Annotated in this window: 98 protein-coding genes, 3 pseudogenes and 1 riboswitch (1 of these 102 only partly in view); of the genes and pseudogenes, 51 read left to right on the top strand and 50 right to left on the bottom strand. The window is 69.8% G+C overall.

Annotated features, from left to right (window positions below; translation table 11 throughout):
- From ACZ4WS_RS18000 to ACZ4WS_RS17975, 6 genes are all read left to right on the top strand, one after another.
- On the top strand, nt 1–83 hold the end of the coding sequence (locus ACZ4WS_RS18000; protein ID WP_467981436.1) for a TadE/TadG family type IV pilus assembly protein. 358 nt of this gene lie to the left of the window's left edge; the window shows 83 of its 441 coding nt (coding positions 359–441); the start codon falls outside the window, past its left edge; the stop codon is at nt 81–83.
- An 8-nt stretch (nt 84–91) separates the two neighbouring features.
- Nucleotides 92–565: a pilus assembly protein TadG-related protein gene (locus ACZ4WS_RS17995; protein ID WP_467981686.1), complete on the top strand. Its 474-nt coding sequence runs from the start codon at nt 92–94 to the stop codon at nt 563–565.
- Between the two features lie 90 nt (nt 566–655).
- Nucleotides 656–967, top strand: a complete 312-nt coding sequence (locus tag ACZ4WS_RS17990) for a hypothetical protein (protein WP_467981435.1) — start codon at nt 656–658, stop codon at nt 965–967.
- Entirely contained in the window at nt 964–2,340 is a 1,377-nt protein-coding gene (locus tag ACZ4WS_RS17985; RefSeq protein ID WP_467981433.1) for a putative T7SS-secreted protein, read from the top strand. Before ACZ4WS_RS17990 ends, ACZ4WS_RS17985 begins: the two co-directional genes overlap by 4 nt.
- Nucleotides 2,337–3,008 carry a hypothetical protein gene (locus ACZ4WS_RS17980; RefSeq protein WP_467981431.1) on the top strand — a complete coding sequence of 224 codons (672 nt, stop codon included), beginning with the start codon at nt 2,337–2,339 and terminating at the stop codon, nt 3,006–3,008. Before ACZ4WS_RS17985 ends, ACZ4WS_RS17980 begins: the two co-directional genes overlap by 4 nt.
- A 1-nt stretch (nt 3,009) precedes the next feature.
- Nucleotides 3,010–3,684 (top strand): hypothetical protein, encoded by a 675-nt coding sequence (locus ACZ4WS_RS17975; RefSeq protein WP_467981429.1) that lies wholly within the window; start codon nt 3,010–3,012, stop codon nt 3,682–3,684.
- 4 nt (nt 3,685–3,688) lie between these two features.
- Here the strand turns inward: ACZ4WS_RS17975 and ACZ4WS_RS17970 are convergent, their stop codons facing one another.
- From ACZ4WS_RS17970 to ACZ4WS_RS17945, 6 genes are all read right to left on the bottom strand, one after another.
- Entirely contained in the window at nt 3,689–5,563 is a 1,875-nt protein-coding gene (locus ACZ4WS_RS17970) for a serine/threonine-protein kinase (protein WP_467981427.1), read from the bottom strand.
- 185 nt (nt 5,564–5,748) lie between these two features.
- The gene (locus ACZ4WS_RS17965) at nt 5,749–6,372 is read right to left on the bottom strand and encodes a hypothetical protein (protein ID WP_467981425.1); all 624 of its coding nucleotides are present in this window, start codon (nt 6,370–6,372) and stop codon (nt 5,749–5,751) included.
- 6 nt (nt 6,373–6,378) lie between these two features.
- Nucleotides 6,379–6,858 (bottom strand): hypothetical protein, encoded by a 480-nt coding sequence (locus ACZ4WS_RS17960; RefSeq protein ID WP_467981423.1) that lies wholly within the window; start codon nt 6,856–6,858, stop codon nt 6,379–6,381.
- A 268-nt stretch (nt 6,859–7,126) separates the two neighbouring features.
- On the bottom strand, nt 7,127–7,828 hold the full coding sequence (locus ACZ4WS_RS17955; RefSeq protein ID WP_467981421.1) for a hypothetical protein: 702 nt from the start codon (nt 7,826–7,828) through the stop codon (nt 7,127–7,129).
- A 112-nt stretch (nt 7,829–7,940) separates the two neighbouring features.
- Nucleotides 7,941–9,011, bottom strand: coding sequence for a hypothetical protein (locus ACZ4WS_RS17950; protein WP_467981420.1), 1,071 nt, complete (start codon nt 9,009–9,011; stop codon nt 7,941–7,943).
- Nucleotides 9,008–9,664 (bottom strand): hypothetical protein, encoded by a 657-nt coding sequence (locus tag ACZ4WS_RS17945; RefSeq protein WP_467981418.1) that lies wholly within the window; start codon nt 9,662–9,664, stop codon nt 9,008–9,010. Before ACZ4WS_RS17945 ends, ACZ4WS_RS17950 begins: the two co-directional genes overlap by 4 nt.
- Before the next feature lie 322 nt (nt 9,665–9,986).
- Here ACZ4WS_RS17945 and ACZ4WS_RS17940 point away from each other — a divergent pair, with 322 nt between their 5' ends.
- From ACZ4WS_RS17940 to ACZ4WS_RS17925, 4 genes are all read left to right on the top strand, one after another.
- On the top strand, nt 9,987–12,971 hold the full coding sequence (locus tag ACZ4WS_RS17940; RefSeq protein WP_467981417.1) for a BTAD domain-containing putative transcriptional regulator: 2,985 nt from the start codon (nt 9,987–9,989) through the stop codon (nt 12,969–12,971).
- A 157-nt stretch (nt 12,972–13,128) separates the two neighbouring features.
- Nucleotides 13,129–13,944 carry a prepilin peptidase gene (locus tag ACZ4WS_RS17935; protein WP_467981415.1) on the top strand — a complete coding sequence of 272 codons (816 nt, stop codon included), beginning with the start codon at nt 13,129–13,131 and terminating at the stop codon, nt 13,942–13,944.
- Nucleotides 13,945–14,015: 71 nt separating this feature from the next.
- Nucleotides 14,016–15,215 carry a cyclic dehypoxanthinyl futalosine synthase gene (mqnC, locus tag ACZ4WS_RS17930; RefSeq protein WP_467981413.1) on the top strand — a complete coding sequence of 400 codons (1,200 nt, stop codon included), beginning with the start codon at nt 14,016–14,018 and terminating at the stop codon, nt 15,213–15,215.
- Nucleotides 15,216–15,222: 7 nt separating this feature from the next.
- Nucleotides 15,223–15,867 carry a hypothetical protein gene (locus ACZ4WS_RS17925; protein ID WP_467981412.1) on the top strand — a complete coding sequence of 215 codons (645 nt, stop codon included), beginning with the start codon at nt 15,223–15,225 and terminating at the stop codon, nt 15,865–15,867.
- An 8-nt stretch (nt 15,868–15,875) separates the two neighbouring features.
- Here ACZ4WS_RS17925 and ACZ4WS_RS17920 read toward each other — a convergent pair whose 3' ends face one another.
- Nucleotides 15,876–16,913: a chitinase gene (locus tag ACZ4WS_RS17920; protein WP_467981410.1), complete on the bottom strand. Its 1,038-nt coding sequence runs from the start codon at nt 16,911–16,913 to the stop codon at nt 15,876–15,878.
- Nucleotides 16,914–17,221: 308 nt separating this feature from the next.
- Between ACZ4WS_RS17920 and ACZ4WS_RS17915 the strand changes: the two genes are divergently transcribed.
- The 6 genes and pseudogenes from ACZ4WS_RS17915 to ACZ4WS_RS17890 all read left to right on the top strand — a co-directional run bounded on the left by ACZ4WS_RS17915 (nt 17,222) and on the right by ACZ4WS_RS17890 (nt 24,849).
- Nucleotides 17,222–17,605: a hypothetical protein gene (locus tag ACZ4WS_RS17915; RefSeq protein ID WP_467981408.1), complete on the top strand. Its 384-nt coding sequence runs from the start codon at nt 17,222–17,224 to the stop codon at nt 17,603–17,605.
- Between the two features lie 19 nt (nt 17,606–17,624).
- Nucleotides 17,625–19,970: a bifunctional polysaccharide deacetylase/glycosyltransferase family 2 protein gene (locus ACZ4WS_RS17910; protein ID WP_467981406.1), complete on the top strand. Its 2,346-nt coding sequence runs from the start codon at nt 17,625–17,627 to the stop codon at nt 19,968–19,970.
- Entirely contained in the window at nt 19,970–21,397 is a 1,428-nt protein-coding gene (locus ACZ4WS_RS17905) for an acyltransferase family protein (protein WP_467981404.1), read from the top strand. Before ACZ4WS_RS17910 ends, ACZ4WS_RS17905 begins: the two co-directional genes overlap by 1 nt.
- 181 nt (nt 21,398–21,578) lie before the next feature.
- Entirely contained in the window at nt 21,579–22,274 is a 696-nt protein-coding gene (locus tag ACZ4WS_RS17900) for a demethylmenaquinone methyltransferase (protein ID WP_467981402.1), read from the top strand.
- 127 nt (nt 22,275–22,401) lie between these two features.
- A pseudogene (locus ACZ4WS_RS17895) lies at nt 22,402–22,470 on the top strand (zinc-ribbon domain-containing protein); the annotation flags it as partial.
- A gap of 132 nt (nt 22,471–22,602) precedes the next feature.
- Entirely contained in the window at nt 22,603–24,849 is a 2,247-nt protein-coding gene (locus ACZ4WS_RS17890) for a cell division protein PerM (RefSeq protein WP_467981684.1), read from the top strand.
- Here ACZ4WS_RS17890 and ACZ4WS_RS17885 read toward each other — a convergent pair.
- Nucleotides 24,842–25,174: a PASTA domain-containing protein gene (locus ACZ4WS_RS17885; protein ID WP_467981400.1), complete on the bottom strand. Its 333-nt coding sequence runs from the start codon at nt 25,172–25,174 to the stop codon at nt 24,842–24,844. The genes ACZ4WS_RS17890 and ACZ4WS_RS17885 overlap by 8 nt on opposite strands.
- Nucleotides 25,175–25,325: 151 nt before the next feature.
- Nucleotides 25,326–25,832, bottom strand: coding sequence for a GNAT family N-acetyltransferase (locus ACZ4WS_RS17880; RefSeq protein ID WP_467981398.1), 507 nt, complete (start codon nt 25,830–25,832; stop codon nt 25,326–25,328).
- A 99-nt stretch (nt 25,833–25,931) separates the two neighbouring features.
- On the opposite strand from ACZ4WS_RS17880, the gene ACZ4WS_RS17875 reads away from it, so the two are divergent.
- On the top strand, nt 25,932–27,230 hold the full coding sequence (locus tag ACZ4WS_RS17875; RefSeq protein ID WP_467981396.1) for a geranylgeranyl reductase family protein: 1,299 nt from the start codon (nt 25,932–25,934) through the stop codon (nt 27,228–27,230).
- 25 nt (nt 27,231–27,255) lie between these two features.
- On the opposite strand, the gene def is transcribed toward ACZ4WS_RS17875, so the two are convergent.
- Nucleotides 27,256–27,882 carry a peptide deformylase gene (def, locus tag ACZ4WS_RS17870; RefSeq protein WP_467981394.1) on the bottom strand — a complete coding sequence of 209 codons (627 nt, stop codon included), beginning with the start codon at nt 27,880–27,882 and terminating at the stop codon, nt 27,256–27,258.
- Nucleotides 27,883–27,971: 89 nt separating this feature from the next.
- Between def and ACZ4WS_RS17865 the strand changes: the two genes are divergently transcribed.
- Nucleotides 27,972–29,780 (top strand): hydroxysqualene dehydroxylase, encoded by a 1,809-nt coding sequence (locus ACZ4WS_RS17865; RefSeq protein ID WP_467981392.1) that lies wholly within the window; start codon nt 27,972–27,974, stop codon nt 29,778–29,780.
- Between the two features lie 51 nt (nt 29,781–29,831).
- On the opposite strand, the gene ACZ4WS_RS17860 is transcribed toward ACZ4WS_RS17865, so the two are convergent.
- Nucleotides 29,832–30,659, bottom strand: a complete 828-nt coding sequence (locus ACZ4WS_RS17860) for a C40 family peptidase (protein WP_467981390.1) — start codon at nt 30,657–30,659, stop codon at nt 29,832–29,834.
- Nucleotides 30,660–31,373: 714 nt separating this feature from the next.
- Here ACZ4WS_RS17860 and ACZ4WS_RS17855 point away from each other — a divergent pair.
- Genes ACZ4WS_RS17855 through nuoN form a run of 14 tightly spaced genes read left to right on the top strand, consistent with a single transcriptional unit; the run spans nt 31,374 to nt 47,258 of the window.
- A complete protein-coding gene (locus ACZ4WS_RS17855; RefSeq protein ID WP_467981389.1) occupies nt 31,374–31,733 on the top strand; it encodes an NADH-quinone oxidoreductase subunit A in 360 nt (119 codons plus the stop codon).
- 13 nt (nt 31,734–31,746) lie between these two features.
- Nucleotides 31,747–32,301 (top strand): NuoB/complex I 20 kDa subunit family protein, encoded by a 555-nt coding sequence (locus tag ACZ4WS_RS17850; RefSeq protein ID WP_003998928.1) that lies wholly within the window; start codon nt 31,747–31,749, stop codon nt 32,299–32,301.
- Nucleotides 32,298–33,059 (top strand): NADH-quinone oxidoreductase subunit C, encoded by a 762-nt coding sequence (locus ACZ4WS_RS17845; protein WP_467981387.1) that lies wholly within the window; start codon nt 32,298–32,300, stop codon nt 33,057–33,059. Before ACZ4WS_RS17850 ends, ACZ4WS_RS17845 begins: the two co-directional genes overlap by 4 nt.
- Nucleotides 33,056–34,399: an NADH-quinone oxidoreductase subunit D gene (locus ACZ4WS_RS17840; protein ID WP_467981385.1), complete on the top strand. Its 1,344-nt coding sequence runs from the start codon at nt 33,056–33,058 to the stop codon at nt 34,397–34,399. The genes ACZ4WS_RS17845 and ACZ4WS_RS17840 overlap by 4 nt, the downstream gene beginning before the upstream one ends.
- Nucleotides 34,396–35,172: an NADH-quinone oxidoreductase subunit NuoE gene (gene nuoE, locus ACZ4WS_RS17835; RefSeq protein ID WP_467981383.1), complete on the top strand. Its 777-nt coding sequence runs from the start codon at nt 34,396–34,398 to the stop codon at nt 35,170–35,172. The genes ACZ4WS_RS17840 and nuoE overlap by 4 nt, the downstream gene beginning before the upstream one ends.
- Nucleotides 35,172–36,557, top strand: coding sequence for an NADH-quinone oxidoreductase subunit NuoF (gene nuoF / locus ACZ4WS_RS17830; protein ID WP_467981382.1), 1,386 nt, complete (start codon nt 35,172–35,174; stop codon nt 36,555–36,557). Before nuoE ends, nuoF begins: the two co-directional genes overlap by 1 nt.
- Nucleotides 36,554–39,058, top strand: coding sequence for an NADH-quinone oxidoreductase subunit G (locus tag ACZ4WS_RS17825; RefSeq protein ID WP_467981380.1), 2,505 nt, complete (start codon nt 36,554–36,556; stop codon nt 39,056–39,058). The genes nuoF and ACZ4WS_RS17825 overlap by 4 nt, the downstream gene beginning before the upstream one ends.
- Entirely contained in the window at nt 39,055–40,422 is a 1,368-nt protein-coding gene (gene nuoH / locus ACZ4WS_RS17820; RefSeq protein WP_467981378.1) for an NADH-quinone oxidoreductase subunit NuoH, read from the top strand. Before ACZ4WS_RS17825 ends, nuoH begins: the two co-directional genes overlap by 4 nt.
- Nucleotides 40,415–41,017 (top strand): NADH-quinone oxidoreductase subunit NuoI, encoded by a 603-nt coding sequence (gene nuoI / locus ACZ4WS_RS17815; RefSeq protein WP_467981376.1) that lies wholly within the window; start codon nt 40,415–40,417, stop codon nt 41,015–41,017. The genes nuoH and nuoI overlap by 8 nt, the downstream gene beginning before the upstream one ends.
- Complete coding sequence (locus ACZ4WS_RS17810) at nt 41,014–41,829, top strand: NADH-quinone oxidoreductase subunit J (protein WP_467981374.1); 816 nt, start codon at nt 41,014–41,016, stop codon at nt 41,827–41,829. The genes nuoI and ACZ4WS_RS17810 overlap by 4 nt, the downstream gene beginning before the upstream one ends.
- Nucleotides 41,826–42,125, top strand: a complete 300-nt coding sequence (gene nuoK / locus ACZ4WS_RS17805; RefSeq protein ID WP_095853175.1) for an NADH-quinone oxidoreductase subunit NuoK — start codon at nt 41,826–41,828, stop codon at nt 42,123–42,125. Before ACZ4WS_RS17810 ends, nuoK begins: the two co-directional genes overlap by 4 nt.
- Before the next feature lie 14 nt (nt 42,126–42,139).
- Nucleotides 42,140–44,035 carry an NADH-quinone oxidoreductase subunit L gene (gene nuoL, locus ACZ4WS_RS17800; RefSeq protein ID WP_467981371.1) on the top strand — a complete coding sequence of 632 codons (1,896 nt, stop codon included), beginning with the start codon at nt 42,140–42,142 and terminating at the stop codon, nt 44,033–44,035.
- A gap of 5 nt (nt 44,036–44,040) precedes the next feature.
- A complete protein-coding gene (locus ACZ4WS_RS17795; RefSeq protein ID WP_467981368.1) occupies nt 44,041–45,612 on the top strand; it encodes an NADH-quinone oxidoreductase subunit M in 1,572 nt (523 codons plus the stop codon).
- The gene (gene nuoN / locus ACZ4WS_RS17790) at nt 45,609–47,258 is read left to right on the top strand and encodes an NADH-quinone oxidoreductase subunit NuoN (RefSeq protein WP_467981366.1); all 1,650 of its coding nucleotides are present in this window, start codon (nt 45,609–45,611) and stop codon (nt 47,256–47,258) included. Before ACZ4WS_RS17795 ends, nuoN begins: the two co-directional genes overlap by 4 nt.
- Nucleotides 47,259–47,313: 55 nt before the next feature.
- Here the strand turns inward: nuoN and ACZ4WS_RS17785 are convergent, their stop codons facing one another.
- Nucleotides 47,314–47,901 carry a hypothetical protein gene (locus tag ACZ4WS_RS17785; protein ID WP_467981363.1) on the bottom strand — a complete coding sequence of 196 codons (588 nt, stop codon included), beginning with the start codon at nt 47,899–47,901 and terminating at the stop codon, nt 47,314–47,316.
- A gap of 299 nt (nt 47,902–48,200) precedes the next feature.
- Between ACZ4WS_RS17785 and recQ the strand changes: the two genes are divergently transcribed.
- The gene (gene recQ / locus ACZ4WS_RS17780) at nt 48,201–50,192 is read left to right on the top strand and encodes a DNA helicase RecQ (RefSeq protein ID WP_467981682.1); all 1,992 of its coding nucleotides are present in this window, start codon (nt 48,201–48,203) and stop codon (nt 50,190–50,192) included.
- Between the two features lie 53 nt (nt 50,193–50,245).
- On the opposite strand, the gene ACZ4WS_RS17775 is transcribed toward recQ, so the two are convergent.
- From ACZ4WS_RS17775 to fahA, 7 genes are all read right to left on the bottom strand, one after another.
- Nucleotides 50,246–53,002, bottom strand: coding sequence for a fumarate reductase/succinate dehydrogenase flavoprotein subunit (locus ACZ4WS_RS17775; RefSeq protein ID WP_467981361.1), 2,757 nt, complete (start codon nt 53,000–53,002; stop codon nt 50,246–50,248).
- A gap of 11 nt (nt 53,003–53,013) precedes the next feature.
- On the bottom strand, nt 53,014–53,814 hold the full coding sequence (locus ACZ4WS_RS17770) for an ABC transporter ATP-binding protein (RefSeq protein ID WP_467981359.1): 801 nt from the start codon (nt 53,812–53,814) through the stop codon (nt 53,014–53,016).
- Entirely contained in the window at nt 53,798–54,676 is an 879-nt protein-coding gene (locus ACZ4WS_RS17765; protein WP_467981357.1) for an ABC transporter permease, read from the bottom strand. Before ACZ4WS_RS17765 ends, ACZ4WS_RS17770 begins: the two co-directional genes overlap by 17 nt.
- Entirely contained in the window at nt 54,673–56,022 is a 1,350-nt protein-coding gene (locus ACZ4WS_RS17760; RefSeq protein ID WP_467981355.1) for an ABC transporter substrate-binding protein, read from the bottom strand. Before ACZ4WS_RS17760 ends, ACZ4WS_RS17765 begins: the two co-directional genes overlap by 4 nt.
- A 15-nt stretch (nt 56,023–56,037) precedes the next feature.
- Nucleotides 56,038–56,265 carry a 4Fe-4S dicluster domain-containing protein gene (locus ACZ4WS_RS17755; RefSeq protein ID WP_010986276.1) on the bottom strand — a complete coding sequence of 76 codons (228 nt, stop codon included), beginning with the start codon at nt 56,263–56,265 and terminating at the stop codon, nt 56,038–56,040.
- 33 nt (nt 56,266–56,298) lie between these two features.
- A complete protein-coding gene (locus tag ACZ4WS_RS17750) occupies nt 56,299–57,078 on the bottom strand; it encodes a GntR family transcriptional regulator (RefSeq protein ID WP_467981353.1) in 780 nt (259 codons plus the stop codon).
- A gap of 344 nt (nt 57,079–57,422) precedes the next feature.
- The gene (fahA, locus tag ACZ4WS_RS17745; RefSeq protein WP_467981351.1) at nt 57,423–58,649 is read right to left on the bottom strand and encodes a fumarylacetoacetase; all 1,227 of its coding nucleotides are present in this window, start codon (nt 58,647–58,649) and stop codon (nt 57,423–57,425) included.
- A 289-nt stretch (nt 58,650–58,938) separates the two neighbouring features.
- On the opposite strand from fahA, the gene ACZ4WS_RS17740 reads away from it, so the two are divergent.
- The gene (locus tag ACZ4WS_RS17740) at nt 58,939–60,210 is read left to right on the top strand and encodes a carboxylate--amine ligase (protein ID WP_467981349.1); all 1,272 of its coding nucleotides are present in this window, start codon (nt 58,939–58,941) and stop codon (nt 60,208–60,210) included.
- Between the two features lie 28 nt (nt 60,211–60,238).
- The gene (locus ACZ4WS_RS17735; RefSeq protein WP_467981348.1) at nt 60,239–61,480 is read left to right on the top strand and encodes an FAD-dependent oxidoreductase; all 1,242 of its coding nucleotides are present in this window, start codon (nt 60,239–60,241) and stop codon (nt 61,478–61,480) included.
- 131 nt (nt 61,481–61,611) lie between these two features.
- On the opposite strand, the gene ACZ4WS_RS17730 is transcribed toward ACZ4WS_RS17735, so the two are convergent.
- From ACZ4WS_RS17730 to ACZ4WS_RS17705, 6 genes and pseudogenes are all read right to left on the bottom strand, one after another.
- Nucleotides 61,612–62,208: a hypothetical protein gene (locus ACZ4WS_RS17730; RefSeq protein ID WP_467981346.1), complete on the bottom strand. Its 597-nt coding sequence runs from the start codon at nt 62,206–62,208 to the stop codon at nt 61,612–61,614.
- A 97-nt stretch (nt 62,209–62,305) separates the two neighbouring features.
- Nucleotides 62,306–62,467 (bottom strand): annotated as a pseudogene (locus tag ACZ4WS_RS17725) (transcriptional regulator); the annotation flags it as partial.
- 117 nt (nt 62,468–62,584) lie between these two features.
- Nucleotides 62,585–65,596 carry a glycoside hydrolase family 2 TIM barrel-domain containing protein gene (locus ACZ4WS_RS17720; protein ID WP_467981344.1) on the bottom strand — a complete coding sequence of 1,004 codons (3,012 nt, stop codon included), beginning with the start codon at nt 65,594–65,596 and terminating at the stop codon, nt 62,585–62,587.
- A 63-nt stretch (nt 65,597–65,659) separates the two neighbouring features.
- Nucleotides 65,660–66,787 carry a glycoside hydrolase family 53 protein gene (locus tag ACZ4WS_RS17715; RefSeq protein WP_467981342.1) on the bottom strand — a complete coding sequence of 376 codons (1,128 nt, stop codon included), beginning with the start codon at nt 66,785–66,787 and terminating at the stop codon, nt 65,660–65,662.
- Nucleotides 66,788–66,984: 197 nt separating this feature from the next.
- Nucleotides 66,985–68,157: a glycoside hydrolase family 53 protein gene (locus ACZ4WS_RS17710; protein WP_467981340.1), complete on the bottom strand. Its 1,173-nt coding sequence runs from the start codon at nt 68,155–68,157 to the stop codon at nt 66,985–66,987.
- A 290-nt stretch (nt 68,158–68,447) separates the two neighbouring features.
- Nucleotides 68,448–70,511 (bottom strand): beta-galactosidase, encoded by a 2,064-nt coding sequence (locus tag ACZ4WS_RS17705; RefSeq protein ID WP_467981338.1) that lies wholly within the window; start codon nt 70,509–70,511, stop codon nt 68,448–68,450.
- 271 nt (nt 70,512–70,782) lie between these two features.
- On the opposite strand from ACZ4WS_RS17705, the gene ACZ4WS_RS17700 reads away from it, so the two are divergent.
- From ACZ4WS_RS17700 to ACZ4WS_RS17680, 5 genes are all read left to right on the top strand, one after another.
- On the top strand, nt 70,783–72,114 hold the full coding sequence (locus ACZ4WS_RS17700) for an ABC transporter substrate-binding protein (RefSeq protein ID WP_467981336.1): 1,332 nt from the start codon (nt 70,783–70,785) through the stop codon (nt 72,112–72,114).
- A complete protein-coding gene (locus tag ACZ4WS_RS17695; RefSeq protein ID WP_467981334.1) occupies nt 72,111–73,100 on the top strand; it encodes a carbohydrate ABC transporter permease in 990 nt (329 codons plus the stop codon). Before ACZ4WS_RS17700 ends, ACZ4WS_RS17695 begins: the two co-directional genes overlap by 4 nt.
- Nucleotides 73,097–73,978 carry a carbohydrate ABC transporter permease gene (locus tag ACZ4WS_RS17690; RefSeq protein WP_467981332.1) on the top strand — a complete coding sequence of 294 codons (882 nt, stop codon included), beginning with the start codon at nt 73,097–73,099 and terminating at the stop codon, nt 73,976–73,978. The genes ACZ4WS_RS17695 and ACZ4WS_RS17690 overlap by 4 nt, the downstream gene beginning before the upstream one ends.
- An 80-nt stretch (nt 73,979–74,058) precedes the next feature.
- Nucleotides 74,059–75,087: a LacI family DNA-binding transcriptional regulator gene (locus ACZ4WS_RS17685; protein WP_467981330.1), complete on the top strand. Its 1,029-nt coding sequence runs from the start codon at nt 74,059–74,061 to the stop codon at nt 75,085–75,087.
- 86 nt (nt 75,088–75,173) lie between these two features.
- Nucleotides 75,174–76,013 (top strand): HAD family hydrolase, encoded by an 840-nt coding sequence (locus ACZ4WS_RS17680; protein ID WP_467981328.1) that lies wholly within the window; start codon nt 75,174–75,176, stop codon nt 76,011–76,013.
- Here ACZ4WS_RS17680 and ACZ4WS_RS17675 read toward each other — a convergent pair.
- The 4 genes and pseudogenes from ACZ4WS_RS17675 to ACZ4WS_RS17660 all read right to left on the bottom strand — a co-directional run.
- Nucleotides 76,007–76,756 carry a transglycosylase SLT domain-containing protein gene (locus ACZ4WS_RS17675; protein WP_467981326.1) on the bottom strand — a complete coding sequence of 250 codons (750 nt, stop codon included), beginning with the start codon at nt 76,754–76,756 and terminating at the stop codon, nt 76,007–76,009. The genes ACZ4WS_RS17680 and ACZ4WS_RS17675 overlap by 7 nt on opposite strands.
- 3 nt (nt 76,757–76,759) lie before the next feature.
- Nucleotides 76,760–76,920: riboswitch (cyclic di-AMP (ydaO/yuaA leader) on the bottom strand.
- A 270-nt stretch (nt 76,921–77,190) separates the two neighbouring features.
- Nucleotides 77,191–77,514, bottom strand: a complete 324-nt coding sequence (locus ACZ4WS_RS17670; protein WP_467981324.1) for a hypothetical protein — start codon at nt 77,512–77,514, stop codon at nt 77,191–77,193.
- A gap of 109 nt (nt 77,515–77,623) precedes the next feature.
- Nucleotides 77,624–79,621, bottom strand: coding sequence for a CocE/NonD family hydrolase (locus ACZ4WS_RS17665; protein WP_467981322.1), 1,998 nt, complete (start codon nt 79,619–79,621; stop codon nt 77,624–77,626).
- A 22-nt stretch (nt 79,622–79,643) separates the two neighbouring features.
- Nucleotides 79,644–80,303: pseudogene (locus ACZ4WS_RS17660) on the bottom strand (POT-type proton-dependent oligopeptide transporter); the annotation flags it as partial.
- Between the two features lie 303 nt (nt 80,304–80,606).
- Between ACZ4WS_RS17660 and ACZ4WS_RS17655 the strand changes: the two are divergent.
- Nucleotides 80,607–81,617 carry a polyprenyl synthetase family protein gene (locus ACZ4WS_RS17655; RefSeq protein WP_467981320.1) on the top strand — a complete coding sequence of 337 codons (1,011 nt, stop codon included), beginning with the start codon at nt 80,607–80,609 and terminating at the stop codon, nt 81,615–81,617.
- A 52-nt stretch (nt 81,618–81,669) separates the two neighbouring features.
- On the opposite strand, the gene ACZ4WS_RS17650 is transcribed toward ACZ4WS_RS17655, so the two are convergent.
- A complete protein-coding gene (locus tag ACZ4WS_RS17650) occupies nt 81,670–82,209 on the bottom strand; it encodes a hypothetical protein (protein WP_467981318.1) in 540 nt (179 codons plus the stop codon).
- A gap of 190 nt (nt 82,210–82,399) precedes the next feature.
- Here ACZ4WS_RS17650 and ACZ4WS_RS17645 point away from each other — a divergent pair, with 190 nt between their 5' ends.
- From ACZ4WS_RS17645 to ACZ4WS_RS17630, 4 genes are all read left to right on the top strand, one after another.
- Nucleotides 82,400–83,410, top strand: coding sequence for a CHRD domain-containing protein (locus tag ACZ4WS_RS17645; protein ID WP_467981317.1), 1,011 nt, complete (start codon nt 82,400–82,402; stop codon nt 83,408–83,410).
- A gap of 235 nt (nt 83,411–83,645) precedes the next feature.
- Nucleotides 83,646–84,854, top strand: a complete 1,209-nt coding sequence (locus ACZ4WS_RS17640) for a LolA family protein (protein ID WP_467981315.1) — start codon at nt 83,646–83,648, stop codon at nt 84,852–84,854.
- A gap of 33 nt (nt 84,855–84,887) precedes the next feature.
- Entirely contained in the window at nt 84,888–85,844 is a 957-nt protein-coding gene (locus ACZ4WS_RS17635; RefSeq protein WP_467981313.1) for an ABC transporter ATP-binding protein, read from the top strand.
- A gap of 22 nt (nt 85,845–85,866) precedes the next feature.
- The gene (locus ACZ4WS_RS17630) at nt 85,867–86,736 is read left to right on the top strand and encodes an ABC transporter permease (RefSeq protein ID WP_467981680.1); all 870 of its coding nucleotides are present in this window, start codon (nt 85,867–85,869) and stop codon (nt 86,734–86,736) included.
- Here the strand turns inward: ACZ4WS_RS17630 and ACZ4WS_RS17625 are convergent.
- Both ACZ4WS_RS17625 and ACZ4WS_RS17620 read right to left on the bottom strand, forming a co-directional pair.
- Nucleotides 86,726–87,331, bottom strand: a complete 606-nt coding sequence (locus tag ACZ4WS_RS17625) for a flavodoxin family protein (protein ID WP_467981311.1) — start codon at nt 87,329–87,331, stop codon at nt 86,726–86,728. The genes ACZ4WS_RS17630 and ACZ4WS_RS17625 overlap by 11 nt on opposite strands.
- Before the next feature lie 288 nt (nt 87,332–87,619).
- Nucleotides 87,620–90,319: a hypothetical protein gene (locus tag ACZ4WS_RS17620; RefSeq protein ID WP_467981309.1), complete on the bottom strand. Its 2,700-nt coding sequence runs from the start codon at nt 90,317–90,319 to the stop codon at nt 87,620–87,622.
- Between the two features lie 50 nt (nt 90,320–90,369).
- On the opposite strand from ACZ4WS_RS17620, the gene ACZ4WS_RS17615 reads away from it, so the two are divergent.
- Nucleotides 90,370–90,924, top strand: coding sequence for a hypothetical protein (locus ACZ4WS_RS17615; RefSeq protein WP_467981307.1), 555 nt, complete (start codon nt 90,370–90,372; stop codon nt 90,922–90,924).
- A 43-nt stretch (nt 90,925–90,967) separates the two neighbouring features.
- Here the strand turns inward: ACZ4WS_RS17615 and ACZ4WS_RS17610 are convergent, their stop codons facing one another.
- The 12 genes from ACZ4WS_RS17610 to ACZ4WS_RS17555 form a co-directional block, all read right to left on the bottom strand.
- The gene (locus ACZ4WS_RS17610; protein WP_467981678.1) at nt 90,968–91,498 is read right to left on the bottom strand and encodes an NUDIX hydrolase; all 531 of its coding nucleotides are present in this window, start codon (nt 91,496–91,498) and stop codon (nt 90,968–90,970) included.
- An 85-nt stretch (nt 91,499–91,583) separates the two neighbouring features.
- On the bottom strand, nt 91,584–92,726 hold the full coding sequence (locus tag ACZ4WS_RS17605; protein ID WP_467981305.1) for a zeta toxin family protein: 1,143 nt from the start codon (nt 92,724–92,726) through the stop codon (nt 91,584–91,586).
- Nucleotides 92,723–93,028, bottom strand: a complete 306-nt coding sequence (locus tag ACZ4WS_RS17600) for a hypothetical protein (RefSeq protein WP_467981303.1) — start codon at nt 93,026–93,028, stop codon at nt 92,723–92,725. Before ACZ4WS_RS17600 ends, ACZ4WS_RS17605 begins: the two co-directional genes overlap by 4 nt.
- 55 nt (nt 93,029–93,083) lie before the next feature.
- Entirely contained in the window at nt 93,084–93,539 is a 456-nt protein-coding gene (locus ACZ4WS_RS17595; RefSeq protein WP_467981301.1) for a DUF4913 domain-containing protein, read from the bottom strand.
- On the bottom strand, nt 93,536–95,284 hold the full coding sequence (locus ACZ4WS_RS17590; protein WP_467981299.1) for a type IV secretory system conjugative DNA transfer family protein: 1,749 nt from the start codon (nt 95,282–95,284) through the stop codon (nt 93,536–93,538). The genes ACZ4WS_RS17595 and ACZ4WS_RS17590 overlap by 4 nt, the downstream gene beginning before the upstream one ends.
- Nucleotides 95,285–95,450: 166 nt before the next feature.
- Entirely contained in the window at nt 95,451–96,947 is a 1,497-nt protein-coding gene (locus tag ACZ4WS_RS17585; protein WP_467981297.1) for an ATP/GTP-binding protein, read from the bottom strand.
- Nucleotides 96,944–98,437, bottom strand: coding sequence for an SCO6880 family protein (locus ACZ4WS_RS17580; RefSeq protein ID WP_467981295.1), 1,494 nt, complete (start codon nt 98,435–98,437; stop codon nt 96,944–96,946). The genes ACZ4WS_RS17585 and ACZ4WS_RS17580 overlap by 4 nt, the downstream gene beginning before the upstream one ends.
- Before the next feature lie 123 nt (nt 98,438–98,560).
- Complete coding sequence (locus ACZ4WS_RS17575) at nt 98,561–99,751, bottom strand: hypothetical protein (RefSeq protein ID WP_467981294.1); 1,191 nt, start codon at nt 99,749–99,751, stop codon at nt 98,561–98,563.
- Between the two features lies 1 nt (nt 99,752).
- Nucleotides 99,753–100,523, bottom strand: coding sequence for a DUF8175 domain-containg protein (locus tag ACZ4WS_RS17570; RefSeq protein ID WP_467981292.1), 771 nt, complete (start codon nt 100,521–100,523; stop codon nt 99,753–99,755).
- Nucleotides 100,524–100,573: 50 nt separating this feature from the next.
- Nucleotides 100,574–100,867 (bottom strand): hypothetical protein, encoded by a 294-nt coding sequence (locus ACZ4WS_RS17565; protein ID WP_467981290.1) that lies wholly within the window; start codon nt 100,865–100,867, stop codon nt 100,574–100,576.
- A 283-nt stretch (nt 100,868–101,150) separates the two neighbouring features.
- Nucleotides 101,151–101,423 (bottom strand): hypothetical protein, encoded by a 273-nt coding sequence (locus ACZ4WS_RS17560; RefSeq protein ID WP_467981288.1) that lies wholly within the window; start codon nt 101,421–101,423, stop codon nt 101,151–101,153.
- Nucleotides 101,424–101,496: 73 nt separating this feature from the next.
- Entirely contained in the window at nt 101,497–102,066 is a 570-nt protein-coding gene (locus ACZ4WS_RS17555; RefSeq protein WP_467981286.1) for a DUF6668 family protein, read from the bottom strand.
- Between the two features lie 204 nt (nt 102,067–102,270).
- Here ACZ4WS_RS17555 and ACZ4WS_RS17550 point away from each other — a divergent pair, with 204 nt between their 5' ends.
- The 4 genes from ACZ4WS_RS17550 (at nt 102,271) to ACZ4WS_RS17535 (ending at nt 106,211) form a co-directional block, all read left to right on the top strand.
- Nucleotides 102,271–103,281, top strand: a complete 1,011-nt coding sequence (locus ACZ4WS_RS17550) for a peptidoglycan DD-metalloendopeptidase family protein (RefSeq protein WP_467981284.1) — start codon at nt 102,271–102,273, stop codon at nt 103,279–103,281.
- Between the two features lie 14 nt (nt 103,282–103,295).
- Entirely contained in the window at nt 103,296–103,973 is a 678-nt protein-coding gene (locus tag ACZ4WS_RS17545) for a hypothetical protein (RefSeq protein WP_467981282.1), read from the top strand.
- 8 nt (nt 103,974–103,981) lie between these two features.
- Nucleotides 103,982–105,664: a hypothetical protein gene (locus ACZ4WS_RS17540; protein ID WP_467981280.1), complete on the top strand. Its 1,683-nt coding sequence runs from the start codon at nt 103,982–103,984 to the stop codon at nt 105,662–105,664.
- 130 nt (nt 105,665–105,794) lie between these two features.
- A complete protein-coding gene (locus ACZ4WS_RS17535) occupies nt 105,795–106,211 on the top strand; it encodes a hypothetical protein (protein ID WP_467981279.1) in 417 nt (138 codons plus the stop codon).
- A 32-nt stretch (nt 106,212–106,243) separates the two neighbouring features.
- Here the strand turns inward: ACZ4WS_RS17535 and ACZ4WS_RS17530 are convergent, their stop codons facing one another.
- The 3 genes from ACZ4WS_RS17530 to ACZ4WS_RS17520 all read right to left on the bottom strand — a co-directional run bounded on the left by ACZ4WS_RS17530 (nt 106,244) and on the right by ACZ4WS_RS17520 (nt 108,839).
- Nucleotides 106,244–106,702, bottom strand: a complete 459-nt coding sequence (locus tag ACZ4WS_RS17530) for a VOC family protein (protein WP_467981277.1) — start codon at nt 106,700–106,702, stop codon at nt 106,244–106,246.
- Nucleotides 106,703–106,854: 152 nt separating this feature from the next.
- Nucleotides 106,855–107,823 carry an EamA family transporter RarD gene (gene rarD, locus ACZ4WS_RS17525; protein WP_467981276.1) on the bottom strand — a complete coding sequence of 323 codons (969 nt, stop codon included), beginning with the start codon at nt 107,821–107,823 and terminating at the stop codon, nt 106,855–106,857.
- 161 nt (nt 107,824–107,984) lie between these two features.
- Nucleotides 107,985–108,839: an NAD(P)H-binding protein gene (locus ACZ4WS_RS17520; protein WP_467981274.1), complete on the bottom strand. Its 855-nt coding sequence runs from the start codon at nt 108,837–108,839 to the stop codon at nt 107,985–107,987.
- A gap of 89 nt (nt 108,840–108,928) precedes the next feature.
- On the opposite strand from ACZ4WS_RS17520, the gene ACZ4WS_RS17515 reads away from it, so the two are divergent.
- Complete coding sequence (locus ACZ4WS_RS17515) at nt 108,929–109,321, top strand: winged helix-turn-helix transcriptional regulator (protein ID WP_467981272.1); 393 nt, start codon at nt 108,929–108,931, stop codon at nt 109,319–109,321.
- 34 nt (nt 109,322–109,355) lie between these two features.
- On the opposite strand, the gene ACZ4WS_RS17510 is transcribed toward ACZ4WS_RS17515, so the two are convergent.
- From ACZ4WS_RS17510 to ACZ4WS_RS17500, 3 genes are all read right to left on the bottom strand, one after another.
- Nucleotides 109,356–110,435, bottom strand: coding sequence for a 2-oxoacid:ferredoxin oxidoreductase subunit beta (locus ACZ4WS_RS17510; protein WP_467981270.1), 1,080 nt, complete (start codon nt 110,433–110,435; stop codon nt 109,356–109,358).
- Nucleotides 110,428–112,356 carry a 2-oxoacid:acceptor oxidoreductase subunit alpha gene (locus ACZ4WS_RS17505; protein ID WP_467981268.1) on the bottom strand — a complete coding sequence of 643 codons (1,929 nt, stop codon included), beginning with the start codon at nt 112,354–112,356 and terminating at the stop codon, nt 110,428–110,430. The genes ACZ4WS_RS17510 and ACZ4WS_RS17505 overlap by 8 nt, the downstream gene beginning before the upstream one ends.
- A gap of 248 nt (nt 112,357–112,604) precedes the next feature.
- Nucleotides 112,605–113,264 carry a response regulator gene (locus ACZ4WS_RS17500; RefSeq protein ID WP_388868275.1) on the bottom strand — a complete coding sequence of 220 codons (660 nt, stop codon included), beginning with the start codon at nt 113,262–113,264 and terminating at the stop codon, nt 112,605–112,607.
- Nucleotides 113,265–113,718 lie beyond the last annotated feature (454 nt).

Genomic DNA, 113,718 nt, shown 5'->3' with positions numbered 1-113,718 from the left:
TGGCCATGCTTGGCCTGGACATCCCGACCCATCTGACGTCGTCGTTCACTTCGCCGCTCGACCCCTTCAAGAGGAAGGCGTGATGGGGGAGATGAGGGCGTCCGCCGGGACCGCCGTACGCGCCTGGGTGCAGGCCCGCCGAGCCCGCCTCGACGACCGAGGTTCGGGCGCCGGTGCCGTCATCATCTTCGCGATCGTCTTCCTCTCCCTGTCGGCCTTCGTCATCGACGGCGGCATGTCCATCTCCAAGCGGGAACGCGCCGCCGACATCGCCGAACAGGCCGCGCGCTACGCCGCCCAGGACATCGACACGGAGCAGCTGTACGAGAACCAGAGCGGCCCCGCCCCCATCCGGTACGAGAACTGCGGCGCCCGCGTAAAAGCCTTCGCCCGCGAGATGGGCATGTCCGGCGCCGACATCGCGGCGACCCACTGCGTCGCCGCCAACGCCGACCAGGTCGAGGTCGAGGTGCAGCTGACGTACTCCCCGGTCTTTACCGGCATGTTCTACGGCGGCGACGTGGTCGTCCATGGCCAGGCGGTGGCGGAGAACGAGGTCGGCTGAGGCCTATTGTTCATCCGTGTCCGGGTCCGGTCCGGGTCCGGGTGTCCGGCGGACGCCGGAAAGCAAGTAAGTCATGAACGGGAACCTTGTATGGCGGACCACCTGAAGGTCGATGGCACCGAACTGGACAAGTTCTACCGGGACTTGACGAAAGCGAAAGACGCCTTCATCTCTCTGCAGAAGGCGTTGCGGGACTCGGGCGTCGACGGACTCGGCACCGACGATCTGGACAAGGCGTGTGACCAGTTCCAGGAGGACTGGCACTACGGGGCCAAGGAGATCGCCGAGCGGATCGAGGCGCTCACGGACATCACGAAGAAGGCCAAGGACGACTTCCACGAGGTGGACGTGGCCCTGGAGAAGGCCCTGGAGAAGGCCATGCACAAGGGGCAGAAGAAGTGACCGTTCCCACCGCGGACACTGATCGTCCCCAGGGCCTGAAGTCCGACCCGGGCGTCACGAACCCCTACACACACCTCGGCTTCAATCCCGCGCCCGGCAGCACGGATTTGGTACGGGGCCTCCACCACAAGCTGACCGGTTGCGTGAAGGAGATGGAGAAGGCCCACTCCAAGGTCATGAAGCTGATGGACGGCAGTTACTGGGAGGGCGACGCGGCGGTTGCGTTCCGCGAGGAACTGCAGGGCGGCCCGCTGCCGATCAACCTGCAGAACGGCGCTCACTCCGTCGGCAAGGCCGCCAAACAGCTGCACTTGTGGATCGGAGACCTTGAGGATTTCCAGCGACGGGCGAAGAAGCTCGACGGCGAGGCCAAAGACGCACGCGATGCGCTGGAGCGTGCCCAGGGCCACGCGGACAAGGCGAAGAACGACCCGGCCCTGGACAAGGACAAGGGGCGCGCCTATGACGACGCGCACTCGACCTTGACCAAGGCGAACAGCGCGGTCACGACGGCGAAGGAGAACCTGGACGACGTACTGCGCCGCGCCCGCTCACTCGCGACCGAGCACGAGAACACCGCCCGCAACCGAGCCCGCCTCATCGGGGACGCCACCCACAAGCTGGCACCGCATGAGCCGAGGATGTGGGACAAGTTCACGGACTGGCTGGGAGACAACCTGCCCGACATCCTCAGCGCGTGCGCAGCCGTGCTGGGGGTGATCGCGCTGCTGGGCCTCACGGCGATCGCGCCCTGGATGCTCTTCCTGGCGGCGGGGCTGCTGAGCGGGGCGGCTTTCGCGATGAGGGTCAGCGATCCTGAGGTGATGGCGTCTCTGAAGGACGGCCTCATGCATGGCGAGCTGGACGTCGACTTCTGGAGCAACGCGTTGGGGGTTACGGGGGACTTTCTGGGGATGCTGCCAGGGTTGGGGGCGGTACTCAAGGGAGCCATGAAGGCTCCGGAAGCATTGGCCGCGATGTCCGGGGCGGTGGGAGAGGCCGGCGAGGTGCTGACGCTCGGGCAGAAGATCGCCCAGGTCGGGACCAGGGTCGGGACCTCGATCAAGACAATTGGGACCTCGATCAAGACGGAGGCCACCGCCGCTGAAGGCGCCACGAGCGTCTTGGCTCATCCCAGGGTGTTCGGCGGACGACTGGCTCCGATTGTGGAAAAGATCGACAAACCGGCGACATTGCTGGGAGCCGGAACCGCTGTTGTTGGTGTGGCCGGCAGCTTTGTGGAGAGTCTGGACAATGACGCGACCAGTGTGGTCAGCAGTGTCCTGGACGGGCCCAGAACCCTGGGAGTCGACCTTCCGGCGACAGCGGGAGCCCTCCACTTCCTGCTGGTCGGGGCAAGGGAGGCGTCATGAGCAGCGCTCCGTTCCTGATTGACGACTCCGCCCGGAGCCAGGACACCGACATCTGGTTCGCGCTGCCCGCGGGCTTCGTCGCACTCCCGCTCCTGGAACTGACGGAGGCGGGGAACAACCCGGAGGCCGTGCCTCTGGGGGACACGCTGCGTCCGCTGATGGAGGCGTTCCCCGATGCGGCGGCCCGGCAGCGGTTGCTCACCGATCTCACTCCGGTCCGCCGGATGGCCCAGGTACTCCTGGAGACTGGCACCATCCACTGCTCGCTCGGACTGCACGCGGACGACGAGGGTGATGGCGGCCCATTGCTGTCCCTGTTCACCCTGGCCTGGAGAACGACCGACTGGGCCCCGCGAAGCGTCCTCGCGGCCCGCGCAGCCGCGGGCACGGAGGATGCTGAACACGTCGAGCCCCTTGACCTTCCGTGCGGTCCGGCCGCTCTCGTACAGACCCGTCTGACGGGGCCACCGGAGGCGGGGCTTGCCGCGCAGCGGCAGCTGCTCCAGGTCACCGCGTACGTTCCCTGCCCCGATGGCAAGCGCATCGCGATCCTGACATTGGCCACGACCGCGGTCGACCGGGCGCAGCACTATCGAACTCTGCTCCGGGACATCGCCCACATGGTCAGCTTCGACAACCCGCTCCCTGATGCACTCCATGAGGAATGACATGCCCCCCACGCACCATCCGACAGCCTGGGACGACCCGGCCACGCGCCGTGCCTGGACGAAGCTCATCACTTACGCGATTGTCGGCCAGATCCTCTGGCCAGTGGCATGGGTGGGCCTGCTGGCGTGGTACGTGATCATGTCGATCACCTGGACGCTGTGGCTCTTTTTCATCCCGCTGCTCTACTCGTTCTATCGGACCTTCCTCCAGCCCGCCTACATCACCTGGGCCTTCCGCACCCGCCGTCTCCTGCAGGAATACCCCTGGCAGGTGTTCGAGGCCCCGGAGAGCGGCATCGGGGAAATCCCTGGTACCACGGCGGGTGATGTCTGGTTGAGCTTTCCCGACCTCGAGCGACCCGACGAGACGGTGCCCGTGATCCTGCGCGTGCACATTCGGTCCGCATGGTGGAGACGGCGTCTGGGGCGAGGCTTCAACACAGCGAAGACCGCCCAGGCCAAGACAATCCGGTTCGCCGGCGACCCCCGCTTCGCCGCCGTCATCGCCGTCCCGGGCCCCCGCCGCCTCTACGTGATCCACCAGCGCCCCAGCTACAACTGGTCCATTCCCGCCGACGCCCACGGAGCCGGCCCGCACGCCGTCGAACGCGCCCGCCGCGCAGGGGTCCACGTACCCGATCCGCACTCGGCGGCATCGGGCGCTCCCGGGGCGTAAGGGTTCACTCGGGCTTCCACTGCGTCGCCGTCACCACGTAGGTGCTCAGATTGTCGTTCTCGGGATCTTTGTTGATTTTGGTGATCCAGAGTTGGGTGACCGGACCGTCGCTGGACTCGATGCACAAGCCGGTGCCGACCTTGAGGAGCGAGTCGTCCCTGATCTTGCTCACAGGGATGGGGTTGGGGAGCGTGGCCTCGCGGGCGGCGTCGCGGCAAGCGGTGGGGGTGGGGCGGCGTTCGGTGATGGTGCTGAAGGAGCCGCCGCCGTCGGCGAGGCGTATGCCGTTCTCCTTGATGGGGTCCGGGCAATCCGTGTAGGTGAGCCAGCGGCCGGAATCCGGCAGGGAGAGCTGGTTGGTATCCACGGCGAGGTCGTTGATGTCCATGGTGGTGACGTCGGAGGGCTGGCACATCGTGCCGGAACCGATGTCCTTGGCATTGGCGTAGTACTTCGGGGCGCGGATCACAACGCTCTTGTCCCGAGCGCTGATCTCCCACCCGGCCTCCGTCTTGGGAGCGTCCGTGGACGCCGCTCCCGCACTCGCCTCCCCGGTGGCGCCGGCACTGGGACTGGCGCCCACTGAGCTGGACTTGGACCCGTCGGACCCCGTGGTGTCCTTGTCCGTGGCGGTGTTGTCCGAGAGCAGTTGGTAGGCGGCGAACGAGCCGCCTCCGACGGCGAGTACGCCCACCACGGCGACGGTGGCGATCAGCGGGGTACGACGGCGCTTCGCGGCCGGAGCTGCCGCCGTGGACGAGGGCGTCGACGGAGGCGTGGACGGCGGAGCATAGGACGGCGGAGCGTAGGGCGACGGCGCGGCGGGTGCGGAGGCGGCCATGAAGCCCTCGGCCGGAGCGTGCGCGGGCCGCGTCGGGGCGGCGGCCGCGAAGGCGGCATTCGGCGAGAGACCGGGCTGCGTGGGCACCGGCACCGGGGGCGTCTGCGGTGCGACGACGGCCGGAGCAGGGGTGGCGGGCGCCGAGTGCAGCCGCATCGTCTGCTCCTGCTGGGCGATCTGCTGCGCCACTGCCGGCGGCAGCCACCAGCCCTCGTGACGCACCAAACCCCCCGTACCGGCAAGGGTGTTGCACGCCTCGATGATCTGCGCCGGTGTCGGCCTGGCGGCCGGATCCTTGGCCAGGCAGGCGTTGACGATGCCGCGCAGTTCCTCGGGGCAGGCGGTCAGGTCGGGTTCGTTGGAGACGATCCGGTACAGCAGGGCGTGCGAGGAGCCGTCTCCGAACGGATGACGGCCGGTCGCCGCGAAGTACGTGATCAGTCCGAGCGCGAAGACGTCCAGGGCAGGGGTGACTTCGCTGCCCATGGCCTGCTCCGGTGCCATGTAGGCGGGCGTACCGAGTCGGACGTCCGTTCCGGTCAGGGCGGTGGTGTCGGCGGCACGGGCGATACCGAAGTCGATGACACGCGGTCCGTCGGAGGCCAGCAGCACGTTGGACGGCTTGAGGTCGCGGTGAACGACCCCCGCCGCGTGGATGGTCTGGAGGGCCTCGGCGATGCCCGCCGTCAACTGCAGGACGGTTCGCACCGGCAGCACGCCGTGCTGGTACACGGCGGACGAAAGGGAGGGGCCCGGTACGTAACTGACGGCGAGCCAGGGCTCGGGGCCGTCGGTGAAACTGTCCAACACCGGCGCGGTGTAGGGGCCCTGCACTCGGCGGGCGGCGGTGACCTCCTGCGTGAAGCGTCGCCGGAACTCCGGGTCCTGCGCGTACTCCCGCCGTACGACCTTCAGGGCCACCGGCTGCCCGCCACGCGTGTGCGACAGGTACACCATCCCCATGCCGCCCTCGCCGAGCCGGGCCCGAAGTCGGTAACCGGCTATCTCCCGGGCGTCGTCCGGCGCCAGCGCTTCCATGGGTGCGTCCCTCCGCGAACTCATTGGACTGGCCATGTTACGGAAGGGCCTGGAGAGGCAGTGTGGACGAATTGTGGATGGCGGGGCTGGTTGGCGGGACTGGATGGCGGGGCTGGGATGACTCCGGGACCAACGGACCGCCGCGCGGGTCGAGGCTCCGGCTTGAGGGCCTCAGCCGTTCGACGTCACGACGTCACCGTCACCGTGACCGTGCGGGCGAGGCTGTCCGTCAGCGCGCACAGGGCTTCGGTGTGTGCGAGGGCGCGCCACGAAGTGAGCAGCACCAGGCCCCACTTCTCGTCAGGAACGATTCCGTAGGCGCAGGTCTCCATGACCGTGCCCGTGCCCGTGCCGTCCCGGTTCGCGTCCTGGACATACGCGTGCCGGACGCGAACCGCCGGGCCGGCGGGAAGGGTGCGGAGCTCCGCCGTGGGCGGGCGGAAAGAGATGTCCGTGGAGGCGGCGAGGTAACGGTGGAGGAGGTCGACGGTCATCGTCGGGTACGTGTCGTCGGTGACCAGGGCCGACAACTCGATGCGGGCCAGTTCGCCGAGGTGTGGCTCGGGGACGTACGAGAGGGCGGTGACCGGGCCTCGGGTGCGCGCGTCGGCGACGGCCTGGTGCAGTTCTTCGGCCAGCGCCTCGATCAGCCGCTCGTTCTCGTCGGCGCCGACTCCGGCGCCGACGCCGACGCGCTGCCGGGCCGCGTCCGTGGCCCAGGAGGCGAGGTCGACCAGTTCACGTACGGGGAGAGCGACTGCGTCGTCGGGCGCCTGCATGCGCACGGTGGACGCGGAGAACTCGGGCATGAGGGATCAGGCCATCCATTGCAGGGTGCGGGCGATCGAGTCGAAGAGGGTGACCAGCGCTTCCGCCAGCGGTTCCATCGGCGTGGAGAAGGAGAGCAGCAGGCGCTGGCCGCTCTGCGGTACCGCGAGGTAGACGTCCAGGTGCGTGACCAGGAGCTTGTTGCCGTCCGGGTCGTCGGGCGCGGGGCGGCGGCGGTAGAGGTGCCGTACGGCCGGACCGGCGGGCAGGTCGGCCATGGTCACGTCACCGTCACCAGGCGCCCCCAGAGAGAGCGCGATGTCGGAGAGGTCCCCGGGCGCGGTGCCAGGCGGGGGCTGCAGGACGGTGACGATCAGGCCGGCGGAGACCGGGACCTGGCCGATGAGTTGATTGACGAGGTACATCTCCACGCCGCCGTTCGCGTGCGCTGCCTCGGCCTGCGCCATGACCCGCTCGGCCAGGGCCGCCTTCAGCCGTCCTTCTCGTCCTTGAAGTGGTCGGTCCACAGGGGCCCGTTCCCATCCAGCCCTGGCGGAGGCTGACGTCACCGTTGCCGTCGGTCTCCGAGAAGTTCTTCAGCTGTGCGGGAGTGAAGACGGGCTCGTACCAGCAGGGGGCGGCTCCCAGTTCACGTCCACCGAAGAGAGGGTGCCCTGCTTTCCGCCGGTGGGGCCGCTGACTTGGGTGATCCTCCGAACGCGTTGGCGGGAGTGGACCCCAGGAGCGCCGTGACAACTGACGTGGCGATCACAGGGAGTCCCTTGCGCCACGGCTTCACTTCGAGCACCCGCCCCTCTGTGAGGTGACAGAGTCGTTCTGCCACACGCCCTGAGCGCTCTTTCTCAGCGTGACCGAGTAAGCGACCTCAGGGTCTGTGCCCGCAGGATTCCCCACCTCCTCGCCTGTCTTGCGGTTCTTCGTGTACGCCTGGCTTTCGTCTGTGCAGTAGCTGAGGGACGCCGTCGCTTCGCCGTTGCCGACCAAGGTGACCTTGGGGGTGAAGGCGGGCAGTTTGCCAATGACGGTGACGTTCTTGTCCGTGTAGGTCTTGATCCACTGGGTGCTTTGCGAGAGGCCGTTCTTGGTGTCGTAGAAGGCAAGGGCGTCACCGCCGTCGGGCTCGTTGGCGATGATCGCCGCGTACCCCGCCCGTAGTTCCTCCTTGGCGTCGTTGAGCACGGCCTGTTCGCCGGCGTCGCTGCTCGTCCAGTTCTCGAACGTGAGCTGGAAGCTGCTCGGGAGCGTGATCACCGGATGCTTGACCTTGGACGGCGTCGACGCCGAGGCGGAAGCAGACGGACTGCTCGACCCCGAATCCGCCCCCTTGATGTCATCCGAGGACGAGTCGTCGTTGCTGCCGCCGCAGGCGGTGAGCAGCAGGGTCGCCGTCGCGGCGAAGGCGGCGGCGGTGGCGGTGGTGGTCAGGGTGCGGCGGGCCACGGACGTTCTCCCCATGTGTTCGGTACGTGCGAGCACGACGAAAATCGTGGCGTGACGATTGCGAACGGTGCTGAGCTCACAAGTCTTCGTCGTCAGAGTTGGGGGGCGGTTGTGTGAAGAACGCCCCCCAACTCCGTAGCCTGCAATGTCAGCGGTTGACCGACTGGATCTCCTGGACGTTCATGTCCTGGGTCGTCTCGAAGGTGCCGTTCGGAAGATCGCCGCCGGTGCCGTCGCTGCCGTTCCAGGTGATCTGCCAGGTCACGGAGGCCTTCAGCTGGTACGACTTTCCGTTCGTGGCGCGGAGGTAGGTGATTCCGCAGGGCGGGGTCTGGTCGGCGTCGCCCGTCTTGTACGGGGTGCCGATGGAGCCGTCGTCGTTGATTTTGCAGTCGCCGGAGGCGGGGGAGGTCTCGGCGTCGTCCGTGCCCGGGTTCAGGTGGAGGGCGACCGGCTTCGCCGTGGTCTCTGCCCACAGGCCGGTGTTGGGGAGGGTTGCGCGGACCTTGACCTCCTGGAAGGTCCCCTTGTCGAGCCAGACCCAAGTCGGCAGGTTCACTGTGGACTTGGTGGTGGGCTTCAACTCGATCTCGGTGCTGGGGACCTTGACCTTGTCGTAGGCGTACTCGGCCAGTGTCTTGGGGGTGGGGGCGTTGGCGACCTTGGGGATCTCGCCCGCGTTCTGCCAGAACATGATGCGACCACAGGCCCAGGAGTCGAGGTCGGACAGGTCCGGGGCGACGCTGCGCCAGAAGTAGCCGTCCTTACCGAGGTTGTAGTTCTTGTAGCCCTCCGCGGTCGACATGCTGTCGTCCCAGTTCGTGGCGGGCTTCTTGTCTCGGTAGTGGTCGGTCCAGAGCTCCTTGCCGTACCAGCCCACGTGGATGTTGACGTCGCCACTGCCGACCGTCTCCGAGAACTTCTTCAGCTGCGCGGGCGTGAAGACGGGCTCGTACCAGCAGGCCGGGGGCTTCCAGTTCACGTCCACCGAGGAGAGGCTGCCGCGCTTACCGCCGGTGGGGCCGCTGACCTGGGTGACCTTGATCTGGGAGTGGGAGGCGGAGGCATACAGCTCATTGCCTTGGGCGCCGCCGGAAGGGCCGGACGGCTTGGTTGTTCTGCCCGGGGTGGTGTTGGCGTAGGCGTTGCCGCCGCTCCACAGCACAACGGCGACGACAGCGGTCGAGACCAAGCGCCGAGAGAGTGTCGGCCTCCTCATACCTGGCACTCTTTTGCTTTGCCCGTGACCTCGATGACCTGCGCCTTCCAGGCCTTGGAGGAGCCTGACGGCGGATACATGAGCAGGCTGAATTTCTGGAAGCTGTCCAGGTTCTCTTCGGTGTAGAGAATCTTGCCGGTCTTGATTTCCTTGCTGTAGAACTTGGCCTGGTTTTCGCAGAAGGCGGCGAGGACGCGCTTGCCGCCGCTCATCGTGGTGACGTCCGCGTCGTAGTACTTGTCCGTTCCGGTGGGGGTCCAGTTCCCCTTCACCCAGGTCTGGATCTGCGACTTGGCGTATTGCGCGGCTTGGCTGCCCGAGTAGTACTGGTACGCCGGATCGTTCGGATCCTGCTCGACGATGCCGTGGTTCAACGCCCGGATGTAGTTCTCCGCGTCGGCCAGCGCCGCCGCCTGCTTCGCGTCGGACGGTGTATCGAAGTCGAAGACCAGGTTCAGGTCCTTCGGGACACTGATGTCGGGAGCGTCGCCGGCTGCCGTCGAGGACGCCGAAGCCGACGGACTGCTCGACCCCTGATCCGCCCCCTTGATCTTGTCCGAGGACGAGCCGTCGCTGCTGCCGCCGCAGGCGGTGAGCAGCAGGGTCGCCGTCGCGGCGAACGCGGCGGCGGTGGTCAGGGTGCGGCGGGCCACGGTTGATCTCCCCCTGTAAGCGGCATGTGTTGCGACAGAAAACGAAGCTACCAGGGGCGCGTAAAGGGCAACGGGGCGGCAAACGGGGATTGTGTGGGGACCGTGAGGACTGTGACATGACGGTTGCGAATGCTGTGGGGCCTCGACGTCATGGGGGTCGGGGTCCGATGGATAACTCGGGCTTAGCGGGCGGACCATGAGTAAGCGGGTGACCGGTCGGTCACCGCACCCTCCCGGGCCTTCGACACCCTCCGTAAGATCTCAGTAGGCTCAGCACACCCCCAACCTCACTCCCTCCACACACGACCCCAGGACACCCGCCATGGCGCGACGCACCACTTCAAGCTCGACGGGAAGCTCGCCGGGTCCGAGGAATCGGACGCCGCAGCCCCTGCCCCGGCGTCGTCGGACGTTCGGGGACTTCGTGAAGGCGTTCGCCGCCTTTGTCGCTCTGGTGGTGCTCCTGGTCGGGGTGCCGGGTGCGCTGGTCGTCAGTGTGGGGTGGCCGTTTCCGCACGGGTCGCCCTCGCTGGACTGGCTGCAGCAGGAGATCACCGTCGGCACGTTCATTCATGTGCTGACCGTGATCGTCTGGTTCGCCTGGGCCCAGTTCACCGCGTGCGTGCTCGTCGAGATGAAGGCCGCGCTGTCGGGCGTGGGGATGCCGAGCCGCGTGCCCGGCGCCGGGGGCAGCCAGTTGCTGGCGCGCCAGCTCGTCGCCGCGCTGCTGCTCGTCGGCGCCACCGCGGCCAGCTTCGCGCCGGGGCTCTCGCAGCTCGGGCAGAGCCTGGAGGGCAACCAGCGGGGGACCGTCGCCGTCGCCCAGCAGACGCCGGGCGGGCTGTTCGGGCAGCAGCAGGAGCAGGCCGCCTCCAGCGCGGCCGCCGCGATCGCCGAGCAGGCCGCCAACGCCGCGTCGCACGCCGAGACCGGCGGCAGCCACGCGACCAAGGAAGGCGACACCAAGTACTACCGGATCCAGCCGCCCGAGGGACGTCACCACGACTCGCTCTGGGAGGTCGCCCAGCGCCATCTCGGCGACGGACGCCGGTACAAGGAGATCTACGAGCTCAACAAGGACCGTACGCAGCCCGACGGGTCCAAGCTGTCGGAAGCCAGTCTGATCCGGCCGGGCTGGATCCTCGAGATGCCCGGCGACGCCCACGGCGGCGAGCTCGTCGAGATGCCCGACGAGGCGCCCAAGGTCTCGGAGCAGGTCCAGCAGCAGATTCACGACTACGCCAAGACCGGGGACCACCAGCAGGGCGGTGGCGCACAGCAGGATGGCGGCTCTCAGCAGGGCGGGGGTTCCGGCGACCGGGACACCGCTCACATCCACGTGCCCCAGCAGCGGCCCGACAGCGACCAGGGCAGCGGTAATCAGCAGCACCAGCAGGCGTCTTCGGAGGAGCGCGGCTTCTCCTTCGGGCTTCCCGAAGCCCTCCTCGGCGCACCCCTGCTCGCCGCGGGGCTGCTCGGCGCTCTCGGCCGCCGTCGCCGCCAGGCCTTGTGGCAGTCGGCGCTCGGTGCCGTCGGCGGGCGGCGCGGCATGGAGCCGCCCATCCCGACCGGGTCCGCCGCGGACGCGCAGGACGCGCTGCTCGTGGGCGCCGACCCCGACGGCGTACGCCTGCTCGATCTGTCGCTGCGCGGACTCGCCGCGGCGCTCGCCGCCGAGTCGCGCCCGCTGCCGACGGTCTACGCGGCCTGGCTCAGCGGTAACGGCGATCTGCATCTCCAGCTCGCCCAGCCCGCCGGAAAGCCGCCCGCGCCCTGGCAGTTGGGGCAGGACCAGACGTTCTGGATGCTGGCGCGCACGGACGCGGAGCGGTACGGGGATGTCGACACCGCCGCTCCGTACCCGGGCCTCGTCAGCCTCGGCACCATGGACGACTCGCGGCTGCTCCTCAACCTCGAGTCCGTCCCCGGCATCGTGTCGCTGAGCGGCAGCGAGCAGGACCGTGCGGGCGTCTTCGCTTCCGTCGCCGCAGAGTTGGCCACCAACGGCTGGTCCGACCGCATGACGATCACGCTCGTCGGCTTCGGGCAGGACCTGACGCCGCTCGCGCCCAACCGGCTGCGCCACCTCGACGACATCGAGGCGCTCATCGAGACCATGGAGGCGGAGACGCGGCAGCGGCGCGGCGCGCTGGGCGCCGCCGGGCACGACTCCGTACTCACCGGCCGCACCGGGCCCGCCCAGCACACCCGTTGGGCCCCGCACCTCGTGCTGCTCGCCGCCGAACCGTCCGCCGAGGACGCCGTGAAGCTCGCCGAACTCGCCGCCGACGCCAGCCGGTTGGGCATCGGCTACCTCGTCGGCACCGAGAGCGGTGATCTGCCGGGCGCCGCCTGGGAGATGGAGATCACCGGCGAGGGCAAGCTGCTCGCGCCGCTGCTCGGGCTCGAACTCGACGCGCAGGTACTGCCGGTGGCGCTGCAGCGGGCCGTCGTCGAGCTGTTCGTCGAGGCGGACCCCGAGCGGGAGAGCGCGAACACGTCGACGCCGCCGTTCCTCGTCGACATCAGCGAGCAGGGCCGGCCGGCCGTGTACGCGCGGCTCGTGGGCCCGTACGAGATCATCGGGCTCGAGACGCCCGACGGTGAGCGCAGCCCGCTGATGCACGAGGCGCTGGCGCTGCTGCTGCTGCACCGGGAGGGTGTGCATCCGCGGGTGCTGTCCTCGGCGCTGTGGCCGCGCGGTGTCACCGACGACGTGCGGGACGCGCTCATCGAGCGGCTGCGCGGCTGGCTCGGCAACGACACCGACGGCACGCCGCGGCTCGGCACCGACGCGACCGGACGGCTCACGCTCGCCAAGTCGGTCGTCTCCGACCTGGATGTGCTGCGGTCCCTCTACCACGAGGCCACGCAGGGCAAGGGCGTCAACAGCCGTGCCGTACGCGGGCGGTTGCTCACGGACGCGCTGGTGCTCGTACGCGGGCCGCTGCTCGCCGACCGTCCGCAGGGGCGCTACGGGTGGCTCACCCACGAGATCATCGACGCCCAGCTTCCGTTGCTCGTCGCGGACATCGGGCTCGCGCTCTCGGCGTTCCACCTGGAGAAGGACCGTGCGGAGAAGGCCATCGAGGCCCTCAACGCCGCGTTGGGCTCCGCCCCGGGGGACGAGCGGCTGTGGAACGAGCAGCTGCGTGCCACCCATGCCACGGGGGATGTGGCGCGGCTCCAGCGGGCCGCGGCCGAACTGGTCGCCCGCAGTGGGGCGCGGGGGCTGCCGCCGCGTACGGAGGCGCTGCTTGATGAGTTGCTGCCGACGTGGCGTAGCGGCGCGGCTGCCGTTGGATGAGTGGGCCTGACGTCCCGGCGCCGGGGCTGGACCGTGCTGTCCGGCACCCGGCGTTGGTGGCTGTGCCCACCCGCCCCCACTCTCGGCTTCGCTAGAGCGGGGGACCCCCATCGCCCAGCGGAACGATTGCCCACAGTAGTAACGGACTCGTTGGGGTGTGAGCGTGGATCTCGATCTCTGGCTGACCGCCGTCGCCGCCCTCTGGGGCGCGGCGGCGGGGCTGCTGGTGCCGCGGGCCGCGTACCGGTTCGCCGTCGAGCCGGACGAGGTCTGGCGGGACCGGTGTCCCGAGGGGCATGTGATCGGCGGCGGTGTCGCGGGCGGCTGGCTCGGGCTTGCCCGGTGCGGTGAGTGTGCCGGTTCCGTGCGTACGTCGTCGTTGGCGTCCGGCGACGAGGGACGGGTGGCGCGCGGCGGCACCCCGGCGTCGTACGGCCCCAGCACCCCCCTCCTCGCCCTGGTCACCGCCCTCGTCTGTGCCGGTCTCGCGCTCGCCACCGGTACCCGGCCCGAGCTCGGGGTCTGGCTGCTGCTGGCGCCCCTCGGGGTGCTGCTCGCCGTAGTGGACTTCAAGGTGCAGCGGCTGCCCGATGTGCTCACCCTGCCGCTCGCGGCGGCCGCGCTCGCCCTGCTGGGAGTGGCCGCGGTCGTGCCCGAGCACGCGGGGGACTGGCTCACGGCGCTGTACGGGGCGCTCGCGCTCGGGGGCGCGTATTTCTTGCTCTTCCTCATCAATCCGAACGGGATGGGGTTCGGGGATGTGAAGCTGGCGCTCGGGCTCGGGGCGGTGCTCGGCTGGTACGGGTGGAGCGTGGTGTTCCTGGGGACGTTCGCCGGGTTCTTGTTCGGCGGGCTGTACGGGATGGGGCTCGTCGTGGTGCGGCGCGCCGGGCGGAAGACATCCATCCCCTTCGGCCCGTTCCTGATCGCGGGGGCGTACGCCGGGCTCCTGATCGGGGCGTACGCGGCCTGACGTCGGGCGACCGAAGGGGCTGGCGTAGGCTGGTTCGGTCTGTCCACAACCCTTACGAAAGGGACGCCCCGGTGACCGAGAAGGCCGACCTTCAGTCCGTCCTCGACCGTGCCGCCGAGGGTGGGCGGATCACCCCGGAAGAGGCGCTCGACCTCTACCGCGACGCCCCGCTGCACGCGCTGGGCGCCGCCGCCGACGCCGTACGGCGTCGGAGGTATGCCGATACGGAGCACATCGCGACGTACATCATCGAGCGCAACATCAACTACACGAACGTGTGCGTCACGGCGTGCAAGTTCTGTGCCTTCTACGCGGCCCCGAAGGACACCGGCAAGGGCTGGACGCGGGACCTGGACGACATCCTGCGGCGGTGTGCCGAGACCGTCGAGCTCGGCGGGACCCAGATCATGTTCCAGGGCGGGCACCACCCGGACTACGGCGTCGAGTACTACGAGAAGCACTTCGCCGCGATCAAGGAAGCCTTCCCTCAGCTGGTCATCCACTCCCTCGGCGCGTCCGAGGTCGAGCACATGGCCCGTATCTCCAAGGTGAGCGTCGAAGAGGCCATCCAGCGGATTCACACCGCCGGTCTCGACTCCTTCGCGGGCGCCGGTGCCGAGCTGCTGCCCGAGCGGCCGCGCAAGGCCATCGCCCCGCTGAAGGAGAGCGGCGAGCGCTGGCTGGAGATCATGGAGACCGCGCACGGGCTGGGCGTCGAGTCGACGTCCACCATGCTCATGGGCACCGGCGAGACCAACGCCGAGCGCATCGAGCACCTGCGGATGATCCGCGACGTACAGGACCGGACGGGCGGCTTCCGCGCCTTCATCCCGTACACGTACCAGCCGGAGAACAACCACCTCAAGGGCCGCACCCAGGCCACGCTCTTCGAGTACCTGCGGATGATCGCGATCGCCCGGCTGTTCATGGACAACGTCGCCCACATCCAGGGCTCCTGGCTGACCACCGGCAAGGAGGTCGGCCAGCTGTCGCTGCACTACGGCGCGGACGACCTCGGGTCGATCATGCTCGAGGAGAACGTGGTCTCGTCGGCGGGTGCCAAGCACCGGTCCAACCGGCTCGAGATCATCGACCTGATCAGGAAGGCCGGGCGCGTCCCGGCCCAGCGGACGACGACGTACGAGCACATCGTGGTCCACGACGACCCGGCGAACGACCCGGTCGACGAGCGGGTCATGTCCCACATCTCGTCGACGGCGATCGAGGGCGGCACCGCGCACCCCGAGCTGAAGCTGCTGGCGTCCAACTGACGTTGTCGTGCTGACGATTCATGCCGCCGACCTCGTGATCACGGGGGACTCGCGGCCGTCCGTCCCCGGCGGGGCGGTGCTGGTGCGGGGGCGTGAGCTGGCGGCTCTCGGACCGTACGAGGAGTTGGCGGCCGCCTGTCCGACGGCTCGGGTCAGGCGATGGCCCGGGCTGCTGGCCCCGGGGCTGTGCAACCCGTACGGGCCCGAACTGCTGGAGCAGGCCTACCACCCGGACCCGCGTGAGGCGGACGAGCTGGGCACGGAACCGGTCACGGGCGGCGCACTCGCCGCGCTCGCGATGACCGACGCCCGATGGGGCGCGAGCGCGCGGCGTGGTGTGCAGCGGATGCTGGCACACGGCACGGTCGCTGTCGCGGGCGCCCTGTGGCGGACCACGGTGGCGGATGCCGTGGCCCGCGCGGGGCTGACCGAAGAGCAGCGGTTCGAGCCGCCCGGGGGCACACCGTCGCTCGATCCGCTCGCCGGGCGGACCCTGGCGGAGGCGACCCTGCTGCCGCTCCCGCCGGAGGGCGGCGTGGACGCGACCTTCGCCGTGTTCGACGTGCCGGACGAGGCCGCGCTCGCGGCACGCGGAGCCGCGACCTGCGTGGCGACGGTCCTCGCCGGACGACTGGTGTACCGGCGCCGGTAGCCGTCCGCTCAGCCCGCCAAAGCCTCGGCAAACGCCCCCGAACTCTGAGTCACCCCACTGCAGTTGGTCGCCGCATCGTCGGACGCGGAGTCATCGTCCGCGCACTGCTGGTCCCGGAACGTCGACCACATCGACACCCAGGCCACCCCCTTCTCCTCCGCGAACGCCCGCACCTGGGCCGCGTCCGCGAGGGTGAACGTCTCGCCCGAGACGTCCTGTTCGCCGATCATCGAGGTGAGCGCGAGCCCCTGCCATGCGCCCGCGCTCGACAGCCCGAAGACGTCCTTCAGCTGGTCGTGGGCCGCCTTGGCGGACGTCTCGGCGTAGTGGCCCATGTCGCCGCTGTACGAAGTGCCGTAGTTCATGGTCATGATGTTGACGGTGGAGACCTTCACGGCGTTGTCGTTGGCGGACTCCAGCAGCGCCAGGCTGTCGTCGTCGAGGCCGGCCGGCATCACGGGCAGTGTGAAGGAGACCTTCAGGTCGGTGCGCTCCTTCTGGAGCAGCGCGATCGCCTGGGAGCGCAGCGCGATGGAGGCGGAGTCGGTCAGCGCGTCGCCCTCGATGTCGAAGTCGGCCTGGGTCGACCCGGCAGCGTCGAGCGCCGCGCCGTAGGCCTCGGCGAGCGCGCTCGCGCTGTCGCAGGTCTCGGCCAGCTCCTTGCCGGACGCCCCGCCGAAGGAGACACGCACGCTCGCGCCGGACTCCTTGAGCGCCGAGATCCGGGACTTGACCGCCGAGTTGCCGATGGCGTACGTCCCGTTCCACTTGGCCGTGCAGTCGCTGCCGTCCGAGATCACGAAGGCCAGGTTGTAGGTCGTCGGCGACCCGGTGGAGTCCGTGTCGGCGGGGGTCGTGGCGCTCACGTACGGCGCGTACGACGTGGACGACGACTGGGTCTGGCTCGGCGAGGGTGCTGCCGTGCTCGTCTGCGAAGGCCCCGTGGGTGCCGCGTCCGACGTGTCGTCACCGCCAGAAGAGCACCCCGCACAGGCCAGTGTGACCAGGCAGACGAGCCCGGCGGCCGGCTTCAGGAAACTCCTCATTGCGCATGCACCCGCTCTCGTGATTTCTGTCTCAGGATGGAAACAAAGTGGCGTTTCCTAAGTCGAAAGGTGTCACATCCAGTGGGGAATCTTGAACACAGGAACTACATAGAAAGGTCAAAGGAAAAGGGGGGTGAAAGGGGTAAGTGGGGCTTAAAAATGGGGCATATCATCCATGGGTGCAGGGTCTGAGACGTGTTGATGTTCATGGATTCTCTTAGGGAAAGGACAGGTTGAGCCAGCTCTCATGGGTGCCTCACATGGAAAGCAGAGTTTCTGGCACATAAAGGCGTCCTAATGTTTGGGGAATGCAATCCGAGTCCGCCATCGAAAACCGCGCCACTGTGCGCGGCCGCGGCCGCAAACGCGGCAACGGGTCCGCAGAGGGGCCCGTGTTCGTTGACAACTCCGGGCGCAGATCACGTCTGCTGCGCCGAATCGGCGTCCTGGTCGGCATCGCCTGTCTCGGGTACGCGGTCGTCCTCGGCATGGCCTTCATGGGCTGGGGCACTTCGCTGACCCCGTCCTCGCTGTTCCCCTTCAGTGGCGGCCAGGCAGGTTCCGCACCCGGTGGGGGCACCATGCAGCCGCAGGGCGGCATCGGCCGCACCGGCACCCCGCCGTCGGGTCTGCCCACAGGATCCGCGCCCTCCTCCGTTCCCTCCGTGTCCGCCTCCACCGGCGCCAACTGACCGGGACGCACCGACCCTCATGACTACGACGACGCCCTCGCGCGGCCGCCGGCGCGCCCCCTCCAAGATGGAGCGGGCGGCCGGCAAGGCCGCAGCGCTGCAGAAACCGCGCGTGATTCTCGCCCTGCTGCTCCTGCTCGGGCTCACCAGCGTGATGCTCCTCGACGGCTACCTGCGCTCCGAGATCGGCAACGACTCGCGCGTGCGCGACGGCGCCGCCTACGACAAGGTCCCGCAGAAGATCCTCGACGGCGGGCCCATCCTGACGTTCAACAATGGCACTGCGAAGACCCAGTCCATGCCGAACAAGACCATCGCGCTCACCTTTGACGACGGTCCCAACCCGACGTGGACTCCGCAGATCCTCAAGGTCCTTGAGGAGAACGACGTCGAAGCGACGTTCTTCATGGTGGGCTCGATGGTCACCCGCGACCCGAGCGTGGTGAAGGACTTGGTGGACCAGGGCAACGAGATCGGCATCCACACCTTCACGCACGTCGACCTCTCCTACCAGAGCACAGCGCGGCTCAAGCGTGAGCTTCAGCAGACGCAGCTGGCCCTCGCGGGTGCGGCGGGCATCACGACGACGCTGTTCCGTGCCCCGTACTCGTCGGAGATCAACGCCGTCGACAACTACAGCTGGCCGGTCTACAAGGAGATCGGCAACCTGGGCTACACCAGCGTCTTCGTCGACACCGACAGCGACGACTGGAAGAAGCCGGGCGTCTCGAAGATCGTCGAGTGGGCCACTCCGAAGAAGAACAAGGGCGCCGTCGTCCTCATGCACGACGCGGGCGGCAACCGCGCGCAGACGGTCAAGGCGCTCGGTGCCTACATCAAGAAGATGAAGGCGAAGGGCTACACCTTCACCACGGTCAGCGGCGCCCAGGCCAAGCTGAACCGCACGCAGGCGCAGGCGGCCGGCGGCAGCACCGGGACGACCGTCCCGGCCGGTCAGCAGTCCGCTCAGCCCACGCAGCAGCCGAACGGCCAGCAGCCGCCCCAGGGCACGGGCAACGGCACGGGCACGGGCACGGCCGCCACGATCAACACCCAGCAGGCCGCCCACCGGGAGGCCACCGGCGCCACCCTCTACGAGGGCAAGGCCCTCGTCTGGGCGGTCGCGGTCGCCGAATGGGTCGTCCCGGCGCTGTCCTACTTCCTGATGGTCGTCGGCATCGCCGTCATGGGCCGCTTCGGGATGATGCTGATCCTCGCCCGCCGTCACTACAGACAGCGCAACAGAAAGCGCGGCAAGGGCGGCAAATTCAGCTGGGGGCCGACGGTCACCAGGCCGGTGACCGTGATCGTGCCCGCGTACAACGAGAAGGAGTGCATCGCCAACACTCTCAAGTCGCTGGCGAAGAGCACCCATCCGATCGAGATCATCGTCGTCGACGACGGTTCGACGGACAACACGTCCGAGATCGCCGAGTCGATGGGCATGCCCAACGTCCGCGTCATCCGGCAGGAGAACGCGGGCAAGCCCGCCGCGCTCAACAACGGTGTGCGCAACGCCAGTTACGACATCGTCGTGATGATGGACGGCGACACCGTCTTCGAACCGGACGCCGTGCACCAGCTGGTGCAGCCGTTCGCGGACCCGGAGATCGGCGCGGTCGCGGGCAACGCCAAGGTCGGCAACCGCAACACCATCATCGGGGCCTGGCAGCACATCGAGTACGTGATGGGCTTCAACCTCGACCGCCGCATGTACGACCTGCTGCGCTGCATGCCCACCATCCCGGGCGCGATCGGCGCGTTCCGCCGGGACGCTGTGCTGGAGGTCGGCGGCATGAGCGAGGACACGCTCGCCGAGGACACCGACATCACCATCGCGATGCACCGCGCGGGCTGGCGGGTCGTCTACCAGGAGCACGCCAAGGCCTGGACGGAGGCGCCCGCCTCGCTGAAGCAGCTGTGGAGCCAGCGCTACCGCTGGAGCTACGGCACCATGCAGGCGCTGTGGAAGCACCGCAAGTCCGTGACGGACAAGGGCCCTTCGGGCCGCTTCGGCCGCGTGGGCATGCCCCTGGTCGTGCTCTTCCAGATCATCACGCCGGTCTTCGCGCCGCTCATCGACGTGTTTACCGTCTACTCGATGATCTTCGTGGACTTCCAGGCAGCGCTGCTCGCCTGGCTGGCCGTCCTTCTCGTCCAACTCATCTGCGCGGCCTACGCGTTCCGGCTCGACAGGGAGAAGTACCGCTACCTCGCGATGATGCCTCTCCAGCAGCTCGCGTACCGCCAGATGATGTACCTCGTCCTGATCCACTCCTCCGTCACGGCTCTGACCGGCGGTCGCCTCCGCTGGCAGAAGCTCAAGCGCACGGGTGAGGTCGGGACTCCGGCAGGAGTGAGCTGATGAGCTGGGGCTCGGAACAACAGGGGCAGCAGGGCCAGCGGGGTCTTCAGGGCCAGCAGGGCCAGCAGGGGTACGGCTACGGGTATGGGCAGCAGCCCCAGCCCCAGCCCCAGCCCCAGCCGCAGCAGTACGGGCAGGGGTATCCCCAGTACGACCAGCGGTATGCCCAGGGATACCCCCAGCCGCAGCAGTACGCGCAGCCCGCGCAGCCCGCGCAGCCCGCACAGTACGAGCAGCCCTGCCAGTACGTGCCCGAGGAGCCGGAAGCGGAAGCGGTCTCGACCACCGCTCAGCTGGATCCCGTCCCTGCCGAGCCCCCGGCTCCCGCGTCTCCTCCGGGAGAACCCGCGGCCTCGGCGCCGGAGGAGTCCGAACCCAAGCCGAAGGCGAAGACCGGCGGCCGCGACCGCTACTTCGACGCGCTGCGCGCCATCGCGCTGGTCCGCGTCGTGGCGTACCACACCTTCGGCTGGGCCTGGGCCGGCATGGTCTTCCCGTCGATGGGCGTGATGTTCGCGCTCGCCGGCTCCCTGATGGCCAAGTCCCTGGAGCGCCCCGCGTTCAAGGTGGTCAAGAGCCGGATGCGGCGGCTGCTGCCGCCCTTCTGGTTCTGGGGATTCTTCGTCGTGGTGGCGATGCTGATCCACGACTGGATGCCGGGCTGGCAGATCGTCTTCTGGATCGTGCCGGTCGGTGACCCGCCGGGCAACGCGTGGGGCATTCAGGCCTGGGAGATCCTCTGGTACCTGCGGACGTACCTCTGGTTCGTCCTGGTGTCCCCGCTGCTCCTGAAGGTCTTCCGCAAGGCCCCCATCCCGGTCCTGCTCCTCTCCCTCGTCCCGATCGTGGTCTTCCAGTACGGGTGGCAGCCGCCGTACAACCGCTGGGGCAGCGGTCTCACGGACTTCGCCACCTTCCTCTTCTGCTGGCTGGTCGGCTTCGCGCACCGCGAGGGCGTGCTCCAGCGGCTGAAGCCGGCCCTGGTGATCCTGGCGTCGGGGGCCCTGCTGGCGTACGGCGGCTGGTACGCCTTCGCGCACCAGGGGGAGTTCGGCACGTACGACCTCGACGAGGTCCCGCTCGCGCAGACCTTCTGGTCGGCCGGTTTCGTGACGCTCCTGATGTACTTCAAGGCGTACTACAACGTCGACTTCGCGTGGCTGGCCCGCTTCAAGAAGCTCGACCGGATTGTCACGATCTTCAACGGGCGCGCGGTGACGATCTATCTCTGGCACGAGATCGCGCTGGTGCTGGCGGTTCCGCTGATCGACCAGTTCTGGAAGGTGCCCGCCTTCGAGAAGTGGCTACCGCTGGAGAGCCAGTGGTTCATGTTCGGCATCGGCTGGGTGCTGATCTGGATCGCGATCCCGCTGTTCGGCTGGGTCGAGGACGTGGCGGCCAAGAAGAAGCCGAAGCTGCTGCCCTGAGGGCTGAGGGCTGAGGGCTGCGGGCTGCGGGCTGCGGGCTGCGGGCTCAGGGCTGAAGCTGCGGGTGCGGGGTCAGCGCTGAGGGCTGCGGGCTGAGGGGCTCCGCCGAGGGAGTCGCGTAAGACCGGCGTACGGGCCGGGCGCTGGAGAGTCGTCCGGTCCGTACTGCCACAATGGGTTCGTGACCCGCGCATCCCTGGACAAGCAGCCGCACGAAGTCGCCTCGATGTTCGACGACGTGGCGGAACGGTACGACCTGACGAACGACCTGCTGTCGCTCGGCCAGGACCGGGTGTGGCGCAAGGAGGTCGCGAAGGCGGTCGACGCCCGGCCCGCGCAGAAGATCCTGGACCTGGCGGCGGGCACCGCCACCTCCTCGCTTCCCTTCGCCCGCACGGGCGCGTACGTCGTGCCCTGCGACTTCTCCCTCGGGATGCTCCGGGTCGGCAAGAAGAACCACCCCTGGCTGCCGCTGACCGCGGGCGACGCGACGAAGCTGCCCTTCAAGGACGACACCTTCGACGCCGTGACGATCTCCTTCGGACTGCGCAACGTGCAGGAGACGGACACGGCGCTGAGCGAGCTGTACCGGGTGACCAAGCCCGGCGGCCGGGTCGTGATCTGCGAGTTCTCGCACCCCACCTGGGCGCCGTTCCGCACGGTGTACACCGAGTACCTGATGCGCGCGCTGCCGCCGGTCGCCCGCGCGGTCTCCTCCAACCCCGAGGCGTACGTCTATCTCGCCGAGTCCATCCGCGCCTGGCCGAACCAGCCCGAGCTGGCCGAGCGCCTGCGCAAGGCGGGCTGGTCGAAGGTCGCGTGGCGGAACCTGACGGGCGGGGTCGTAGCGCTGCACCGGGGCTTCAAGGACAGCTAGTCACTTCCCTCGTACGAGGAATTCCCTCGTACGAGGGATCTGTTGACGGGAACCGGTCAAGGTGGAAATCGTGTCCGTTGATTACGCCTGATCACGACACGAGTTTCCCGGACCACGGAGCGTTCCCATGGCGTCGTACTGCCCGGACTGCGGGGCACCCGCTCCCGACGAGGCGCGCTTCTGCATGAAGTGCGGGCGAGAGCGGTTTCCGGCGAGGGCCGCGGCGTCGGACGCGGTGCCGCCCGCGCCGTCTGTGCCGCCTGAGGCGTCCGTGCCGCCCGTGCCGCCCGCGCCGCCTGGGGCGCCACCCCTCGCACCGCCCCCTCCGATGTACGCCCCCGGCCCCGCCCGGCCCTCTCCCGTCGGCGCGTTCCTCGGCCGTACCTTCCGCGGCGACTGGGCCGGAGCCGGGCAGGCCGCGCTCTGGCCCGTCGGACTGCTGCTGATCGCGGCCGTGGGGCTGGCGATTCCCTCCTACGGGCAGGGCGACGACGTGGTCGTCGGGTTCGCCGACCGGATGCGGGTCGCCCTCGCCGTGCTGCTGCAGGCGCTCGGCGGCGGCTTCGAGCTGAAGGAGGTGCCGCAGTCCGTCTTCGGTGGCGGCGGCGGTGACCTGAACGTGGACCTCAACGGCGGCGGCTCGCTGTCCCTCGTCCCGCTCACGGTCACCGTGCTGTGGGTCGGGGCGCTCGTCATCGGCGTACGGATACTGCGTACGGATACGCGTACGAGTTCGGTCGCGGGAGTCCCGCAGGGAGCTGCCCCGCAAGGAGGTGCCCCGCAGGGTGGCGCGACCGCCGGGCTCGAAGCCGCCGTGCGAGTCGCGCTGCTGGTGACCGCGGCCGTGCTCGTGCTCGGGCTCTTCGCGCAGCCGACGCTCGCGGGGGCCGTGAAGATCTCGTCGTCGCCGTGGCTCGCCGCGCTGGGGGCCCTGTTGCTCGGGTTCGCGGTCGCGGGCGGGGTGCTGCACCGCGACGACCTGGCGCGGTGGCCGGTCGCGCGGCCGGGTGTGCGGGTGTTGCTGCGCGCGACGGGCACCGCCCTGCGCGCGCTGACCGTTGTCCTCGTGCTGTGCTCCGTCGTCGCGTTCATCTGCCTCACGCAGATCGACGGCCTCGACGACGCGTGGGACACGGACGGTGTCTCACCGCTGGTGGTCGCCCTGCTCGTGCTGCCCAACCTCGCGGTGACCGCCCTCGGTCTGTCCTGGGGCGCGCCCGTCGATGCCGAGGCGCGGGGGAGTTCGCCGTACGGCGGCGGGTACGAGCACAAGTCGTTCGGCCTGTCCGAACTCGCCGATGCCACCAACTCCTGGGCGGTCGTGGGTGCGTTGGCGCTCGGCCTGGTCTGCGCCCTGACCCTCGGCGTCCTGGCCGCGCGCCGTTCGGCCGACCGTCGCGAGCAGATGCTGGCCGCGGCCGTCTTCTTCGGCCTGTTCCTGCTGCTGGCCGGGGTGAGCGGCCTCGGCTGGGAGGTGGCCACGGGGTCGTCGAACAGTGACTCCGGGTACGGCTCGGACTTCGGCTCCGGCGGCTCCGCCGGAGGCACCGCCCAGATCGGTCTGAGCATCCCGGACGCGCTGCTTTTCGGGCTGCTGTGGATCTTCGTCGCGGCGTTCGTGGCGCCGTATGTGGTGCGGAGGGCAGGAGGGCGGATGGGGGTGACGGCGGTGACGGCGGTGCCGGGGATGACCGCGCCGCCGGTCCAGGGGATCCCGCCGATGCCGGGTGGGCCGGTTCCGGCGGCGGCCCCGGTTCCACCGTCGCCCACACCCAGCCCGTACGACCCCAGCCCGTACGACCCCAGCCCGTACGACCTCCACACCGTGCACCTCGGCCACCAGCCCCTTCCCTCTCCTTCCGTCCCTCTCACCCCTCTCACTTCGAAGCCCCGCGGCCGGGCCCTCGTTTGGACGGTGACTCTCGCGATCGCGTTCGTCGTCGGTGGTGGCGCGGCGGCCGGTGTTCTCGTCTGGCAGGACCACCGGACGAAGGGGACCTCGGTCTCGGATGACAAGCCCGAGGCCACATCGACGCCCACGGCTCAGCCCACCCAGTCCGAAACGCCGACGCCAACTCCGACGCCGACCGAAGAGCCCACGGACAAGGCATCCACAGAGGCTGCCGAACTCCCCGACGGCTACCACCAGTTGACCGACCCCATGGGCTTCTCCCTCGCCGTCCCCGACGTCTGGGCGCGCGAGGGCGTCAAGAACGGCACCCAGGTCACCTACGCGGGATCGACCGGCCTGGAGCACATTCAGGTCGGTGTCATCGCGAACGCGGGCTACACCTCGTACGACAACTTCCTGACCCTGGAGAAGACAGCCAAGAAGAAGGACACCGACTACCGGCGGATCACGCTGGAGTCGAACACCTTCCAGGGGCGGGCCGGTGCGATCTGGGAGTACACGTACGCCGACGAGTCGGGCCGGACCGTGCACGCGAAGGACCAGAGTTATGTCGCCGACGACGGGACCGAGTACGCGATCATGCTGGTCGGTTACGACGACATGTGGGAGAGCGATCTGGCCGGGACCTTCCAGGTCGCCCTGGACTTGTGGCAGCTCACCTGATGACCTCGAACGGGTCGCCCGGCTCGTCGAGTTCGCGGCGCAGCCCGCCCGACGGCGGACCTGGCAGACGCGGCTCGCGCACCCCCGCGCCGCCCTCCGCGTCACCGAGGTCGAACCACACGGTGACCACGGCGCCGTGCGGGATCTCGGCGCCGGGCGGGGGATATTGGCGTACGACGTAGTCGACGACCGTGAGATGGAAGTCGGGTCGGTCCGGGGCGGCGAGCAGCACCCCGCGCGCCTCGGCCGTCTCGCGCGCGTCCACGGCCATCAGGCCGACGAGCCGCGGTACGCGCACTTCGGGTGTCTTGGGTGTTATGCGCACAGACGTCACCCCCAGCGGTACCGGAAGGGTAAGCCCCGGCCCTGCCCTTCCGGAAGCCGTCAGGGGGCTTGCCGGACGCCGTCCGACGGTGCCGTCGTATGGTGCGGCGACGGGTGCGGCCGACGGGTGCGGCGTACGGTCGACGGTGCCGTCAGAGGGCCAGCCGATAGCAGTGAGCGGGCTCGCCCGACGTCGGGTGCGTGAAGACCTCGGCCAACTCCATGCCGAGGCGCCGGGTCACGGCGATGGACCGCTCGTTGCCGGGGCGGACCATGGCGACGACATGGGAGACGCCCGCCGCCCGCACTCTCTCCAGGGTGGCGACCGCGGCCGCCGTGGCGTACCCCTTGCCCCAGTGCGCCCGCCCGAGCCGCCAGCCGATCTCGATCTCGCCCGTCGGGCCCCACTCCTGCGGCCACGGCTGCGCGCCCGTGAAGCCGAGCGCCGCCCCGTCGGAGCCGACCATCGTCCACAGGCAGAACCCGTGCTCCGCGTCGTGCCGCCGCTGCCGCGCGGTGAGCTCCTCGTACACGGACAGCTCGGCCGCTCTGCCCCCGTGGAACTCCATGACCTCCGGGTCGGCGAAGACCCGATGCCAGGCGAAGGCGTCCTCGTCGGTGGGGACACGGAGCTGTACTACGGGGAGAGCTCGGTTCACGGGGCAGCCCTTCAGCCAGGTGATTCAGTACCGCTGCATAGACTGCCCATGTCCAGTGCCCGTCGGCACGTTGATTTCGAATCTTGGGGAGAACCCGCCGTGACCGAGCCCCAGCCCCTCTCCGAAAACACCGCCGATGTCATCGTCGTCGGGGCCGGGCCAGCCGGTTCCACCACCGCGTACTACCTGGCGAAGGCGGGACTGGACGTCCTGCTCCTCGAGAAGACCGCCTTCCCGCGCGAGAAGGTGTGCGGTGACGGGCTGACCCCGCGCGCCACCAAGCAGCTCGTCTCGATGGGCATCGACATCTCGGAGGAGGCGGGCTGGCTCCGGAACAAGGGCCTCCGCATCATCGGCGGCGGCGTCCGCCTCCAGCTGGACTGGCCGGATCTGGCCTCCTTCCCCGACTACGGCCTCGTCCGCAAGCGGGACGACTTCGATGAGCAGCTGGCACGCCAGGCGCAGAAGGCGGGCGCGCGGCTGTTCGAGCGCTGCAATGTCGGCGCCCCGATCATCGACGACCGCACCGGCCGCATCACCGGCGTCCACGCCAAGCTCGGTGACGCTGGGGAGAAGCGCGAGGTCACTTTCCACGCCCCGCTCGTCGTCGCCGCCGACGGCAACTCCACTCGCCTCTCCCTGGCGATGGGCCTGCACCGCCGCGAGGACCGCCCGATGGGCGTCGCGGTCCGTACGTACTTCACCTCCCCGCGCCACGAGGACGACTACCTGGAGTCCTGGCTGGAGCTGTGGGACAAGCGGGGGCCGGGCGAGGACCGCCTCCTCCCCGGCTACGGCTGGATCTTCGGCATGGGCGACGGCACGTCGAACGTCGGTCTCGGCGTGCTCAACACCTCCGACTCCTTCAAGGAGCTGGACTGGCGCGAGGTCCTCAAGGCCTGGTGCGCGTCGATGCCGGAGGACTGGGGCTACACCCCCGAGAACATGACGGGCCCCATCCGCGGCGCCGCCCTCCCCATGGCCTTCAACCGCCAGCCCCACTACACGAAGGGCCTGTTGCTGGTGGGCGACGCCGGCGGCCTGGTGAACCCCTTCAACGGCGAGGGCATCGCCTACGCCATGGAGTCCGGCCAGATCGCCGCCGACGTCATCGTCCAGGCCCACGCGCGCGCCACCCCGAGCCAGCGCGAACTGGCCCTCCAGCGCTACCCGCGCGTCCTCAAGGACACCTACGGCGGCTACTACACCCTCGGCCGTGCCTTCGTGAAGCTCATCGGCAACCCGAAGGTCATGAAGATCGCCACCCAGCGCGGCCTGAGCCACCCCCTGCTGATGAAGTTCACGCTGAAGATGCTCGCGAACCTCACGGACCCCACGGGCGGCGACGCGATGGACCGCATCATCAACGGCCTCTCGAAGGTCGCCCCGAAGGCCTGATCACCGGCTCAGCCCGGTCCCTTGGTCACCGGCTCAGCTCGGCCTCTTTGACGGCGCGGCGGGCGAAGACCCGCTCGCGCCGGTTCTCCATCTGCCGCAGGGCGTCCTTCCGGTCCCGCTTGGCGAGCCGGTCCAGGTACACCTGACCGTTCACGTGGTCGGTCTCGTGCTGCAGGCAGCGGGCGAAATACCCCGTCCCCTCGAGGACCAGGGCGTTCCCGTTCTTGTCGAAGCCGCGTACGACGGCACGGTCGGGACGGGGTACGTCCATGACGGCGCCCGGCACCGACAGGCAGCCCTCGCCCTCGTCGAGGAGGCGTCGGTCGGCCGGATCGAGCTGGTCCACAACCGGGTTGGCGATGTGGCCGACGTGCCGGACGCCGTCGTCGTCCGGGCAGTCGTACACGAACAGCCTCAGATCGACGTCCACCTGATTCGCCGCGAGCCCGGCCCCGTCGGCGACATACATGGTCAGGAACATGTCGTCGATGAGCGCGGCGAGATCAGGACCGAACTCGGTCACGTCCCGGCACGGCCGGTGCAGAACCTCTTCCCCGACCTCGGTGATCCGCCGCACCGATCCGAGCCGGGCCTCCGGCGTGAGCTGCGGGTACGAGTCGACGGGCTTTCCTTGGACGAACACACGGGGCATCGCTGTCTCGCTTTCGGGTGTGAGGATGCTGTGGGTGGCCGGGCGGCGGTCTTCCGGCCTCCGGCGCCGCTCCCTACCCTCCCGTACTCATGACAACAGAACACTCGGAACAGTCCCAGGAGCACTTCGGACACTCACGCAGACGCTTCCTCGCCGGGGCCGGCGGCGCCCTCGGCGCCGTCGCGTTATGGCCCGGGAGCGCGAGCGCCGCCTCCGGCAAGCGCGTCGCCGTCCTCGGCGGCGGCGTCTCCGGCCTCAGCGCCGCGCACGAACTCGCCGAGCGGGGCTACGTCGTGACCGTCTACGAGTACTACGACGTCCTCGGCGGCAAGGCCCGCTCCATGGACGTCCCGGGGACGGCGAGCGGTGGGCGCAAGCCGCTGCCGGGCGAACACGGCTTCCGTTTCTTTCCCGGTTTCTACCGGAATCTCCCGGACGCGATGCGCCGGATTCCCTTCCCCGGCAACGCGAACGGCGTCCACGACAACCTCCGCGGCGGCACCGAGGCCCTCTTCGCCCTCGCGGGAGGCCGGCCCGATCTGCACTTCCCCCTGCGGCGTGTGACGACTCCGCCCGCGACCGGCGACATCACCCCGTCCTGGATCCGCGACCAGCTCCTGTCCGTACTGGACCTGGGCACGCGGCTGCCCGCCCACGAGGCCGCGTACTTCGCCGACCGCCTGCTCGTCCACCTCACCAGCTGCGACGCCCGCCGCGAGGACGATTGGGAGAAGACCTCCTGGTGGGACTTCATCAGGGCCGAGGAGATGAGCGAGGAGTATCAGGTGCTCCTCGGCATCGGGCAGACCCGCAACCTCGTCGCCACCCGCGCCGAGGTCGCCTCCACGCGCACCGTCGGCCGCGTCATCATCGAGGCCCTGCTGCTGTGGGGCCTGCTCGGCCGCGGCATGGACGGCGACGCCGACATCGACCGCGTCCTCAACGCCCCCACCAGCGAGGCATGGATCGACCCCTGGGAGACCTACCTGCGCTCACTGGGCGTCGAGTTTGTCCTCGGGACCCAGGTCCGGGAGGTTCTCTACGCCGCTGGACGCGTGACCGGCGTACGCGTCACGGCCCGCGACGGCAGCCAGGAACGTACCGTCACCGCCGACCACTACGTCTCCGCGCTGCCCGTCGAGCACGCGCGCGGAACCTGGGGCCCGGCCCTGCGCGCCGCCGACCCGCAGCTCGCCAAGTGCGACGCCCTGAAGACGGACTGGATGGTGGGCATCCAGTTCTATCTGCGCACCCCCACCCCCGTGGTGCACGGACACATCAACTGCCTCGACTCCCCGTGGTCGGTGACCGGCATCGGGCAGGCCCAATTCTGGGATGTACGCGACTTTTCGGCCGACTACGGAGACGGCAGCGCGCACGACTGCCTCTCCGCGATCGTCTCGGAGTGGGACAAGCCCGGGATTCTGTACGGCAAGACGGCCCGGGAGTGCACGAAGGAGGAGATCGTCGCCGAGACCTGGGCCCAGCTGAAGAACGGCCTGAACGACTCCGGCAAGACGACGCTCACCGACGCCGACCGGCTCGGCTGGTTCATGGACCCGGCGGTCACGGGGCTCGGCGGCCCGGACCCGCAGAACCGCGAACCGCTCCTCATCCACCCGACGGGAACCCTCTACAACCGCCCGTCCGCCCGGACCGCGGTGCCGAATTTCTTCCTCGCGGGCGACTACGTCCACACGGATGTGGACCTGGCGACCATGGAGGGTGCCAACGAGTCCGCGCGCCGCGCCGTCAACGCACTCCTGGATGCGGACAATTCGGGCGCCGTGCGCTGTGAAATCTGGGAGCTCTACCGGCCCCCGGAGATGGAGCCCCTGAAGCGCGTGGACGAGCTCCGCTACAAGCTGGGCCTGCCCAACACGTTCGACCTCGGATAGGGCAGCAGCAGGGCCCCCGCCCCCGAGGCGGCGGCCCTGCTGTCGTACGACTCAGAGAACCCGCACCGCACCGGTGGCCGGGTAGCCCGAAAGGTCCTGAATTACCACACCCTTGGAGGGGTTGGCGGCATCCAGGTACTGGCCGTTACCGATGTACACACCCACGTGGTACGCCGAACCGGCCGAACCCCAGTACAGGATGTCGCCGACCTGGATGCTGGACAGCGAGACCGGCGTACCGGCCGTCGACTGGTCCTGCGAGACGCGCGGCAGATCGACGCCGACCTGCTTGAACGCGGCCTGCACAAGACCGGAGCAGTCCCACGCGTTGGGGCCGGTGCCGCCCATCACGTAGGCGTCGCCGACCTGCGCCTTGAGGAAGGCGATGACCGTCGCGACACTGCCGCTGGCCGGGGCGGAGACATTCGAGGTCGCCGTGGCGGACAGGGTGGTCCGCTCGGAGGAACGCGAGGCGGCCTGGGCGGCGGCGGCCTTGCGCGCGGCCTCGGCCTTCTTCTTGGCCTCCGCCTTCTTCTTGGCCTCGGCGAGGTCGGCCTTGGCCTGCTTGGCGGCCTTGGCGGCAGCCGCGTCACGCTCCGCCTGCAGCTCGTAGTTCGCCGCGGCCTGCTGTGTGGCGTCCGCGGACTGCGCGACCTGGGTGGCCAGATCGGCCGTCAGGGTGGGCAGTTCGAGGGTCTGCGTCACGGACTCGGCAGCGTTCGCCGAACCGGACGCCCCGGCCACTGCCAGGGTGCTGAGAACGCCACCGGCAACTCCGGCGCGCATCGCGAGACTCGACGCGTTGCGGCGGGGCTTCCGGTGGCTGCGTATGTGAGCGGTGTGGGACATGAGTACAACCGGTACCAGGGGCTCCTCCATACCTTCAAGAAACGTGTGGTGCGCCACAGTTGTTCAATCCACGGCCGAATTCGCCGCCCGGCACTCTTTATTGACGCCGTAACGGGCATTGTGGACACCCCTGATCAAGCCCGTGATCATGGGCTTTCCGTATTACGTCCGAATTGCCCGCCACCTACCACTGGTTCAAGCCGATGGCCAAGCCCGGCTTATCTGACCCATAGGGAGATGTGGCGCAGGTCACGGAACGGTCACCGCGGCGGCGGCGTCTCGCGCGCAAGTCCCGGCCGCGTCTGCTCGTGAATGTGTGCACGCGTCCACACCCGCCCACGCACCTCACTCTGAAGTGTGAACGCGCTCCCCTATCAAGGCGCTGCGTCCAGCACCAATTTGCATGCAGGGGAAGTCTCTTGATATTGAGACGCCGCCCTGGACCTGCGGTGACGAGCGGAAATGTCACCTCTGGTGACTGCCTGGACGCTTCACGTATGAAGATCACCGCTCATCCGACTTCATGATCGTTCGTCAGGTGGTGGAGATCACAAAGCTTGTGTAATACCCCGTGTCGCAGATCACAGACCGCCGGGCATAAGATGCGAGGCAGTTGGGCTTGTGACCTGCTTCACATGTTCGCGATCTTCGCCGGGACGCACGGGGTTCGTGGGGCACGTGGGGCAGAAGTGCCTGCCCGACGCAACCGCCAGCAGTCAGTGCCGACTGAGAGGAGCGAGGAGCGTGAACGCGTATGCGCCGATCCTCGTACTGGGAGCCCTCGGGGCAGGCTTTGCGATCTTCTCCGTGGTCATGGCCACGCTGATCGGTCCGAAGCGGTACAACCGCGCCAAGCTCGAGGCCTACGAGTGCGGAATCGAGCCGACCCCCACGCCGGTCGGCGGCGGGCGCTTCCCCATCAAGTACTACCTGACGGCGATGCTCTTCATCGTCTTCGACATCGAGATCGTCTTCCTCTACCCCTGGGCCGTCACCTTCGACGCCCTGGGTGTTTTCGGGCTCGTGGAGATGCTGCTCTTCGTGCTCACCGTCTTTGTCGCGTACGCGTACGTATGGCGGCGCGGCGGCTTGGAATGGGACTGAGGGGCCTTAAGACATGGGACTCGAAGAAAAGCTGCCGAGCGGATTCCTGCTGACCACCGTCGAGCAGGCCGCGGGCTGGGTGCGCAAGGCGTCCGTCTTCCCCGCCACATTCGGACTCGCCTGCTGTGCCATCGAGATGATGACCACCGGCGCGGGCCGCTACGACCTCGCGCGCTTCGGCATGGAGGTCTTCCGCGGATCACCGCGCCAGGCGGACCTGATGATCGTCGCCGGCCGGGTCAGTCAGAAGATGGCGCCGGTGCTGCGGCAGGTCTACGACCAGATGCCCAACCCCAAGTGGGTGATCTCCATGGGGGTTTGCGCGTCATCAGGTGGAATGTTCAACAATTACGCAATTGTGCAGGGCGTCGACCACATCGTCCCGGTCGACATCTATTTGCCCGGTTGTCCGCCGCGGCCCGAGATGCTGATGGATGCGATTCTCAAGCTCCACCAGAAGATCCAGACCTCAAAGCTCGGCGTGAACGCCGAGGAGGCGGCCCGCGAGGCGGAGGAAGCGGCGCTCAAGGCGCTCCCCACCATCGAGATGAAGGGCCTGCTGCGGTGAGTGACGCGAACGGCAACGGGGCGAACACGTCAGGTAACGGCGTCAACCCCGAGAAGGACCTCGGCGCCTCGAACCTCCCCGGCCAGCGCGGCGAGGGCGGAGAGGAGATCCGCGTCCAGCGTGGCATGTTCGGTGCCAACAACGGCGGCGACACCTCCGGCTACGGCGGCCTGGTCCGCTCGATCAGGCTTCCCGGCCCCGCCACCCGCCCCTACGGCGGCTGGTTCGACGAGGTCGCCGACGAGTTGGAAGGCGCCCTGGAGGAACAGGGACTCGTCCCTGGGAACGCCATCGAAAAGACGGTCGTCGACCGCGACGAGCTCACCTTCCACATCGAGCGCGAGTACCTGGTCCGCGTCGCCCAGACCCTGCGCGACGACCCGGCCCTCCGCTTCGAACTGTGCACGGGCGTGAGCGGAGTGCACTACCCCAGCGACAAGGGGCGCGAGCTGCACGCCGTCTACCACCTGCGCTCGATCACCCACAACCGGCTGATCCGCCTCGAAGTCAGCGCCCCCGACGCCGACCCGCACGTCCCGTCGCTCGTCCCGGTGTATCCGACGAACGACTGGCACGAGCGCGAGACGTACGACTTCTTCGGGCTGATCTTCGACGGTCACCCGGCACTGACGCGAATCATGATGCCGGACGACTGGCAGGGCTTCCCGCAGCGCAAGGACTACCCCCTCGGCGGCATCCCCGTCGAGTACAAGGGCGCCCAGATCCCGGCTCCGGACCAGCGGAGGTCGTACTCATGAGCACGCAGACCCCTTCTTCCGCGGAGTCAGCCGCTTCGGCCCGCGAGACGACCGAGGGCACCGTATATACGGTCACCGGCGGCGACTGGGACGAGATCGCCCAGTCCGCGGCGAAGTCCGACGACGAGCGCATCATCGTCAACATGGGGCCGCAGCACCCCTCCACGCACGGCGTGCTCCGGCTCATCCTGGAGATCGACGGCGAGACGGTCACCGAGGCCCGCTGCGGCATCGGCTACCTCCACACCGGCATCGAGAAGAACCTCGAATTCCGCACGTGGACCCAGGGCACCACGTTCGTGACGCGCATGGACTATCTGACGCCGTTCTTCAACGAGACGGCCTACTGTCTCGCGGTCGAGAAGCTCCTCGGCATCACGGACCAGATCCCCGACCGCGCGACGATCATCCGTGTGCTCCTCATGGAGCTGAACCGGCTCTCCTCCCACCTGGTGTGCATCGCCACCGGGGGTATGGAGCTCGGCGCCACCACGATCATGATCTACGGCTTCCGTGATCGTGAACTCATTCTCGACATCTACGAGCTGATCACCGGCCTGCGGATGAACCACGCGTACATCCGCCCCGGCGGACTCGCCCAGGACCTGCCGCCGGGCGCGGTGGACCAGATCCGCGAGTTCGTGAAGAAGATGAAGAAGAACCTTCCCGAGTACGACAAGCTCGCCACCGGGAACCCCATCTTCAAGGCCCGTATGCAGAACGTCGGCTACCTGGACCTCGCCGGCTGCATGGCCCTCGGCGCCACCGGACCGATCCTACGCTCGGCGGGCCTGCCGCACGACCTGCGCAAGACCCAGCCGTACTGCGGCTACGAGACGTACGACTTCGAGATCCCCACCGCCGACACCTGCGACTCCTACGGGCGCTTCCTGATCCGCCTGGAGGAGATGCGCCAGTCTCTGCGGATCGTCGAGCAGTGCCTGGACCGGCTGCAGCCCGGCCCGGTCATGGTCGCCGACAAGAAGATCGCCTGGCCCGCCCAGCTCGCGCTCGGCCCCGACGGTCTCGGCAACTCCCTCGACCACATCAAGAAGATCATGGGTACCTCCATGGAGGCCCTGATCCACCACTTCAAGCTGGTGACCGAGGGCTTCCGCGTCCCGCCGGGACAGACGTACGCGGCGGTCGAGTCGCCCAAGGGCGAGCTCGGGGTGCACGTCGTGTCCGACGGGGGCACCCGCCCCTACCGGGTCCACTTCCGTGACCCGTCCTTCACCAACCTTCAGGCCATGGCGGCGATGTGCGAGGGCGGCCAGGTCGCCGACGTCATCGTCGCCGTCGCGTCCATCGACCCCGTGATGGGAGGCGTCGACCGGTGACCACTTCCTCCGAGGGTGTCAGCCTGGGCATGCCCCAACTGCCCGCGCCCGACTACCCGGACGACGTTCGAGCCCGGCTCGAAGCGGACGCGCGCGAGATCATCGCCCGCTACCCGGACTCCCGCTCGGCGCTCCTTCCGTTGCTGCATCTCGTGCAGTCGGAGGAGGGCCATGTCACGCGCACGGGGCAGCGGTTCTGCGCGGACGTGCTCGGCCTGACCACGGCCGAGGTCACCGCGGTCGCGACCTTCTACTCGATGTACCGGCGGAAGCCCTCCGGTGACTACCAGGTGGGTGTCTGCACCAACACCCTGTGCGCGGTCATGGGCGGCGACGCGATCTTCGAAGCCCTCCAGGACCACCTGGGCGTCGGCAACGGCGAGACCACCGACGACGGCAAGGTCACCCTGGAGCACATCGAGTGCAACGCGGCCTGCGACTTCGCGCCGGTCGTGATGGTCAACTGGGAGTTCTTCGACAACCAGACCGTGGCCTCCGCGAAGCGCCTCGTAGACGACCTGCGCGCGGGAGCACAGGTCGAACCCACCCGCGGCGCCCCCTTGTGCACGTTCAAGGACACCGCCCGGATCCTGGCGGGCTTCCCCGACGAGCGCGAAGGGGCTGTCGAGGCGGGCGGCAGCGCGGGACCGGCATCACTGGTGGGGCTGCGCCTGGCCAAGGGCGAGACGCAGCCTGCGCGCGTAGTACATCCGCGTGGTGAGGGTCCTCAGGACGAGCGGCCGTCCGGCCCGGCCACAGAGGAGGGGGAGTGATGACCTTGGCACCCGAGAATGGGGGCACCGCCCGCGCGAGCGAGTTCGAGCGTGGGGGAGGAACCAGCCCCGAGAAGCTGCTCGTACCCGTGCTGTCGGCCTTCTGGGACGAGGACGAGTCCTGGACGCTCGACGTCTACCGGAGGCACGAGGGGTACGAGGGGCTGCGCAAGGCGCTCGCCATGTCGCCGGACGACCTCATCGCGTACGTCAAGGACTCCGGTCTGCGCGGCCGAGGCGGCGCGGGATTCCCCACCGGAATGAAGTGGCAGTTCATTCCTCAGGGTGATGGCAAGCCTCACTATCTAGTTGTCAACGCCGACGAATCCGAGCCGGGAACCTGCAAGGACATCCCGCTCCTCTTCGCGAACCCGCATAGCCTCATCGAGGGCATTGTGATCGCGTGTTATGCCATCCGGTCTTCGCATGCGTTCATCTATCTGCGCGGTGAAGTGGTCCCCGTGCTGCGGCGGTTGCACGAGGCCGTGCGTGAGGCCTACGCGGCCGGCTACTTGGGCGAGAACATCCTGGGCAGCGGACTCGACCTCCAGCTCACCGTGCACGCGGGCGCGGGCGCGTACATCTGCGGTGAGGAGACCGCACTGCTCGACTCGCTCGAAGGCCGCCGTGGTCAGCCGCGACTTCGTCCCCCTTTCCCTGCCGTCGCGGGCCTCTATGCGTGTCCAACTGTTGTAAATAACGTCGAGTCGATCGCGTCAGTTCCCGCAATTCTGCAAAAAGGCAAGGAATGGTTCAGGTCGATGGGCAGCGAGAAGTCCCCGGGCTTCACGCTCTACTCGCTCAGCGGCCACGTCGCCAGTCCCGGCCAGTACGAGGCCCCGCTCGGCATCACGCTCCGTCAACTCCTCGACATGAGCGGCGGGATCAGGCCCGGACACCGGCTGAAGTTCTGGACGCCGGGCGGCTCCTCGACCCCGATGTTCACCGACGAGCACCTCGACGTCCCTCTTGATTACGAAGGAGTGGGCGCCGCCGGTTCCATGCTCGGCACCAAAGCGCTCCAGTGCTTCGACGAGACGACCTGTGTCGTACGGGCGGTCACGCGGTGGACCGAGTTCTACGCCCATGAGTCCTGCGGCAAGTGCACGCCGTGCCGCGAAGGGACGTACTGGCTCGTGCAGTTGCTGCGCGACATCGAGGCAGGCAAGGGCGTCATGTCCGACCTCGACAAGCTCAACGACATCGCCGACAACATCAACGGCAAGTCGTTCTGCGCTCTTGGCGACGGTGCCGCCTCGCCGATCTTCTCCTCGCTCAAGTACTTCCGTGAGGAGTACGAGCAGCACATCACGGGCCGCGGCTGCCCCTTCGACCCGGCCAAGTCCACGGTATGGGCGGACAAGCACACGGAGGTGAACGCATGACCGTGACCACCAGCGCTCCCTCCGGAGGCGGGGAGGCGGCGGTCCCGCCGGAGGATCTCGTCTCGCTGACGGTCGACGGCGTGGAGATCAGCGTGCCCAAGGGCACGTTGGTCATCCGCGCGGCCGAACAGCTCGGCATCGAGATCCCCCGCTTCTGCGACCACCCGCTGCTCGAACCGGCCGGCGCCTGCCGCCAGTGCATCGTCGAGGTCGAGGGCCAGCGAAAGCCCATGGCGTCCTGCACGATCACCTGCACGGACGGGATGGTCGTCAAGACTCACCTCACCTCTCCTGTCGCCGAAAAGGCCCAGAAGGGTGTGATGGAGCTGCTGCTCATCAACCACCCGCTGGACTGCCCGGTCTGCGACAAGGGCGGCGAGTGCCCCCTGCAGAACCAGGCCATGTCGCACGGCCACGCCGAGTCCCGCTTCGAGGGCAAGAAGCGGACGTACGAGAAGCCCGTCCCGATCTCCACGCAAGTGCTGCTCGACCGCGAGCGGTGCGTGCTGTGCGCCCGCTGCACCCGCTTCTCCAACCAGATCGCGGGCGACCCGATGATCGAGCTGATCGAGCGGGGCGCGCTCCAGCAGGTCGGCACCGGCGAAGGCGACCCCTTCGAGTCGTATTTCTCCGGGAACACGATTCAGATCTGCCCGGTGGGCGCGCTGACGTCGGCGGCGTATCGCTTCCGCTCGCGTCCCTTCGACCTCATCTCCTCGCACTCCGTGTGCGAGCACTGCTCCGGCGGCTGCGCGACCCGCACCGACCACCGGCGCGGCAAGGTCATGCGACGCCTCGCGTCCCCCGACCCCGAGGTCAACGAGGAGTGGCTCTGCGACAAGGGACGGTTCGGGTTCCGGTACGCGCAGCAGCGGGACCGGCTGGACACGCCTCTCGTACGCAATGCCGACGGTGTCCTTGAACCTGCGTCCTGGCCGGAGGCCCTGGAAGCGGCGGCTCAAGGGCTGTTGGCGGCGCGCAGCCGGACGGGCGTCCTGACCGGCGGCCGTCTCACCGTCGAAGACGCCTACGCGTACAGCAAGTTCGCGCGTGTGGCTCTCGACACGAACGACATCGACTTCCGCGCGCGCGTGCACAGCGCCGAGGAGGCCGACTTCCTGGCGGCCCGCGTCGCCGGACGTGGACGGGATCTCGACGGTACGGGCGTCACGTACACCTCGCTGGAGAAGGCGCCCGCCGTCCTGCTCGCCGGATTCGAGTCCGAGGAGGAGGCGCCCGGCGTCTTCCTGCGGCTGCGCAAGGCGTGGCGCGGACACGGGCAGAAGACCTTCTCGCTCGCCACGCACGCGACGCGCGGCCTGGAGAAGGCGGGCGGCACGCTGCTGCCCGCCGCACCCGGCACCGAGACCGAGTGGCTGGACGCGCTCGCCAGCGGGGTCGGTCTGGAGGGCGACGGCGCCAAGGCCGCCGAGGCGCTGCGCACCGAGGGGGCGGTGATCGTCGTCGGCGAGCGGCTCGTCGCCGTGGCGGGCGGGCTCACCGCCGCCGTACGGGCCGCGTCCGCGACCGGCGCCCAGCTGGTGTGGATTCCGCGCCGGGCCGGGGAACGCGGCGCGATCGAGGCGGGCGCGCTGCCCTCGCTGCTGCCGGGCGGACGTCCGGCCACCGACCCGCGCGCGCGGGACGAGGTCGCGTCCGCCTGGGGCGTCTCCGTACTTCCGCACCGCTACGGCCGTGACACCGGCCAGATCGTCGAGGCCGCCGCCGGCGGCGAACTGCAGGCCCTGGTGGTCGCGGGCGTGGAGGTTGCCGACCTTCCCGACCCGGCACGCGCGCGTGCGGCACTTTCCGAAGTGGGCTTCCTGGTGTCGCTGGAACTGCGCCCCAGCGAGGTCACCGAGCACGCCGATGTCGTACTCCCCGTAGCCGCGGTCGTCGAGAAGGCGGGCGCCTTCCTCAACTGGGAAGGCCGGGCCCGCTTCTTCGAGGCCGCGCTCAAGCCCGACCAGATGACCCGCCGCCTCGCGCCCACCGACGCGCGCGTACTTCAGATGCTGGCCGACGCCATGGACGTACACCTGGGTCTGCCGGATCTGCGCACCACGCGCGGGGAGCTGGACCGGCTCGGCGCGTGGGACGGGCCGCGGGCCACCGAACCCCTGGAGACCGCGGCGCAGTTGCCGCGCCCCGCCGTCGGAGAGGCCGTGCTGGCCGGGCACCGGCTGCTGCTCGACCAGGGCCGCCTCCAGGAGGGCGACGAAGCGCTCGCCGGGACCCGGCACGCGGCACGCGCGCGCGTGTCGGCCGCCACGGCCGCCGAGGCGGGCGTCAAGGACGGCGATCTCCTCGCCGTGACCGGCCCCTCCGGAGTAGTCGAACTCCCCCTGCAGATCACCGAGATGCCCGACCGCGTGGTCTGGCTCCCGCTGAACTCCACCGGCGGGGGCGTCGCCTCCGACACGGGCGCGCTGCCCGGCGCACTCGTCCGCATCGGCCCGGCGACGCTCGCCACCGAGGCCCCCAAGGAGGTGGAGGCATGACTCCGTACCTCGCCGCTGAAGACCTCTCCATGTTCGGCCGCGACCCGTGGTGGCTGGTCGTCATCAAGGCGGTCTTCTGCTTCGCCTTCCTGATGGTGACCGTGCTGTTCTCCATCGTGTGGGAGCGCAAGGTCGTCGCCTGGATGCAGCTGCGCATCGGGCCCAACCGGCACGGCCCCTGGGGCATGCTCCAGTCGCTCGCCGACGGCATCAAACTGATGCTCAAGGAAGACGTCATCGTCAAACGCGCGGACAAAGTGGTCTACGTCCTCGCGCCGATCGTCGCGGCCATCCCGGCCTTCATGGCGATCGCGGTGATCCCCTTCGGGCCCGCCGGGAACGAGATCTCGATCTTCGGCCACCGCACCACGATGCAGCTCACCGACCTGCCGATCGCGATGCTCTACATCCTCGCGATCGCCTCGGTGGGCATCTACGGGATCGTGCTCGCGGGTTGGAGTTCTGGATCCACGTACCCGCTGCTCGGCGGACTGCGGTCCTGCGCGCAGATGATCTCGTACGAGATCGCCATGGGCGCCGCGTTCGCCTCGGTGTTCCTCTACTCCGGGTCGATGTCGACCTCGACGATCGTCGAGCAGCAGCACGATCGCTGGTACATCATCCTGCTGCCCGTCTCGTTCCTGATCTACATCGTGACGATGGTCGGCGAGACGAACCGCGCCCCCTTCGACATGCCGGAGTCCGAGGGCGACCTGGTCGGCGGCTTCAACACCGAGTACTCGTCCATCAAGTTCGCGATGTTCATGCTCGCCGAGTACGTGAACATGGTGACGGTCTCGGCCGTGTCGACCACGCTCTTCCTGGGCGGCTGGCGGGCCCCGTGGCCCATCAGCACCTTCTGGGAGGGCGCCAACCACGGCTGGTGGCCGATGGCCTGGTTCGTGGTGAAGGTGCAGCTGCTGCTGTTCTTCTTCATCTGGCTGCGCGGCACGCTCCCGCGCGTGCGCTACGACCAGCTGATGAAGCTCGGCTGGAAGGTCCTCATTCCGGTCTCCGTGGTCTGGCTGATGCTCGTCGCGACCGTACGGACCCTGAGGAACGAGAACTACGACTTCGCCGACATCGCCCTGTACGTCGGCGGCGGTGTCCTCGTCCTGCTGCTGCTCTCGTTCGTCGCGGACATCTTCCGCGACCGCGGCGCCAAGGAGCAGGAGGCGCCCGCCGCCTTCGACCCGATGGCGGGCGGATTCCCCGTACCGCCGCTGCCGGGACAGGAGCTGCCGCCGGTGCCGCGGCGCCGCCCGCGCCGCGAGCGGGAGTTGATTGTCAGTGGCGGGTCCGATACTGCGAGTGACGGATCAAATGGCGGAACTCGTGACGGAAAGGAGGGGTCCGATGGCTGAGGAGCCGAAGGAGACCAAGCCCGGTTTCCAGAACCCCGTCGCCGGCTTCGGCGTGACCTTCAAGGCCATGTTCAAGAAGCGGCTGACCGAGCAGTACCCGGAGCAGCAGAAGACCACCGCCCCGCGGTTCCACGGCCGGCACCAGCTCAACCGCCACCCGGACGGCCTGGAGAAGTGCGTCGGCTGCGAGCTGTGTGCCTGGGCCTGCCCCGCGGACGCCATCTATGTGGAGGGCGCGGACAACACCGACGAGGAGCGCTACTCGCCGGGCGAGCGGTACGGCCGCGTCTACCAGATCAACTACGCCCGCTGCATCCTGTGCGGCCTGTGCATCGAGGCGTGCCCCACGCGCGCGCTCACGATGACGAACGAGTTCGAGCTCGCCGACAGCAGCCGCGCCAACCTCATCTACACCAAGGAGCAGCTGCTCGCCGGGCTCGAGGAGGGCATGGTCGACACGCCGCACTCGATCTTCCCCGGCACGGACGAGCAGGACTACTACCGGGGCCTGGTGACCGAGGCGGCACCCGGCACGGAGCGCCAAATCGCCGTCTCCGAAGGTGAGAAGCCAGCCGGTGAGGAGGTAGGGACATGAGCAACCTGGCCGCCTACTCCACCTCCACCGGAGAGGCCTTCCAGTTCTGGATCCTCGGCACCGTCGCCGTCCTCGGCGCCCTGGGCACCGTCTTCATGAAGAAGACCGTGCACAGCGCGCTCAGTCTCGCCGGGACCATGATCATCCTGGCGGTGTTCTACCTCGCCAACGGGGCGTACTTCCTGGGCGTCGTGCAGATCATCGTCTACACCGGCGCGATCATGATGCTGTTCCTCTTCGTGGTCATGCTCGTCGGTGTCACCGCGGCGGACTCCCTGAAGGAGACCATCAAGGGGCAGCGCTGGCTGGCCCTGGTGTGCGGGCTGGGCTTCGGCATCCTGCTGATCGCGGGCATCGGCAACGCGTCCATCAAGGACTTCAACGGCCTGGCGAAGGCCAACGCGAACGGGAACGTGGAGGGCCTCGCGGCTCTCATCTTCACGAAGTACGTGTTCGCCTTCGAAATCACCGGCGCCCTGCTCATCACGGCCGCCGTCGGCGCCATGGTCCTCACGCACCGCGAGCGCACCGAGCGCGCCAAGACCCAGCGCGAGCTGTCCGAGCAGCGCGTACGGGAGGGCAAGCACCTGCCGCCGCTGCCGGCGCCCGGTGTCTACGCCCGGCACAACGCGGTGGACATCGCGGGCCTGCTGCCCGACGGCACCCCGTCCGAGCTGACCGTCAACAAGACGCTGCGGGAGCGCGGCCAGATCCGTGACGTGTCGACCGAGGCACTGAGCGACCTGAAGGCCCTGGAGCAGCGCGCCGAGGAGCGCCTGGAGCGCACGAAGTCGGGGGAGGGGTCGAAGTGAACCCGGTCAACTACCTCTATCTCGCCGCCCTGTTGTTCACGATCGGCGCCACCGGCGTGCTGATCAGACGGAACGCGATCGTGGTGTTCATGTGCGTCGAGCTCATGCTCAACGCCTGCAACCTCGCGTTCGTCGTCTTCTCCCGCCTGCACGGCAATCTCGACGGCCAGATCATCGCCTTCTTCACGATGGTCGTCGCCGCCGCGGAGGTCGTGGTCGGGCTCGCGATCATCGTGTCGCTGTTCCGTTCCCGCCACTCGGCCTCGGTCGACGACGCCAGCCTGATGAAGCTGTAAGGGGTCGCTGAATCGTGGAGAACCTGATTGCGCTGCTGGTAGCGGCGCCTCTGCTCGGAGCGGCCGTACTGCTGTGCGGCGGAAGGCGGCTGGACGCCGTCGGCCACTGGATCGGTACGGCTCTCGCGGCCACCTCCTTCGTGATCGGCGTCGTGCTCTTCGCCGACATGCTGGGGAAGGACGCGGAGCACCGGGTCATCAGCCAGTACCTGTTCAGCTGGATCTCGGTCGGCAGCTTCCAGGCCGACGTCTCCTTCCAGCTCGACCAGCTGTCGATGACCTTCGTGCTGCTGATCACCGGCGTCGGCTCGCTGATCCATCTGTACTCGGTCGGGTACATGGAGCACGACGAGCGCAAGCGCCGCTTCTTCGGCTATCTGAACCTGTTCCTCGCGGCGATGCTGCTGCTCGTCCTCGCCGACAACTACCTCCTGCTGTACGTCGGCTGGGAGGGTGTGGGTCTCGCCTCGTACCTGCTCATCGGCTTCTGGCAGCACAAGCCCAGCGCCGCGACCGCCGCGAAGAAGGCCTTCCTGGTCAACCGCGTCGGTGACATGGGGCTGTCAATCGCGATCATGCTGATGTTCACCACGTTCGGGACGTTCGCGTTCAAGCCCGTCTTCGACAGCGTGGGCGACACCAGTGAGGGCAAGCTCACCGCCATCGGCCTGATGCTGCTGCTCGCAGCCTGCGGCAAGTCCGCCCAGGTGCCCCTGCAGTCCTGGCTCGGGGATGCGATGGAAGGCCCGACTCCGGTCTCGGCCCTCATCCACGCCGCGACCATGGTGACCGCGGGTGTGTACCTGATCGTCCGCTCGGGCGCGATCTTCAACGGAGCGCCCGACGCGCAGTTGGTGGTCACCGTGGTGGGCGCCGTCACGCTCCTCTTCGGTGCGATCGTCGGTTGCGCAAAGGACGACATCAAGAAGGCGCTCGCCGGCTCGACCATGTCGCAGATCGGCTACATGGTGCTGGCCGCGGGCCTCGGCCCCATCGGCTACGTCTTCGCGATCATGCACCTGGTGACGCACGGCTTCTTCAAGGCCGGGCTCTTCCTCGGCGCCGGTTCGGTCATGCACGGCATGAACGACGAGGTCGACATGAGGAAGTACGGCGGCCTCAGGAAGTACATGCCGATCACGTTCGTGACCTTCGGTCTCGGCTACCTCGCGATTATCGGCTTCCCCGGCCTGTCCGGCTTCTTCTCCAAGGACAAGATCATCGAGGCGGCCTTCGCCAAGGGCGGCACCGAGGGTTGGATCCTCGGCGGCGCGGCCCTGTTGGGCGCGGCGATCACCGCGTACTACATGACGCGCGTGATGCTGATGACGTTCTTCGGAGAGAAGCGCTGGCAGCCGGACGCGGAGGGCCATGAGCCGCACCCGCACGAGTCGCCCAGGTCCATGACGATCCCGATGATCGTGCTGGCCTTCGGATCGGTCTTCGCGGGTGGGTTCTTCAGCATCGGCGACCGCTTCCTGCACTGGCTGGAGCCGGTCACCGGGCACTCGGAGGGCAACTCGCCCGTCAGCGCCCTCACAGTCACGCTGGCCACGATGGTGCTCCTCGTCGTCGGCGCCGGAATCGCGTACGCCCAGTACGGGCGCCGTCCCGTCCCGGTGCTCGCCCCGCGCGGTTCCCTGCTCACCCGGGCCGCCCGGCGCGACCTGCTCCAGGACGACTTCAACCACGTCGTGCTGGTACGCGGCGGCGAGCACCTCACGCGCTCCCTGGTGTACGTCGACCACACCCTGGTCGACGGGGTCGTCAACGGGACGGCGGCCTCGATGGGCGGCCTCTCCGGGCGGCTGCGCAAGCTGCAGAACGGCTATGCGCGCTCGTACGCGGTCTCGATGTTCGGCGGTGCGGCGATCCTCATCGCCGCGACCCTGCTGATGAGGGCGGTCTGATACCGATGTCCTTTCCTCTGCTGACAGCGACGGCGGCGCTCCCGGCCCTCGGGGCGATCGCCACGGCTGCCGTACCGGCCGCACAGCGTGTCGCCGCCAAGTGGCTGGCGCTGGTCGTCTCGCTGGCCACACTGGTGCTCGCCGCGGTGACCCTGGTCCGTTTCGACCCCGGCGGCAAGCAATACCAGCTCACCGAATCCCACTCCTGGATCAAGGACTTCGGGGTGCGGTACGAGCTGGGGGTGGACGGCATCGGGGTGGCGCTCGTCGCGCTGACCGCGCTGCTGATCCCGTTCATCATCCTCGCCGGGTGGCACGACGCCGACCCGCTCGAGACGGGGCACAAGCGGTGGCGGCCGACGCAGGGCTTCTTCGCCCTGATTCTCGGCGTCGAGGCGATGGTGATCATCTCCTTCGAGGCCACCGACGTCTTCCTCTTCTACATCTTCTTCGAAGCCATGCTGATCCCGATGTACTTCCTCATCGGCGGCTTCGGGGACAAGGCCCACGAGCACGGCGACGAGGTGGCGGCGACCCAACGGTCGTATGCCGCGGTGAAGTTCCTCCTCTACAACCTGGTCGGCGGCCTGATCATGCTGGCCGCGGTCATCGGCCTCTACGTAGTGGCCGGAAGCTTCTCGCTCCAGGAGATCGTGCAGGCCCGCGCCAACGGCTCGCTGCACATGGCGACCAGCACGGAGCGGTGGCTCTTCCTCGGCTTCTTCTTCGCGTTCGCGGTGAAGGCGCCCCTGTGGCCGCTGCATACCTGGTTGCCCAATGCCATGGGTGAGGCCACGGCCCCGGTCGCCGTGCTGATCACGGCGGTCGTCGACAAGGTCGGCACCTTCGCGATGCTGCGCTTCTGTCTCCAGCTCTTCCCGGAGGCGAGCAAGTGGGCGACGCCGGTCATCCTCGTCCTCGCCCTCATCAGCATCATCTACGGGGCGCTGCTCGCGGTCGGCCAGCGGGACATCAAGCGGCTGGTGGCGTACGCGTCGATCTCGCACTTCGGGTTCATCATCCTGGGCATCTTCGCGATGACCAGCCAGGGTCAGTCGGGCGCGACGCTCTACATGGTCAACCACGGGATCTCGACCGCTGCCCTGATGCTGGTGGCGGGCTTCCTGATCTCGCGGCGTGGCTCGCGTCTGATCGCCGACTACGGAGGGGTGCAGAAAGTCGCCCCGGTCCTCGCCGGCACGTTCCTGATCGGCGGACTCGCGACCCTCTCGCTCCCCGGGCTCGCGCCCTTCGTGAGTGAATTCCTGGTCCTGGTGGGCACGTTCACGCGCTACCCGGCCGTCGGCATCATCGCCACCTTCGGCATCGTCCTGGCCGCGCTCTACACGCTCGTCCTCTACCAGCGGACGATGACGGGCCCGGTGAAGGCCGAAGTCGCCGAGATGCCCGACCTCAGGGTGCGCGAGCTCCTGGTGGTCGCCCCGCTGATCGCCCTGCTGATCTTCCTGGGCGTCTACCCGAAGCCGGTCACCGACATCGTCAACCCGGCGGTCCAGCAAACCATGTCAGACGTACACAAGACGGACCCCAAGCCCGAGGTGGAGGCGGCCAAGTGAGCGCAACAGCCGTCCACAGCCTGTGGACAACCGCGGCCGACCCGATCTCGAAGATCGACGCGCCGAAGATCGAATACGGGCAATTGTCGCCCACCTTGATCGTCATCGGCGCGGCGATCGTCGGGGTGTTGGTCGAGGCATTCGTGCCGCGCAAGTCGCGCTACTACGCGCAGGTGTTCGTCTCCGTCGTCGCACTCGCCGCCGCCTTCGCCGCGGTCGTCGCGCTCGCGGCGGGCGGATACGGCACCACCAAGGCGCACATCGCCGCGATGGGCGCGATCGCGGTCGACGGACCTTCCCTGTTCCTGCAGGGCACGATCCTGCTGGCCGGTCTGCTCGGCGTGTTCACCTTCGCCGAGCGGCGGCTCGACCCGGAGGCACACGGCAACCGGGTCGACTCGTTCGCCGCGCAGGCCGCGTCCGTACCCGGCAGCGACAGCGAGAAGGCCGCCGTGAAGGCCGGGTTCACCACCACCGAGGTGTTCCCGCTCCTGCTCTTCGCGATCGGCGGGATGCTGGTCTTCCCGTCGGCCAACGACCTGCTGACGCTCTTCGTGGCCTTGGAAGTCTTCTCGCTGCCGCTGTACCTCCTGTGCGCCGTGGCCCGCCGCAAGCGGCTCCTGTCGCAGGAGGCCGCGGTCAAGTACTTCCTGCTCGGCGCCTTCGCCTCCGCGTTCACGCTCTTCGGCATCGCCCTGCTGTACGGCTACGCGGGCTCGGTGTCGTACGCGACGATCGCGCAGGTCGTCGACGGCACCGTCCAGAACGTCGACCCGGCGCTCGTCGGCACCATGGGCAACGACGCGCTGCTGCTCATCGGCGCCGCCATGGTCGTCATGGGCCTGCTGTTCAAGGTCGGCGCCGTGCCGTTCCACATGTGGACGCCCGACGTCTACCAGGGCGCGCCGACACCGGTCACCGGCTTCATGGCGGCGGCGACAAAGGTGGCCGCCTTCGGCGCGCTGCTGCGTCTGCTGTACGTCGTCCTGCCGGGCCTGCGCTGGGACTGGCGGCCGGTCATGTGGGCCGTCGCCATCGTCACCATGCTGGGCGGTGCGATCGTCGCGATCACCCAGACCGACATCAAGCGGCTCCTGGCGTACTCGTCGATCGCGCACGCGGGCTTCATCCTCGCGGGTGTCATCGCGACCTCGCCCGACGGTGTCTCGTCGGTGCTCTTCTACCTGGGTGCGTACTCGTTCGTGACGATCGGTGCCTTCGCCGTCGTGACGCTCGTACGGGACGCGGGCGGCGAGGCGACGCACCTGTCCAAGTGGGCGGGCCTCGGACGCAGGTCTCCGCTGGTGGCGGCCGTCTTCGCGGTCTTCCTGCTGGCCTTCGCGGGTATCCCGCTGACCTCCGGTTTCGCCGGTAAGTTCGCCGTGTTCAAGGCGGCGGCGGAGGGCGGCGCGGGCGCGCTCGTCGTAGTCGGTGTGATCTCGTCGGCGATCGCGGCGTTCTTCTACATCCGCGTGATCGTGCTCATGTTCTTCAGTGACCCGCGGCCGGAGGGCCCGACGGTCGCCGTGCCGTCGCCGCTGACCATGACGGCGATCGGGGTGGGCGTGGCGGTCACGCTGGTGCTGGGTATCGCGCCGCAGTACTTCCTCGACCTGGCAAGCCAGGCGGGGGTCTTCGTCCGCTGAACCGCGCACATGGCTGGGCCCCGCTCCCTCCTCGGGAGCGGGGCCCAGCCATGTGTCAGTGGGCCGAGTGGGCGGAGTGCGTTGAGGGCGCTCCGTTGGTTGTGCACTTCACCGTGGGATTCCAACGCTCGAACAGGCCGCTGGGGTTGTCCTTGTAGAGCCAGACGTGCAGGTCGTAGTGGATAGGCATGGTGGCGATGTGGCCGGGCATCGGGCCGTCGAACTTCTGACCACCGAACATCGAAGGCCTGTCGTCGTGCGTCTTCAGGCTCTGGTCGCGGTCCGGAACAATCCACTCCACTCCGGCGAGCCTGCGTGTCCCGCCCTCCCCGTCCTCGTAGAGGAGAGCCGCGGGCTTCGCCGGGTCGGTCGAGCCGTAGAGGGACTCCTTGAAGTAGTGGTAACCCATGCTGCCGTGGCCCATGGGGTCGTTGGAGCACAGGTTGGGGACGTATCCGTCGGCGACGGCGTTCGGTTCGTAGAGGTACTTCGCCGTCGCGGCGTACGCCTCGGCCAGCTGCGCCTGGACCGTCGGGTCGGCGGGGTCGTCCGCGGCGGCGTGAGCGGTGACGGGGGCCAGGGAGAGCGACGCGACAGCGGCTGTCGCGAGGGTGATGGCGGTCCTGAGAGGACTCTGGGACATGCGATGACTCCTAGAGGCGCGTGAGGCGTACGGGCCGGCGCCGGTCCGTCGGACGCGGGCCCCCTCCTCCCGCCCGAGCAGCATGTCCCGCGATCGCGAGGGGGCGCCATGCGGAGGGGGCCGACGGGCTGAACGCCGACGGGCGCGCCGTCCAGGGGAGCGCGGCGGGCCGGGCGCCGGTGCGTAGGGGAGTCGACCGGTCGCAGCCTGTGGATAACTCTGAGGCTGTCGGTGCGGAGCCCTATGGTGGCTGTCGTGGGCGAAGCACGACATACGGGGGACGACGGGCGATGAGCGGGATGGGTGGGACGGGTGTGATGACCGGAGCGGACACGACACGGACACTGGGCGAGAGCGAGGCACTGGCCACGCTCCACCGGGTCTTCGGGTACGACGCCTTCCGCGGCGAGCAGGAAGCGATCATCGAGCATGTGGTGGCGGGCGGTGACTCCGTCGTTCTGATGCCGACGGGTGGCGGCAAGTCGCTCTGCTACCAGATTCCCGCGCTGGTCAGACCGGGTACGGGGGTGGTGGTTTCCCCGCTCATCGCGCTGATGCAGGACCAGGTGGACGCGCTGCGGGCGCTGGGCGTGCGCGCCGGGTTCATGAACTCCACGCAGGACTTCGACGAGCGGCGGGTGGTCGAGGCCGAGTTCCTGGCGGGGGAGCTGGACCTGCTCTACCTGGCACCGGAGCGGTTGCGTCTGGACACCACGCTGGATCTGCTGTCGCGCGCGAAGATCTCGGTCTTCGCGATCGACGAGGCGCACTGTGTGGCGCAGTGGGGCCACGATTTCCGCCCCGACTACCTGGCGCTCTCGCTGCTCGGCGAGCGCTGGCCGGACGTCCCGCGGATCGCGCTGACGGCCACGGCCACGCGCGCGACACACAAGGAGATCACCCAGCGCCTGGGCATGCCGAGCGCCCGCCACTTCGAGGCGAGCTTCGACCGTCCCAACATCCAGTACCGGATAGTCCCGAAGGCCGATCCCAAGAAGCAGCTGCTGTCCTTCCTGCGCGAGGAGCACGCGGGCGACGCGGGCATCGTGTACTGCCTCTCGCGCAACTCGGTGGAGAAAACAGCCGAGTTCCTCTCCCGCAACGGCATCGAGGCGGTGCCGTACCACGCGGGTCTGGACGCCGGCACCCGCGCCGCCCACCAGTCGCGCTTCCTGCGTGAAGAGGGCCTGGTCGTGGTCGCCACCATCGCCTTCGGCATGGGCATCGACAAGCCGGACGTACGGTTCGTCGCCCACCTCGACCTGCCGAAGTCGGTCGAGGGCTACTACCAGGAGACCGGGCGCGCGGGCCGTGACGGACAGCCGTCCACGGCATGGATGGCGTACGGCCTTCAGGACGTGGTCCAGCAGCGCAAGCTGATCCAGGGCTCAGAAGGCGACGAGGCGTTCCGCCGCCGGGCGGCCGCCCACCTGGACTCGATGCTGGCCCTGTGTGAGACGGTCCAGTGCCGGCGCTCCCAGCTCCTGGCCTACTTCGGCCAGGACCCGCACACCCCCGCGTGCGGCAACTGCGACACATGCCTCACGCCGCCCGAGACCTGGGAGGGCACGGTCGCGGCGCAGAAGCTGCTGTCCACGGTGGTGCGGTTGCAGCGGGAGCGGGGGCAGAAGTTCGGGGCGGTCCAGATCGTCGACATCCTGCTGGGGCGCCGGACCGCCAAGGTGATCCAGTTCGACCATGACCAGCTGTCCGTGTTCGGCATCGGCGAGGAGCTGTCCGAGTCCGAATGGCGGGGTGTCGTACGGCAGTTGCTGGCCCAGGGGCTGCTCGCGGTCGAGGGCGAGTACGGGACGCTGGTGCTGACCGAGGCGAGCGGGACGGTGCTGCGCCGCGAGCGCGAGGTGCCGTTGCGCAAGGAGCCGCCGAAGCCGACCGCTTCCCGCTCGTCGTCCTCGTCCTCCCGGGGCGAGCGCAAGGCCAAGTCCGCAGCGGCCGAGCTGCCCCCGCAGCTCGTCCCCGCCTTCGAGGCCCTGCGCTCCTGGCGCGCCGAACAGGCCAAGGAACAGGGCGTCCCGGCGTACGTCATCTTCCACGACGCCACACTCCGGGAGATCGCCACGGTGTGGCCCACCTCGGTGGCCGACCTGGGCGGCATCAGCGGCGTGGGCGAGAAGAAGCTGGCGACGTACGGGGAGGGGGTGCTGGGGGTGCTCGCTTCCTCGGGCGGGGCTCCCGGGGGAGCAACTGACCCTGGCCCCGCACCCGATGAGGCACCGGACCCGGACTGGCCCGAGATGGATATGGAGCCGGAGCCGGAGGACTGGATATAGGCGCCGGGTGCCCTGTGGGGCGGGGTCGCGCGGCATCGGCCCGGCGGGCACGGTCACAGCGCGCGTGACGCGTACGCCCTGACGTCCGCGTCGGAGTCCGTGGTGGCGGTGGCGAGGGCCGCGCGGGCGTCCTCGGAAACTCCGGCGTGCCGTATGAGCGCCAGGACCGCGGCCTTGCGGACGTCGGCGTTCGGGTCACCGAGGGCCTTGGCCAGGACAGGGACGGCCACGTCGGCATCCGCGTCGGACAGCGCGGTGGCGGCGCCGGACCGGACCTGCCAGGCGGGGTCGGACTGGGCGGCGACGGCACGCGCGGCCAATGGCGCAGGGCACCCCGTGGCGGCCAACGACTCGAAGGCCGCCGCGCGGACCAGGACGTCGGGGTCGCCGGTGAGCTGATCGAGCGTGCCCTCGACGAGCTGCCCCGGGGTCACGTTGGCCAGGGCCTTGGCCACGGTCACCCGGACCTCGCGGGAGGGGTCGGTCGCCGCCCGGGTCAGGAGCTCCGCGGCATCGACCGAGACGAGGGCACGCACGGCCTCGATACGGACAGCGGTGTCGGGATCCGTGAGAGCGCCGACGAACAGAGCCGCGTCACCCAGGCGCAGGGCACGCAGGACGTCCAGGGCGGCGGCGCGCACGACGGGATCGTCCTCGGCGAGGGCGGCGGCGAGGCCGTCGCGCAGCTCCGGCTCGGACGGCAGGGTCTCGACCAGCTCGCGCAGCGAGGCGGCGGCGGTGGCGCGTACGTCGCCGTGCGGGTCCCGAAGCGCGGCGGCGAGGGCGGGACCGGTGCCGGGCGGCACGGTCTCGGTGAGGACGCTGACAGCCGCGCGCCGGACCGCGGAGGACGGGTCGTCCAAGTAGGGCCGCAGTGCGGTGAGTTCGGGCTCCTGCTCGGTGAGGGCGAGGAGTTCGAGGAGGCGGGGTGACGTGCCGTCGGTGTGGTCGAGCCCGCTGCCGTCGGGGTCGGTGACCGGGACCGTGACGGCAGGGGGCGCCGAGGCCACCGGCGCGGCGTCCCGCGCTCCCGCCGTGGCCACCCCCTCCGGGTGGACCTCGCCGAGGTGCCGGGAGGGGCCGCCGGTCGGGGTGAAGTCGGCGACGGGGACGAGGTAGGGAGCCACGGGACGGGCCGTGAACTCCATCGAGCCAGAGGGGGACTTGTGCAGGTCGAGGTGGTGGAACCAGGAGGCGTCATCGCGCGCGGGATGGTCCGTGCGGTCGTGGTACAGGCCCCAGCGGGACTCCGTGCGGGCGAGCGACGCGCGCGCGGCCATCTCCGCGCAGTCGCGGATGAAGGTGACCTCGGCGCAGCGCATCAGCTCGTGCGGGGTGCGGGCGCCCATCTCCGCGATGTCCGCACGCATCCGCTCGAAGGCTTCGAGGGCGAGCGAGAGCCGGGCGCCGGACTTCGGAGGGGCCACGTAGTCGTTCACGAAGCGGCGGAGTTTGTACTCGACCTGGGGCTGCGGGGGCCCGTCCGGGTTGCGCAGCGGACGGTAGATCAGTTCGTGCGCCTCGTGGAGTTGCTCCTGCGGCAACTTACCTTCGTAGGGCTTGTATTGGGCCGCGTCCGCACCCGCCAGGTCGCCGAAGACGAACGCGCCGATCATGTAGTTGTGGGGGACGCAGGCCAGGTCCCCGGCGGCGTACAGGCGCGGCACGGTCGTACGGGCGTGGTCGTCGACGCGTACGCCGGAAGCGGAATGGCCGCCGCACAGGCCGATCTCGGAGATGTGCATCTCGATGTCATGGGTGCGGTAGTCGTGGCCGCGCCCGGCGTGGAAGGTGCCGCGGGTGGGGCGTTCCGTGGAGTGCAGGATGGATTCGAGGGCGCTGATCGACTCCTCGGGGAGGTGGCTCAGCTTCAGGTACACCGGGCCCCGGTCCGAGGCGACCTCCGCGGCGAACTCGGCCATCATCTGGCCCGACCAGTAGTCGGAGTCGACGAAGCGTTCGCCATGCCGGTTGACCTGGTAGCCGCCGAAGGGGTTGGCGACGTAGGCGCAGGCGGGGCCGTTGTAGTCCTTGATCAGCGGGTTGATCTGGAAGCACTCGATGCCGGTGAGTTCGGCGCCGGCGTGGTAGGCCATGGCGTAGCCGTCACCGGCGTTGGTGGGGTTCTCGTACGTCCCGTAGAGGTAGCCGGAGGCGGGCAGGCCGAGGCGGCCGCAGGCGCCGGTCGCGAGGATGACGGCACCGGCGCGGACCGAGACGAACTGCCCCGTACGGGTGTTGAAGCCCGCCGCTCCGACTGCGCGGCCGTCCGCCGTCAGCACCCGCACCGGCATCACGCGGTTCTCGATGCGGATGCGCTCACGCATCTCACGCCGCCGCAGCTGCCGGTAGAGGACCTTCTTGACGTCCTTGCCCTCGGGCATCGGCAGTACGTACGAGCCGGAGCGGTGCACCTGGCGGACCGCGTACTCGCCGTGCTCGTCCTTCTCGAACTTCACGCCGTACGACTCCAGGCGCTGGACCATGGCGAAGCCGCGGGTCGCGGTCTGGCGGACGGTGGACTGGTCGACGATGCCGTCATTGGCGCGGGTGATCTCGGCGACGTAGTCGTCGGGCTCGGCGCGGCCGGGGACGACGGCATTGTTGACGCCGTCCATGCCCATGGCGAGGGCACCGGAGTGGCGGACGTGCGCCTTCTCCAGGAGGAGGACGTCGGCCCCGTGCTCGGCGGCGGTGAGGGCCGCCATGGTGCCGGCCGTGCCGCCGCCGATGACGAGGACGTCGCAGATGAGCTCCTCGGCGTCCGCGAGTGCGGGGATCTCCACGGGGGTGTCCACGGGGGTGTGCACAGGGATGCCTTTCAGGTGCTGAGGGACGTGAGGATCTCGCGGCGCAGGGCGAGCCTCGCCGGGTCGTCGTGTGCGGCGCGATCACGCGGGCGCGGCACTTCGCGTATGGCGAGGAGCCTGCCGGTGCCGCTGGGATCACCTCCGTCGACGGCGCGTTCGGAGCCGAGCAGCGCCACCCGGTCGCCGAGGAACAGCGCCTCGTCCACGTCGTGGGTCACGAAGACGACGGTCGCGCCGGTGCCGCGCAGTACCTCGACGAGGAGGTCCTGCATGCCGGCGCGGGTCTGGGCGTCGAGGGCGCCGAAGGGTTCGTCCATGAGGACGGCGCGGGGTGTCCCGGCGAGGGCGCGGGCGAGTTGGACGCGTTGGCGCTGGCCGCCGGAGACGCGATGTGGCAACTGCCGTTCGCGGCCGGTGAGTCCGACCCGGGCGAGCCAGGACTCGGCCTGCGTGCGGCGCTCGGCGCGGGGCAACCCCATGATGGACAGCGGGAGTTCGACGTTGGCACGCAGCGTGCGCCAGGGGAGGAGGGCGTCCTCCTGGAAGACGAGTGCCCGGTCGGCGCCGGGGCCCACCAGGGGTCGGCTGTCCTGGGCGACCGTTCCCGCGAGCGCGGGCAACAGTCCGGCCAGGGTGCGCAGGAGGGTCGACTTGCCGCAGCCGGAGGGGCCGACGACGGTGAGGATCTCGCCGGGTGCGATGTCGAGGTCGAGACCGTCGAGGACGGGGGCGCCGGGGCGGCCGAGCGAGGCGTTCACGAGGGAGAGCCGGGTGCCGCGAGCGGCGACGGATGTCTCAGACGAAGTGCTCATCGCGCACCCCCTCGGGAAGCGCGGCCGCCGGAGTGGGGGAGACCGGGGAGGCGTTCTTCCGCCCGCGCGGGCCCGCGACACGTGCGCGCGCCCCGGCGACGTACTCCGTGCGCGGCAGCCACCGGGTGAGCCGGCGCCCCACGCGTTCGACGGCCGTCGAGGTTGCCCAGCCGAGCACTCCGATCGTGACCATGCCGACGAAGACGCCGGGGTAGTCGACGACGGTGTAGTCCTGCCAGGTGCGGTAGCCGACGCCGTACTGGCCGGAGATCATCTCGGCGGAGATGACGCAGATCCACGAGACGCCGATGCCGACCGAGAGGCCGCCGAAGATCCCGGGCAGGGCGCCCGGCAGGACCACCGAGCCGAGCACCCGCCATCGGCCGCCGCCCATCGTGCGCACCGCCTCCTCCCACACGGGAGTCAGCGCGCGCACCGCGTGCCGGGTGGAGACCAGGACCGGGAAGAAGGCGGCGGTGCAGGTGATGAAGACGATGCCCTGTTCATTGCTGGGGAAGAGGAGGATCGCTACCGGGACGAGCGCGATGGCCGGGATCGGGCGGATCACTTCCAGGACCGGGCCGAGCAGATCCTCGGCGAAGCGGGAGCGGGCGACGAGCACGCCGGTGGCCACGCCCAGGACGGCGGCGAGCAGGAAGCCGGTGAGGATGCGGGTGAGGCTGTCGGTGAGGTCCGTCCAGTAGTCGTCGCCGCCCAGCCGGTCGCCGAAGGCACGGGCCACGTCGACGACGGTCGGGAACTGCGAGAAGCGCAGCCAGAGGTCGATGTTCAGGCTGGTCAGCAGCTGCCAGGTGGTCAGGGCCGCGGCGAGCGAGGCGGCCCTGAGGAGATACCGGGTCATGACGCCCGCTCCAGGGCGGAGGCGTACGAGATCGTGTGCGCGCCCTGGTGGTCGGCGATGTACGTACGGGCGGTCGCCGTCGTGACGAACGGCAGCAGGTCGTCGCCGTCGGTCACCCACACCGCCTTGTCGGCGAACCACAGGGTGCCGGTGGTGGCGTCGGGGACGTATGCGGCGCGCAGGGCGGTGTGATGTGCGGCCACGTAATGGAGGAGGGAGGCGGGGGATTTGAAGGTACGCGTGGAGGTGGCGCCCTTGGGCCATGCCTCGCTCGCGGCCGGTGGGGGCGAGGCGGCGAGCTGGTCGGCGTACGCGGTCGGGCCGAGCGCGCGCTCGACGTACTGGTCGTCGACGAAGGCGTCCACGTCCACGTCGCCGACGAGTTTCGCCGACTTCAGGACCGCGACGTCCTTCTTCAGGGCGGAGATCAGGCTGGGTTGCAGCGCCGGGTCGAAGGTGGCGATGCCATGAGCGCCGTTGTAGAGGTAGACGACCTCGGCGGGCAGGTCGGTGGCCTTTGCGACCTTCTCCGCCGCGGCCACCGGATGGTCGTGGAGGTAGGTCGTCGCGTCCGACTGGGTCTTCAGGAAGGCCTCCAGTACGGCTGGGCGTTTCTTCGCGAAGTCCTCGCGGGCGGTGACGCCGTGGAAGGTCGGCAGGTTCAGTTCGGCACCGTCGTACAGGGCCTTCGCCTTGCCCTGGTAGGCGAGCAGACCGGGCCAGGCGACGAACTGGGAGAGCGCGTCCGTGCTGCCCGCCGTGAGGGCCGAAGCGCCCACCGCCGGCTGCTGGTTGAGCTTCTCGATGCCCTTGTCCGGGTCGATTCCGGCGCGCTGAAGGGCCCGTACGAGGGTGCCGTCGGCCGCCGAGCCGACGCTGGTCGACACCTTCTTGCCGCGCAGGTCATGCAGCGAACGGAGCTTCGAATTCGGTGTCGTGACAATGGTGTTGAGGCCACCGCGGAGGTTGTATCCGGTGATGGAGACGAGGTGGGTGGGGCGCCCGAGTTGTTTGCCGCGGGCCGCGTTGATGAGGAGCGGGAAGTCGCCCATCGAGCCGATGTCGATCTTCCCGGCGGTCATCTGGGCGGTGATCGGGGCGCCGGTCGCGTAGTCCTGCCAGTCCACTTTATAGGTGGTGCCGTCTCCGAGGGCGTTCAGCTCCTTCTCGAAATAGCCGAGCGAGCGAAGCAGGGTTCCCGCTGTGACGGTGTTGATCGTCTTGGACTGGTAGCCGACCGTGACGGTGACCGTGGAGCCGTCATCGGATCCGGTCTCGGCGCCGCAGCCGGTGAGGGGAAGTGTGAGGGCGGCCGTGGCCAGGGCGGCAAGTGCCTTGTGTTTCATGGGAGTTCGGACCTCTCACCGGAGCAGATAGGGCATGTTGACCGTGACGGCTCCGGTGGGACAGCGGGCCGCGCACGGGCCGCAGTACCAGCACTCGTCGACGTGCATGTACGCCTTGCCGTTGCTCTCGTCGATGGCGAGGGAGTCCAGCGGGCACATGTCCACGCAGAGCGTGCAGCCGTCGATGCACTTCGACTCGTCGATGGTCACGGGCACGTCGGCCCGCTGGGGCGCCAAGGGCATGGCTGTCTCCAGGGATCGCTACAGCGAGGGGGACTACAGGGAGCGGCGCAGGAGACCGCTCATCGTGATGCGGTCGCCGCGGAAGCGGATGAACTCCAGGTCGACGGGGCGGCCGTCGGCGAGGTGGGTGAGCCGTTCCAGCATGAGTACGGCAGTGCCGCGCGGGGCCTGCAGTACGGCCGCGGAGTGCGCGTCCGCGTTCACGGCCTCCAGGGTGATGTCGGCGTGCCCGAGGGGCTGCCCCGAGATGGCTTCCAGGAGGCGGAAGACGTCGGTGTTCTCCAGGTCGGCACCGAGCAGGGCGGTGCCGAGGTCGAGCGGGATGTAGGTGAGGTCGAGGGAGAGGGGGAGGCCGTCCAGGCGGCGGAGGCGTTCGATGTAGAGGACGTCGGCGCCGGCGGCGATGCGGAGGCGGTCGGCCACGGGGGCCGGTGCGGCGACGGGGCCGACGGTGCGGACCTCGTTGGTGACCTGGCCGTGTGCGCGCAGGGTTTCCGCGAGGCCCATCAGCCGGTCGAGTCCGTGGGGGTACTTCTGGGCGACGACGACTGTGCCGACGCCGGGGAGGCGGTCCACCAGGCCCTCTGCGCGCAGCAGGTCGAGGGCTTGGCGGACGGTGTTGCGCGAGGCGCGGTAGTCGGTGCCGATGGCGGCCTCGTGCGGCAGGGTGCCGTCCGGGAAGCCGCCGGTCAGCACCTGGTGGCGGAGCAGGTCGGCGAGTTGCCGGGCCCGGTCCGCGCGCAGCCGGCGCCGGTGGGCGGCGACGGTGGTCGCGCCTTGGCCGGCGTGTTCTCGGATGCGTTCGGATGGCATGCGACGGACCATACCGACGGGGGGTGGGGCGTGGTGTTGCTGGAGTGTTGCGCCACCTTGGGGTGGGGTGGGGGGCGCGCTGACCTGGGGTTTCGCCTGTGCCTTGGGCAAGATCTGCCACCGGTGGGGTTTGCGGTGGGTGGGGCGGGGGCCAGCTCGCGGGTGCGGGTGGGTGGGGGCTCGCGGGGGGTGTTCTTCGCCCCCGCCACCCCTACCCTCCCCCACTCTCGGCTTCGCTCGAGCGGGGGACCCCCATCGTCCCTGGGGCTCCGCCCCAGACCCCGCCCCAGACCCCGCCAAGGGGCTCTGCCCCCTGGACCCCCGCTCCTCAAACGCCGGAGGGGCTATTTCTTGGCAATTCGGCCCCTTACCTCGCCCAACCCCACCCGCGTTCCCCCCGGACCCGGAGCCCAGGCCGTCAGCGTCACCTCGTCGTCGTCCTCCAGGAACGTGCGCTTGCCGTCGGGGAGTTCGAGGGTGTCGCGGCCGTTCCAGGTGAGTTCGAGGAGGGAGCCGCGTTCGGTTTCGGAGGGGCCGCTGACTGTTCCTGAGCCGTACAGGTCGCCGGTGCGCAGGGATGCGCCGTTGACCGTCATGTGGGCCAGTTGCTGGGCGGCGGTCCAGTACATGGTGGAGAAGGGAGGTTCGGAGACGACGTGACCATTGATCGCGACGGAGATGCGGAGGTCGTAGCCGCCGGGGTCTTCGGCGGAGTCGTCGAGGTACGGGAGTAGTGGGTGTGTGCGCGTCGGGGGCGCGACCCGGGCGTCCTCCAGGGCGTCGAGCGGGGTGATCCACGCCGACACCGACGTGGCGAAGGACTTGCCGAGGAAGGGGCCGAGAGGGACGTACTCCCAGGCCTGGATGTCGCGGGCGGACCAGTCGTTGAGGAGGCAGAGGCCGAAGACGTGGTCGCGGAAGGAGGAGAGGGGAACGGGGGTGCCCATGGCCGAGGGGGCGCCGACCACGAAGCCGACCTCCGCCTCGATGTCCAGCCGGACCGACGGGCCGAAGACGGGGGCGGCGTCGGAAGGGGCCTTGCGCTGGCCCGACGGGCGTACGACCTCCGTGCCGGACACCACCACCGTGCCGGACCGGCCGTGATAGCCGATCGGCAGGTGTTTCCAGTTGGGGGTGAGGGAGTCGGCGGCGTCGGGGCGGAAGATCTGGCCGACGTTCCGGGCGTGGTTCTCGGAGGCGTAGAAGTCGACGTAGTCCGCGACCTCGAAGGGGAGGTGCAGGGTCACCTCGGAGAGGGGGTGGAGGTGGGGTTCGATGGTCTCCCGGTGGGCCGGGACCGTCACCCACGCCGTCAGCGCGCGCCGTACGTCGGACCAGGCCGTGCGGCCCGCCGCGAGCAGCGGGTTGAGGCTCGGCTGCGCGAGCAGCTCGGCGTACGGGGAGCCGAGGGCGCGAGCCGCCGCGCCCGCGTCGAGTACGTGATCGCCGAGCCGGACGCCGACACTCCGTGCGGCCGGAGTCGCCGCCGGGTCCGCGGTCCGGGAGAAGACACCGTACGGAAGGTTGTGCGGGCCGAAGGGATCGCCCTCGGGGACCTCGAAGGGGGGCATCGGGTGGTGCCTCGCTTTCGTGTTCGTACTCACCATGTGATTCAGCGGGCCCACGCTCCGTGGCCCACGCGTTCCATTTCTTGGTGTTCTATGCCTTGTGATCCATGTGTTCAACGCGTTCCATGTGGTCGCGGCACACGTTACGGGGGAGTGACCGTGCTGTGGCAGTGCCTAAAGAGTTCGCAATGTCCGAATAGGCCTTGTCGGACGGGTCAATTCCGGCTTAGCGTCCTTTGGGGGACACGGACGGGGTGGGTCCGGTCCGTAGGGGGGACACGTGGGGGGACCCGTGGCCAGGAGCGCCAGCAGTGTGCCGGTCGACGCCGACCGGGATGTTCCGGGCCTCATCGTGAAGTTCGGCGACTATCCGCTGCACCACGGCGGGGTGGGCGCCATCCGCAGTCTGGGCCGCCTCGGCGTACCGATGTATGCGATCACCGAGGACCGTTACACGCCGGCCGCGGCTTCGCGCTATCTGCGCCGGGCCTTCGTCTGGCCGACGACAGGGACGGAGGATCCCGAGCGGCTCGTCGAGGGGCTGCTGCGCATCGGCCGCCGCATCGGACGGCCGACGGTCCTCGTCCCGACGGACGAAGAGGCCGCCGTACTGATCGCCGAACACCAGGACGAGCTCGCGGACAGGTTCCTCTTCCCGCGCGTCGACGCCAAGCTGCCCCGCCACCTCGCCAGCAAGCAGGGGCTGCACGAGCTGTGCGTGGAGCACGGCATCCCCAGTCCGGCGGCGGCATTTCCGCAGTCGTACAAGGAGATCGCCGCGTTCGCCGAGACGGCCCCTTTCCCGCTCGTCGCCAAGAACCGCGAGGCGTTCGTGCGCCGCAGCCAGCCGGCGGTGAACGGGACGACGAAGATCGCGACCCGCGAGGGGCTGCTCACGCTCGCCCGGGACTGGGGCGAGCACCCGGGCGTGATCCTCCAGGAGTACCTGCCGAGGGAGGAGGCCGAGGACTGGATCGTGCACGCGTATTTCGACGCGGACTCGACGCCGCTCGCGATGTTCACGGGCGTGAAAGTCCGCTCCTGGCCGCCGCACGCGGGAATGACGGCGAATGCGTACGTCGTCGACAATCCGGAACTCGCGGACCTCGCCGCGCGTTTTATCAAACAGATCGGCTTCAGCGGCGTCATCGACCTCGACCTGCGCTTCGACCGGCGCGACGGGCAGTACAAACTCCTTGACTTCAACCCACGGATGGGCGCGCAATTCCGGCTCTTTGAGAACGAGTCGGGGATCGACGTCGTCCGTGCCATGCATCTGGACCTGACCGGGCGCACCGTTCCAGAGGGGGAACAGCGGGCCGGTCACCGGTACATCGTGGAGAACATCGACCTGCCGGCCCTGCTCGCCTACCGGCGCAGTGGCTATACGACACCGCACGCGCCGGCTCGCGCGAGCGGTACGGAGCTGGCGTGGCTCGCGGGTGACGACCTGCGGCCGTTCTTCACGATGCTCGCGCGCTTCGTGCGGCCGGGCGCGAAGCACCTGTATCAGCTGTGGCGGACCAACCGCCGGGGCAGCACCAACGGTTCCACCGCGAAGTAGACGTAGTACGTCCTGGGGAGGGGACTTCGTGATTCATCCGGTAGCAGTCATCGGTGCCGGGCCATTCGGCCTGTCCACCGCCGCCCATCTGCGGGCGCGCGGTGTCCCGGTGCGCGTCTTCGGCGAGCCCATGGTGAGCTGGCGCGATCACATGCCCGAGGGGATGCTCCTCAAGTCGACCCCGGCCGCCTCCAGCATCGACGCCCCGCAACACGGCCACACGATCCTCGACTACTGCAACGCGGCGGGGATACCGCGGCTGGTCACGGACGAGGACATCATCCCGGTCGAGACGTTCATCGCGTACGGGGAGTGGTTCCAGCAGAAGCTCGTGCCCGAGTTGGAGCGGGTGCGGGTCGTTTCGGTCGACCGCAAGGGCGGACGCGACGGCTCTGACGGCTCTCCTGGTTCCGGTGGCTCCGGTGGCTTTGAACTCAAGCTGGACTCGGGGGAGATGTTCACCGCGCGGGCGGTCGTCGTGGCCACCGGGCTGTCCGGGCTCGCCCACCTGCCCCCCGAACTCGCGGGCGCGGCAGCCGACGGACCCACCCCGACGGGCCCTGTCTCCCACAGCTCCCAGCACCACGACCTGACCCGGTTCTCCGGCAAGGAGCTGATCGTCGTCGGCGCGGGCCAGTCCGCGCTGGAGACGGCGGCGCTCGCGGCGGAGGCGGGTGCGCAGGTGCGGGTGGTGTCCCGCGGCAAGGGTGCCGTCGCCTTCGGCGCGCCGCCGTGGGAGCAGCCCAGGTTGCGTCCCGAGTCGCCGTTCGGCCGTGCCTGGTCCCTGTGGGCGCTGAGCTACTACCCGCAGCCCTACCGCTACCTGCCCGCCCAGGCCCGGCACTACCTGGTCCGCCGTGTGCTCGGCCCGCTCGGCGCCTGGTGGCTCCGCGAGCGCTTCGAGGGCAAGGTCGACGTCCGTGAGGTCTCCCGGATCGTCCGCGCCGGGGCCCCCGACGGCCGCCCCGTCCTCGCCGTCCAGACCCCCGGCGGCCGGGCCGGGGAACTCTCCGCCGACCACGTGATAGCCGCGACCGGATACCGCGTCGACATCGCCGCGATGGACTTCCTGGGCCACGAGTTGCGCACCGAGCTGGCGGTGAGCCGGGGTACGCCCAGGCTCGGCGCGGGGTATCGGTCCTCCGTGCCCGGGCTGTACTTCACGGGGTTGCCGGCGGCGGCTTCGTACGGGCCGGTGATGCGGTTCGTGTGCGGGACGGAGTTCGCCTCGCCGCGGTTGGCGAAGCATTTGGTGGCTGCGCACGGGTGATGTGGCGCATGGCAGCGGGGGCGTACGGCTAGGGGGGCGTACGACTGAGGTAGCCGTGCGCTGAAGAGCCGTACGGCTGAAAGAGGCGTACGTCCGTGGGGGCGCGGCTCGTTGGCTGCGCCCCCGTGCCGTCACGCCGACTTCTGCCAGGCCAGGTAGTCGGTGATCAGCTCTGGTGGGTTGGCGGCTTCGGTCGCCTCGATCTCCCAGCCCGGACAGTCCATGTCGAAGACGACGACGGGCATCGGGCGGCCGAGGATCTCCGCGAGGCGACCGCTGGTGTGGAGGTGGCGGGCGAGGTCGATGCAGGCGTCGTAGAAGTGCAGCCGGAGCAGGTCGGACTTGGCGTCCAGCTCGTCCTCTTCTTCCTCGGGCAGATCCATGGTGAGGAAGTCGTACTCACCGTCGAACCAGATGCCGATCCGCTCCACTTCGTCCACGTACAGGGGGATTCCGGTGGGGTCCTCAGGGACATTCCCGAGCATCTCGAAGCCGTCCAGGAGCCAGTAGGCGTAGTTCCAGCGGGCCTCTCCCGGGTCCTCCGGGTAGGTCTCCTGCTGGTACTGGGTCTCGGTGTTGTACCCGATCGCGACGTAAGGGTGACGCTCGTCGCCGTCGATCCGCCAGATCCGGAAGGAGAGGGCGTAGATCTCCGACTTGAAGGTCTCCGGGAAGCGCCGGATGACGTCCTCGGCCGCGGTGCGGAGGTGTTGCCGGAAGGGGGTCATTGGGTGGCGTAAGGGAGGAAGACGGCCTGAGTGAGGGGAAGTTGGGGGCCGTCGTCGGTGCTGCGACTGCTCTCTGTCCGCTCGGAGGGCTTGAGGGTCATGTCTCTCCCCGCATGTTCTCGATGAAGGCCAGTGACTCCCGTGGGCTGAGAGCCTGCGCTCGGATGATCCCATAGCGCATCTCGGGGATCTGGATCTCCTTGGGACCGGAGATCGGGCGGCTGACAAGCTGGACCTGGTTGTGGCCCACGGTGGTGCCGACACGCGGGGTGACCGCATGCCGCACCAGCCGACAGCCCGCCCCGGTGACGAGTCCGGGCGCGGGCTGCTGATCGTCGACGCGTTCGCCGACCGTGAGGTTTCCCGCCGACCTGTTTCAGCTGCTCGAGGTCGTACGGAAAGCGAAGGAGAACTCCGCCGGTGCCGCGTGCGACACATACTGCGGCAGTGGGCCGGGGCCGCAGGACTGGGAGCCGATGCCCGTCAGGGCGTGGTCCAGGTGTACCCAGACGGTGTCGCCGGGGGTCAGGTCGGTGCGGTGCCGGGCCGCGTCCAGTTGCTCGGTCGTCCAGCGGCGGGCGGAGAACCAGAACTCCGGCTCGCCCTCGATCCGTAGTCCGCCGAGCTCCGCCCAGCGCACGTCGGCACGGGCGCCGTTCTCCTGCGGGCGGACGTAGGGGGTCTGCAGCTCGTCGACCGATGATTCCCAACGGCCCAGTGTCGAGGCCGACTTGGCGTCCGGGTATGCCTCGCCGGGTCCTCCGCCGTACCAGCGCACCGCGTTCGCCGAGCGGGGCAGGCCGAGGCGCACCCCGAGCCGGGGCAGAGGCAGCCGCCAGTCGCCCTCGGGGGTGACGCGCACCGCGAGGCGGAGCCGCTCACCGTCCGAGGTCCACCGGTAGACCGTGGCCAGGCCGATGTCGCGGGCGGCCGGCGCGACCCTGGTGCGTACGGTCAGCGCCTCGTCCGTGACCTCCAGCGAGTCCAGGCGGTGCCGCATCCGGTGCAGGCCCAGCTCACGCCAGAGCAGGCCGTATTGCAGGTGGGGCTGCCAGTCCGCGCCGTTGTCGTTGTCCGTCGGGGCGCGCCACACGTCCAGGCGCGGACCGGACGGCAGCTCGACCTGGCCGATCGTGCGCAGCTCGCCGGTGCGGGCGTCGAAGGTGGCCGGGCCGAGCGTGATCAGCCGCGTGCCCGTCTGCATGCCCGTCTGTGTGCCCGTCCGCGTACCTCGCTGCGGCTGGGCGCCGCGCGCGGGCGGACGTGGTCTGTGCGGGACGGCCGTCGACTGGCCTACGGCCACCTCGTGGTCGCCCGTCAGGGCCCGTACGGTCCAGATCTGCTCGGCCGTGTCGTCCCCGTCGTGCGCGGGCGGCGGCGGGAGCTTCACCTCGGTGCTCTCGCCGGGTGCGAGGGCCGGTACCGGGAGCGGGCCGTGGGCGACCCTCTCGCCGTCGACCTGGTACGACCACTCGAAGGTGAGGTGTGACAGGTCGCGGAAGTCGTACAGGTTGGAGATTCGCACCGTCCCGCCCCCGGCCTCGCGCCCGCCCGCTATGCGGACCGGGGCGATCACCGCCTTGTAGTCGGCCAGGCCGGGGGACGGGGTGCGGTCGGGGAAGAGCAGGCCGTCGCAGACGAAGTTGCCGTCGTGGAGCTCCTCGCCGTAGTCGCCGCCGTAGGCGTGGTCCAGCTCCGGGTGCTTGATGCCGTGGTCGATCCACTCCCAGACGAAGCCGCCCTGGTTGCGGGGGTAGGCCTCGAACAGCAGCTGGTAGTCGGCGAGTCCGCCGGGGCCGTTACCCATGGCGTGCGCGTACTCGCACAGGATGAAGGGCAGCCCGCGACGCTTGAGGGTGCCGCCGTCCAGGCCGCGGCCGATGCGGTCGACCTCCTCCTGGGTGGCGTACATCCGGGAGTACATGTCCGTGTCGCGGCAGCTCGGGTCGCCCTCGTAGTGCACGAGCCGTGCGGAGTCCCGACCCTGGATCCACTCGGCCATCGCCGTCAGGCCGCGGCCGGTGCCGGCCTCGTTGCCGAGCGACCAGATGATCACCGAGGGGTGGTTCTTGTCGCGCTCGACCATGCGGGCGGCGCGGTCGAGCAGGGCGGGGGTCCAGCGGTCGTCGTCGACGGGGTTGTCACGCCAGTCCTGCTCGATGAAACCGTGGGTCTCGAGGTCGCACTCGTCGATCACCCACAGGCCGTACTCGTCGCACAGGTCGAGGAAGGCGGGGTGCGGCGGGTAGTGCGAGGCGCGCACGGCGTTGACGTTGTGGCGCTTCATCAGCTCCACGTCCTCGCGCATGGTCGCCAGGTCGAGGGTGCGGCCCCGCTCCGCGTGCCACTCGTGCCGGTTGACGCCCCGGAAGAGGATCGCCCGCCCATTGACCTTGATCAGACCGTCCTCGACCGTCACCGTACGGAAGCCGATACGGAGGGGGACGCGCTCGCCGGGCGTGGCCAGGACCGCGTCGTACAGCCGGGGCGTCTCCGCCGTCCATGCCTCCACCGGCACGGTCACCGATTCGCCCGTCGGGACGTCGATCCCGAGCTCCGGTACGGTCACCCGGCCCCCGACCTCGCTGTCCACCCGCAGTGTCCCGGCCCGAACCGTGTGGTCGTAGGAGGCGTGCACGAAGAAGTCACCGGCCGTGCCCCGCGGGCGGTGCAGCAGCGTCACGTCCCGGAAGATGCCCGGCAACCACCACTGGTCCTGGTCCTCCAGGTACGAGCCGGACGACCACTGGTGCACGCGGACGGCCAGCACGTTTCCGGACGGCTTCAGCAGGTGCCCCACCGCGAACTCGTGCGGCAGGCGGCTGCCCTTGAAGTCGCCGAGGAGTTCGCCGTTGAACCACACCCGGGCGCAGGACTCCACGCCGTCGAAGCGCAGCAGCGTGTCCCCGTCCTCCGGTCGCCAGCCGTCCGGCAGGTCGAAGGTGTGCAGGTGGTCCCCGGTGGGGTTCTCCGTCGGCACGCGCGGCGGGTCCACGGGGAAGGGGTACAGGTGGTTGGTGTAGATCGGCGTGCCGTACGTGTCCTGCGTGCCGTACGTGCCGTACGTGCCATGCGCGCCGTTCTCGCCCTGGAGCGCCCAATGGCCGGGGACCGCGATCCGGGGCCAGGCAGAGGCGTCGTATCCGGGTGCGGCGAAGGACTCGTCCTCGGCGTCGGCCGTGGGCGAGAGCCGGAAGGACCAGTCGCCGTTCAGGGACAGCCGGGCCGCGTCCGAGGCGGCGTACCAGGCGCGCGGCGGAAGTGCGCCGCTGCCGGGCGAGACGTCCTCGACGTACGAGAAGGGGGCGTCCTCGACGTAGGAGGAAGGGTCGTCCTCGGCGTGCGAGAAGCGGGCGTCCTCGGCGTACGAGGAGGGGGTGGAGGGCATGACATTCCTCTGCCAGATGGTGAAAGAGGGGCGGCAGCGGTGTCGCTGCCGCCCCGGGGTGGCTCAGGCGCGGTAGGAGCCGATCGAGGACAGGGCGGTCAGGGCCTTGTTGTTGTAGTCGAACAGGGCCTGGTTCTCCCAGTTGTTGCCGGAGGTGGAGTCGGTCGGGTCCCAGCCGTTGCCGGTGACGGCCGTCCAGAAGCCCTCCCAGTAGACGTAGCCGAGGCCCATGCTGTTCGGGGTGGCGGCGACGGTGTCGGCGACCGCCCTGACCCACGCGTCCTGGCCCGCGGCGGTGGCCGGGTAGCCGGAGGTGAGCTGGCTGCTGGAGTTGACCAGGTTGCCGAAGCCGTCCTTGTCGGTGAGGGTCCACGGGTAGGCGGTCTCGGCGACGAGGGCGGGAGTGCCGTAACGGGCCGTGACGTAGGCCAGGTTGGCGGAGAGGTCCGTGAGGGCACCGTGCCAGTACGGGTAGAACGACATGCCGATGACGTCCCAGGCCACGCCGCGCGACTTCATGTTGTCGAAGAACCACGTGTACAGGCTCTGCGTGCCGCCGTTGGACAGGTGCAGGATCGTGCGGATGCCGGAGGTGCTGGCCTTGGCCGCGCTGATGCCCGACTTGAGGAACGTGGCCAGGTTGTCCAGGTGGTTGTAGTCGCCGTCCGGCCAGAGAATGCCGCCGTTGGTCTCGTTGCCGATCTGCACCAGGTCGGCCGGGGTGCCCTGGGCGACCAGGGCGCTGAGGACGTCGTAGGTGTGGTTGTAGACGGCCGTGGAGAGCTGCGCGACGGTGTAGGCGGACCAGGCGGCCGGCTTGGTCTGGTTCGCCGGGTCGGCCCAGGTGTCCGAGTAGTGGAAGTCGATGAGGAGCTTGATGCCCTTGGCCTTCAGGCGGAGGGCCAGCGGGAGGATCTTCGCCTTGTTGTTGTAGCCGTCGGCCGGGTTGACCCACACCTTCAGGCGGGCGTGGGTGATGCCGGCGGTGGCCATGAGCGCCACGGCGTCGGTCTGGACGCCGCTGGACGAGTAGTAGACCCCGCCCTTCGCCTCGGACTTGGGCAGCGACGAGATGTCGATGCCGCGGATCGACAGGGAGGTCGCGGCGGAGGCCGGGGCCGCGGTGGCGCTGAGGACGGCTGGGACGGCAGCGGTGGCGGCGGCGGCCTTGAGCAGGGTGCGACGGCGCATGGCATTCCTTTCGGTACGAACGTGCGAATGTGCGGGGTTCGGGCGAAGGAGTGAGCGCGGGACTCCGGTGGGGGTCCCTGGCGGGGTCTGCATGGAGGGAGGTTCGTCGGCGTCCCGTGGTCGGACGCCCACAGGGTCGGCCCCGTGGGCGCCCGTTGCCCGGACGGAGTCGTCCGGAGTCCGCCCACCGGACCGGGTCAGCCGCGGTAGCGCCCCAGGGTTTTCAGGGCGGGCAATGCCTTGTCGTCGAAGTCGAACAGCGCCAGGTTCTCCCACGCGTTGCCCGACGTCGGGTCCGTCGGGTCCCAGCCGTCACCCTCGCGGTACGTCCAGACGCCCTCCCAGTAGCAGTAGCCGAGGCCCTTGCCGTCCGGGACGCCGGCCTGCAGGTCCGCGACGGCGCGCAGCCAGGCGGCCTGGCCCTCGGGGGTCGCGGGGAAGCCCTCGGTGAGCTGGTCGGGGCTGTAGAGGATGTCGTTGGTGGCGTCCTCGCTCTCCAGCGTGAACGGGTACGCGGTCTCGGCGATCACGATCGGCTTGCCGTAACGGGCCGCGAGATCGGCGAAGTTGGCGGCCGCCGTCTCCACGCTGCCGTGCCAGAACGGGTAGTACGACTGGCCGATGATGTCGAAGTCGATGTCCAGTGCGACCGCGTTGTCGAACCACCAGCGGGACGTGCCGTTGTCGCCGCCCGAGGCGATGTGCAGCATCGTGCGGACACGGGGCGTGGTGTCGCGGGCGGCACGCAGGCCGGACTTGAGGAACGCGGCGAGGGTCTCCCAGCCTCCCCCGTCCCCCCAGTTCTTGCCCTCGGGCCACAACATGCCACTGTTGATCTCGTTGCCGACCTGGACGAGGTCGGCGGGCGTGCCCTGCCGCTTCAACGCACCCAGGACGTCGGCGGTGTGGTCGTAGACCGCCCGCGTCAGGCCCGCCACGTCCAGGTCCGCCCATGCGGCCGGCTTGGTCTGGTGCGCCGGGTCGGCCCAGGTGTCGGAGTAGTGGAAGTCGATCCAGATGCTGATGCCGGCCTGCTTCAGGCGCCGGGCGAGCGGCAGGATCCGCGCCTTGTTGTTGTAGCCGTCGGCCGGGTTCACCCAGACCTTCAGGCGGGCGTGGGTGATGCCCGCGTGGGCGAGGATGCGGACCGGGTCGTCCTGACGGCCGTCGGTATGGCGGTAGACGGCGCCGTGGGCCTCGTCCTTCGGCAGCGAGGAGATGTCCATGCCACGGATCTCCAGGCGGCGACGGTCCGACGCGGTGCCGGTGCCGGTGCCGGTCGCGGTGCTCGCGACGGCGGGCGCGGCGCCCAGGACGGGCACTGCCAGCGCGGCGGCGCCAGCGGCGGCGAGAACGCTGCGTCTGCGCATATCAAGGTTCCCTTCACAGAAACGGCTCTGGGATGACACGGGTGCCGCCGGGGGCGGCGTACTGCTGTGGGAGGCGAGCAAGGGGCACTCGGACGCCCGCGCCGCGGTGATGCGCTGCGTGGCGGGAGCCCGGGGGCCGTCCCCCTTCGGTTTGAGCCGAGGGGGTGGTGCGCATCGGCCGAAGCCGAAGGGTTCGTGCCTTCGGCCGGAGCCGAGGGACTCGTGCCCTTCGGCCGGAGCCGAGAGGGTCCTGACCTCGGCCGGAGCCGAGAGGCGGCCAGGGCGGCTTCTCAGTGCGGGTCGCGGAAGACCTCGACCGCGCCCGCCGGGACGGCGACCCGGCTGCCGTCCGGCAGAAGCACCTTCACCTCGGCATCGGTGTGGTTGATGGCGAAGTGGAAGGTGGGGACGCCCGACTCGCCTTCGCGTACGACGAGTTCGACGTCGCGGGGCAGCCCGGCGGGGGTGATGCCGGCGTCGGAGAGGGCCAGGTCCACGACGGCTGCCAGGTCGGCGCCGGTCAGTCGGGTGGCCAGGTACCAGGCGGCGCCGTCGCCGAGCGCGTGCCGGGTGAGTGCGGGGTGTCCGGCCATGCGGCCGTCGGCGAAGGAGGCGATGGTTTCGCAGCCGTTCGGGACGACGAACTCGGACCAGAGATCAGCCTCGTACGTCTCGTCCTGCCCGGTGCGGTCGGTCTCGGCACGTTCGGTCCCGGCGTGTTCTGCCCCAGTACGGTCGGTCCGGGTGCGTACGGTGACGCTCTCGCCCGGCAGCAGCGGGTTGAACTCCTCGATGGTCAGGCCGAGTACGTCGCGCAGCGCGCCGGGGTAGTGGCCGGGATGCACGGCGTCGTTCTCGTCGACGATGCCGGAGAAGAAGGAGACCAGCAGGGTGCCGCCGCGCGAGACGTACCGCTTCAGGTCGGCGGCCAGGGCGGCGGGCGCCGAGTACAGCTGGGGCACGACGAGCAGCGGGTAGCGCTCGGGGTCCAGGTCGGACAGGCCGGCCGGCGGCAGGAAGTCGACGGTGAGGTGCCGGTCGTACAGGGCCTCGTAGAAGGCGTCCAGGCGTTCGCGGGCGTCCAGGCCCTCGCTGGGCCGCCATTCCAGGCTCTGCGCCCACCAGGACTCCCAGGACCAGACCATGGCCACGTCTCCGCGGGTGCGGGTGGAGCGCAGCTCGGCCAGGTCCTCCAGGCGGCGGCCGAGGTCGACGACCTCCTTCCAGACGCGGGTGTCGGTGCCGCCGTGCGGCAGCATCGACGAGTGGAACTTCTCGGCGCCGCGCCGGGCCTGCCGCCACTGGAAGAACATCGCGCCCTCGGAGCCGCGGGCGACATGGCCCAGGGAGTTGCGGGCCATCTCGCCGGGACGCTTGGCCGGGTTGTGCGGCTGCCAACTGATGCCCGAGGTGGAGTGTTCGAGCAGCAGCCAGGGTGCGCCGCCGGCCACCGAACGGGTCAGGTCCGCGGTGAGGGCCAGGTTGACGTGGGTGCGGCGGCCGTCGGTGATCAGGTAGTGGTCGTTGGTGACCAGGTCGACCTCTTTGCCCCAGGCCCAGTAGTCGACGCTCTGACACTGGCTGGGCGCGACCATGAAGTTGGTGGTGACGGGCACGCCGGGGGACAGCCGGTGCAGGATGTCGCGTTCGGCGCGGAAGTTGGCGCGGGCCTGGGCGTCGGCGAAGCGCTGGTAGTCCAGCTGCTGGGCCGGGTTGCCCACGGTGGGCGTCGCGCGGGGCGGGGTGATCTCCTCCCAGTCGCCGTACAGCTGGCCCCAGAAGGCGGTGCCCCAGGCCTGGTTGAGGGCACCGAGCGTGCCGTATCGGTCCTGCAGCCAGGCCCGGAATGCGGCCGCGCAGGTGTCGCAGTAGCAGGCGAGGACGGGGGCGCCGTACTCGTTGTGGACGTGCCACAGCGCGACGGCGGGATGGCGGCCGTAGCGCTCGGCGATCCGGGTCGTGATCTGCGCGGCCGCGGCGCGGTAGTCGGGGTTGGAGTGGCAGATGGCACCGCGGGAGCCGAAGGCGAGCCGGACTCCCTCACGGGTGACCGGCAGTGCCTCGGGGTGGGCGCGGTAGAACCAGGCGGGCGGCACCACGGTCGGGGTGGCCAGGTCGACGGAGATCCCGGCCGAGTGCAGCAATCCGATGACCGTGTCGAGCCAGTCCCAGTCGTACGCGCCGGGCCTGGGCTCGATCCGGGACCAGGCGAAGACGCCGAGAGAGACCACCGTGACACCGGCCTCCCGCATCAGCCGTACGTCCTCCGCCCACACCTCCTGCGGCCACTGCTCGGGGTTGTAATCGCCCCCGTAGGCGAGTGGCAGGTGGTCGTGCGGGGCGGCGGAGGGCATGCGTTGCTCCCAGTGGATCGGCTAGGTTATGCCAGGCAATTCTGTGAGCGTGCACAGAGGTGCTTGCGGTTGACATCGGCGAGCAACAAGTAGGTAACCCCACGCTTCATCCATTGACAAGAGACTGAAACAATTTTCTACTGTGCACGATCACAGAGCCGCGCGGCCCTCGCGCACAGCCCCTCGGACTCGTGTCGGCAACCCCTTCCCCCCCACGGCGGTTGCAGCGCGCACGGGACATCAGAGGCCGGCTCGTTCTCAGTCAGGGGAGATGAAGATGTCGATCCACCGCCGCCAGATCAGCAGGCGCACCATGCTCGCCGGGGCCGCAGCCCTCGGTCTCACCAGCACCCTCGCCGCTTGCGGTTCCGACGACGGCTCCGGCAAGAGCAGCGGTCCGGTGAAGCTGACCTATTGGTCCTGGGCGCCGAACATGGACAAGGTCGCCGCGATCTGGAACAAGAAGAACCCCGACATCACGGTCACGGTGTCCAAGCAGGCGAGCGGTGGCGAGATCGTCGCCAAGCTGATCACCGCGAAGAAGGCGGGCAACGCCCCCGACCTCATCCAGGTCGAGTACCAGTCCCTCCCGACGCTGGTGTCGAACGAGGTCCTCGCGGACATCTCGAAGTACGCCAAGTCCGCCAAGTCCGAGTTCGCCGAGGGCCTGTGGGCCATGGTCACGCTCGGCACCGACGCGGTCTACGCGATACCGCAGGACTCCGGGCCGCTGATGTTCTACTACCGCGAGGACCTGTTCAAGAAGCACGGCCTGACCGTCCCCACCACCTGGGACGAGTTCGCCACGACCGCCCGTGCCGCCAAGAAGGCCGTCCCGGACGCCTACTTGACCACGTTCTCCTCCAACGACTCGGGTCTGTTCGCGGGCCTCGCCCAGCAGGCCGGCGCCAAGTGGTGGACCGTCGACTCCAGCGGCAAGTGGACGGTCGCCATCGACGACGACGCCACCAAGAAGGTCGCCGAGTTCTGGGGCGGCCTGGTCCAGGAGGGCGCCATCGACAACCAGCCGATGTACACCCCGGCCTGGAACAACGCCCTGAACAAGGGCACCCACCTCGCCTGGGTCTCCGCCGTGTGGGCGCCCGGTGTGCTGGTCAGCTCGGCCCCCGACACCAAGGGCAAGTGGCGCATGGCCCCGCTGCCGCAGTGGAGCGCGGGCGAGAACGTCACCGGCAGCTGGGGCGGCTCCTCCACCGGTGTCTCCACCGACTCCAAGAACGCCGAGGCCGCGGCCAAGTTCGCGAACTGGCTGAACACCGACCCGGAGGCGCTGGCCGCCCTGGTCAAGGAGGCCGGCATCTACCCGGCGGCCACCAAGGGCCAGTCCGGCTCCGTGCTCACCACGCCCGCGTTCTTCCCGAACCAGACCGACTTCTACGACACGGCCGCCAAGGTCGCCGCGACCACGGCCGCGTCTGCCTGGGGCCCGAACGTCCAGGTCGCCTACGACGCCTTCACCGACGGCTTCGGCAAGGCCACCAAGGCGAAGAAGGAGGCGCAGTTCGTCTCCGCTCTGAGCACCATGCAGTCGAAGACCTTCGCCGACATGAAGAAGCAGGGCTTCAAGGTGACCGAGGCATGACCAGCACTCCGCTCAAGGGCTCCGACCGTCTGACGGTCGGGCCCTTGGCGGACGGCTCCGCCACGCCCGTCCGCCCCCGCCGCTCCCGTCGTCGTGGCCGCAGCGCGCCGTACTGGTTCCTGGTGCCGGCCCTGCTGCTGTTCGCCGCCTTCACCATCGTGCCCATCGGGTACGCGGTGTGGCTCAGCCTCCACAAGGTCCAGGTCTCGGGGATGGGGCTCGGTGAGGGGGCCCGCCACGAGGTCTGGAACGGCATCGGCAACTACACCGCCGTGTTCGAGAACTCCGAGTTCGGGCACAGCGTCCTGCGCGCCTTCGGCTACGGCCTGATCGTCATCCCGACGATGCTCGGCATGGCGCTGATCTTCGCGTTGATGCTCGACACCCCGCAGGCACGCAGCGCCAAGTTCGCCCGGCTCGCGATCTTCCTGCCGTACGCCGTACCCGGCATCATCGCCGCGCTGATGTGGGGCTTCCTGTACCTGCCGACGGTCAGCCCCTTCTACTACATCCTGCGCGAGTTCAACCTGCCCCAGCCCGACCTGTTCGACGGGGGCAACCTGTACTTGTCCTTCGCGAACATCGCGGTGTGGGGCGGCACGGGCTTCAACATGATCGTCATCTACACCGCCCTGCGCGCGATCCCGGCCGAGATCTACGAGGCCGCCAAGCTCGACGGCGCGTCCAACCTGAAGATCGCCCTGCGGATCAAGATCCCGATCGTGCTGCCCTCGCTGGTGCTCACGTTCTTCTTCTCGGTCATCGCCACCCTTCAGGTGTTCACCGAGCCCAAGGCGCTCAAGCCGCTGACCAACGGCCTCTCCAACACCTGGAGCCCGCTGCTGGCCATCTACGACCAGGCCTTCGGCCAGTCCGACATCTACAGCGCCTCCGCCACCGCGGTGGTCCTGGCCCTGGCGACCTTCGTGCTCTCCTTCACGCTGCTGCGCATCTCCGACCGCTACACCCGGGAGGACCGGGCATGACCCCCCTCACCCTCACCGCCACCGACAGCCTGCCGGGACGGTCGAAGCCGAAGCGCATCGCCTGGGTGCCCACCCTGGTGCTGATCCTGGGCTCGCTGTACTGCCTGATCCCCGTGGCCTGGGTGGTCATCGCGGCGACCAAGGGCAAGGGCGAACTGTTCTCCACGTTCACCTTCGCCCCCGGCACCGGCTTCTTCGCCAACCTGAAGGAGCTGAGCTCCTACCGCGACGGCATCTACTGGCAGTGGATGGCCAACTCCGCCTTCTACGCGGGCTTGGGCGCGCTGCTGTCCGCCGCGGTCTCGGCCGCGGGCGGCTATGCGCTGGGCCGGTTCGCCTTCAAGGGGCGGGAGTTCATCTTCAAGCTGATGCTGGCCGGCGTGCTGGTGCCCAGCATCGTGCTGACCGTCCCGCAGTACCTGCTGCTGTCGAAGATGGGCCTGGCCGACTCGTACTGGTCGATGCTGCTGCCGTCGATCCTCTCTCCGTACGGCGTCTACCTGGTCCGCATCTACGCGGCCGCCTCGGTGCCCGCCGAACTCCTCGAAGCCGCCCGCATGGACGGCGCGAGCGAGTGGCGGATCTTCTCGCGGATCGCGGTGCCGATGATGATGCCGGGCCTCATCACGGTGTTCCTGTTCCAGTTCGTCGGCATCTGGAACAACTTCCTGCTGCCGTACGTGATGCTCGCGGACGACACCAAGTTCCCGCTCACGCTGGGCCTTTACACCCTGCTGGCCCAGGGCGCCTCGCAACCGGCGCTCTACACCCTGGTCATCATGGGATGCCTGCTGGCGATTCTGCCGCTGATCGGGCTCTTCCTGGTGATCCAGCGGTTCTGGTCACTGGACCTGCTGAGCGGATCGGTCAAGGCTTGAGTCAAGACGTCAGCCAAGTACTGAGCAAAGTCCTGAGCCGAACTTTCCCGCACCGCACCTGACCGGCAAGAACGAGGAACATGACCACCAGTCCGAACGGACGCCGCAAGCCGCCCACCATCCACGACGTGGCCCGGGAGGCGGGCGTTTCCAGAGGCACCGTCTCCCGGTTCCTGAACGGGGGCCACTACGTGTCGCCCGCCGCGCGCAGCGCGGTGGAGTCGGCGATCAGGAAGACGGGGTACGTCGTCAACCGGCACGCCCGCAGCCTGAGCACCGGACGGTCGGACTCGGTGGCGTTCCTCCTCACCGAGCCGCAGGAGAAGTTCTTCGAGGACCCCAACTTCAACGTGCTGCTGCGGGGTTGCACCGAGCACCTGGCCCGGCACGACATCCCGCTGCTGCTGATGCTGGCCTCGTCCAAGGACGACCGCCGTCGGCTGACCAGGTACATCACCTCGGGCCATGTCGACGGCGTGCTGCTCGTCTCCAACCACAGCGGCGACCCGGTCGCGGCCGAACTGCGCGACGCCGGGATCCCGTTGGTGGCCTGCGGCAAGCCGCTCGGCCTCGGCTCCAGGGTCAGCTACGTGGCGGCCGCCGACCGCGACGGTGCCCAGGAGATGGTCCGCCACCTCATCGCCTGCGGCCGCCGCCGCATCGGCATGGTCACCGGGCCGCTCGACGCCCCGGGCGGCCCCGACCGCCTGGCCGGCTACCGCGATGTGCTCGCCGAGGCAGGCCTGCCCCACGACCCGGCGCTGGTGGTGGAGGGCGACTATCGCCGCAGCGGCGGCGAGGAGGCTGCCCGCCGGCTGCTGGCGCAGGCCCCCGACATCGACGCGGTGTTCGTCGCCTCCGACCTCATGGCCCTGGGAGTCGTCAACACCCTGCAGCAGTCCGGGCGTTCGGTACCCGATGACATCGCTGTCGGCGGCTTCGACGACTCGGCCGCGGCCACCTCCATCACCCCGGCCCTCACCACCATGCGCCAGCCCTACGACCGCATCAGCGCCGAAATGGTCCGTATGCTCCTCGCCCAGATCGCCGGCGAGGACACGGCGGGCGTGATCCTGCCCACGGAGTTGGTCGTACGGGAGTCGGCGTAACCGGAACAGAAGTCAACGCATGTGAAGGCAGCAGCCGTCCGGTTCGCGTCGAGTCCAGGGGGGCTTTCCATCCGTATTCTCTGATCATGGCCGCACCCCTCGCATATTCACTCATCGCCACCGACCTGGACGGAACGCTGCTGCGCGGCGACGACACGCTCTCCGACCGGTCCCTTACAGCGCTCGCGCGGGTGGCGGCGGCCGGTGCCCGGCATCTCGTCGTCACCGGCCGGCCCGCCCCGAGGGTGCGGCCGCTCCTCGACGACCTCGGCTCCACGGGACTCGCGGTGTGCGGACAGGGCGCGCAGTTGTACGACGCCGGTGCGGACCGTCTGCTGTGGTCCGTCACCCTGGACCGGGGGCTGGCCGAGACCGCGCTCGGCAAGATCGAGGCCGAGGTGGGCCAGGTGTACGCGGCCGTCGATCAGGACGGCGTGGACGGCCTCACGCTCATCGAGCCCGGCTACCTCATGCCACACCCCACCCTGCCCGCCGTACGGGTTGGACGGCGCGACGACCTCTGGGCCGAGCCCATCAGCAAGGTGCTGCTGCGTCATCCCGCCCTGGCGGACGACGAATTGGCGTCGACGGCGCGCGCGGTGGTGGGTTCCCTCGCGTCGGTCACCATGTCGGGGCCCGGCACCGTCGAACTCCAGCCACTCGGCATCACCAAGGCGACCGGCCTGGCGCTGGCCGCCCGGCATCTGGGGCTGAGCCCGGCGGACACCCTCGCCTTCGGCGACATGCCCAACGACATCCCCATGTTCGACTGGGCCGCCCACGGCGTCGCCATGGCCAACGCCCACCCGGAGCTGAAGGCGGTGGCCGACGAGGTGACCCTGTCGAACGAGGAGGACGGCATCGCGGTGGTACTGGAACGGCTCTTCGGGGCCCAGGAGAAGGCCCGGGAGAACGTGTCTCAGTAGGCGCCGTTGACGTTGTCGATCGACCCGTACTTCGCCGCCGCGTAGTTGCACGCCGCCGTGATGTTCGCGACCGGGTCGTAGGGGTCCATCGAGGTGCCGGGGACGTGGTAGGCCTTGAAGGTCGGGTCGATGACCTGGAGGAGGCCCTTGGACGGTATGCCGGCGGCGGCGTTGGAGTCCCAGTTGTTGATGGCCCGGGGGTTGCCGGAGGACTCGCGCATGACGTTGCGGTAGATGCCGTTGTAGGTGCCCGGGATGCGCGCCTTGCCCATGATGTCCAGCGACTGCTTGATCCAGCCGTCCAGGTTGTTGGCGTACGTCTTCGCGGAGGCGGGGGTGGCCGTCGTCGCGGACTTGGTGCTTGCCTTGGTCGTCGAGCCCAGCTTCACGGTCTTCGTGCCCACCGTCAGCGTCAGGCCCGGGGGGAGGACCGCCGGGTTCGCACCGATCACCGCGCGGTTGGCGTCGTACAGCTTCTTCCAGCCGCCGCTCTGCGGGTACTTCTGCGCGATCTTGGACAGGGTGTCGCCCGCGACCACCTTGTAGGTGACGAGCTGGACGTCGGTGATCGTGACTGTGGCGGCCTTCGTGACCTGCGGCGCCTGCGTCGGCTGGGCGGCGTGCGCGCTGGTCGCGCTCACGAGGGGGAGGACGAGCGCGGCTCCGCTCGTGCCTGCGGCGATCATGCAGCGGGTGAACGGGCTGCTGGTCTTGGGGCGGCTGTGCTTGCCTCGTGCGGGCATGACGACATTCCTCTCCGGCGCCTGCGGGGTGAGCTGTCGGGTTCGGGCGGGAGGTGCCCGGCCGCGCGCTGGGCGCGGCTTCACCCCTAGCCGTTCCGGTGTCCGGACCGGCGGCTTACCTGGGTCCCCCGCTCCTGCCGTGCGTGCGTGGGTGGGTGGGTTTCCGGGCGGCGGCAGGATTCGGCGATCCGCTCGGATCGGGGCGAACGTATGCGAGAGCACATGTCGGGAACAAGCCCCGAATTCATGGATCAGTCCGTTTTAACCTCGGAAAAGGACGGGATGAATTGCCCGATTGTGCCGGAATGTGATCCTCAACTTGCCTTCCGCGAAGGGGGAATCGAGGTGGCGGGGTGCGGCGTCGAGATGGCTCCGGCGTGACCCAATTCACGCGACCAAGGCCCATTAAAGCGGCAATGCATTCAATTCGGGCATTACGCTCCGACCGTCCAGACCGGGGAGTGCCGGGGAGGAGCCGGGCGCACCTCCCACGCGGAGAGGTCCGTGTCGGGGTCGTCGTCGGGGAGGCGGCCCGCGTTGGGCTTGAAGTAGAGGCCGTAGCCCCAGTATTCGGGGAGTTCGTGGCACATCAGGTCGGGGTACGGCCCGAACTTCCGTCCCCCGTAAGCCCTGTTGATCCGCGCCACGGCCTCGCCCCGCGAGATCCCGAAGCGTGTGACCATCTCGTGGGCCATCTCCCGGAAGTAGGCGAGCATGCCCTCGTCGAGGTCCATCAGGAATTCACCGGTCCGCGCCATGGTGCTCAGGATTGCCTACCGCCCCCCGGGGGCTCCAGGGCCTGGCCCGTCCGGCGGATCATGCCGGAGACGGCCCTCGGCCCGGCCGTCGCGGGGCCGTCGCCGAACCCTAGCCCGCCGTTCGCGGGATCCTCTTCTCCCAGGTGCGGTGGAAGACCACCTCGTCGCCGTCCTTGCAGATGACCTCGTTGGAGGTGATGAAGTCGTCGGCGTCGCAGGTGATTTCGGAGGTGGTCGAGACGCGGGCGTCCCAGGGCAGGTCCGGGCGGTGGAGGCGGATCGACCAGGTCGAGCGGGTGCGGGCCGAGAGCGGGTCGGAGTCGTTGATGGTGTACGTCTCCAGGGCGTCCTCCGTGAATTCGAGGCCGTCGGGGTAGACGCGGGTGCCTCCGTAGCGGGGGTCGACCTCCAGGCGCCACTCGCCCTTCGCGACATCGCGTACGACCAGGCGTTCCGGGCGGGGTTCGTCCAGGGTGGCGGGGAAGACCACGCCGAGGGACTCGGACTGCTCCGGATCCTCGAAGGTGATCGAGGGCGCCGACTCCTTTGCCCGTACGGGGAGTTCGAGGGTGCTGCCCGTCGGGTCCAGGGTGAGGCCCGCCTGCGAGCCCGGCTGGGGCCAGATCCAGGGCCAGTACGCGGAGGAGACGGAGAGCCGGATGCGATGGCCCGGCGGGAACGCGTAGCCGATGCCGTTCAGGTCGAAAACCACGTCCTCCGTAGAGCCCGGTTTCCAGGGGACCGCCTGGTCACGGCCGTGGCGCGCTGACAGGTTCAGTGCACCTCGGGTGACGAGTGTCGAGGAGCCGTCGGGGGCCACGTCGCAGAGGCGGGCGATCACCTGGCCCCGGGGCACCGGGGACGTCAGGCGCAGGCGGACCCTCGGGCGGCCCAGGATCCAGATCTCCTCCGCCACCGCGAACTCGAAGCACGCCGATCTCGCGTCCTCCTCCCGCTGGTCCGGGGGCAGATCCGCGTCGTTTCCGAAGGGGGAGAAGCGGCCCGCGTCCACCCCCGTGTGCTGGGGCGAGCGGACCTGGACCGGGGCGCCCTGCAGCGCGTACGAGACCGGCGTCACGGAGGGGGAGGGCCAGGCCGGATCACCCACCCAGCGGCCGGGGAGGGTCGGGTACGTCGTCGCCGGAGGGTGCGCGTCCATGACGTACGAGCGCAGCAGCGGCTGTGACATCACGCCCGTCTCCGTGCCGCGCAGCCAGTGGTCCCACCATCTCAGCGTCTCCTGGAGGAAGCCGATCGCCGGGCCCGGCGGCAGGCCCCGGTCCGGGTACTGGTGCGACCAGGGGCCGATCACGCCTCGTACGCGGTCCGGCGGCAGGTTCTCGACCAGGCGCAACACCGTGTCCCGGTACGGGTCGTGCCAGCCGCCGACCGCCAGGACGGCCGCCCGGATCGCGCCGTAGTCCTCGCAGACGCTGCCGTGGCGCCAGTACGCGTCCCGGGTCTGGTGCGCGAGCCAGGTGTGGAGGAACGGGTCCACCGTCTCCAGGCGTTTCACCCACATGTCCCGCCACATCACCTCGCCCACGTGGACGGGGTCCGGCGGCCGCGAGACGAACGCGAGCATCGTGGCCGCCCAGGCGTGCATGTCGACGGCGAGGACGGAACCTCCCATGTAGTGCACGTCGTTGTCATAGCGGTCGTCCGCGGAGCAGACCGTGACGATCGCCTTGAGCGGCTCGGGCGCGAGGGCCGCGATCTGGAGGGAGTTGAAGCCGCCCCAGGAGATGCCGAACATGCCGACCTTGCCGGTGCACCAGGGTTGGGACGCGAGCCAGTTGACGACCTCCACCCCGTCGGCCAGCTCCACGTCCGCGTACTCGTCCGCCGGCATGCCCTCCGAGTTGCCGTGCCCGCGGACGTCCACCCGCACGGAGGCGTAGCCGTGGCCCGCGTACCAGGGATGGCGCTGCCAGTCGCGGGGCGCGGTCCAGTCCGTGAGGCGGTAGGGGAGGTATTCGAGGAGCGCCGGTACGGGTTCGTCGGTCAGCGGGCGCCATACGCGCGCGTACAGACGTGTGCCGTCCGGAAGGGGGATGAGGACGTCCTCGTGAGTCGTCTCGTGGGGGAAGGACGTACGGATGTGCATGAGAGGGACCCCAGTGGCTTCAGTCGAAGACGGTCGAGGCGAGGAAGAGGACGAGGTACGGGCGGAGGCGGCCGCGCTCCTCGGGCGTCACGCGGGAACTGCCGAACATCACCGCGAAGTGGACGACCGGCGCGATCACTGAGATGAGGGTGAGGAGCGAGATGGGGGTGAGGAGATCGACGAAACGGCCCATCGTCAGCCGGCCGACGGCGGTGAGGAGTACGGCGAGTACGGCCACCGCCGGCAGACCGAGGATGATCAGGCGGACCGCGCGGCGCATCGCGCCTCGGGCGAGCGCGAATTCCGCCGTGTGTGTGCGCCCGGCCAGGTGACGGCGGCCCATGACGTACTGGACCAGGCCGAACGCCATGCCGATCGCGGCCGCCGAGAAACCCCGGTGCCGGCCCTTGTGGTCGCCGAGCCGGCCGGTGATCAGGGGACCCGCGAACGCGCCGGTCTTGATCGCCGGGCCCGCCCAGGTCATGGTGGGGGTCGGCACCGCCATGGAGTAGTGGCCGCAGGCGATCAGGGCCAGGATGGCCTGCGTGCCGAGGAACGAGAAGCGCTCCCAGACCTCCAGGCCGGACAGGGTCAGCAGGCCCCTGGGCCGGCCGAAGAAGGCATGGTCGTCACCCGGAGGGGGCCGGCTGCCGGGCTCGGTCTCGACGGTGCTGCGGGACACGGCCACCCCCCTTCCGGGTACGTCAGTACATGCCACTTTTCGGGTACATCAGTTGATGTCGCCGCATGTCATTTCGTATTGGCTGATCATGAACATACCGCCGGTGATCCGATACCGCCCGAGCGTGGGGGGTACCTCCTGCTGGAGCGAAGTCGAGCAGGGGACGGTGGGCGCTCGTGGTGATCGAAACGTGACCGGATACGCTGACTTGAGTGATGGCAGCGACACATCGACAAACCGTGTCATCGACCGAATGATCGACCGAGTTCGCCATGTGATCGTCAGCAGACAGGAGAACCTCTCGTGACCGTCGTCGGGCCGTTCGGGCTGAGCGTGCGGGACCAGGCTCTCGAAGCCGATGTCCAGGCCGGATTGGCGGCTGTCGAGGAGGGCTTGCTCGAAGTCACCAAGAGCGAGGTCCCCTTCATCACGGAAGCCGCCCAGCACCTCCTGCGTGCCGGTGGGAAGCGGTTCAGGCCGCTGCTCGTGATGCTCGCCGCGCAGTTCGGTGATCCCTACGCGCCGGGTGTCGTGCCCTCGGCCGTGGTCGTCGAGCTGACCCATCTCGCCACGCTGTACCACGACGACGTGATGGACGAGGCGGACGCGCGGCGCGGGGTGCCCAGCGCGAACCACCGCTGGGGCAACTCGGTGGCCGTCCTTACCGGTGATTTTCTCTTCGCGCGCGCGTCGCACACGTTGGCCGACCTCGGGCCCGAGGCCGTCCGCATCCAGGCCGAGGCCTTCGAGCGGCTCGTCACCGGGCAGATCCTGGAGACCGCGGGGCCGCGCGACGGGCGCGACCCGGTCGACCACTACCTGGACGTGCTCAGCGGCAAGACCGGCTCGCTGGTCGCCGTCGCCTGCCGGTTCGGCGCGATGATGTCGGGGGCCGACGAGACGGTCGTCGACGTGCTGACGCAGTACGGGGAGCGGCTCGGTGTCGCCTTCCAGCTCGCGGACGACGTGCTGGACATCGCGTCCGACTCGCACGAGTCCGGGAAGACGCCGGGGACGGATCTGCGCGAGGGCATCGCCACGCTGCCGGTGCTGCGGCTGCGCGAGCGCGCCGAGCGTCTCGGTCTCGCCGAGGACATCGCGCTGTGCGAGCTGCTCGACTCCGACCTGACGGATGACGCCCGGCACGCCGAGGCGCTCGCCCGGCTGCGCGCCCATCCCGCGCTTGAGCAGGCCCGGCGGGACACCGTGCGGTACGCGGAGGACGCGCGGGCCGCGCTGGTTCCGCTGCCGGAGTGCGATTCGAAGGCCGCGCTGATGGAGCTTGTGGATGCGGTGGTGCACCGGGCCGGGTGAGGTCTGGGCCCCGCTGTCCGGTGGCGCGCGTGCCCACCGCTGCGACAGCTGGTCAGTAGCCTCCTCCCGAGCTCGTCGCCGTCATGGCCTTCGCGCCTGTCGGTGTCACAGCGAACCACGTGCCGTCCACGCCCTGGCCGTAGGCCTCCTTGGGCTCGTCGTCCTTGGCGTAGCGGTAGAGGGGCCAGCCCGCGAGGGTGAGCTGGGTGGTGCCGTCGGTGCGTTTCACCGTGGACACCAGGTTCTTGTCGATGCCCTTGGTGGTGACGCCGCCCTGGGGGGTGGCGGCAGGCCAGACCAAGGCGCAGGTGCCGTAGCAGGTGACCTTGGTGGGGTGGGCGGAGTCCGCGTCGAAGCGGTAGAGGACATAACCCTTGCTGTCGGTCACCACGGTGCCGACGTTCTTGACGTCCGCGGTGGTCAGCGTGGCGGTCGCCGACGGCGCCGTTGAGCTGCCGCTCTTGCTGCTGCCGCCGCCGCTGCCCCCGCCCCCGCTCCCGCATCCGGCGAGCGTCAGTGCCAGGATCGCGGTGCCCGTGGCGGCGTAACCGGTGATGTGTCTGATGTCCGTGTGGTGCGTGGTGGCGAGCATGGCGACCCCCTTGGTCGATGCCGATTGCTGCCACTCAGATGTACGGATTCGGGCTGGTTTTCGCTTGCCCAGACGGAAGTGTGATCCAGGTCACATAGTTGGATTGAGTCCAGGCTCGGATTCAGTCCGTACTCAAGCCCGGAAGCTGACGCAGGGGGTGTCAGCTGAGATACGGGGAGAAAACAGAATCATGGGATCGAACGCCACGTTCACCACGCGTCGCAAGAGCCTGATCCTGACCGGTGTCGCGGTTGCCGCCGCGGCCGGTGTCGCCGCCGCCGTCATCCCGGCGGTCGCCGACAGCGGCAGCCACAGCCACCGTGCGAGCCACTCGATGCACGGCGACCAGACCATCGTCGCGCAGAGCGGAGTCATGGGCGGCAGCGGCGGCACCATCCTCGCCACCAGCCTCAACGGCGCCAACGAGGTGCCCGTCCAGGGCGGCCCCGCCGTCGGCGACAAGGACGGCGCGGCGCTGGAGTTCATCAAGGTCAAGGGCAACAAGGTGTCCGTCGCCGTGACCTGGCGCGGCACCGGCAAGCCCACCCTGCTCCACATCCACCAGGGCGCCAAGGGCACCAACGGTGGCGTCAAGGTCGACTTCACCAAGCTGCTCGACAAGATCAAGGGCCACCATGTGGTCGGCACCGTCAAGATCGAGGACGCGGCGCTGCTCGACGCGCTGAAGACCGACCCCGGTGCGTTCTACGCCAATCTGCACACCGCCGAGTTCCCGGGCGGCGCCGTCCGTGGCCAGCTCCACAAGGTCACCACGTCCTTCGACTTCCGGCACGCCCTGAACAACTTCCAGGCGTCGGTCGTCAAGGGCAAGCAGATCTACGAGTGCAAGCCGGCCGAGGGCGGCGGCTACGCCTTCGCCCAGCGCGACGTCGCGGCCCTGCTCGGGGGCAACATCGCACACTCGTTCGTCAAGCCCAACTCCGGTACGCCGCAGTGGGTCGCACCCGACCGCAGCGCGGTCACCGGCGCGCTGATCTCCAAGACCCCGAACGGCGACACGAACATCCCCGAGCTCGACCTCAAGGCCACCCAGTCCGGCAAGCACCACGGCCTGCTGGCCGGGACGCAGGAGATCCTGCGCCTCAACACCGTGGGCGGCGTCGCCCCGGCCGGGTCCTGCTCGCCGGGCACCATCGTGGGCGTTCCCTACCAGGCGGACTACGTGTTCGTGCAGCGTTGACCGACTGACGCCCGCCGGCGGTGTCTCCCGCGACCCTTACGGGTTGGGGGAGGCACCGCCTCCTCATGTCATACCGCAGCAGTACGTGGAGTTGCGCCCGGGGTCTGACGCTTCTTGTCGGCCGATTTGGTCAGATGGAAAGCACCACTCCTCACCGATTCGGGTGAGAATGGCGGCTCAGGGGTGGAACGCGCAGGGACGGTAGGCCGCCGCCGACGACGGAGGTAAGGCACACATGGCACCGTACGAATCCGACGACACGCTCGTCGACGAGGCCGATGACGTGCGCGCCGGCCGACGCAAGGCCGCGCGCTACGTCGTTCCGGTCGCGGTGGTGGGGGTGGCGGCGGCGACCATCGGGCTCGTCCCGGCGCTCGCCGACTCCGGCGACCCCAGCCTGCCGAAGATCACCGCTCAGCAACTCATCGAGAAGATCGCCAAGTCGGACGTCCAGCAGCTGTCCGGCACGGTCAAGATCAGCACCGATCTGGGGCTTCCCAGCCTCGGCGGCCTGGAGAGCAGCTTCGCGTCGGGCGCCGCCCAGGGTGGCGGCGGTTCGTCGGCCGATCCGTCGTCCAAGCTCCTCGAACTGGCCTCCGGCACCCACACACTCCGCGTCGCCTCCGACGGCCCGGACAAGGGCAAGATCTCTCTCCTGGACAGCGCCGCCGAGTACAGCGTCATCCACAACGGCGACGACGTATGGGCGTACGACAGCAAGTCGAACGAGGTCTACCACGCGACCGCGCCCCAGTCCGAGAGCCAGAAGGACAAGAAGGCGACGAAGGACGACGTCCCGGCGACGCCCAAGGAACTCGCCGACGAGGCCCTCAAGGCGGTCGACGACACCACCTCCGTGACCGTCGACGGCACCGCGCAGGTCGCGGGCCGTGACGCGTACAGGCTGCTCATCAAGCCGAAGCAGTCCGGCTCCACGGTCGGCGCGATCAGCATCGCGGTGGACGCGAAGACGGGGCTGCCGCTGAAGTTCACGCTGACCCCGACGAGCGGCGGCGCGGCCGTCGTGGACGCGGGCTTCACCCAGGTCGACTTCTCCAAGCCGGCCGCGTCGACGTTCGACTTCACCCCGCCCAAGGGCGCCAAGGTCACCGAGGGCGACCACACGAAGGCATCCGAGTCCGCGCAGAAGTCCGACCAGGGCCTGGGTGCGGGACTCGACGGTCTCAAGACCCTCGGCAAGGGCTGGAACTCCATCGCCGAGTTCGACACGGGCGGCCAGGGCGTGCCGTCGGGCTCGTCCGGCAACAGCAATGTCGACGGGTTCCTGAACTCCCTCGGCGACCACGTCACCGGCAAGTTCGGCAAGGGCACCGTCTTCTCGACCCGCCTGGTCAACGCGCTGATCACGGACGACGGCAAGGTGTACGCCGGTGCGGTCACCAAGGACGCGCTGGTGAAGGCGGCCAACGCGGCGGCCAAGTAAGTACCGTATGAGCAGGACGAATTGAGGGAGCCCATGGAGGAGCCGGCCGCCGCGGACCCGGAGGCGGTGATCGCCACCCGCGCGCTCACCAAGCGTTACCGCGGCGGACAGCTCGCCGTCGACGGCCTGGACCTGACCGTCCCGGCGAGCAGCGTCTTCGGCTTCCTGGGGCCGAACGGCTCCGGCAAGACCACGACCATCCGCATGCTGATGGGCCTGATCGAGCCGACCTCGGGCACGGCACGCGTGCTGGGGCAGCCCATGCCCCGCAGCGCGCGGGCCGTGCTCCCGCACGTCGGCGCCCTCATCGAGGGCCCCGCGCTGTACGGCTTCCTCTCCGGCCGTGACAACCTCATCCGGTACGACGCCGCCGATCCGACCGCCGACCCGCGCACCCGGCGTACGCGCGTCGCGACCGCCCTCGACCGGGTCGGGCTCACCGCGGCCGCCGGGAAGAAGGCGAAGGCGTACTCACTCGGTATGAAGCAGCGGCTCGGGCTCGCGGCCGCGCTTCTCCAGCCGCGCCGCCTGCTCGTCCTGGACGAGCCCACCAACGGCCTCGACCCCCAGGGCATGCGGGAAATCCGCTCCCTGGTACGGGAGTTGGCCTCCGACGGCACGACCGTCTTTCTCTCCTCACACCTGCTCGACGAGATCGAGCAGGTCTGCACGCACGCGGCCGTGATGGCGCAGGGGCGGCTCATCACCCAGGGTGCGGTGGCGGATCTCGCGGCGGGTGCGCGGGGCCGGCTCGTCGTCACCACTCCGGACCCCGGGGACGCGGCGCGCGTACTGAAGGAACAGGGCGTCGCGGATCTCGTCGTGACGGAGACGGGCGTGAGCGCCGAGCCTCCGGACCGCGAACTCGCCGAGCTGAACGCCGCGTTGGTCACGGCGGGCGTCCGGGTCCGCGGCTTCGGGGTCGAACGGGCCTCGCTGGAGGACGCGTTCGTGGCGTTGACGGGGGAGGGGTTCGATGTCGCGGGCTGAAGTTCTGTCGCAGGCCGAGGTCATGTCGGAGGCTGAAGCCAGGCGTGCGCCGAGCCTGTTGTGGACGTTCGGACTCTTCCGCAGCGAACTCGTCACCACCTTCCGGCGCTGGCGGACGATCGCGCTGCTCGGCGTACTCGCCGCCGTACCGATCCTCATCGGCGTCGCCATCAAGATAGAGACGAGCGACGGCTCGGCGGCGGGCGGTGGCGGCGGCGAAGGACCGGCGTTCATCTCGCAGATCACCAACAACGGTCTGTTCCTGGTGTTCACCGCGCTGGCCGCGACGCTCCCCTTCTTCCTGCCGATGGCGATCGGCGTCATCGCGGGCGACGCGATCGCGGGCGAGGCGAACGCCGGGACGCTGCGCTATCTCCTTGTCGCGCCCGCGGGCCGTACTCGCCTCCTCCTCACCAAGTACGCGACCACGATGACGTTCTGCCTGGTCGCGACCCTCATCGTGGCGGCCTCGGCGTTCGCGGTGGGCGCGCTGCTGTTCCCGCTGGGCGAGCTGACGACGATCTCCGGGACCCGGATCAGCTTCGCCGAGGGACTCGGGCGGGCCCTGCTCATCGCCCTGGTCGTCGCCGCGTCACTGATCGGCGTCGCGGCGCTCGGCCTGTTCATCTCCACGCTGACGAGCAGCGGCATCGCGGCGATGGCGACGACGGTCGGGCTCCTCATCACCATCCAGATCCTCGACCAGATCCCCCAGCTCCACGCGCTCCAGCCGTACTTCTTCTCCCACTACTGGCTGTCCTTCGCCGACCTCATGCGCGACCCGGTCTACTGGGACGATCTGGTCCGCAATCTCGGCCTTCAGGGGCTGTACGCCGCCGTGTTCGGGTCGGCGGCGTGGGCGCGGTTCACCGTGAAGGACATCACGGCGTAAGCGCGTCCTGGGTGGCCTCGTGCGGGAAGCGGGCGAGCTGCGGGTCCTGTGCGAAGAACGTCTTGGCGCGCGCCAGCGCCTCGGTGTCGTTCAGTACGTCGCCACGCCGGCTGCCGTTGCCGAGCAGCACCCCGCCGAAGCGCATCTTCATGTACGCGGCGGAGTTGTTGAGCGTGCCGATCAGCGGCTCGGCGACCACCGGCTCGTCGTCCGCGAGAGCGGTGACGCCCCAGAGCGTGCGACCGGCCAGGGTCGCCTTGAAGTCGACGCCGGGTGTGCGCAGCCAGCCCGACCAGTAGTCCAGGTAGCGCTTGGTGAGGCTGGAGACCGAGTACCAGTACAGCGGCGAGGCGATCACGATGTCGGTGGCCGCGAGCGTGGCGTCGAGCAGCAGCGTCGGGCTGCTCCCGGCGGGAGAGTGCACGTGGTCGCTGTCGCGCCGCAGGTCCACGAAGTCGGGCAACGGATGCTCGGAGAGGCTCAGCCAGCGCTGCTCGACGTCTCCGGACAGCTGCTCGGCGGCCTTGCGGGCCAGCAGCTCGGTGTTGCCGTCGGTGCGGCTGCTGCCGAGCACGAACAGGAAGCGGCGGGTCATGGGTCCCCCTTGGGCGCGGCCGACAACTACTTGCACACACATTAGATGCGCACGCAAGTATCTGTCTACTGGGCGTTGCGCACGATGACGCGGAGGTCTTCGGTGTGGAGGCCGTCGACGCGGTCGAGGATCCGTGCTCGGCAGCCTCACGGGGTGCCGACGGCTCCGCGGCCTCCGGCGCGTCCATCGCCCCCGCGACGCTCGGAGCCTCCGGCCGAGGCGGGCGCTCGGGTGGGCGGTCGGTCACGTAAAGGCAGTTGATCACCCTGACCGAGCGTCGCGCACCGGTTACCGCCCGGGCGCGCCACCCCCGCCGCCCGGCTGCGGAGGCCGCTGCGCGCGCGGGGGCTGCCCGGGCGTGGCGGGTTTGGGCGCCGAGCCGGGGACGGGGCCGCTGGGGGTGGCCGAACCCCGGACGGACTGGCGGCGGGCGGCGCCTGCGATGGGGTTGCTGGGGGCGGGCGTCGACGGAGCGGCCGTCGGGGGAGCGGCCGTCGCGGGACCGGCTGCCTTGGGACCACCCGTCGGCTTCGAGGCGCCCGGCGTCGGCGTGTGACCTGTCGGCGTGGAGGCCTTCGCAGTCGGACCGGCCGAAGTCGGACCGGCCGAAGTCGGACCGGCCGCAGTCGGACCCGTCGGTGCGGGCCCCGTCGGCGTCGGGTTCGGTGAGGTCGGTGTGGCGCTCGGGCCCCCCGGTCCGCCCTCCGTCGCGCGGTGCCTGGCCAGGTGGGAGCCCTGCAGGGCTGTCGCCATGAAGCCGGCCGAGACGTTGCCGCTCTCCGGTGGGGCCGTCTTGGGGTCGAGGGCGGTCAGACGGGCCATGTCGTCCCGGGAGAACACGTTGCCGGGCAGCATGCGGGAGGCCGCGCCGGTCACGTCGACCGTCTGCTTCTGGCCGGCCGCCTCGAACTCCAGGCGGTAGCCCAGGTATTGGCGGTCCTTGTCGAAGAGAAGCTCCCCGCGGACCTGGCCGCCCGAGTCGCGCGCCCAGGACTCGACGGAGTCGAGGGCGTGCGGGAGCCGGGAGACGCGGCCGAGGCAGGCGACGTACGCGTCCCCTTCGATGCCGAGCGAGCGGCCCTGGTCGTCGAGGGCCGCGACACGTACCTTGCCGTCGGGCGCCGTCACCGTCGCGACCTCGCCGAGGCGCCGGTCGGAGTAGGTCACCAGGCGCCCGTCACCGCCGTACTCGGCGTCGTGCGCGCGTCGCAGCGCCATGTACTGGGCGTCGTTCTTGAGCACGAACGGCGCGTCCTTGCCGACCATGGACACCTTCGCGTCCGGGTTGGCCTGCAGGATGATCTCCGCGTTGGCGATGGCGGCGCCACCGACCCCGGCGATCACCCAGTCGTTCGCCGCCCGCGGGTTGTAGTCGCCGTCGCCGACCTCGTCGCCCATGAGCACGCGGCCCGGCGCGGCGGCGCGGGCCCGTTCCCAGGCCGCGGTCGCCTGGAGGGTCTCGGCGGCCCCGGCCACGCGCGGGTCGCCGGCGGCGCGGAGGGCGTCGGCGACCCGCGGGTCGGCGAGCGCGTCGAGCGATGCCGCGGCGCGGCCCTCGCCCGCGGGCAGCGAGAGCAACTGGTCGCGCGCCCGCAGCGCCTCGGGCGTACCCGCCGCGGTGAGGTGCTCCGCGAGGACCCCGGTGGCCTCCGGCACGGTCGGCACCTGGCGGTTGGCCCCGGGGATGATCTCGGGCGGGATACCGGTGGCGACGAGCGGGGACCCCTGCACCTCGACCTTGACCGGGGACGAGCCGTCGGCCGGGGTGATCTCGGCGATCAGCCGGCCCTCCGCGCCGATACCGAGACCGGCGCGCCCGTCCACGAGAGGGCCGCGGGCCGCCGCGGTGTCCTCCCAGAGTTGCAACGCCGGCAACGGCACCCGCTGCTGGGGGCCGGCGAACTGGTACGGGTCGCCCATGCCGCTCTGCCGCAGATGCCGCACCTGGTCGGCGGACTGCACGATCGCCTCGATGGGGTCCACGTGCCACCGCCCCCGCGCGTCCACCAGCAGCACGTCGGGGTCGCGCCCGGCGAGCGAGGCACCGCCGCCGATCATGACCTGGCGCTGCGGATACCGGCCCTCGGGCAGGGTGGCCTGCTCCGCGCGCAGCTCGTCCAGCGTCCGGCCGCTGAGCGCGGTGCGCTGCTCGGCCACCGCGGCGGCAGCCTGCCCCAGCTCCTCGCGGGGGATCGGCGTCCCGTCGGCACGCAGACCCGGCATGGGGAACGACGGGCTCGCCCCCAGCGCGGACACCTGCGTGTCCTGCGCCCGTGCACGGGCCTCGCCCAGCGCCCGGGCGTCCTCGGGGCCCAACCGCTCGATGGGCACGGCGAGTTCGGCCATCGCGTCACGCGCCGGCTCCCGCAGATGGGGGCGTGCGATGTCCAGTCGTACGTTCGCCGCGTACTGCTCGACGGAGTGCGCGGCGGTGTCGTGGGCCGGGGAAACGGGCCGCAGACCCGAGTCGTCGATCAGCACGGAGAATCGGTCGTGGGCCTCCCGGCGCTCGGGGGCGCCGACCGACGCGTCGTTCATGCGCGTCGCCAGGTAGTTGAACTCGCCGACCCGGCCCAGGTCCTCCTCGGACAGCCGCGGGTGCGCGGGCAGCGTGGCGCCGGCCGCCAGCAGGTTCTCCCGCGGCGCCGTGCCGTTCACGGCGGCCCGGTCGCGCACGGCGAGCAGCTCGCCGACCTCGCGGCTCAGCACCTGGCCGAGCCGCTCGGGCGGCAGTCGGTCGGAGAGCTGCATCACATAGCGGTCGTACGTGGTGTTGGTGAAGGTCCGCGACAGGCTTCCCTCGGGCAGCGGGGCCGTGTCCAGGCGCAGTTCCAGCGGCTTGCCCGCGGTGTCGCTCAGCGCGAAGAAGCGCCGCCCGTCCTCTTCGACGAGGTTTCCGCCGCGCAGCCGGTCGGCGTACAGGTCCCGCAGCACGACGGGCAGCGCCGCCTCGGCCTGGGCGAGCAGCCGTCTTTCGTCGGTGCTCACGTTCACTGACGTTCCCCCGTCCAGTGTCTTGATTCCCGTAGGATCATGACATGTTGATCGCTCGTTCGATGCAGGAAGCGCACCTCTACATGGACCTCCACGCCTGTGCGTGCGGCGCGGAGGAGTTCGATCGGCAGCACCGCCTGGAGGACCGGGACGGGGTCCTGGTCACCGTGTACGAGGGCGTGTGCCCGCAGTGCGGTCGTACGCGCTCGTTCGAGTTCGCGCTCTCCGGCGAACAGCCGCCCGCGCCACCGGTGTTCGGCGGCCGGGAACCCTCGCGGATCATCGACCCGGGAGAGTTCCTGTGGATCGGCGACCGGGTGTCGACCGAGTCGGGGCTGCGGCTGCTGAACACACCGCTCGCCGAGCACCGCGAGATCCGTCCGGCCACCGCGTACGCGATCGCCGCGTTCGAAGAGGTCGCCAAGTTCCTTCCGGAAGGCGCCGACCGCATCCCCGAGGAGCGGTTCACCTCCGAGCGCGGGCGCGAGGTGTACGCCAAGGACCCGACGCGGTTCACGCGCAAGGAGATCGACGCGGCGCTGGAACTGAAGCGGAAGATCCTCGCGGACATCGACCGGTTCAGCCCGCCGCAGGGCTGAGCGGTGCTCGCGGGGCCACCGGCCAGGCGCCCAGCAGCGTCGCTCACGCGCCCAGGTCCAGCAGCAATGCCATGACCCCGACCAGCGTCGCGCTGCTCACGATCTCCCGGCGGGCGATCATCCCGGGAATCTCGGCCAGCGGGATCCACTCCAGCCGGTCGGACTCGTTGCGCTCGGTGGGCTCGCCGATCCGTGCCGCCCCGTCCGCGCGGAACACGAAGTGCTGGGAGTCGGTGATCCCGCCCGCCGGCTGCGCGTACATCAGCTCCCGCATCGATTCCGGGCGCCATCCCGTCTCCTCCTCCAGTTCCCGTGCGGCGGCCTCGACGGGCTGCTCGCCGTCCTCGACCAGCCCCATGGGCAGTTCCCAGGCCCAGGTGTCCGTGACGAAGCGGTGGCGCCACATCATCAGGACCCGTCGACGGTCGTCGACGGCCGCCGTCACGGCGAGGTCCCGCAGGCGTACGACGTGGTAGTCGCAGCGGACGCCGTCGGGCCGTTCGACGTCCAGTGAGCGCAGCCGCACCCATGGCGTGTCGTGGAGTGTGTGCTCGCCGTGGACGGTCCACCGCATGTCGGTCCTGCCTCCGCTCACTTTTCGATTTCCCTGTACGGGCGCCGTGCTCGGCCACGATGACGTCGATCAGATCGCGACCCGCTCACCTCGCGGGTCCGCCGCCCCCGCCCGGCGCTTGTGCCGGCCGGGGAACGCGCGGTGGCGTCGAGGGCGCGGCGTTGCCGGCGGCGGCGCCCGGGACGGCGGCCGTGCCCGAGCCGGAGCGGATCCTGCCGGCGGCGGCCGTACGGATGGTGGCGTCGTTCTGCCGGAAGGCCGGTGACATCTCGACGGGGCCGCCCGTGCGGACGGCCTGCCCCGGACCGGTGGCGGGCGCACCCGTCGCTGTCCGTACGCCGAAGTCCCCCCGCTCGGACGTGATCAGCCCCGTCGCGAGCCTGCTCTCCACCAGTCGTTCCGCGTTCTCCCGCCCGATGGAGAAGCCGCGCCCCGAACTGCTCTGCGCGTAGATGTCCTTGATCATGCCTTCGGGCGCCATGCGCCCGCCGTACCAGTCGCGGCCCGCGTCGAACTCGGCGCGTCCTTGCTGCCAGCGGTTCGCGTTCTGGGCCAGGGACTGCTCGACAGGCACCTCGACCGACAGCATGACGCGCTTGTCGTAGCCGTCCTGGCGCAGGTCTTCGAGGAGCTTCCCGGTCCGGTCACCGTCACGCAGGAGGGTGTCGTAGAGGAGGTTGTGGCCCTCGGACCTGGCCCACTGTTCGACGACGCTCAGGAGGTACGCCGATTCCCGGTGCGTGAGCGAGGCCATCTCGGCCGGTGAGACCTGTCGGCCGTCCGGCAACTCGCGGGCATGCGGGGCCAGCTGAGGAGCACCCCCGTGCTCGAAGATGGCCACCTTGAGCTCATCGGGATCGAGGACCACGTAATCGCGTACGTCGACACCGTGCACCTCGGCCAGCGCGCGCCCCAACTCGCCACCCTGTCCCTGCCATTCGGCCAGCCCGCGCAGTGCGCCGCCCTTGCCCGAGCCGGGCGCGCCCGCGGTGAACAGGGCCGCGTGGCCGTCGCGGGGCAGCCCTTCGCAGCGGGACTTGAACTCGTCGAGGATCGCGGCGTGCATGCGTTCGCGCTCGGGGGTCCAGAGCACTCCCTCCCGGTGCTGCGCGAAGGTGTCCCGGTCACTGGGTCCCAGTTCGCCGCCGAGGGAAATGCGGCTCTGCAACTCCTTGTACAGGGTGCGGTATTCGGGTGTGAGTCCCGTCTCCGGCCCGTCGGGTGTCATGACCGCCGCCCCTTCCCGTCGGTCAGGTCCGCCCGTTCGATGCGTCGCTGGATCTCCTCCACGTCCTCGCGCGTCAGCTGTCCGAGCAGGCGGGCCGCGGCCACCACCAGCATCGTGTTGTCCTGGTGGGTCGGCTCTGTATGCAACTCGTCCACCTCCTCCTCGGCCTCGAAGGGCCAGGAAGCCACGGTGGCGATCATCTGCTCGCGCTCGACCAGTCCGGCGGCGTAGAGCCCTAAGTAGGCGCGGAGGGAGGGGGTGGTCGCGTCGTCGGTGGGAGAGACGCGGGGGATGTCGGTCATGAGAGGTGGTTCCTCCTGGTTGGGTGGAGGGGGAGAGGCGCGGGACAGCCGGCGGTCACCGGAATGCGGCCTCGCAGGAATCGGAGTCGCCGTAGGCCTGTACGGCGCCCCCGGTGTCGTACGGTTCGGCCGTCGGAGCCGCCTTCGCCCGGTGGCTGCCCGCCTTGCACCCCGCGAACGGCCCGCTGGGCGACCGGAGTTCCGCGAACACGGGCCCGACGTGGTCGCGGTGCCAGACGGCGGGGCCGGACGCGCCCGCCGCCGGGTCCGTGAGCTCCTGCCAGGCCAGCCACAGGCCGTGCAGCCGGGCGACCGCCTCCAGGTGTTCCCACCAGCGCGGGCACCACGGCTGCTGGGAGGTGACCTCACGGCCGTAGACGGGCAGGAGCAGGTCGGACACCCAGACGGCCAGGCCGCTCATCTCCTCGGCGTACTCCTGGCCGTCGAGGTAGAGGATGAACGGCGGGGCGGCGGGAGCTTCCTGCTGGAGCTGCTCGGGCTCGGAGGTCATCGGGTGATCCCTTCGACGGCACGGGCGGTGATGGCCTTGACCTCGGCCTGCGCCGCGATCTGGATACGGTCGGCGCCGGGTTCGGCGTACCAGGGGCGCAGCCGGACCAGCGCGGGCTTGATGCCGGTGGCCAAGAGCAGAGCGGTGCCCTTGGGCAGGGCGCGGATGCGGTCGGCGGGCAGGATGCGCTCGAGACGGTACGAGGTCGAACGGGACCGCCCGTCCTTGCTCTTGGACCAGCTGACCGTCGACACGTCGTGCTCGCCGACCAGCCGGGAGATCTTCTCCACGAAGTCCGCGTCGTCCAGGCCCGCGCCGAGCAGCTTGATGGTGGCGGCGCCCCACAGCGCGTCCATGCCGGCCTCGCCCCACACCCGCGATCCCTGCCGGTAACTCTGCAGCAGCGTCACGATGTTGATGCCGCGGGAGCCGAAGTGCGAGTACAGGTCCGGGAGGTCGGAGATCCGGCAGACGTTGGCCGCCTCGTCGAGCACGGCTGTCATGGGGGGATCGAGCCGCCCTCCCATCCGCTCCGCCGCCACGACTCCCGCACGCAGTACGGAGTCCGCGGCCGCCGCGATGACACCGGCCGCCGAGCCGCCGCCGTCCTTGGAGAGGAGGTAGAGCGTGTCGGTGGACAGGACGTGCCGCTCCGGGAAGAACTGCGGCAGGTCCGGGTCCGGGGTCACCCAGGCCGCGATGGAGGGGTCGAGCAGACAGGCCACGCACTGGCGGGCCGTCTCGTAGATCCCGTCGCGGGTCTCCACGGCGCCCTGCATGGTGCCCTGGAGCTGGTCCGCGAGGGCCGCCATTCCGGCGTCCCGCAGCAGGTCGACGGGGGTGCGGTCGGCCGGGTCGGCCAGCCAGGCCAGCACCTCGCCGATCTGCCGCTCGCCGCGGTGGGCCGCGTGGAAGAGCGCCGTGAGGGTGTTCTGCGCGGCCGAGATCCAGAAGTCGCGCTTCGACGCGTCGTCGTTCACCGCGCCGACGAAGTGGCCCGCCAGGCGGCGGGCGCCCTCGATCGTGGCGGCGTCGGCGAGCATGTCCCACCACAGGGTGCGGGGCGTGTGGGCGATGCCCTGGGGGTCGAAGGTCCACACCCGCCCGACGCGCTCGCGCTCCGCGCGCGTCACGCTGTACACGTCCGCCTTGTTCGACGTCAGCAGCACGCTGCCCCGGGCGCGCAGGACCCGCGGTACGGCGATGCCCGTGGACTTTCCGGCGCGGGGCGCCATCAGGTCCAGCTCCACGTCCTCGTAGCTGGAGCGCAGCTCGGGGCCCTTGGGCTCCAGGTTGCCGAGCAGGTTCCCCGTGTCGTCCGCGGTGAGCTTGCCCAACTTGGCCAGCGACGGCCGGAGTTGGCGCGCCCGCTCGGCGGCGCCCTTGGGGAGCAGACCGGCCAGTTCCTTGCGGCCTGCGAGCCCGCCGGGTTTGGCGAGCCTTCCTCGTACGAGCGTGACCAGGACGACGACGAGGCCGACGACCGTGCCGAAGACGGTCGCCATGCCCGCGGCGACCGCGGTGGTCGACGCCTTCGGCCACGCCGTGTCCGGGCCCTCCTTGACCAGCGCCGACAGCGTGGACAGCCCGAACGGCGGCGGATCCCATCCGGCACCGCTCACCGCCGCACCGAGCGTCCCGCCCAGCCAGGCCCCGAAGAACAGGGTGCCTATGAGGAAGGCGGCCCCCGGGACGATCCAGGGGAGGAGGTCCTCTCCGCTGTGCTGACTCTTACGTGTGCTCATGTGTGATCCCCCGGTTGATGGTTTTTCGCCCCCGCCGCCCCTACCCGTCCCGTACCTGGGGGCTCCGCCCCCAGACCCCCGTGTCGCGCTGACGCGCTTGTCCTCGAACGCCGGACGGGCTAAGGATTTTCAGCCCAGGGGGGCGAGGAAACTCCCGCAAGCACCCTCACCGCACCCCGCCCTCCTGCTTGGAGAGCGACGGCTTCCCCGCCTCCGACCACCGCGTATTCGTGTTGTGCAACTCCCGCTCGGTATCCGTGATCGACACCTTGATCGGAATCCCGGGCCGCCCACCCACCTTGATCAGAAAGCGCCCGCGCCCCGGCGGCTCCTCGTTCCCACCCGTGCTCGCCCACCCCGGCGGCGACGACCAGGACGACACCAGCTCGATCTCCCGCTCCGACATCCCCACGATCTCGCCGAGTTCCTTCATCTCCGTACGCGGAAGCCCGGCACAGACGACCATCCCGGCCCGCTCCACAAACCCACGCGCCTTCGCCCGGTCCGCCTCACTCCCCAACGCCTCGGCGTCCTTCAGGGTGTGAGTGATCTTCGCGTCGCCCAGGCCGAGCGAACGGTTCAGCCGCGTCAGCGCGTCGATCCGCTCGACGATGCCGGAGGCCGCCCGCAGCGGACGCCACAGCTCGTCGAGCACGGTGAAGAACCAGCGCTGCGGAGCGAGCCCGGCATCCGCGAGAGCGTGCGCGGCAGCCACCGTACCGAGCCCGTCCGACCACGCCGCGAGCATCGCCGCCGCCGTCAGCTGGGTGTCCGCCTCGCCGATACGGGAGATGTCCACGCAGACCGCCGGAGAGGCGGGGTCGATCCGGGTCGACGTCTCGGACGCGAACGTGTCGCCGAGCGGCCCGTCCAGCACACCCAGCAGCGAGCGGTGCAGCGGATCAACCGCCTCCTGGTAGCGGGCCTCGTTCCCGCGGTCGAGCGTCACCGCCCTGACCCGGTCCGGCCCCTCGTCCAGCACCTTCAGCAGATCCGGCAGCAATGGCGCCCGCCCCGGCTTCGTACGCTCCGCGAGATGGTGCAGGCACGCGGACAGCACCGACTGCTCGTGGTCGTCCATCGGGCGGCCGCGGACGATGGTGATGAGCGCGGCGACCATGTTCAGGACACGGCCGTGTGCCTCGGCGGCCAGCACGCGGCCCCGGTCGCCCCCGATCCGTACCGCCGCCTCGCCCATCGCGCCCGGGTCGAGGACGTTGATGCCTCCGACGCCACGGCCGATCGAAATCACCTGGCCGCCCAACGCCCTGACGGTGTCGGCGTAGTCGGGCTTCAGGTCGCCGAGTACCAGCGGAGTGATGCCCGTCGCGCACATGCCGATCAGCATCCGGTTGACCAGCGTCGACTTGCCCAGACCCGGCATGCCGAGCATGAACAGGGACGGGTTGGAGATGTAACGGGCGCGGGTGAACCAGGAGATGGGGTCGCCGCACACGGTCGCTCCGGTGTGCAGGTGCTGACCGAGCGGAACCCCCGTCATCGGCGCGCCCGAGCCCGCCGAGAAGGGCCACAGCCCGCACGCCTGAACCGTGGTCGCACGCCACATGGACGGCGGATCCAGATGTGCGACCTGGCCCCCGCCGGGCCCGTACCAGCCGCGCGGCGGCGCGGTCGAAGGCCTGGTGGTCGACTGCTTGCTCACAGTGCCTCCCTGATCTGGAACGGAACGAGGGTGTGCTCCCACGGCAGCAGGCCGACCGGCAGCGTGCAGGTGAAGGCCGAGGCCTGCATGCGGTCCGCGGGGCGCATCAGAATGCGGGACGAGGCCTGGAGGTTGCGCACGGTGATGCCCGCGTCCGGCAATTGCTCCTCGTCGTCGACGGTGACCGTCACCATCAGGGAAAACTCCACGAGCCCCGCGCCCGCCGCCTCCTCGGCCGCCGTCTGCTCGGCGGCCTGCATCTCCGAACTGGCCCGCGCCTGCACCAGTCCGCGCCGCGAGCCCGCCATGAAGTGCGCGGAACGGCGGTCGGACTCCACGATGCGGGCGGAGGTCGCCGGGTCGATCGGCCGGTAGATGAGCGACACGCGCTTACGGCGGGTGCCGGGCGCGGGCTCCAACAGGCCACGCAGCACGCTCGACCGGACCGTGCCGCGCGGCGCGAGCGTCAGCATCCAGGTGCGCGAGACACCCGAGTCGTGCTTGTACGAGGTGACGCCCTCGACGGCGGCCGCCGGTCCCGCGTCGTTCCACTCCAGGCCCGTGGTGGCGTTCTGGGCGCGGGCGCTGAGCACGTCGGGGGCGATGGCCGGGTCGTACGCCACCCGGACGATCTCGGCGAGCCGCTCGGCGGCCAGCGGGTAGGCGGAGCCGCCGCCGGCCGCGACCAGCCCGGACAGCAGGCCGGGCAGCCGCATCGACAGGTCGGTGATGATGTCGTCGATGTCGCGCTTGGGGCCGCCGGTCGGGCCGTACGTCAACGCGATGTACGTGTGCATCTCCGAGGACGCCGAGGGATAGCGGTCGACGACCTCCTCCATCACGGCGCGGGCCGCGGCCGGGGCGTCCGGCGAGATGCGGGGGAGTACCTCGGCCGCAAGGCGCGTACCCGTGTCGGGCGCGGTCTCGACGACCACCTGCGCGCCGCGCAGACCCGGCTCGTGCGAGAGCCGCGCCAGCCAGTCGCCCCAGGACGCCACCCAGATGTCGACCTGCCCCGGGTCGACCAGCGAACCGCCGTCCGGCTCGCAGGCCAGCACCACCGTGTACAGGCCACGGCCCGGGTGGTGCAGCACCCCGAAGGAACGGTTGTAGGCGTCGCGGCCCTCGTACATCTTGGTGCGCGCGAGCAGGCCGGGCGGCTGGTAGCGGCCGCCGGGGCGCTTGGACAGCGGCCCGGAGAGGTACGTGTGCGAGCCGTTGGCCTTGCGCTTCATCCAGCCGATGCGGATCGCGAGGACCTGGTAGACATTGCGGCCGTCGACCGTGCGCAGCGCCAGCGGGGCGAGGAAGAGCCCGACCGGCACCAGGACGGTGATCGCGGCGAACAGCGACACCAACGACGCCAGCAGCGCCACCAGCAGTCCGCCGAACGCGACGACCGTTCCGAGCAGACCCAGCGGGCCGAGTCCGGGACGGCGGGGCCTGCGCCAGTTCCCGTACGTGGGACGCGTCATGGCGTCGGTGGACATGGGGTTCCTTCTTCCGGCTCAAGGACTGTGGGTACGTACGGTGGTGGGAGTCCGGGGCGGACGCCGTGACACGGCGGATGCCCTGAAGAGGCGGACCGCCCCGAACTCCGTCGGCCTCGCGGCCTACTGGTTGTGGCCCTTCATGCCGTCGTTGTCGTCGAGGGAGCCCGCGACTTGCGACGCCGCCTGGACACCGGTCTGTGCGACGACCGCGGCGGCCTGCACCGCGAGGGCCACGCCACCCGTGGCCGCGCCCGCGGCGGCGGCACCCGCGCCACCGGCGGCCGCGCCACCGGCCGGGGCGCCCCCGGCGGAACTGCCGGCGCCCGAGGACGGGGAGCCCTGCGGACCGGTCGCACCGCCACTGCCGCCGGCGCCCCCGCCTCCGCCTCCTCCGGCACTGCCCCCGGCGATGCTGACGGCACCGGAGGCGATGTTGTTGACCGCGCCCAGTGCGACCGTGCCGCCGGAGGTGCCGCCCAGCGCGGCCGTCGCCGGAACGATCAGCTTGAGCAGCGCGGGCAGTGCGAAGACCGAGAGGATCAGCATGCCCATGCCCGCGATGTTCGCGTTGAGGTCGGCGTCGCCGTTCGCGTTCTTCGTGTTGGTCATCGTCGTGGCCGAATAGATGATGAGCGCGGCGGCCGGCTTGTAGAGCAGCCAGGCGGCGAGCCAGCCGATGTGCTTCTTCCACCAGCCCTCGCCCCACCCGGTCATCGAGGAGGCGGCGGCGAGCGGCAGGGTGCCGATCAGCATGATCAGCACGCCGATGCGGATGTACATCAGACAGATCTGCACGAAGCTCGACAGCATCACCAGCAGGCCGAAGATGAGGACCAGGCCGGGCTGGGTGAGCGTCATCACCCCGAGCATCTCGGCCGCCTTGTCGCCGAGATGGGACTTGGCGTAGACGTCCGCGGCGTACGCGTCCGACGCCACACTCAGCGACTGCACGACGGACACGGCGATCCCGCTGACCAGGATGACCTTCCACATACCCATGAACGCCTGCTTCATGGGCGCGCCTTTGCGGTCCACCGCCATCCGCATGGCGGCGAACAGGATGGAGGCGACGGCGACATAGGCGACGATCCAGCTGGTCTCGTTCATGATGGTCGTCGCCGGGCCCCCGGCGTCGTTCATCTTGATGCCGATCCAGACGCCGTTGAGCGCCTTCAGGACCTCGGCGGCGCCCTCGCCGATGGCCTTGGCGAAGGTCTCGACGGCGCCGTTGGCCATCGCCTCGCCGGTCTTGCCGAGCCCCCACTGCAGGCCGCTGCCTATGCAGTCGTAGACCTTGAAGGTGCAAGCCATCTCACGCCTCCCACGTGACGAAGCCCTGGGTGTCGCTGACCTGCGCCATCCCCGAATAGACCGTGCCGTCCGGATCGGGCGCGAGCTTCCAGTCGCCGTCCTTCCAGTGGACGGTCACCGAAGCAGAGCCGTACGTACCCGAGTTGGGGCCGCGAAGCAGGAACATCAGGGTCGCCTCCTGCTTGTTGTACGAGAGGACCGAGAACCCGGCGTAGCCGCCGGGGTCGGCCTTGCCCGAGGTGGGCTTGTCGTCCTCCTGGGAACGGCTCGCGATCAGCGCGTCCCGGCCCGCGCCGGGGACGACCTGCCGCTCGACGACCTTGCGCCAGCCCGGGTAGCTCAGGTGGTCGGTGATGGAGTGGGCGGCGAGGACCGCGCCCATCGGCGTGTGCGCGAAGCAGGACCAGACCGGACCGTCGTACTTGATGGGGCCCGCGGTCTTGGAGACGGGCACCAGGCCGGTGCCGTCCGCCTTCCAGCTGAAGTCGGCGGGCGCGGCGGTCGGCTTGGCCTGGTCGCTGTCGTCGGTGCGGCAGCCGGCGGGCCGGGCGTCCGACCCGCTGCCGCCGCCGCTGCCGTGGGTGGCGCTCGGTGTCGGGCTCGGGTCGGCCGACGCGCCCGCCGGGTCCTCGTCACCGCTGGTCGCCATCGTGAAGACGGCGAGGACGAGCAGCACCAGCAGGAACCCGGCCGACAGGATCCAGCCTCGCTGCTGCCAGAACGGCTGTTCCCACTCTCCGCTGCCCCCACGGGACCGGCCGGAGTTCAGCATGGTTGCGCTCCCTTCGAATCAGGTTCTGATCAGCTCTGACCGGATGCGGATCAGGCGAAGACGAAGGTGACGACGGGGCCCGCGGTGGCGACCAGGACACAGCCGCCGAGGACCGCGCCGAGGCGGCCCATGTGCTCCGAGCCCTCGCCGCGGCGCATGGAGATCGCCATCATCGCGCCGGTGATCAGCACACCGGCGACGCCCGCCGCGGTACCGGCCCAGGCGAGGATGCCGAGCACGGTGTCGACCTTGCCGGTCAGCTCGCCCGGCGCGTCCCTCGTGGGGCTGGGGACCTTGCCGTCCGCCAGATAGACGTGGGCCTTGGCTGCTATCGCCTTGAACATGCTTCTCCCCGATGAAAGTGCTTGATGTGAGCGGTGGTTGAGGGCGATGTGACGCCCGAGTTCCCGGTTGCACAGTGAGCTTGGCGACTGCTGTGACGTCAGGCCAAGCGATGTAGTGATCCAGCACCTGTCGGTGACGTGTCCGTGACAGACGGGAAGAGATCGTCACGTCCGGGGCGCTGACGGGACATCACATGATGGGTCATCACGTGACCGAACCCCCGCCCTGTGGGCGAGGGTTCGGTAGGTATCGGGATGGCGGGACAGCGGGGAGGGGCGCGGCTCAGGGGTACACGAAGGCCACGATCGGCCCGGCCGTGGCGCCGATGATGCACGCGCCCATGACCACGGCGAACTGCGTCAGATGCTCCTGGCCCTCGCCGCTGCGCAGGGAGATCGCCATGCGCGAACCGATCATGAGGAGCCCGGCCACCGCCGCGACGGTCACGAACCAGGCCATGTAGCCGAGGACTTTGTCGAGCGGTCCGGTGACGTTGGTTCCGGGCGAATACGCGCCGGCGAGCAGAACATCGCTCGCCGCGTGGACGACATTCACAGCGTTCTCCTAGGGGAATTCACCGAGTTCATGGAGTTCATGGAGTTCATGGAGTTCATGACGTTCATGGAGTTCATCGGGACGGGGACGGCGGCGGGGGCGAGGGCGCGGCTCCCGTCAGCCGCGCCAGCGCCGCCATCTCGCGCGGCAGCGGCCCGCCGATGTCTCCGGTGCGCCACGCGGGCATCCACGGCACCCGGTACACGTCGATGACGGAACCGATCACCTTGATGCGCTGGGCGAGTTGGCGTGGCAGCCGACCGGGCGCGTCGGCGACCAGGACGATGGCGTCGAGGTCGAGCCCCGGAGGCGCGTCGCCGCGCCGGAAGATGTCCAGGGTGTGTGACACGGCGTCCAGTCCGGCCGCGTGCGTACGCCCGACGAGAAGGACCGACCCCGGCTCGCCCTGATCCGGGCGGGGCCAGTTGCGGCCCGTGTCATGGCCGCCGAAGACGGCGGCGAGCGTGGAGGCCCCGGCCCCGCCATGGGTGGCGACCCAGGCGAACCGCCGTGCGCTCACGGCGACTTGGTCGATCTCCTCCTCCGGTTGCCGCGACTCCGGTCCGCCGACCGGACCGCGGATCCAGATCTCCGGGCCGTCCGGCCCGCGCCGCTCGGTTCCCCGCATTGCCACCCCCTGCATCGTCACTCTCCTCCGTCTCGGCCCTTCGACCCATCGATCTTCACGGCGTCCGGACAGGTTCGGTAACGGGGCGTGAGTTCCTGGGACGAGCCTGTGACGCCGCGGTGACGCATGGAGCGGTTGTGAGCCGAGAGACTCAACTGCATGTACACGACGGGATCTTGAGGCTGAGGGGAGCCGATGTCCAACGGGGGCGGAAGCACCATGAGCTGGGTGATCGGCGGCTCCATCGCCGCGGTGATCATGCCGGTGGTCATGATGGTCGCGGTGAGCGGGTCACCGAGCGAGGCGGATACGGGGTCGGGTGCGGGCGGCGGGCTGAAGGGCGGCACCGTTCCGCCGGAGTACGTGCCGTGGGTGCTCAAGGCGGGCGCCCTGTGCGACGTCATCAAGCCCGCGGTCATCGCCGCGCAGATCGAGGCCGAGTCGGGCTGGAACCCCGATGCCCAATCCCCGGTCGGCGCCGAGGGGTTGTCGCAGTTCATGCCCGGCACCTGGCAGACCTGGGGCCGCGACGACGACGGCAACGGCGAGGCGTCCCCGTACGACCCCGGGGACGCGATCATGGCGCAGGGCCGTTACGACTGCGCCCTCGCCAAGCAGGTCGAGGGGTACAAGAGCCGCGGCGAGGCGACGGGCGAGACCCTCGACCTGGCGCTCGCCGCGTACAACGCGGGCCCGGGCGCGGTGCATCAGTACGGCGGCATGCCCCCGTACACCGAGACCCAGAACTACGTCGCCCGCATCAAGTCGCTGATACCCAAGTACGAGTCGGTCGACGACGCTCCGGGCAAGATCCCGGAGGGGCAGCAGATGGCGATGCCGATCGCCGGCAACCCGCCCGTCACCTCCCCGTACGGCATGCGCATGCACCCGATCCTGCACGTCTACAAGCTGCACACCGGCATCGACTTCGGCGCCGCGGCCGGTACGCCGTTCAAGGCGGCCCGGGACGGCACGGTCACCTCCGCGGGCTGGGCCAACGGCTACGGAAACCGTGTGGTGATCTCCCACGGAACCATCAATGGCGACCAGATTTCGACGACCTACAACCACATGTCCGCCCTCAACGTCAGTGTCGGTCAGAAGGTGAAAGTCGGGCAGCAGGTCGGCGCGGTGGGCTCCACCGGTTACTCGACCGGCCCGCACGCGCACTTCGAGGTCATGCAGAACGGCAAGTACGTCGATCCGGCACCCTGGCTGGGGCTGAAGTGAGGAGGGAGGCGAGGATGCGTACGAGGATGATCGCCGCCGTGGTCGTGTCCGTCACGGGGTTGTGGGCGTTGACGGGCTGTGGCTTGCGGGACCACCGTGAGTCGGTGGGCGCGCCCGGCTCGTCGCCCTCAGCGGTCCCGTCGGTGGCGCCCAAGGCACCGCTGCCGTCCGGGAAGCCGCTGGGCGCGGACGCGATGGTGCCCAGCCCGTCGGGCGTCGACGGGACGGACGCGACAGAGGTTTCGGAGGCGTGGGCGGAGATGGCGTACGGCTATGACACGAAGTACGACTCCAGCACGCACGACGCCGTGCTGCGCTCCGCACGCTGGTTCACGGCCAAGAAGGCCGCCGCCGAGCGGTCGTACCGGCCGGCGAGCGGTGCGGGCAACGACTGGAACACCTGGGCCGGCCACCAGGCGTGGACCACGGTGGACGTGACCTCGGACGACGATGGTGACGGACCCGTCGACACGGCCGTCCTGGCCTACCGCGCCCTCTTTGTCGAGGGCACCGCCCACGGCCGCGACGGCTGGACGGGCACGGGCCCGCGCGCGAACGTCTTCCTTACGCTTAGGCGTGCGGGCAGCGGGCAGCCGTGGCACGTGGACGCGGTCACCGCGGTGGAGGCCGCGACCCCGCCGTCCTCGCCTGCTTCGTCCTCACCTTCCTCTTCCCCGTCCACCCCTTCGTGAGGGAACCGATGTCTCGACTCAGCCGCGAACAGAAGCGGGAACTCAAGCGGCAGCGCTCGGCGGGGGCCGTCCCCGGGGGTTCTCCGGCCGCCGGGGTGACACCGATCGAGGTGCGCGTACCGGCGTCCGTGGACGGTGCCATGGGCGGTGCCACCGTCGGCGGCATGCCGGTCGTCGCCGCCCCCGGCGAGACCGTCCAGGCCGCCGTCCTCGCCTACCTCCACCGCCTGGCCCTCGCCACCGGGCACCCCGTCCTCGCCACGATCCACGACGAGCGCATCGGCTTCGTCGTACCGGTCCTGGTGTCGGTGGACGGGTCGAGCCGGTATGCGGGGGAGCCGGTGCGGGTGGGCGCGGGGGCCGCGCCGGGGAGCGGGGCAGCGGCGGAGCCGCGGAGGCAGCCGGAGCCTCGCGAGGCCGAGGTCCGGCAGGTACCGCAGCCGCCGGGGCCGCCCGAGTCGCCGCTGGAGCCGCCGCCGGTTCCGCGTCGGGACAAGGCGACGTATGTGTTGCGGGCGGTGCCTGAGTCGACTCCTGAGCCGGCTCCGGCCCCGGCTCCGGCCCCGATGCCGACTCCGGAGCCTGCACCTGCACCTGCACCTACGTCCGTGCCTGCGCCGGAGCGGGCGCATCCCGCCGTGGCCTCTGCTTCTGCTCCGGCGAGTGCCGTCGTGCCCCCCGCCCCGGCTCCCGGACCGACTCCCGCCCCGACTCCCGTTCCGGCGAGTCCCGTCGTACCTCCCGCTCCGGCTCCCGTGCCTGCGGTCCCCGCCGCACCCGCCGCACCCGCCGCACCCGGCGACCCGGCGCGCCCCGCGGCGTCCACAAACGAGCCCCTGCCGAGCGGTGCCACCCCGTCGACCTTCGTTCTGCGGGCGGTGCCGGAGCCCAAGCCACTGCCCGGGGCCGCGTCGACGCGCGTTCTGCGGGCAGTGCCGGAGTCGGCGCCCGGGGTCGTGGCGGCGCCGACGGGTGAGTTCGGCCCGGCTCCGGACGCGACGGTGGCGCCGGAGACGACTCCGACACCGGAGGCCGCTCCCGTGCGGAAGGCGACCCCCGCGATGGAGGCCATGGTCATGGCCGTGATGGAGCCGGAGCCGGAGCCGAAGCCCGCTCCCGTACGAGGGTTCGACGCGGTCGCCGAGTCGGTGCTGGCGCCGAGTCCGGCGGAACAGGCACCGGAGGCAGAGGGCGCGGCGGCGTTTCTCGTGGAGCCCGTGGCGCGGATCAACGAGGCCGTGAAGATGGGCCGGATCGAGGCGGCCGCGGGGATGGCGGAGCGGGCCGTGGCGGAGGCGGCGCAGTCGCTGGGCCAAGAGCACCCGGAGGTGCTACGGCTGCGCGAACTGACCGCGTACATCGCCTACTTGGCCGGAGACGCGCTCAGGTCGTTCCATCTGTCGCTCGACCTGGCAAGGGTCCGCCGGCGCCATCGCGACCAGCGCGCGGCGTACGGCAACGTACAGAGCGCGGCCGCGGCCTGGCGTGCCGTCCGCGACCCCCTGCAGGGCCTGAACCTCGGGCGCGACCTGATCGGCGTATGGACTGAGCTCACCGCCGACGGCGGCCCGGCGGCCGACGACATCGAGCAGCTCGAATCGGCCCGCACCCGCATGGGCCGCCTCGCCGAACGCGCCCGCGTGCTGGCCGACAACCCCTACACCCAGACCCCGCACGCCCATGGCCAGTGACGACCGCGGGGAGGGAAGGGCCGAGCCGAGCCGCGGCCGAGCGTTCGGGATGTCGCGCCCCGATGCCGCCCGCCTCCGCTCACCTCGTCCGCACTCACCACGATCACGCTCCTCACGCCCGCACATCGAGGTGTACGTCAACGAGCTGACCGGCACGATGAGCTGGCGTACGGTCCAGCCGGGCGGAGGGGGCGACCGGAGCCCTCGCGCCCGCACCGTGTCGCAGGGCGCCGCGCCGATCCCGACGCACCCCGCCGCCGTACGGGCCGCGGTGAGCGTTCCGGTCGAGACGCTGACCCCGGAGCAGTTGCAGCATCACCTGGCCCGCGTCGGCGCCCTGCGCTCCAGTGTCGCGGCCGACGTCGTCGCCGGCGCGCGGGTCCCGACGGCCGTGGCGGCCCGTATCCGCTCCGGTTCGACACCGGCCGCCGCACACGCCCTCACCGTCGAACGCTCCTCGACCGCAAGGGAGGTGACCCGACGACCTCCATCGCCGACGGCCCCGGCGTGGACACCGCCGACCACTGCCAGGGGCCCCCACCGCTGACAGACGACCAGCGGCTGGCGACTGCCGACTGGCTACTGCACACAGAACTCGTTCCCCTCTGGATCCGCCATCACCACCCACTCGCCCGCCGGTTCCTTCACCTGCCGCAGCACGCTCGCGCCCAGCCCCTCCAGCCGCTCGACCTCGTCCGCACGCCGCCCCTCGCCCGGGTGCAGGTCGAGATGGAGCCGGTTCTTGACGGTCTTCGCCTCCGGCACGCGCTGGAAGAGCAGCCGCCGCCCGAGCCCGGTGCCGCGCTCCTTGTCGTACGGGTCGTCCGGATGCCGTACGGCCATCAGGTCCCGGAACGCCGGGCGGCCGTGGAACTCGACGGTGGCCTCGGCCGGCAGCGCGCCGAGCTCCAGCAGCCGTTCGACGAACGCGCTGTTGTCCTCGGCCTGGTAGCCGAGAGCGGCGGCCCAGAAATCGGCCTGGGCGTGCGGGTCGGTGGCGTCGATGACGAGCTTCCAGTGCAGGGGCGTTTGCGTCATGCCGACCACTCATAGTGGTTGCCTGAGCGAGCGTGCAAGACGGTTTTCGCCCCGGCCGGCGAAAGTTCAGCCCCTCCGGCGTTTGAGGAGCGGGGTCTGGGGCGGAGCCCCAGGGACGGGAAGGGTAGGGGCGGCGGGGGCGAAAAACGCCTCTACGGCTTGGCGTCCACGGTGTCTGCGGCGGCGGACCTGGGGACGCGCACACCGACCCCCGCCCTGAGCGCCCGCGCCGCACGCCGCGCCGTGCGCAACGCGTCGAACGTGAGCAACGCCAACGCAAGCCACACCAGCCCGAACCCGGCCCACCGCTCGGCCGGCATGGCCTCATGGAAGTAGAGGATGCCGAGCAGGAACTGGAAGACGGGCGCAAGGTACTGGAGGAGCCCCAGCGTGGACAGCGGCACGCGAATCGCGGCGGCGCCGAAGCAGACGAGAGGCAGCGCGGTCACGATCCCGGTCGCCGCGAGCAGCGCCCCATGCCCCGCCCTCTCCGTACCGAAGGTCGCGCCACCACTCGACCCCAGCCACAGCAGATAGGCCAGCGCCGGCAGGAACTGAATCGCGGTCTCGGCGGCGAGCGACTCGATGCCGCCGAGGTTGAGCTTCTTCTTCACGAGTCCGTACGTGGCGAAGGAGAAGGCGAGCGTGAGGGAGATCCACGGGGGCTGGCCGTAGCCGATCGTGAGCACGAGGACGGCCGCGAGGCCGACACCGACCGCTGCCCACTGCACCGGCCGCAGCCGCTCCTTCAGGAGCAGTACGCCCATCGCGATCGTGACGAGGGGGTTGATGAAGTAGCCGAGCGACGCCTCCACCACGTGCCCGCTGTTCACGGCCCAGATGTAGACGCCCCAGTTGACGGTGATGACCGCCGCCGCGACTGTCACGAGGCCCAGCTTGCGCGGCTGCCGCAGCAGCTCGCCCGCCCAGGCCCAGCGCCGCATCACCACCAGCGCGACCCCGACCAGCGCGAGGGACCACACCATCCGGTGGGCGAGGATCTCGGCCGCCCCGGCGGGCTTCAGCAGGGGCCAGAAGAGGGGGACGAGCCCCCACATGCCGTACGCCGCGAAGCCGTTCAGCAGACCTATGCGCTGCTCGCCCTTCGACTGCCCGGCCACCGGCTCCTCCTTGCTCGTGCGGCTGCCGCTTCCGTGCAGCCCGGAAGAAGGTAGCGCCGAGCACCCCTGCCTGTCATGCCCGTATCGCTATACGGTCATGACAGGCAGGGGTGCTCGTCGGGGGGCCGGGGTCCCATGTCTCGGAAGGCGAGACGGAAGGTTCAGCCCTTGAGCGCGGCGGCGATCGACTCGGAGACCGGCGTGGTCGGACGACCGGCCAGCCGCGACAGGTCACCGGTGGTGACGGCCAGCTCGCCGCTCTCGATCGACGCGTCCACGCCCGCCAGAATCGCGGCGAGGCCCTCGGGCAGCCCGGCGCCGGTCAGGATCCCGGTGTAGGCCTCGACGGGTACGGCGTTGTAGACGATCTCCTTGCCGGAGTGCTTGGCGACCTCGGCGGCGTACTCGGCGAAGCCCCACGCGGTGTCGCCGCTCAGCTCGTACGTCTTGTTCTCGTGCCCCTCGCCGGTCAGCACCGCCACGGCGGCGGCCGCGTAGTCGGCACGCGCGGCGGAGGCGACCCGGCCCTCGCCGGCGGCCTGGACGACGGCGCCGTGCTCGAGTACGGGGGCGAGGTTCTCGGTGTAGTTCTCGTTGTACCAGCCGTTGCGCAGCAGGACGTAGGGCAGACCGGACTCCAGGATCGCCTGCTCGGTGGCCCGGTGGTCGTCGCCCAGAGCGGCGGTCAGGCTGCCGGGGGCGCTGGTGTACGCGAGGAGCGCGGCTCCGGCGGCCTTGGCGGCGGCGAGGACGACCTTGTGCTGGGCGACGCGGTCGTTGTGGAACTCGTTCCCGGAGATGAGCAGCACCTTGTCGCCGGCGGAGATGACGCCTTCGAAGGTCTCGGGAGCGTTGTAGTCGGCGACCGCGATCTTCACGCCGCGGGCCGCGAAGCCGGCGGCCTTCTCCTTGTCGCGGACGACGGCGGTGATCCGGTCGGCCGGAACCTTCTCCAGCAGCTGCTCGACGACGTGACGGCCGAGATGTCCGGTGGCTCCGGTGACGACGATGCTCATGAGTGAACTCCTTGTGGGGTGGGTCTGCCACTAACCCTAGGATGTGCACTTACTAAGTGAAAGTACCCACTTTGAAGTAAGGTACTGGCATGGCCGTAAGTGAGAAGGCAGCCGACAAGACCACGTACGTCGTCGAGGGCGAGGCGATGTGCCCGTACCGCCTCGTTCTGGAACATGTCACCAGCCGCTGGGGCGTGCTCGTCCTGATCAAGCTCCTCGACCGCTCCTACCGTTTCAGCGAGCTGCGCCGCGCCATCGGCCGCGTCAGCGAGAAGATGCTCACCCAGACCCTCCAGACCCTGGAGCGCGACGGCCTCGTGCACCGGGACGCGAAGCCCGTCATCCCGCCGCGCGTCGACTACTCGCTCACTGACCTCGGCCGCGAGGCCGCCGAGCAGGTGCGCGCGCTGGCGGTCTGGACCTCGGACCGGATGGACGACGTGGTGAAGGCCCGGCAGGCGTACGACGAGGCCCGGACCTGAGGATTCAGATCCGGGCCTCGTGGAGCGGGAGTCGCTAGCCGACGACCGTCCAGGTGTCTCCGCCCGCGAGCAGGGCGGCGAGGTCGCCCTTGCCGTTCTGCTCGATGGCCGTGTCCAGCTGGTCGGCCATCTGGGTGTCGTAGACGGGCCGTTCGGTCGAGCGGAAGACGCCGATGGGGGTGTGGTGGAGGGTGTCGGGGTCGGCGAGGCGGGAGAGGGCGAAGGCGGTGGTCGGTGACGTCGAGTGCGCGTCGTGGACCAGGATCTGTGCCTCGTTCTCCGGGGTGACGGTGACGACCTTCAGGTCGCCGGTCAGCTGATCTCGTACGACCCCGCGGGCGCCGTCGGCTCCGAAGCGGATGGGCTGCCCGTGCTCCAGGCGGATCACGGCTTCCTCGGCCTGCTGCTTGTCTTTGAGGGCTTCGAAGGCGCCGTCGTTGAAGATGTTGCAGTTCTGGTAGATCTCGACGAGGGCGGTGCCGGGGTGGGCGGCGGCCTGGCGCAGTACGCCGGTGAGGTGCTGGCGGTCGGAGTCCACGGTGCGGGCGACGAAGGATGCCTCGGCGCCGATCGCCAGGGACACCGGGTTGAAGGGCGCGTCCAGCGAGCCCATCGGCGTCGACTTGGTGATCTTGCCGACCTCGGAGGTCGGGCTGTACTGGCCCTTGGTGAGCCCGTAGATCCGGTTGTTGAAGAGGAGGATCTTCAGGTTGACGTTGCGGCGCAGGGCGTGGATGAGGTGGTTGCCGCCGATGGACAGGGCGTCGCCGTCACCGGTGACGACCCACACGCTCAGGTCCCGCCGGGAGGAGGCAAGTCCGGTCGCGATGGCGGGAGCGCGGCCGTGGATCGAATGCATGCCGTAGGTGTTCATGTAGTACGGGAAGCGGGACGAGCAGCCGATGCCCGAGACGAAGACGATGTTCTCCTTGGCCAGGCCGAGTTCGGGCATGAAGCCCTGTACGGCGGCGAGGATCGCGTAGTCACCGCAGCCGGGGCACCAGCGCACTTCCTGATCGGACTTGAAGTCCTTCATGGACTGCCTGGCCTCGGCCTTGGGAACGAGAGAAAGCGCCTCGATCGTGCCCGTGCCTTCCGTGGTCGTCTCAGCCATCGATGGCCTCCTTGAGAGCCGTGGCGAGCTGCTCAGCCTTGAACGGCATGCCGTTGACCTGGTTGTACGAGTGCGCGTCCACCAGATACTTGGCCCGGATGAGCGTGGCGAGCTGGCCGAGGTTCATCTCGGGGATCACCACCTTGTCGTAACGCTTCAACACCGTGCCGAGATTCTGCGGGAAGGGGCTGAGGTGGCGCAGATGGGCCTGCGCGATGGACTCCCCGGCCGCGCGCAGCCGCCGCACCGCCGCGGTGATGGGTCCGTAGGTCGAGCCCCAGCCGAGCACAAGGGTCTGGGCCTGGTGCGGATCGTCGACCTCGACGTCGGGGACGTCGATGCCGTCGATCTTCGCCTGGCGGGTGCGGACCATGAACTCGTGGTTGGCGGGGTCGTAGGAGATGTTGCCGGTGCCGTCCTGCTTCTCGATGCCGCCGATGCGGTGTTCCAGGCCGGGCGTGCCGGGGATGGCCCAGGGGCGGGCGAGGGTCTGCGGGTCGCGTTTGTAGGGCCAGAAGACCTCGGTGCCGTCGTCGAGGGTGTGGTTGGGGCCTTGGGCGAACTGGACGCGCAGGTCGGGGAGTTTGTCGGTCTCCGGGATGCGCCAGGGCTCCGAGCCGTTGGCCAGGTAGCCGTCGGAGAGCAGCAGCACCGGGGTGCGGTAGGTCAGCGCGATGCGGGCGGCTTCGAGGGCGGCGTCGAAGCAGTCGGCGGGGGTGCGGGGGGCGACGACCGGGACCGGGGCCTCGCCGTTGCGCCCGTACATGGCCTGCAGCAGGTCGGCCTGTTCGGTTTTGGTGGGCAGGCCGGTGGAGGGGCCGCCGCGCTGGATGTCGATGACCAGCAGCGGCAGTTCGAGGGAGACCGCGAGGCCGATCGTCTCGGACTTCAGGGCGACACCCGGGCCGGAGGTGGTGGTCACGGCCAGTGAGCCGCCGAACGCGGCGCCCAGGGCGGCGCCGATGCCCGCGATCTCGTCCTCGGCCTGGAAGGTCCGCACACCGAAGTTCTTGTGCTTGCTGAGCTCATGCAGGATGTCGGAGGCGGGGGTGATGGGGTAGGAGCCGAGGTAGAGGGGCAGGTCGGCCTGCTGGGAGGCGGCGATCAGGCCGTAGGAGAGGGCGAGGTTGCCGGAGATGTTGCGGTAGGTGCCGGTGGGGAAGGCCTGGGAGGCCGGGGCGACCTCGTAGGAGACCGCGAAGTCCTCGGTGGTCTCGCCGAAGTTCCAGCCGGCGCGGAATGCGGCGATGTTGGCGGCGGCGATGTCGGGTTTCTTGGCGAACTTGGTGCTGAGGAACTTCTCGGTGCCTTCGGTGGGCCGGTGGTACATCCAGGACAGCAGGCCGAGGGCGAACATGTTCTTGCTGCGTTCGGCTTCCTTGCGGGAGAGCGCGAATTCCTTGAGTGCCTCGACTGTCATGGTGGTGAGGGGGACGGGGTGGACGCTGTAGCCGTCCAGGGAGCCGTCTTCCAGCGGGCTGTCGGCGTAGCCGACCTTGGCCATGGCCCGTTTGGTGAACTCGTCCGTGTTGACGATGATCTCCGCGCCGCGTGGTACGTCGCCGATGTTGGCCTTGAGGGCGGCGGGGTTCATGGCGACCAGGACGTTGGGTGCGTCGCCGGGCGTGAGGATGTCGTGGTCGGCGAAGTGCAGCTGGAATGAGGAAACGCCCGGCAGGGTGCCTGCGGGCGCTCGGATCTCGGCGGGGAAGTTCGGCAGGGTGGAGAGGTCGTTGCCGAAGGACGCGGTCTCGGAGGTGAAACGGTCGCCGGTGAGTTGCATGCCGTCACCCGAGTCACCCGCGAACCGGATGATCACCCGATCAAGACGACGGACGTCCTTCGCCCCCGCCGGTTTGCGCTGTTCTCCTACGACGGCTTCGTCGGCCTGCTCCGCTGGGCTACTGACCTGGCTGGTCACTGAACTGGACCTCCCTCGAGGTGGCTGTCCGGGGTCGGCCTTCCCGCAGACCTCTCCCAGATCAACCCTACGTCGGTAAGGGTCGCCTTCCCTCGGCCGTTCGCATGATGGACACCATTTTGAGACGGTCTGACGCCCTGACTTGTCATGATTTACTCGCCCCCCGGCGTTTTCTTGAAGACGCTCCCCGTACTTCCTTCGGTTCTCGTACTCGATACATCCTGGACAACTGACACAGTGTCAGCTGATCACGAGTTCAGGTAGGTGAGTACCGCCAGAACACGCCGGTGATCCCCGTCACTCTGGGACAGGCCCAGCTTCAGGAAGATGTTGCTGACGTGCTTCTCGACGGCGCCGTCGCTCACGACGAGCTGCCGGGCGACCGCCGAATTGGTCCGCCCCTCGGCCATGAGCCCGAGGACCTCCCGCTCCCGCGGGGTGAGCCCCGCGAGCACGTCCTGCTTACGGCTGCGGCCGAGCAGCTGTGCCACGACCTCCGGGTCGAGCGCGGTACCCCCCTGGGCCACCCGCACCACCGCGTCCACGAACTCCCGCACCTCGGCCACCCGGTCCTTGAGCAGATAGCCGACGCCGTGACTCGAACCGGCCAGCAGTTCGGTGGCGTACTGCTCCTCCACGTACTGTGACAGCACGAGCACGCCGAGGCCGGGGTGCGCCTTGCGCAGCTGCACCGCGGCTCTGACCCCCTCGTCGGTGTGCGTCGGCGGCATCCGCACGTCGGCGACGACGACGTCCGGCAGCGCGTCCTGGGCCGCGAACTCGGTAATGGTCTTGATCAGCGCATCGCCGTCCCCGACCCCCGCGACCACGTCGTGCCCGCGGTCGGTCAGCAACCGGGTCAGGCCCTCCCTGAGCAGCACTGAATCCTCGGCGATGACCACCCGCACCCTGTCCTCCACGATTCTCGGCCCCCCAGAGCCTGTCCCCGGCCCGCTCCAGGTATGCCCCGGCCCGACCCGGCTCCGCTCCCGGCCCGCGCCGGGTTCGTCCCCGCTCGTACGACAGCCCCCAGCATTCCAGCATTCGTACCTGCCTGCGCCAGAGCAACGGGAATAGGGCCCACGACTCCCGGTTTCGGCCGCCGTACGACCGACAACGGGCACGGGCGCCGGGCGGCGCCCGCGGGGGAGACAACGGACGCAGGCGATCGCGTTCACCCGGACCGGCGGCAATCTTTTGGCCCGTCCGGCGTTTGAGGACGAGGCCGTTCAGGCCTATAGCGGGGTCTGGGGACGGGCAGCCCCCCAGGGACGGGGAGGGGGGGGGGGGGGGGGGGGGGGGGGGGGGGGGGGGGGGGGAGCCGCCCTCCCCGCCATCTCACCCCACCCCCCCCCGCCCCAC

The sequence above is a fragment of the Streptomyces sp. NPDC029292 genome, from assembly GCF_055569295.1.
Note: the sequence above shows the minus strand (reverse complement) of the source record. Positions and strands in the feature narration are given on the sequence as shown.

Excerpts from the sequence above, each read along its gene's own strand:
- ACZ4WS_RS17995 (WP_467981686.1), top strand. The coding sequence starts at position 92 with ATGAGGGCGTCCGCCGGGACCGCCGTACGCGCCTGGGTGCAGGCCCGC.
- ACZ4WS_RS17990 (WP_467981435.1), top strand. The coding sequence starts at position 656 with ATGGCGGACCACCTGAAGGTCGATGGCACCGAACTGGACAAGTTCTAC.
- ACZ4WS_RS17980 (WP_467981431.1), top strand. The coding sequence starts at position 2,337 with ATGAGCAGCGCTCCGTTCCTGATTGACGACTCCGCCCGGAGCCAGGAC.
- ACZ4WS_RS17975 (WP_467981429.1), top strand. The coding sequence starts at position 3,010 with ATGCCCCCCACGCACCATCCGACAGCCTGGGACGACCCGGCCACGCGC.
- ACZ4WS_RS17970 (WP_467981427.1), bottom strand. The coding sequence starts at position 5,563 with ATGGAAGCGCTGGCGCCGGACGACGCCCGGGAGATAGCCGGTTACCGA.
- ACZ4WS_RS17965 (WP_467981425.1), bottom strand. The coding sequence starts at position 6,372 with ATGCCCGAGTTCTCCGCGTCCACCGTGCGCATGCAGGCGCCCGACGAC.
- ACZ4WS_RS17950 (WP_467981420.1), bottom strand. The coding sequence starts at position 9,011 with ATGAGGAGGCCGACACTCTCTCGGCGCTTGGTCTCGACCGCTGTCGTC.
- ACZ4WS_RS17940 (WP_467981417.1), top strand. The coding sequence starts at position 9,987 with ATGGCGCGACGCACCACTTCAAGCTCGACGGGAAGCTCGCCGGGTCCG.
- ACZ4WS_RS17920 (WP_467981410.1), bottom strand. The coding sequence starts at position 16,913 with ATGAGGAGTTTCCTGAAGCCGGCCGCCGGGCTCGTCTGCCTGGTCACA.
- ACZ4WS_RS17915 (WP_467981408.1), top strand. The coding sequence starts at position 17,222 with ATGCAATCCGAGTCCGCCATCGAAAACCGCGCCACTGTGCGCGGCCGC.
- ACZ4WS_RS17910 (WP_467981406.1), top strand. The coding sequence starts at position 17,625 with ATGACTACGACGACGCCCTCGCGCGGCCGCCGGCGCGCCCCCTCCAAG.
- ACZ4WS_RS17905 (WP_467981404.1), top strand. The coding sequence starts at position 19,970 with ATGAGCTGGGGCTCGGAACAACAGGGGCAGCAGGGCCAGCGGGGTCTT.
- ACZ4WS_RS17890 (WP_467981684.1), top strand. The coding sequence starts at position 22,603 with ATGTACGCCCCCGGCCCCGCCCGGCCCTCTCCCGTCGGCGCGTTCCTC.
- def (WP_467981394.1), bottom strand. The coding sequence starts at position 27,882 with ATGCCCCGTGTGTTCGTCCAAGGAAAGCCCGTCGACTCGTACCCGCAG.
- ACZ4WS_RS17865 (WP_467981392.1), top strand. The coding sequence starts at position 27,972 with ATGACAACAGAACACTCGGAACAGTCCCAGGAGCACTTCGGACACTCA.
- ACZ4WS_RS17860 (WP_467981390.1), bottom strand. The coding sequence starts at position 30,659 with ATGGAGGAGCCCCTGGTACCGGTTGTACTCATGTCCCACACCGCTCAC.
- ACZ4WS_RS17850 (WP_003998928.1), top strand. The coding sequence starts at position 31,747 with ATGGGACTCGAAGAAAAGCTGCCGAGCGGATTCCTGCTGACCACCGTC.
- ACZ4WS_RS17840 (WP_467981385.1), top strand. The coding sequence starts at position 33,056 with ATGAGCACGCAGACCCCTTCTTCCGCGGAGTCAGCCGCTTCGGCCCGC.
- nuoF (WP_467981382.1), top strand. The coding sequence starts at position 35,172 with ATGACCTTGGCACCCGAGAATGGGGGCACCGCCCGCGCGAGCGAGTTC.
- ACZ4WS_RS17825 (WP_467981380.1), top strand. The coding sequence starts at position 36,554 with ATGACCGTGACCACCAGCGCTCCCTCCGGAGGCGGGGAGGCGGCGGTC.
- nuoH (WP_467981378.1), top strand. The coding sequence starts at position 39,055 with ATGACTCCGTACCTCGCCGCTGAAGACCTCTCCATGTTCGGCCGCGAC.
- nuoI (WP_467981376.1), top strand. The coding sequence starts at position 40,415 with ATGGCTGAGGAGCCGAAGGAGACCAAGCCCGGTTTCCAGAACCCCGTC.
- ACZ4WS_RS17810 (WP_467981374.1), top strand. The coding sequence starts at position 41,014 with ATGAGCAACCTGGCCGCCTACTCCACCTCCACCGGAGAGGCCTTCCAG.
- ACZ4WS_RS17795 (WP_467981368.1), top strand. The coding sequence starts at position 44,041 with ATGTCCTTTCCTCTGCTGACAGCGACGGCGGCGCTCCCGGCCCTCGGG.
- ACZ4WS_RS17785 (WP_467981363.1), bottom strand. The coding sequence starts at position 47,901 with ATGTCCCAGAGTCCTCTCAGGACCGCCATCACCCTCGCGACAGCCGCT.
- recQ (WP_467981682.1), top strand. The coding sequence starts at position 48,201 with ATGGGTGGGACGGGTGTGATGACCGGAGCGGACACGACACGGACACTG.
- ACZ4WS_RS17770 (WP_467981359.1), bottom strand. The coding sequence starts at position 53,814 with ATGAGCACTTCGTCTGAGACATCCGTCGCCGCTCGCGGCACCCGGCTC.
- ACZ4WS_RS17765 (WP_467981357.1), bottom strand. The coding sequence starts at position 54,676 with ATGACCCGGTATCTCCTCAGGGCCGCCTCGCTCGCCGCGGCCCTGACC.
- ACZ4WS_RS17760 (WP_467981355.1), bottom strand. The coding sequence starts at position 56,022 with ATGAAACACAAGGCACTTGCCGCCCTGGCCACGGCCGCCCTCACACTT.
- ACZ4WS_RS17755 (WP_010986276.1), bottom strand. The coding sequence starts at position 56,265 with ATGCCCTTGGCGCCCCAGCGGGCCGACGTGCCCGTGACCATCGACGAG.
- ACZ4WS_RS17750 (WP_467981353.1), bottom strand. The coding sequence starts at position 57,078 with ATGCCATCCGAACGCATCCGAGAACACGCCGGCCAAGGCGCGACCACC.
- fahA (WP_467981351.1), bottom strand. The coding sequence starts at position 58,649 with ATGCCCCCCTTCGAGGTCCCCGAGGGCGATCCCTTCGGCCCGCACAAC.
- ACZ4WS_RS17730 (WP_467981346.1), bottom strand. The coding sequence starts at position 62,208 with ATGACCCCCTTCCGGCAACACCTCCGCACCGCGGCCGAGGACGTCATC.
- ACZ4WS_RS17720 (WP_467981344.1), bottom strand. The coding sequence starts at position 65,596 with ATGCCCTCCACCCCCTCCTCGTACGCCGAGGACGCCCGCTTCTCGCAC.
- ACZ4WS_RS17715 (WP_467981342.1), bottom strand. The coding sequence starts at position 66,787 with ATGCGCCGTCGCACCCTGCTCAAGGCCGCCGCCGCCACCGCTGCCGTC.
- ACZ4WS_RS17710 (WP_467981340.1), bottom strand. The coding sequence starts at position 68,157 with ATGCGCAGACGCAGCGTTCTCGCCGCCGCTGGCGCCGCCGCGCTGGCA.
- ACZ4WS_RS17705 (WP_467981338.1), bottom strand. The coding sequence starts at position 70,511 with ATGCCCTCCGCCGCCCCGCACGACCACCTGCCACTCGCCTACGGGGGC.
- ACZ4WS_RS17700 (WP_467981336.1), top strand. The coding sequence starts at position 70,783 with ATGAAGATGTCGATCCACCGCCGCCAGATCAGCAGGCGCACCATGCTC.
- ACZ4WS_RS17695 (WP_467981334.1), top strand. The coding sequence starts at position 72,111 with ATGACCAGCACTCCGCTCAAGGGCTCCGACCGTCTGACGGTCGGGCCC.
- ACZ4WS_RS17690 (WP_467981332.1), top strand. The coding sequence starts at position 73,097 with ATGACCCCCCTCACCCTCACCGCCACCGACAGCCTGCCGGGACGGTCG.
- ACZ4WS_RS17685 (WP_467981330.1), top strand. The coding sequence starts at position 74,059 with ATGACCACCAGTCCGAACGGACGCCGCAAGCCGCCCACCATCCACGAC.
- ACZ4WS_RS17680 (WP_467981328.1), top strand. The coding sequence starts at position 75,174 with ATGGCCGCACCCCTCGCATATTCACTCATCGCCACCGACCTGGACGGA.
- ACZ4WS_RS17675 (WP_467981326.1), bottom strand. The coding sequence starts at position 76,756 with ATGCCCGCACGAGGCAAGCACAGCCGCCCCAAGACCAGCAGCCCGTTC.
- ACZ4WS_RS17670 (WP_467981324.1), bottom strand. The coding sequence starts at position 77,514 with ATGGCGCGGACCGGTGAATTCCTGATGGACCTCGACGAGGGCATGCTC.
- ACZ4WS_RS17665 (WP_467981322.1), bottom strand. The coding sequence starts at position 79,621 with ATGCACATCCGTACGTCCTTCCCCCACGAGACGACTCACGAGGACGTC.
- ACZ4WS_RS17650 (WP_467981318.1), bottom strand. The coding sequence starts at position 82,209 with ATGCTCGCCACCACGCACCACACGGACATCAGACACATCACCGGTTAC.
- ACZ4WS_RS17645 (WP_467981317.1), top strand. The coding sequence starts at position 82,400 with ATGGGATCGAACGCCACGTTCACCACGCGTCGCAAGAGCCTGATCCTG.
- ACZ4WS_RS17640 (WP_467981315.1), top strand. The coding sequence starts at position 83,646 with ATGGCACCGTACGAATCCGACGACACGCTCGTCGACGAGGCCGATGAC.
- ACZ4WS_RS17635 (WP_467981313.1), top strand. The coding sequence starts at position 84,888 with ATGGAGGAGCCGGCCGCCGCGGACCCGGAGGCGGTGATCGCCACCCGC.
- ACZ4WS_RS17630 (WP_467981680.1), top strand. The coding sequence starts at position 85,867 with ATGTCGGAGGCTGAAGCCAGGCGTGCGCCGAGCCTGTTGTGGACGTTC.
- ACZ4WS_RS17625 (WP_467981311.1), bottom strand. The coding sequence starts at position 87,331 with ATGACCCGCCGCTTCCTGTTCGTGCTCGGCAGCAGCCGCACCGACGGC.
- ACZ4WS_RS17615 (WP_467981307.1), top strand. The coding sequence starts at position 90,370 with ATGTTGATCGCTCGTTCGATGCAGGAAGCGCACCTCTACATGGACCTC.
- ACZ4WS_RS17610 (WP_467981678.1), bottom strand. The coding sequence starts at position 91,498 with ATGCGGTGGACCGTCCACGGCGAGCACACACTCCACGACACGCCATGG.
- ACZ4WS_RS17605 (WP_467981305.1), bottom strand. The coding sequence starts at position 92,726 with ATGACACCCGACGGGCCGGAGACGGGACTCACACCCGAATACCGCACC.
- ACZ4WS_RS17600 (WP_467981303.1), bottom strand. The coding sequence starts at position 93,028 with ATGACCGACATCCCCCGCGTCTCTCCCACCGACGACGCGACCACCCCC.
- ACZ4WS_RS17595 (WP_467981301.1), bottom strand. The coding sequence starts at position 93,539 with ATGACCTCCGAGCCCGAGCAGCTCCAGCAGGAAGCTCCCGCCGCCCCG.
- ACZ4WS_RS17590 (WP_467981299.1), bottom strand. The coding sequence starts at position 95,284 with ATGAGCACACGTAAGAGTCAGCACAGCGGAGAGGACCTCCTCCCCTGG.
- ACZ4WS_RS17580 (WP_467981295.1), bottom strand. The coding sequence starts at position 98,437 with ATGTCCACCGACGCCATGACGCGTCCCACGTACGGGAACTGGCGCAGG.
- ACZ4WS_RS17575 (WP_467981294.1), bottom strand. The coding sequence starts at position 99,751 with ATGGCTTGCACCTTCAAGGTCTACGACTGCATAGGCAGCGGCCTGCAG.
- ACZ4WS_RS17570 (WP_467981292.1), bottom strand. The coding sequence starts at position 100,523 with ATGCTGAACTCCGGCCGGTCCCGTGGGGGCAGCGGAGAGTGGGAACAG.
- ACZ4WS_RS17565 (WP_467981290.1), bottom strand. The coding sequence starts at position 100,867 with ATGTTCAAGGCGATAGCAGCCAAGGCCCACGTCTATCTGGCGGACGGC.
- ACZ4WS_RS17555 (WP_467981286.1), bottom strand. The coding sequence starts at position 102,066 with ATGCAGGGGGTGGCAATGCGGGGAACCGAGCGGCGCGGGCCGGACGGC.
- ACZ4WS_RS17550 (WP_467981284.1), top strand. The coding sequence starts at position 102,271 with ATGAGCTGGGTGATCGGCGGCTCCATCGCCGCGGTGATCATGCCGGTG.
- ACZ4WS_RS17545 (WP_467981282.1), top strand. The coding sequence starts at position 103,296 with ATGCGTACGAGGATGATCGCCGCCGTGGTCGTGTCCGTCACGGGGTTG.
- ACZ4WS_RS17540 (WP_467981280.1), top strand. The coding sequence starts at position 103,982 with ATGTCTCGACTCAGCCGCGAACAGAAGCGGGAACTCAAGCGGCAGCGC.
- ACZ4WS_RS17530 (WP_467981277.1), bottom strand. The coding sequence starts at position 106,702 with ATGACGCAAACGCCCCTGCACTGGAAGCTCGTCATCGACGCCACCGAC.
- ACZ4WS_RS17520 (WP_467981274.1), bottom strand. The coding sequence starts at position 108,839 with ATGAGCATCGTCGTCACCGGAGCCACCGGACATCTCGGCCGTCACGTC.
- ACZ4WS_RS17515 (WP_467981272.1), top strand. The coding sequence starts at position 108,929 with ATGGCCGTAAGTGAGAAGGCAGCCGACAAGACCACGTACGTCGTCGAG.
- ACZ4WS_RS17510 (WP_467981270.1), bottom strand. The coding sequence starts at position 110,435 with ATGGCTGAGACGACCACGGAAGGCACGGGCACGATCGAGGCGCTTTCT.